113 protein-coding genes, 1 other RNA gene and 3 pseudogenes (1 of these 117 only partly in view) are annotated in these 110,574 nt (G+C 69.0%); 50 read left to right on the forward strand and 67 right to left on the reverse strand.

The features are described 5' to 3' along the window. Both BM140_RS10335 and BM140_RS26250 read right to left on the reverse strand, forming a co-directional pair. Nucleotides 1–311, reverse strand: a 311-nt coding sequence (locus BM140_RS10335; protein WP_131803785.1) for a transposase, incomplete at its 3' end; no start/stop codon positions are given. Nucleotides 312–536: 225 nt separating this feature from the next. Beyond that, nucleotides 537–680, reverse strand: a pseudogene (locus BM140_RS26250) (arsenical resistance protein ArsH); the annotation flags it as partial. Between the two features lie 26 nt (nt 681–706). Here BM140_RS26250 and BM140_RS10340 point away from each other — a divergent pair. Both BM140_RS10340 and BM140_RS10345 read left to right on the forward strand, forming a co-directional pair. After that, entirely contained in the window at nt 707–1,063 is a 357-nt protein-coding gene (locus BM140_RS10340; protein ID WP_091945181.1) for a DUF190 domain-containing protein, read from the forward strand. 35 nt (nt 1,064–1,098) lie between these two features. Then, on the forward strand, nt 1,099–1,536 hold the full coding sequence (locus tag BM140_RS10345; RefSeq protein WP_091945186.1) for an EamA family transporter: 438 nt from the start codon (nt 1,099–1,101) through the stop codon (nt 1,534–1,536). 58 nt (nt 1,537–1,594) lie between these two features. Here BM140_RS10345 and BM140_RS10350 read toward each other — a convergent pair. Next, a pseudogene (locus BM140_RS10350) lies at nt 1,595–2,065 on the reverse strand (hypothetical protein); the annotation flags it as partial. Between the two features lie 429 nt (nt 2,066–2,494). On the opposite strand from BM140_RS10350, the gene BM140_RS10360 reads away from it, so the two are divergent. The 6 genes from BM140_RS10360 to BM140_RS10385 are packed head-to-tail and all read left to right on the forward strand — an operon-like array spanning nt 2,495 to nt 6,393. After that, nucleotides 2,495–2,878: a COG4315 family predicted lipoprotein gene (locus BM140_RS10360; RefSeq protein WP_091945191.1), complete on the forward strand. Its 384-nt coding sequence runs from the start codon at nt 2,495–2,497 to the stop codon at nt 2,876–2,878. A 43-nt stretch (nt 2,879–2,921) separates the two neighbouring features. Further along, a complete protein-coding gene (locus tag BM140_RS10365; protein ID WP_091945195.1) occupies nt 2,922–3,431 on the forward strand; it encodes an RNA polymerase sigma factor in 510 nt (169 codons plus the stop codon). Then, complete coding sequence (locus BM140_RS10370) at nt 3,428–4,231, forward strand: anti-sigma factor family protein (protein ID WP_091945198.1); 804 nt, start codon at nt 3,428–3,430, stop codon at nt 4,229–4,231. Before BM140_RS10365 ends, BM140_RS10370 begins: the two co-directional genes overlap by 4 nt. 25 nt (nt 4,232–4,256) lie before the next feature. Then, the gene (locus BM140_RS10375) at nt 4,257–5,138 is read left to right on the forward strand and encodes an SGNH/GDSL hydrolase family protein (RefSeq protein WP_165616436.1); all 882 of its coding nucleotides are present in this window, start codon (nt 4,257–4,259) and stop codon (nt 5,136–5,138) included. After that, on the forward strand, nt 5,135–6,025 hold the full coding sequence (locus tag BM140_RS10380; protein WP_091945205.1) for a LysR family transcriptional regulator: 891 nt from the start codon (nt 5,135–5,137) through the stop codon (nt 6,023–6,025). The genes BM140_RS10375 and BM140_RS10380 overlap by 4 nt, the downstream gene beginning before the upstream one ends. Next, on the forward strand, nt 6,022–6,393 hold the full coding sequence (locus BM140_RS10385; protein WP_091945209.1) for a YidH family protein: 372 nt from the start codon (nt 6,022–6,024) through the stop codon (nt 6,391–6,393). Before BM140_RS10380 ends, BM140_RS10385 begins: the two co-directional genes overlap by 4 nt. A 3-nt stretch (nt 6,394–6,396) precedes the next feature. On the opposite strand, the gene BM140_RS10390 is transcribed toward BM140_RS10385, so the two are convergent. From BM140_RS10390 to BM140_RS10410, 6 genes are all read right to left on the reverse strand, one after another. Then, nucleotides 6,397–7,482, reverse strand: a complete 1,086-nt coding sequence (locus BM140_RS10390) for a molybdopterin-dependent oxidoreductase (protein WP_091945212.1) — start codon at nt 7,480–7,482, stop codon at nt 6,397–6,399. 79 nt (nt 7,483–7,561) lie between these two features. Next, nucleotides 7,562–8,545 (reverse strand): beta-propeller fold lactonase family protein, encoded by a 984-nt coding sequence (locus BM140_RS10395; RefSeq protein WP_091945216.1) that lies wholly within the window; start codon nt 8,543–8,545, stop codon nt 7,562–7,564. Between the two features lie 186 nt (nt 8,546–8,731). Further along, entirely contained in the window at nt 8,732–9,070 is a 339-nt protein-coding gene (locus BM140_RS10400) for a c-type cytochrome (RefSeq protein ID WP_091945219.1), read from the reverse strand. A gap of 11 nt (nt 9,071–9,081) precedes the next feature. Then, nucleotides 9,082–10,305, reverse strand: coding sequence for a molybdopterin-dependent oxidoreductase (locus tag BM140_RS10405; RefSeq protein ID WP_091945222.1), 1,224 nt, complete (start codon nt 10,303–10,305; stop codon nt 9,082–9,084). A gap of 277 nt (nt 10,306–10,582) precedes the next feature. After that, nucleotides 10,583–10,717, reverse strand: coding sequence for a hypothetical protein (locus tag BM140_RS26570; RefSeq protein WP_280142586.1), 135 nt, complete (start codon nt 10,715–10,717; stop codon nt 10,583–10,585). Between the two features lie 81 nt (nt 10,718–10,798). Beyond that, nucleotides 10,799–11,032: a hypothetical protein gene (locus BM140_RS10410; RefSeq protein ID WP_091945225.1), complete on the reverse strand. Its 234-nt coding sequence runs from the start codon at nt 11,030–11,032 to the stop codon at nt 10,799–10,801. 214 nt (nt 11,033–11,246) lie between these two features. Here BM140_RS10410 and BM140_RS10415 point away from each other — a divergent pair, with 214 nt between their 5' ends. Beyond that, a complete protein-coding gene (locus BM140_RS10415) occupies nt 11,247–12,398 on the forward strand; it encodes a TDT family transporter (RefSeq protein ID WP_091945228.1) in 1,152 nt (383 codons plus the stop codon). 25 nt (nt 12,399–12,423) lie between these two features. Here BM140_RS10415 and BM140_RS10420 read toward each other — a convergent pair whose 3' ends face one another. The 3 genes from BM140_RS10420 to BM140_RS10430 form a co-directional block, all read right to left on the reverse strand. Then, the gene (locus BM140_RS10420; protein ID WP_244535381.1) at nt 12,424–13,467 is read right to left on the reverse strand and encodes a YeiH family protein; all 1,044 of its coding nucleotides are present in this window, start codon (nt 13,465–13,467) and stop codon (nt 12,424–12,426) included. A gap of 578 nt (nt 13,468–14,045) precedes the next feature. Next, nucleotides 14,046–14,252 (reverse strand): hypothetical protein, encoded by a 207-nt coding sequence (locus tag BM140_RS26085; protein ID WP_207549447.1) that lies wholly within the window; start codon nt 14,250–14,252, stop codon nt 14,046–14,048. Nucleotides 14,253–14,584: 332 nt separating this feature from the next. Next, nucleotides 14,585–15,259, reverse strand: a complete 675-nt coding sequence (locus tag BM140_RS10430; protein ID WP_091945232.1) for a Crp/Fnr family transcriptional regulator — start codon at nt 15,257–15,259, stop codon at nt 14,585–14,587. A 401-nt stretch (nt 15,260–15,660) separates the two neighbouring features. Here BM140_RS10430 and BM140_RS10435 point away from each other — a divergent pair, with 401 nt between their 5' ends. Genes BM140_RS10435 through BM140_RS10450 form a run of 4 tightly spaced genes read left to right on the forward strand, consistent with a single transcriptional unit; the run spans nt 15,661 to nt 18,220 of the window. Then, complete coding sequence (locus BM140_RS10435) at nt 15,661–16,482, forward strand: quinoprotein dehydrogenase-associated SoxYZ-like carrier (protein ID WP_091945235.1); 822 nt, start codon at nt 15,661–15,663, stop codon at nt 16,480–16,482. Beyond that, nucleotides 16,482–17,069, forward strand: coding sequence for a rhodanese-like domain-containing protein (locus BM140_RS10440; protein WP_091945237.1), 588 nt, complete (start codon nt 16,482–16,484; stop codon nt 17,067–17,069). Before BM140_RS10435 ends, BM140_RS10440 begins: the two co-directional genes overlap by 1 nt. Before the next feature lie 34 nt (nt 17,070–17,103). Then, entirely contained in the window at nt 17,104–17,490 is a 387-nt protein-coding gene (locus tag BM140_RS10445) for a thioredoxin family protein (RefSeq protein ID WP_091945240.1), read from the forward strand. Nucleotides 17,491–17,500: 10 nt separating this feature from the next. Beyond that, entirely contained in the window at nt 17,501–18,220 is a 720-nt protein-coding gene (locus BM140_RS10450; RefSeq protein WP_091945243.1) for a cytochrome c biogenesis CcdA family protein, read from the forward strand. A 168-nt stretch (nt 18,221–18,388) separates the two neighbouring features. Here BM140_RS10450 and BM140_RS10455 read toward each other — a convergent pair whose 3' ends face one another. From BM140_RS10455 to BM140_RS10500, 10 genes are all read right to left on the reverse strand, one after another. Continuing rightward, nucleotides 18,389–18,847 (reverse strand): DsrE family protein, encoded by a 459-nt coding sequence (locus BM140_RS10455; RefSeq protein WP_091945246.1) that lies wholly within the window; start codon nt 18,845–18,847, stop codon nt 18,389–18,391. 98 nt (nt 18,848–18,945) lie between these two features. Then, the gene (locus BM140_RS10460) at nt 18,946–19,848 is read right to left on the reverse strand and encodes an MBL fold metallo-hydrolase (RefSeq protein ID WP_244535382.1); all 903 of its coding nucleotides are present in this window, start codon (nt 19,846–19,848) and stop codon (nt 18,946–18,948) included. Between the two features lie 101 nt (nt 19,849–19,949). Next, entirely contained in the window at nt 19,950–20,627 is a 678-nt protein-coding gene (locus tag BM140_RS10465) for a c-type cytochrome (protein ID WP_091945252.1), read from the reverse strand. Next, nucleotides 20,611–21,906 carry a sulfite dehydrogenase gene (soxC, locus tag BM140_RS10470; RefSeq protein ID WP_091945255.1) on the reverse strand — a complete coding sequence of 432 codons (1,296 nt, stop codon included), beginning with the start codon at nt 21,904–21,906 and terminating at the stop codon, nt 20,611–20,613. The genes BM140_RS10465 and soxC overlap by 17 nt, the downstream gene beginning before the upstream one ends. Before the next feature lie 53 nt (nt 21,907–21,959). Further along, entirely contained in the window at nt 21,960–23,639 is a 1,680-nt protein-coding gene (gene soxB, locus BM140_RS10475) for a thiosulfohydrolase SoxB (protein WP_091945258.1), read from the reverse strand. A gap of 17 nt (nt 23,640–23,656) precedes the next feature. Then, the gene (gene soxA / locus BM140_RS10480; protein ID WP_091945261.1) at nt 23,657–24,499 is read right to left on the reverse strand and encodes a sulfur oxidation c-type cytochrome SoxA; all 843 of its coding nucleotides are present in this window, start codon (nt 24,497–24,499) and stop codon (nt 23,657–23,659) included. A gap of 58 nt (nt 24,500–24,557) precedes the next feature. Next, on the reverse strand, nt 24,558–24,887 hold the full coding sequence (gene soxZ / locus BM140_RS10485) for a thiosulfate oxidation carrier complex protein SoxZ (RefSeq protein ID WP_091945264.1): 330 nt from the start codon (nt 24,885–24,887) through the stop codon (nt 24,558–24,560). Between the two features lie 42 nt (nt 24,888–24,929). Next, nucleotides 24,930–25,388, reverse strand: coding sequence for a thiosulfate oxidation carrier protein SoxY (soxY, locus tag BM140_RS10490; protein ID WP_091945267.1), 459 nt, complete (start codon nt 25,386–25,388; stop codon nt 24,930–24,932). 33 nt (nt 25,389–25,421) lie between these two features. After that, nucleotides 25,422–25,898: a sulfur oxidation c-type cytochrome SoxX gene (gene soxX / locus BM140_RS10495; protein WP_091945270.1), complete on the reverse strand. Its 477-nt coding sequence runs from the start codon at nt 25,896–25,898 to the stop codon at nt 25,422–25,424. Nucleotides 25,899–26,067: 169 nt separating this feature from the next. Beyond that, on the reverse strand, nt 26,068–26,655 hold the full coding sequence (locus BM140_RS10500; RefSeq protein WP_091945715.1) for a thioredoxin family protein: 588 nt from the start codon (nt 26,653–26,655) through the stop codon (nt 26,068–26,070). Nucleotides 26,656–26,811: 156 nt separating this feature from the next. Between BM140_RS10500 and BM140_RS10505 the strand changes: the two genes are divergently transcribed. Then, on the forward strand, nt 26,812–27,177 hold the full coding sequence (locus BM140_RS10505; protein ID WP_244535383.1) for a thioredoxin domain-containing protein: 366 nt from the start codon (nt 26,812–26,814) through the stop codon (nt 27,175–27,177). 46 nt (nt 27,178–27,223) lie between these two features. After that, the gene (locus BM140_RS10510; RefSeq protein ID WP_091945273.1) at nt 27,224–27,577 is read left to right on the forward strand and encodes an ArsR/SmtB family transcription factor; all 354 of its coding nucleotides are present in this window, start codon (nt 27,224–27,226) and stop codon (nt 27,575–27,577) included. Nucleotides 27,578–27,590: 13 nt separating this feature from the next. Here the strand turns inward: BM140_RS10510 and BM140_RS10515 are convergent, their stop codons facing one another. The 4 genes from BM140_RS10515 to BM140_RS10530 all read right to left on the reverse strand — a co-directional run bounded on the left by BM140_RS10515 (nt 27,591) and on the right by BM140_RS10530 (nt 30,675). Next, a complete protein-coding gene (locus BM140_RS10515; protein WP_091945276.1) occupies nt 27,591–28,649 on the reverse strand; it encodes a YeeE/YedE family protein in 1,059 nt (352 codons plus the stop codon). A gap of 34 nt (nt 28,650–28,683) precedes the next feature. Then, the gene (locus tag BM140_RS10520; protein ID WP_091945279.1) at nt 28,684–29,568 is read right to left on the reverse strand and encodes an MBL fold metallo-hydrolase; all 885 of its coding nucleotides are present in this window, start codon (nt 29,566–29,568) and stop codon (nt 28,684–28,686) included. Between the two features lie 35 nt (nt 29,569–29,603). Continuing rightward, a complete protein-coding gene (locus BM140_RS10525) occupies nt 29,604–29,816 on the reverse strand; it encodes a YgaP family membrane protein (protein ID WP_091945282.1) in 213 nt (70 codons plus the stop codon). Between the two features lie 73 nt (nt 29,817–29,889). Beyond that, nucleotides 29,890–30,675, reverse strand: a complete 786-nt coding sequence (locus BM140_RS10530; RefSeq protein ID WP_091945285.1) for a sulfite exporter TauE/SafE family protein — start codon at nt 30,673–30,675, stop codon at nt 29,890–29,892. A gap of 204 nt (nt 30,676–30,879) precedes the next feature. Here BM140_RS10530 and BM140_RS10535 point away from each other — a divergent pair, with 204 nt between their 5' ends. Next, nucleotides 30,880–32,562 carry a bifunctional protein tyrosine phosphatase family protein/NAD(P)/FAD-dependent oxidoreductase gene (locus BM140_RS10535; RefSeq protein ID WP_091945288.1) on the forward strand — a complete coding sequence of 561 codons (1,683 nt, stop codon included), beginning with the start codon at nt 30,880–30,882 and terminating at the stop codon, nt 32,560–32,562. A gap of 3 nt (nt 32,563–32,565) precedes the next feature. Here BM140_RS10535 and BM140_RS10540 read toward each other — a convergent pair whose 3' ends face one another. Further along, the gene (locus BM140_RS10540) at nt 32,566–32,955 is read right to left on the reverse strand and encodes an ArsR/SmtB family transcription factor (RefSeq protein WP_091945291.1); all 390 of its coding nucleotides are present in this window, start codon (nt 32,953–32,955) and stop codon (nt 32,566–32,568) included. Next, nucleotides 32,955–33,605 (reverse strand): peroxiredoxin, encoded by a 651-nt coding sequence (locus tag BM140_RS10545; RefSeq protein ID WP_091945294.1) that lies wholly within the window; start codon nt 33,603–33,605, stop codon nt 32,955–32,957. Before BM140_RS10545 ends, BM140_RS10540 begins: the two co-directional genes overlap by 1 nt. A gap of 189 nt (nt 33,606–33,794) precedes the next feature. On the opposite strand from BM140_RS10545, the gene BM140_RS10550 reads away from it, so the two are divergent. Together BM140_RS10550 and cydB are read left to right on the forward strand one after the other, a co-directional pair. Beyond that, on the forward strand, nt 33,795–35,219 hold the full coding sequence (locus BM140_RS10550) for a cytochrome ubiquinol oxidase subunit I (RefSeq protein ID WP_091945296.1): 1,425 nt from the start codon (nt 33,795–33,797) through the stop codon (nt 35,217–35,219). A gap of 13 nt (nt 35,220–35,232) precedes the next feature. Beyond that, nucleotides 35,233–36,243 carry a cytochrome d ubiquinol oxidase subunit II gene (gene cydB / locus BM140_RS10555; protein WP_091945299.1) on the forward strand — a complete coding sequence of 337 codons (1,011 nt, stop codon included), beginning with the start codon at nt 35,233–35,235 and terminating at the stop codon, nt 36,241–36,243. 273 nt (nt 36,244–36,516) lie between these two features. Here the strand turns inward: cydB and BM140_RS10565 are convergent, their stop codons facing one another. The 9 genes and pseudogenes from BM140_RS10565 to dsbD all read right to left on the reverse strand — a co-directional run bounded on the left by BM140_RS10565 (nt 36,517) and on the right by dsbD (nt 43,215). After that, nucleotides 36,517–36,903 carry a rhodanese-like domain-containing protein gene (locus tag BM140_RS10565; protein WP_091945302.1) on the reverse strand — a complete coding sequence of 129 codons (387 nt, stop codon included), beginning with the start codon at nt 36,901–36,903 and terminating at the stop codon, nt 36,517–36,519. 11 nt (nt 36,904–36,914) lie between these two features. Next, nucleotides 36,915–37,826, reverse strand: coding sequence for an MBL fold metallo-hydrolase (locus tag BM140_RS10570; RefSeq protein WP_091945305.1), 912 nt, complete (start codon nt 37,824–37,826; stop codon nt 36,915–36,917). A gap of 21 nt (nt 37,827–37,847) precedes the next feature. Further along, nucleotides 37,848–38,381, reverse strand: a pseudogene (locus tag BM140_RS10575) (sulfite exporter TauE/SafE family protein). Continuing rightward, nucleotides 38,378–38,824, reverse strand: coding sequence for a YeeE/YedE family protein (locus BM140_RS10580; protein ID WP_091945308.1), 447 nt, complete (start codon nt 38,822–38,824; stop codon nt 38,378–38,380). Before BM140_RS10580 ends, BM140_RS10575 begins: the two are co-directional and overlap by 4 nt. Before the next feature lie 3 nt (nt 38,825–38,827). Beyond that, nucleotides 38,828–39,253, reverse strand: coding sequence for a YeeE/YedE family protein (locus BM140_RS10585; protein WP_091945311.1), 426 nt, complete (start codon nt 39,251–39,253; stop codon nt 38,828–38,830). A gap of 253 nt (nt 39,254–39,506) precedes the next feature. Then, nucleotides 39,507–39,968 carry a DsrE family protein gene (locus BM140_RS10590; protein ID WP_091945313.1) on the reverse strand — a complete coding sequence of 154 codons (462 nt, stop codon included), beginning with the start codon at nt 39,966–39,968 and terminating at the stop codon, nt 39,507–39,509. Then, entirely contained in the window at nt 39,955–40,803 is an 849-nt protein-coding gene (locus tag BM140_RS10595; RefSeq protein ID WP_091945316.1) for a L,D-transpeptidase, read from the reverse strand. Before BM140_RS10595 ends, BM140_RS10590 begins: the two co-directional genes overlap by 14 nt. Next, the gene (locus BM140_RS10600; protein WP_091945320.1) at nt 40,803–41,438 is read right to left on the reverse strand and encodes a DsbA family protein; all 636 of its coding nucleotides are present in this window, start codon (nt 41,436–41,438) and stop codon (nt 40,803–40,805) included. Before BM140_RS10600 ends, BM140_RS10595 begins: the two co-directional genes overlap by 1 nt. Before the next feature lie 40 nt (nt 41,439–41,478). After that, complete coding sequence (gene dsbD, locus BM140_RS10605) at nt 41,479–43,215, reverse strand: protein-disulfide reductase DsbD (protein WP_091945323.1); 1,737 nt, start codon at nt 43,213–43,215, stop codon at nt 41,479–41,481. 101 nt (nt 43,216–43,316) lie between these two features. Here dsbD and BM140_RS10610 point away from each other — a divergent pair, with 101 nt between their 5' ends. After that, nucleotides 43,317–43,979 carry a response regulator gene (locus BM140_RS10610; RefSeq protein WP_091945327.1) on the forward strand — a complete coding sequence of 221 codons (663 nt, stop codon included), beginning with the start codon at nt 43,317–43,319 and terminating at the stop codon, nt 43,977–43,979. After that, nucleotides 43,976–45,292 carry an ATP-binding protein gene (locus BM140_RS10615; RefSeq protein WP_091945330.1) on the forward strand — a complete coding sequence of 439 codons (1,317 nt, stop codon included), beginning with the start codon at nt 43,976–43,978 and terminating at the stop codon, nt 45,290–45,292. Before BM140_RS10610 ends, BM140_RS10615 begins: the two co-directional genes overlap by 4 nt. A gap of 6 nt (nt 45,293–45,298) precedes the next feature. Here the strand turns inward: BM140_RS10615 and BM140_RS10620 are convergent, their stop codons facing one another. Continuing rightward, a complete protein-coding gene (locus BM140_RS10620; RefSeq protein WP_091945334.1) occupies nt 45,299–45,622 on the reverse strand; it encodes an ArsR/SmtB family transcription factor in 324 nt (107 codons plus the stop codon). A 608-nt stretch (nt 45,623–46,230) separates the two neighbouring features. Further along, nucleotides 46,231–47,121 carry a 3'-5' exonuclease gene (locus BM140_RS10625; RefSeq protein WP_091945337.1) on the reverse strand — a complete coding sequence of 297 codons (891 nt, stop codon included), beginning with the start codon at nt 47,119–47,121 and terminating at the stop codon, nt 46,231–46,233. A 499-nt stretch (nt 47,122–47,620) separates the two neighbouring features. Between BM140_RS10625 and BM140_RS10635 the strand changes: the two genes are divergently transcribed. Together BM140_RS10635 and BM140_RS25840 are read left to right on the forward strand one after the other, a co-directional pair. After that, nucleotides 47,621–48,073: a hypothetical protein gene (locus tag BM140_RS10635; protein ID WP_091945344.1), complete on the forward strand. Its 453-nt coding sequence runs from the start codon at nt 47,621–47,623 to the stop codon at nt 48,071–48,073. A gap of 106 nt (nt 48,074–48,179) precedes the next feature. After that, nucleotides 48,180–48,494 (forward strand): hypothetical protein, encoded by a 315-nt coding sequence (locus BM140_RS25840; RefSeq protein WP_091945346.1) that lies wholly within the window; start codon nt 48,180–48,182, stop codon nt 48,492–48,494. A gap of 81 nt (nt 48,495–48,575) precedes the next feature. Here BM140_RS25840 and BM140_RS10645 read toward each other — a convergent pair whose 3' ends face one another. Together BM140_RS10645 and BM140_RS10650 are read right to left on the reverse strand one after the other, a co-directional pair. Continuing rightward, nucleotides 48,576–49,406: a hypothetical protein gene (locus tag BM140_RS10645; protein WP_131803787.1), complete on the reverse strand. Its 831-nt coding sequence runs from the start codon at nt 49,404–49,406 to the stop codon at nt 48,576–48,578. 114 nt (nt 49,407–49,520) lie between these two features. Further along, nucleotides 49,521–50,393 (reverse strand): hypothetical protein, encoded by an 873-nt coding sequence (locus BM140_RS10650; RefSeq protein ID WP_091945352.1) that lies wholly within the window; start codon nt 50,391–50,393, stop codon nt 49,521–49,523. A 310-nt stretch (nt 50,394–50,703) separates the two neighbouring features. Here BM140_RS10650 and BM140_RS10655 point away from each other — a divergent pair, with 310 nt between their 5' ends. The 6 genes from BM140_RS10655 to BM140_RS10680 are packed head-to-tail and all read left to right on the forward strand — an operon-like array spanning nt 50,704 to nt 53,303. Next, nucleotides 50,704–50,922 carry a hypothetical protein gene (locus BM140_RS10655; RefSeq protein ID WP_244535384.1) on the forward strand — a complete coding sequence of 73 codons (219 nt, stop codon included), beginning with the start codon at nt 50,704–50,706 and terminating at the stop codon, nt 50,920–50,922. Further along, nucleotides 50,919–51,452, forward strand: a complete 534-nt coding sequence (locus tag BM140_RS10660; RefSeq protein ID WP_091945355.1) for a GcrA family cell cycle regulator — start codon at nt 50,919–50,921, stop codon at nt 51,450–51,452. The genes BM140_RS10655 and BM140_RS10660 overlap by 4 nt, the downstream gene beginning before the upstream one ends. Beyond that, complete coding sequence (locus BM140_RS10665; protein ID WP_091945358.1) at nt 51,449–52,060, forward strand: hypothetical protein; 612 nt, start codon at nt 51,449–51,451, stop codon at nt 52,058–52,060. Before BM140_RS10660 ends, BM140_RS10665 begins: the two co-directional genes overlap by 4 nt. Further along, a complete protein-coding gene (locus BM140_RS10670) occupies nt 52,057–52,458 on the forward strand; it encodes a hypothetical protein (protein WP_091945361.1) in 402 nt (133 codons plus the stop codon). Before BM140_RS10665 ends, BM140_RS10670 begins: the two co-directional genes overlap by 4 nt. Before the next feature lie 44 nt (nt 52,459–52,502). Continuing rightward, a complete protein-coding gene (locus BM140_RS10675; protein WP_131803789.1) occupies nt 52,503–52,751 on the forward strand; it encodes a hypothetical protein in 249 nt (82 codons plus the stop codon). Nucleotides 52,752–52,781: 30 nt separating this feature from the next. Then, nucleotides 52,782–53,303: a hypothetical protein gene (locus BM140_RS10680; protein ID WP_091945367.1), complete on the forward strand. Its 522-nt coding sequence runs from the start codon at nt 52,782–52,784 to the stop codon at nt 53,301–53,303. Here the strand turns inward: BM140_RS10680 and BM140_RS10685 are convergent. Beyond that, entirely contained in the window at nt 53,300–53,554 is a 255-nt protein-coding gene (locus tag BM140_RS10685; protein ID WP_091945370.1) for a hypothetical protein, read from the reverse strand. The genes BM140_RS10680 and BM140_RS10685 overlap by 4 nt on opposite strands. A 1-nt stretch (nt 53,555) precedes the next feature. Beyond that, nucleotides 53,556–54,086, reverse strand: a complete 531-nt coding sequence (locus BM140_RS10690; RefSeq protein WP_425287056.1) for a metallophosphoesterase — start codon at nt 54,084–54,086, stop codon at nt 53,556–53,558. Nucleotides 54,087–54,663: 577 nt separating this feature from the next. Here BM140_RS10690 and BM140_RS10695 point away from each other — a divergent pair. Beyond that, nucleotides 54,664–56,034, forward strand: a complete 1,371-nt coding sequence (locus BM140_RS10695; RefSeq protein WP_091945373.1) for a tyrosine-type recombinase/integrase — start codon at nt 54,664–54,666, stop codon at nt 56,032–56,034. A 344-nt stretch (nt 56,035–56,378) separates the two neighbouring features. Here the strand turns inward: BM140_RS10695 and BM140_RS10700 are convergent, their stop codons facing one another. From BM140_RS10700 to BM140_RS10715, 4 genes are all read right to left on the reverse strand, one after another. After that, nucleotides 56,379–56,651 (reverse strand): usg protein, encoded by a 273-nt coding sequence (locus BM140_RS10700; protein WP_091945376.1) that lies wholly within the window; start codon nt 56,649–56,651, stop codon nt 56,379–56,381. A gap of 236 nt (nt 56,652–56,887) precedes the next feature. Then, nucleotides 56,888–59,113 carry a xanthine dehydrogenase family protein molybdopterin-binding subunit gene (locus BM140_RS10705; protein WP_091945380.1) on the reverse strand — a complete coding sequence of 742 codons (2,226 nt, stop codon included), beginning with the start codon at nt 59,111–59,113 and terminating at the stop codon, nt 56,888–56,890. 14 nt (nt 59,114–59,127) lie between these two features. Next, on the reverse strand, nt 59,128–59,598 hold the full coding sequence (locus tag BM140_RS10710) for a (2Fe-2S)-binding protein (RefSeq protein ID WP_091945383.1): 471 nt from the start codon (nt 59,596–59,598) through the stop codon (nt 59,128–59,130). A gap of 79 nt (nt 59,599–59,677) precedes the next feature. Beyond that, the gene (locus BM140_RS10715; protein WP_091945385.1) at nt 59,678–60,592 is read right to left on the reverse strand and encodes a LysR family transcriptional regulator; all 915 of its coding nucleotides are present in this window, start codon (nt 60,590–60,592) and stop codon (nt 59,678–59,680) included. Nucleotides 60,593–60,713: 121 nt separating this feature from the next. On the opposite strand from BM140_RS10715, the gene atzF reads away from it, so the two are divergent. Further along, the gene (gene atzF / locus BM140_RS10720) at nt 60,714–62,519 is read left to right on the forward strand and encodes an allophanate hydrolase (protein WP_091945388.1); all 1,806 of its coding nucleotides are present in this window, start codon (nt 60,714–60,716) and stop codon (nt 62,517–62,519) included. A 287-nt stretch (nt 62,520–62,806) separates the two neighbouring features. Continuing rightward, on the forward strand, nt 62,807–62,950 hold the full coding sequence (locus tag BM140_RS25845; RefSeq protein ID WP_165616437.1) for a hypothetical protein: 144 nt from the start codon (nt 62,807–62,809) through the stop codon (nt 62,948–62,950). Between the two features lie 25 nt (nt 62,951–62,975). On the opposite strand, the gene BM140_RS10725 is transcribed toward BM140_RS25845, so the two are convergent. The 8 genes from BM140_RS10725 to BM140_RS10760 form a co-directional block, all read right to left on the reverse strand. Then, the gene (locus BM140_RS10725; RefSeq protein ID WP_091945391.1) at nt 62,976–64,583 is read right to left on the reverse strand and encodes a sulfite reductase subunit alpha; all 1,608 of its coding nucleotides are present in this window, start codon (nt 64,581–64,583) and stop codon (nt 62,976–62,978) included. Nucleotides 64,584–64,725: 142 nt separating this feature from the next. Then, nucleotides 64,726–66,516 (reverse strand): NirA family protein, encoded by a 1,791-nt coding sequence (locus tag BM140_RS10730; protein WP_091945394.1) that lies wholly within the window; start codon nt 66,514–66,516, stop codon nt 64,726–64,728. Nucleotides 66,517–66,527: 11 nt separating this feature from the next. Further along, a complete protein-coding gene (locus BM140_RS10735) occupies nt 66,528–67,760 on the reverse strand; it encodes an NAD(P)/FAD-dependent oxidoreductase (RefSeq protein WP_091945398.1) in 1,233 nt (410 codons plus the stop codon). A gap of 19 nt (nt 67,761–67,779) precedes the next feature. Continuing rightward, nucleotides 67,780–68,574, reverse strand: a complete 795-nt coding sequence (locus BM140_RS10740) for an ABC transporter ATP-binding protein (RefSeq protein ID WP_091945400.1) — start codon at nt 68,572–68,574, stop codon at nt 67,780–67,782. Nucleotides 68,575–68,585: 11 nt separating this feature from the next. Continuing rightward, entirely contained in the window at nt 68,586–69,449 is an 864-nt protein-coding gene (gene ntrB / locus BM140_RS10745; protein WP_091945402.1) for a nitrate ABC transporter permease, read from the reverse strand. Further along, nucleotides 69,449–70,738, reverse strand: coding sequence for a CmpA/NrtA family ABC transporter substrate-binding protein (locus BM140_RS10750; protein WP_091945406.1), 1,290 nt, complete (start codon nt 70,736–70,738; stop codon nt 69,449–69,451). Before BM140_RS10750 ends, ntrB begins: the two co-directional genes overlap by 1 nt. Before the next feature lie 407 nt (nt 70,739–71,145). Beyond that, nucleotides 71,146–72,159, reverse strand: coding sequence for a CmpA/NrtA family ABC transporter substrate-binding protein (locus BM140_RS10755; RefSeq protein WP_091945409.1), 1,014 nt, complete (start codon nt 72,157–72,159; stop codon nt 71,146–71,148). Next, entirely contained in the window at nt 72,156–72,743 is a 588-nt protein-coding gene (locus tag BM140_RS10760; RefSeq protein ID WP_091945411.1) for an ANTAR domain-containing response regulator, read from the reverse strand. Before BM140_RS10760 ends, BM140_RS10755 begins: the two co-directional genes overlap by 4 nt. 164 nt (nt 72,744–72,907) lie before the next feature. Between BM140_RS10760 and BM140_RS10765 the strand changes: the two genes are divergently transcribed. The 3 genes from BM140_RS10765 to tkt all read left to right on the forward strand — a co-directional run bounded on the left by BM140_RS10765 (nt 72,908) and on the right by tkt (nt 77,714). Then, nucleotides 72,908–73,519, forward strand: a complete 612-nt coding sequence (locus tag BM140_RS10765) for a hypothetical protein (RefSeq protein ID WP_091945414.1) — start codon at nt 72,908–72,910, stop codon at nt 73,517–73,519. Nucleotides 73,520–73,717: 198 nt separating this feature from the next. Next, a complete protein-coding gene (locus BM140_RS10770; RefSeq protein ID WP_091945417.1) occupies nt 73,718–75,577 on the forward strand; it encodes a glycoside hydrolase family 15 protein in 1,860 nt (619 codons plus the stop codon). Nucleotides 75,578–75,638: 61 nt separating this feature from the next. Next, a complete protein-coding gene (tkt, locus tag BM140_RS10775) occupies nt 75,639–77,714 on the forward strand; it encodes a transketolase (RefSeq protein ID WP_091945420.1) in 2,076 nt (691 codons plus the stop codon). A gap of 167 nt (nt 77,715–77,881) precedes the next feature. Here tkt and topA read toward each other — a convergent pair whose 3' ends face one another. From topA to BM140_RS10795, 4 genes are all read right to left on the reverse strand, one after another. Next, nucleotides 77,882–80,599: a type I DNA topoisomerase gene (gene topA / locus BM140_RS10780; protein WP_091945423.1), complete on the reverse strand. Its 2,718-nt coding sequence runs from the start codon at nt 80,597–80,599 to the stop codon at nt 77,882–77,884. Nucleotides 80,600–80,749: 150 nt separating this feature from the next. Beyond that, nucleotides 80,750–81,658 carry a molybdopterin-binding protein gene (locus BM140_RS10785; RefSeq protein ID WP_091945426.1) on the reverse strand — a complete coding sequence of 303 codons (909 nt, stop codon included), beginning with the start codon at nt 81,656–81,658 and terminating at the stop codon, nt 80,750–80,752. After that, nucleotides 81,655–82,467, reverse strand: a complete 813-nt coding sequence (locus BM140_RS10790; RefSeq protein ID WP_091945726.1) for a cytochrome b/b6 domain-containing protein — start codon at nt 82,465–82,467, stop codon at nt 81,655–81,657. The genes BM140_RS10785 and BM140_RS10790 overlap by 4 nt, the downstream gene beginning before the upstream one ends. Nucleotides 82,468–82,684: 217 nt before the next feature. Continuing rightward, complete coding sequence (locus BM140_RS10795; RefSeq protein WP_091945428.1) at nt 82,685–82,996, reverse strand: hypothetical protein; 312 nt, start codon at nt 82,994–82,996, stop codon at nt 82,685–82,687. A gap of 271 nt (nt 82,997–83,267) precedes the next feature. Here BM140_RS10795 and BM140_RS10800 point away from each other — a divergent pair, with 271 nt between their 5' ends. Next, nucleotides 83,268–84,215 (forward strand): aspartate carbamoyltransferase catalytic subunit, encoded by a 948-nt coding sequence (locus BM140_RS10800; RefSeq protein WP_091945432.1) that lies wholly within the window; start codon nt 83,268–83,270, stop codon nt 84,213–84,215. Nucleotides 84,216–84,278: 63 nt separating this feature from the next. Here the strand turns inward: BM140_RS10800 and BM140_RS10805 are convergent, their stop codons facing one another. Beyond that, nucleotides 84,279–84,479: a hypothetical protein gene (locus BM140_RS10805; protein WP_244535385.1), complete on the reverse strand. Its 201-nt coding sequence runs from the start codon at nt 84,477–84,479 to the stop codon at nt 84,279–84,281. Nucleotides 84,480–84,638: 159 nt separating this feature from the next. Here BM140_RS10805 and BM140_RS10810 point away from each other — a divergent pair, with 159 nt between their 5' ends. Both BM140_RS10810 and ruvX read left to right on the forward strand, forming a co-directional pair. Further along, nucleotides 84,639–85,214: an SMI1/KNR4 family protein gene (locus BM140_RS10810; protein WP_091945435.1), complete on the forward strand. Its 576-nt coding sequence runs from the start codon at nt 84,639–84,641 to the stop codon at nt 85,212–85,214. Beyond that, the gene (gene ruvX, locus BM140_RS10815) at nt 85,211–85,711 is read left to right on the forward strand and encodes a Holliday junction resolvase RuvX (protein ID WP_091945438.1); all 501 of its coding nucleotides are present in this window, start codon (nt 85,211–85,213) and stop codon (nt 85,709–85,711) included. Before BM140_RS10810 ends, ruvX begins: the two co-directional genes overlap by 4 nt. A gap of 50 nt (nt 85,712–85,761) precedes the next feature. Here ruvX and BM140_RS10820 read toward each other — a convergent pair whose 3' ends face one another. The 4 genes from BM140_RS10820 to gatC form a co-directional block, all read right to left on the reverse strand. After that, the gene (locus BM140_RS10820; protein WP_091945441.1) at nt 85,762–86,712 is read right to left on the reverse strand and encodes a class I SAM-dependent methyltransferase; all 951 of its coding nucleotides are present in this window, start codon (nt 86,710–86,712) and stop codon (nt 85,762–85,764) included. Between the two features lie 45 nt (nt 86,713–86,757). Beyond that, entirely contained in the window at nt 86,758–87,069 is a 312-nt protein-coding gene (locus tag BM140_RS10825; protein WP_091945444.1) for a hypothetical protein, read from the reverse strand. A 7-nt stretch (nt 87,070–87,076) separates the two neighbouring features. After that, a complete protein-coding gene (gene gatA / locus BM140_RS10830; protein WP_091945447.1) occupies nt 87,077–88,558 on the reverse strand; it encodes an Asp-tRNA(Asn)/Glu-tRNA(Gln) amidotransferase subunit GatA in 1,482 nt (493 codons plus the stop codon). 78 nt (nt 88,559–88,636) lie between these two features. Then, nucleotides 88,637–88,924, reverse strand: a complete 288-nt coding sequence (gene gatC, locus BM140_RS10835) for an Asp-tRNA(Asn)/Glu-tRNA(Gln) amidotransferase subunit GatC (protein ID WP_091945450.1) — start codon at nt 88,922–88,924, stop codon at nt 88,637–88,639. A 241-nt stretch (nt 88,925–89,165) separates the two neighbouring features. Between gatC and BM140_RS10840 the strand changes: the two genes are divergently transcribed. The 6 genes from BM140_RS10840 (at nt 89,166) to BM140_RS10865 (ending at nt 95,318) form a co-directional block, all read left to right on the forward strand. Continuing rightward, a complete protein-coding gene (locus tag BM140_RS10840) occupies nt 89,166–90,476 on the forward strand; it encodes a dihydroorotase (RefSeq protein ID WP_091945453.1) in 1,311 nt (436 codons plus the stop codon). Further along, nucleotides 90,473–91,081, forward strand: coding sequence for a glycerol-3-phosphate 1-O-acyltransferase PlsY (gene plsY, locus BM140_RS10845; RefSeq protein ID WP_091945457.1), 609 nt, complete (start codon nt 90,473–90,475; stop codon nt 91,079–91,081). Before BM140_RS10840 ends, plsY begins: the two co-directional genes overlap by 4 nt. Nucleotides 91,082–91,110: 29 nt before the next feature. Beyond that, nucleotides 91,111–92,310, forward strand: a complete 1,200-nt coding sequence (gene dprA, locus BM140_RS10850) for a DNA-processing protein DprA (RefSeq protein WP_091945460.1) — start codon at nt 91,111–91,113, stop codon at nt 92,308–92,310. A gap of 312 nt (nt 92,311–92,622) precedes the next feature. Next, nucleotides 92,623–93,468, forward strand: coding sequence for an SGNH/GDSL hydrolase family protein (locus tag BM140_RS10855; protein WP_091945731.1), 846 nt, complete (start codon nt 92,623–92,625; stop codon nt 93,466–93,468). Continuing rightward, the gene (locus BM140_RS10860) at nt 93,465–94,598 is read left to right on the forward strand and encodes a hypothetical protein (RefSeq protein ID WP_091945463.1); all 1,134 of its coding nucleotides are present in this window, start codon (nt 93,465–93,467) and stop codon (nt 94,596–94,598) included. Before BM140_RS10855 ends, BM140_RS10860 begins: the two co-directional genes overlap by 4 nt. A 30-nt stretch (nt 94,599–94,628) precedes the next feature. Beyond that, nucleotides 94,629–95,318 carry a DJ-1/PfpI family protein gene (locus BM140_RS10865; protein ID WP_091945467.1) on the forward strand — a complete coding sequence of 230 codons (690 nt, stop codon included), beginning with the start codon at nt 94,629–94,631 and terminating at the stop codon, nt 95,316–95,318. Between the two features lie 202 nt (nt 95,319–95,520). Here the strand turns inward: BM140_RS10865 and BM140_RS10870 are convergent, their stop codons facing one another. The 3 genes from BM140_RS10870 to BM140_RS10880 form a co-directional block, all read right to left on the reverse strand. Beyond that, the gene (locus tag BM140_RS10870) at nt 95,521–96,324 is read right to left on the reverse strand and encodes an invasion associated locus B family protein (protein WP_091945470.1); all 804 of its coding nucleotides are present in this window, start codon (nt 96,322–96,324) and stop codon (nt 95,521–95,523) included. 271 nt (nt 96,325–96,595) lie between these two features. After that, nucleotides 96,596–98,809, reverse strand: coding sequence for a TonB-dependent siderophore receptor (locus BM140_RS10875; RefSeq protein ID WP_244535386.1), 2,214 nt, complete (start codon nt 98,807–98,809; stop codon nt 96,596–96,598). Nucleotides 98,810–99,216: 407 nt separating this feature from the next. Further along, nucleotides 99,217–99,870, reverse strand: a complete 654-nt coding sequence (locus tag BM140_RS10880) for a L,D-transpeptidase (RefSeq protein WP_244535387.1) — start codon at nt 99,868–99,870, stop codon at nt 99,217–99,219. Between the two features lie 200 nt (nt 99,871–100,070). Here BM140_RS10880 and BM140_RS10885 point away from each other — a divergent pair, with 200 nt between their 5' ends. The 7 genes from BM140_RS10885 to rsmH all read left to right on the forward strand — a co-directional run. Further along, a complete protein-coding gene (locus BM140_RS10885) occupies nt 100,071–100,490 on the forward strand; it encodes a hypothetical protein (RefSeq protein WP_091945473.1) in 420 nt (139 codons plus the stop codon). Nucleotides 100,491–100,789: 299 nt separating this feature from the next. Then, nucleotides 100,790–102,124 (forward strand): efflux RND transporter periplasmic adaptor subunit, encoded by a 1,335-nt coding sequence (locus tag BM140_RS10890; RefSeq protein WP_091945476.1) that lies wholly within the window; start codon nt 100,790–100,792, stop codon nt 102,122–102,124. Between the two features lie 74 nt (nt 102,125–102,198). Continuing rightward, nucleotides 102,199–105,366: a multidrug efflux RND transporter permease subunit gene (locus BM140_RS10895; protein ID WP_091945479.1), complete on the forward strand. Its 3,168-nt coding sequence runs from the start codon at nt 102,199–102,201 to the stop codon at nt 105,364–105,366. A 293-nt stretch (nt 105,367–105,659) separates the two neighbouring features. Then, nucleotides 105,660–108,104, forward strand: a complete 2,445-nt coding sequence (gene ligA, locus BM140_RS10900) for an NAD-dependent DNA ligase LigA (protein ID WP_091945482.1) — start codon at nt 105,660–105,662, stop codon at nt 108,102–108,104. Between the two features lie 245 nt (nt 108,105–108,349). After that, on the forward strand, nt 108,350–108,685 hold the full coding sequence (locus tag BM140_RS25375) for a hypothetical protein (RefSeq protein ID WP_131803790.1): 336 nt from the start codon (nt 108,350–108,352) through the stop codon (nt 108,683–108,685). Between the two features lie 90 nt (nt 108,686–108,775). Beyond that, an RNA gene (rnpB, locus tag BM140_RS10905) (RNase P RNA component class A) lies at nt 108,776–109,179 on the forward strand. 413 nt (nt 109,180–109,592) lie between these two features. Continuing rightward, nucleotides 109,593–110,574: the 5' portion of a 16S rRNA (cytosine(1402)-N(4))-methyltransferase RsmH gene (rsmH, locus tag BM140_RS10910; RefSeq protein WP_091945485.1), read on the forward strand. 56 nt of this gene lie beyond the right edge of the window; the window shows 982 of its 1,038 coding nt (coding positions 1–982); the start codon lies at nt 109,593–109,595; the stop codon falls past the right edge of the window.

The raw sequence follows: 110,574 nt of genomic DNA on the forward strand, positions 1-110,574 counted from the left end.
AAGTCGGGCATCAGCCGGCCGGTCAGCCAGATCAGTTCGATGTTGCGCTGGCTCTCGCGTTCGAGGCGGCGGCTCGACGGAACGCGGTTGAGGTATCCATACACGTAAATCTTCAGCAGAGTCGCTGGATGGTAGGCCGGACGGCCTGTGGCCTCCGGTACCGCGCCCGCGAAGCCGAGCCGGTCCAGATCGAGCTCATCGACGAACACTTCGACAAGGCGAACCGGATTGTCGGCGGTGATGTAGTCGTCCAGGCAGTCGGGCAGGAGCGTGATCTGCTGACGATCCTCGCCTGCGATGAAGCGTTTCATCCCGACCTCCCCAGATCGGGATTTATTCTACCAGATCAGCACGTTTTCACACAGCCTGGGTCAGGAGTTCGCATGCCGACTTGTCAGCTACGCGCCATGAGCGGACTTCGGCGCACTACCCTGAAGCGGACGTCACCTGCAGGTAAGCTACCTTCCGGTGTCGAACCTACTTGGGCCTTCAGAACATCACACGTGAACGTCGGAGCGAGCTTGGGAGCAAGCAATCTATCGCTTCGCGAACCCCACGTCGGCAGCAATGCTATTTAACCGTTCCGGCGCGCGCTCCTTCCGCTCGCGGGTCAGGAGCGTGAACTTCATCAGCTCCTCGCACACGTCCACGACGCGTTCGTAGAGCGGCCCCGGCTTCACACACCGTGATTCCGGCCGAGGTCGGCATGCTGCGCGTTTATGTCAGACGGGCGGACAGAGCCGCATCGCGCGAGCGGCGCTCGTTCTGGCAGCCCGGAACGGGAGCAAAGCCCCTTTACCGGGAACCGATCCTGCGGGCCAAGACCGCAGGCCTGATGAACGCGGTCGCCCACCCGGCTCAGTACGGATTCAGCGACCACGGGCCTATCCGAGAAGACGGTTCGGAGCTTTCCGATCCTCAGCTCACCATCTGCGTCGAGTTGATCGGCCGGCGCGCCCAACTCGAACAATTCTGCCGTCAACAGGGCGATCTGTTGACCGACAAGATCGTCGTCTACAAGCCTCTGGAACAATGGTGCGTCGGGCCTGCCGGGATCACGTAGGCCGATGTCCCTCAGGACGTGGCGGGGTTCGAGCCATGAAGACCCTTCTGGCATCCTGGCAGATCTGGGCACTGCTCTCCGCCGCATTTGCGGCCTTGACGGCGATCTTCGCCAAGATCGGGATCGAGGCGGTCAATTCCGACTTCGCCACGCTGATCCGCACGGTCGTGATCGTTTGCGTCCTCAGCCTGATTCTGCTCGCCACCGGGCAATGGCAGCCGCTCGGGTCGATTTCGCGGAAGACCTACCTGTTCCTCGTCCTCTCGGGACTCGCCACCGGCGGCTCGTGGCTCTGCTACTTCCGCGCCCTGAAGCTCGGCGATGCGGCTCGCGTTGCACCTCTGGACAAGCTCAGCGTCGTGCTGGTCGCGGTGTTCGGCGTCGTGTTCCTGGGCGAGCGATTGGCTGTCCCGAACTGGTTGGGCATCGCCTTGATCGCTGTCGGCGCCGTGCTGGTCGCCTACAGGGCGTGAGGACAAGCCGTCGGGATAGGATGCGTGGGGGCGGTCCGGCGACCGCCCCCTTGTCTCGTCAGCGCGGCGCCTGCGTCTGGACCGGCGCGCCGGTCTCGCCGGGCTTGCCCTCGACGATGACGAGGCTGCGTCGCGCAGCCGCATTTGCGTTCTGCGTCACCTGCCGGATCGGGCCGACGGCGTTGACGATGGCCGCGCCCGCCGGGTTCGTCATGAAGGCGGCCAGCGGCTCCAGCGGCCCGGCGCCCTTCGGATCGGCCGAGAGGGCCAGCACGTAGGGCTTCTTCGGTGTGAGGCCCGTCACCGCCGCCTGCAGGGTCTGCAGCACGCCCTGGTCGAACAGCGTGACCTGCGTGGCCGCCTTGCCGTCCGGCCCGTCCAGCGTCAGCGTGCTCGACTGGCCCGCCGCGCCCAGCGGCTGGAGGTTCGGCGCGCCCCCCTCCGGCACCGCCTCCGGGACGTAGGCCACGCCCTCCGGACCCTGGCCGATCGGGATCGTGGCGATCACCGCGTTGCTGCCGGTGTCGATCTTGCGGTCGGGCGAGAAGCCCATGCCGTGGACGAGGAGCTGGCCGCGATAGAGCAGGCCCAGGTTCGCGGACGTCAGGCATGTCGGCGTGCATCTGCGCCATCGACTACCCCATCATCGCGACGAAGGACGCCGACGGGGCTTCTACGCTCGGTAGCGGCCATGGTTGGGCGCATCATCACCCTGCCGCCGACGAGACAGTTCGCCATCAACGCCGCCGTCACGGAAAATCCCAGTGCTCCGCACATGCGGATTCTTCTCGATCCGGTGTCGCTGGGAGGGATGCCGGAGTACCGACTTTATTCAGCGGCGGGAGCGGAATGTCGTTCACGCCGATGGGATCACCTTTTTTCGTGTGTCCACGGAATAGAGGCGCCCGTTCGGCATCCCTCCCGATGCGGTCATGCTCGACCGCGGGAGACCTCACCCATGCGCAATCTGTTGATCCGCGCCGCCTTCGCGGCTGTCGCCTTCTCCGCCGTGGCCGCCCAGGCCGCTGCGCCCGCCATGACGGGCGAGACCGCCAAGGGGCCGGCGCTCGTCGATGCCCAAGGCATGACCCTCTACACGTTCGACAAGGACATGGGCGGCAAGTCGATGTGCAACGGCCCCTGCGCCGCCAACTGGCCAGCCCTGACGGCCGCTTCCGGCTCGACGGCCAGCGGCGATTGGACGACGGTAACGCGGGACGACGGCACGATGCAGTGGGCCTACAAGGGCAAGCCGCTCTACACCTTCGCCAAGGACGCCAAGCCCGGCGACACCACCGGCGACGGCTTCCTCAATGGAGCGTGGCACATCGCCAAGCCTTGATCGGTGAATGCCTGGATTGGCCCCCTCTGACCAGGAAAAGTCGTTGGACGAGATCGGTGCCCTGATCGAACCGCAGATCCCGGCCCTGCGGCGCTACGCCGTCGCGCTGCTGCGAGACCGCGAGGCGGCGGACGACCTCGTCCAAGACACCCTGGAGCGAGCGTTGTCCGCATGGTCCGGGCGCCGCCGCGACGGCGACCTCCGGGCATGGCTGTTTACGATTGAGCGCAACCTGTTCCTCGGCGCCGTCCGGCGCCGGGGCCGGCGCGGCGTCAATCTCGGCGCCGATGCCTTGGAGCAGGTGCCCGATCCGGGCGCAGACCCGGAGGCCGCTTTGGGGGCCCGCGACGTGCTCGTCGGGCTCGACGCACTACCCGAGGAACAACGCTCGGTGCTGCTTCTCGTGGCGGTGGAGGATCTGTCCTATGCCGAGGCCGCGCAGGTGCTCGGCGTGCCGCTCGGCACGGTGATGTCGCGATTGAGCCGGGCGCGGACGCGGATGCGAAATTTTCTGGAAACCGGCCGGACAGGCCTCCTGAGGAGGGTGAAATGAGCGGGGACCCACGCCCGGTCGGCGAGGACGACCTGCACAGTCTGATCGACGGTCGTCTCGAACCGGAGCGGCAGGCGCTGGTCGAGGCATGGCTCGCAGAAAACCCGGCGCGCGCGGCCGAGGTCTCGGCAGATAGAGTCATGCGTGAGCGCCTGCGCGCCCGCCTCGCGCCGATCGCCGAGGAGGCTATCCCGGCACGGCTCCGGGTGGCCAACATCCGCTCGCGATATCGGTACGCTGGCGCACGATGGTTTCCCATGGCGGCTGCAGCCGTGCTCTGCCTCGCGGTCGGCGGTGCCGGCGGTTGGGTCGGCCATTCCTTGCGCGGTGTGCCCACGACAGCGATGGCAGCGGAGGCACCGGCGACACAGGATGCGGTCGCGGCTTTCCGCACCTTCGTCGTCGAGGCTGTGCATCCGGTGGAGGTGCGTGCCGACGATAAGTCCCATCTCGTGGCCTGGCTCTCGAAGCGTCTCGGTCACAGGGTTGCCGCCCCCGACCTCGCGGCGCAGGGGTTCCGCCTGATGGGCGGGCGCTTGTTGCCGGCGGGCGCTGAGCCCGCGGCGATGCTGATGTACGACGACGACCGCGGAACCCGGCTGACGCTCTACAGCCGCGTCGGTGACGGCGACGGGCGCACGCTCTTCCGCTTCGCCCGCGAGGGCGACGTCGCCGCCTTCTCGTGGGTCGATGGCGGCATGTCCTACGTCGTCACCGGCCGCACCGACGAGGCGCGGCTATTGACGGTCGCTCAGGCCATCGATGCGCAGGTGCGTGGCCTCGCGCCGGAACGGCGCTAGGATCGGAACGAAGCGGGGAGACAGGATGACGACCGCCGTTCGACCAAACCTAGCCCGGAGTTTGGCCATTGTGCTCTTCAGCGTTCTCGCGGGGCTCGGGGTACCGAAATCGGTCATCGCCGAGCCGGCCCCGACCTACCTTGCGCTCGGGGACTCGCTCGCCTACGGCCTCCAGATCGGCAAGCTGAAGGGGCAGATCGCCGAAGGCGCAGTGAGGCCCGAGAGCTTCGATACGGGCTACGTCGACGTCCTTGCCGCCGATCTCAAGCGATCCGCGCCGGGCCTGACGGTGGTCAACCTCGGCTGCCCCGGCGAATCGACGACCTCCTTCATTGCCGGACCCTGCGGCTTCGCCACCACCGGGAAGCCCTTCGGCACCGCGCCGCTGCCCCTGCATGTGCCCTACCAGGGCGCGCAGCTTGCCGCGGCGACCGCGTATCTTGCCGCCCATCCCGGAACCGTCGGCACGATCACTCTCGACATCGGCATCAACGACCTACGCGCCGTCCAAACGGCCTGCGCCGATCAGGGCGCCGACTGCATCGCGACCCGCTGGCCGACGGCGCTCAAGGGAGCCGAGGCCAACCTCAAGCTGATCCTCGGGCAGTTGCGGGAGGCGGCACCCAGAGCGCACATCCTCGTCGGCACCTATTACAACTGGCTCGCCGCAGTAGATCAAGGCGGCGACCGCTTCGTCGAGGATCTCAATCGGGTGATCGTGGCCGCTGCAGCCGATGCTGGCGCCCGCACGATCTTGGTGTTTCCCGCGTTCAATCGCACCGGCGATCCCGTCGCCCGGCTCTGCGCGCTGACGCTGTTCTGCACGCCGGGCCGCGACCTGCACCCCTCGGATGCCGGCTATCGCACCATCGGCGAGCTGTTCGCTGCGGCCGCCCGGCAACCATGACCCTCGACCAGCTTCGCATCTTCGTGGCGGTGGCCGAGCGGCAGCACGTGACCCGGGCCGCCGAGGCACTGAACCTCGTGCAGTCGGCGGTCAGCGCGGCGATCGCCAATATCGAGGGGCGGCACGCCACCAAGCTGTTCCATCGGGTCGGCCGCGGGATTGAGTTGACCGAGGCGGGGCGCGTATTCCTCACCGAGGCCCGCGCCGTGCTGGCCCGGGCTGAGGTCGCCGAACTGGTGCTCGCCGACCTCAGCGGCCTGCGGCGCGGGACGCTGGCGCTCTACGCCAGCCAGACCATCGCCAGCGACTGGCTGCCGCGCCACCTCGTCGCCTTCCGCCGCGCCTACCCTGAGATCGCCATCCGTCTGGCGGTGGGCAACACCACCGACGCCGCCGACGCGGTGCGGGCTGGAACGGCCGAACTTGGCTTCGTCGAGGGGGCGCTCGACGACCCGACGCTCGCGAGCACCACCATCGCGCGGGATCAGCTTGTCCTCGTGGTCGCCCCCGGCCATCCCTTCGCCGGAGCGACCGACCTCGAACCCGAAGACCTTGTCAGCGCCGATTGGGTGCTGCGCGAGGCGGGATCGGGAACCCGCTCGGCCTTCGAGGCTGCGCTCACGGAGGCCGGCCTCGCCCCGGCCCAACTCCAGATCTTGCTCGAACTACCCTCGAACGAGGCGGTCCGCGCCGCCGTCGAGGCCGGGGGCGGGGCCGCCGTTTTGTCCGAGACCGTGGTGGCCGCAGCACTCCGGGCCGGGACCCTGGTGCGGGCAGCGTTCGACTTGCCAAGCCGGCCGTTCCGGGTGCTGCGCCACAAGGAGCGCTACCGCAGCCGGGCCGCCGACGTGTTGCTCGACCTGACCACGAAGGCGGATGTCGGATGAGCGAGCCCGCGAAACCGGTGCCCCCCGACGATCCCCGGGTGAGGCTCGCCGAGGACCGCACGGTGCTCGCGGCCGAGCGCACCTTCGTGGCGTGGCTTCGCACCGGCCTCGCGTTCCTCGGCGTCGGCCTCGCCGCGCAGCGCTTTCTGCGGGAGGTGCTCGCGGTCTGGCCGTTGAAGGTGCTGTCGCTGACGCTGATCGCCTGTGCGCTCGCCTCGTTCGCGGGCGCGGCTTGGCGGGACCGGGCGATCCGGACGCGTCTCGCCCATGCCGAGATCCCGATGATGCCGCGCCTCCTCACAGTCGGGATTGCAGCCCTATTGATTGCAATCTCAAGCCTCGCGGCCACCGCGCTGCTCTGGGTGTGAGGCTTAGGCCACCGTCACACGCACCCGGTGCCATGCGGCGCTGAGGTAGCCCTTGTAGTTCCAGGTGTCGTCGGGCGCGGCCGGCTGGGTCTGGCCGGCGGAATCCCAGGCCCGCACCGCGAGTTCATGCTCGCCGGTCGTCAACTCGCGCTCGATTTCCCAGAACGTCCAGGCGTAGGGCGCGTCGGTGTCGCGCTCGATCCGGGCCTGCGCCCAGTTGTGGCCGCCATCCGTCGAGACGTCGACGCGCGCGACCGCGCGGTCGCTGGCGATGGCGTAGCCGCGGATCGCGTGCCGGCCGGCCTTCAACGTCGCGCCGCGGGCGGGCTCGCAGATCGCGCTGTTGAGCGGCATCGCCTCGATGGTGAGGCCGTGGGTGGGGTCCGCGGTTTCGGCCGTCACGTCGGGCGGAAACAGCTTGTAGTCGTCGGTCTGCATCGGGTTGTCAGAGGGCCGGTCCTGCACCGTGATCCGGGCGAGCCATTTCGGACTGCGGATGCCGGCAAATCCCGGCACCACCACGCGCAACGGATGGCCGTGCTCGGGGGCGAGAGGCTCGCCGTTCATCGCGAAGGCAAGCAGCGTCTCGGGGGCCAGCGCCTTGGCCAGCGGGATCGAGGCGCCGAAGCGCGTATCCGTGTCCGCGATTCGGTCGTGGCTCTCGAAGGCGACGTGGCGCTCATCATCCGCATCGATGCCGGCTGCGTGCAGCACGTCGGCGAGCCGCACGCCGGTCCATTCCGCATTACCGATGGCGCCGGGCGCCCACGGGTCGCCGGAGACCGGGGCCACGGCCAGCATGTCGGCCCGGCGGTTGCCGGCGCATTGCATCACCGCCGTGACGGTCACGTGGGCGAAGCGCGTCTTGAGGTCAGCGAGGGAGAGATCGAGCGGCACGGCGACCATCCCGTCGACGGTCAAGCGGTAGCTGTCGGCGTCGAGGTCCGGGATGTCGCCGTGGCTGCGGACGTAGAAGTCGGCCTGATCGGTGAGGAAGGCCGCGCGCAGACGATCGAGCGGTGGCTCGGCGTTGTAGGGCGCCTTGCCGTGGACGATGAGGCGGTCCTTGCCCTGGAACAGGCCGAGCATGGGGTCTTTGTCCTGCGTTCGTGACGTGTCGTCGATGAGAACGCGCCGGGAGCCGGTAAGGCACCCGACGCGCGATCGGTCACGGCTTCATCGTCGAGACCACCGCGTTCTTGGCGCGATCCACCACGGCGACGCTGAGGTCGCGGTTGAGGACGTAGGCGTGGGCGTTGTCGGCGGAGAACGCGATCGCTTGGCGCGGCTCGTTCAGGCCGGTCACAGTGCCGACGACCTTGAGCGTGCCGGTATCGATCACCGAAAGCGAATTGTCCTTGAGGTTGCCCGAATAGACGAAGCGCCCGTCCGGGGTCAGCGCGGCCCCGTAGGGGTCCTTGCCCACCGCCACCTCGGAGGTGACCTTGCGGGCGGCGACATCGACCACGCCGATGGTATTGCGGCCGCTGTTGGCGGCAAACAGCGTCCTGCCGTCCTTGGTGATCGAGATGGCGCGCAGCTTGTCGAACCCGGCGATCTCGCCGGTGATCTTGTTCGTGGCGGTATCGACCAACGTGATCTTGTCGCCGAGGAAGTTCGTCACGAACACGGTCTTGCCGTCCGGAGACAGCTTCACGCCCTGGCGCGGCTGCGAAAAGCCGGGGATCACGGCATCTGCCAGCAGGGTCTTGGTGTCGAACACGGTCAGCGTGCTCGCGGCTTCGTTGTTGACGTAGAGCTTGGTGCCGTCGGCCGAGAGCACCGTGCCGAAGGCCCCGGGGCCGGCGGCGAGAACGCCGGCCTCCTTGCCGGTGGCGGTCTCGTAGATCGTGATCCGGCCGGTGCCGCTGTCGGAGACGTAGAAGCGGGCGCCGTCCGGTGCGAACACGATGTTGCGCGGCGTCACGAAGCCGTCGAGGCGGCGCAGCACCGTGCCCTTGGCGACGTCGTAGACGATGACGGCGCTCTCCTCGCTGTTCGACACCGCGGCGACCGTGCCGGCAGCGTTCAGGGCCAGCGCGTTGTTCTTGATCGCGCCGTCGAAGCCGGCGGCGAATCCAGGTTGGTGCTGGGCGAGGAGCAAGGCGGCTCCCGCAAGGAGGGCACGCAGGCTGGTGCGGATTTGGGTCATGAAGCGTGTCTTTCGAGCATGCGCGCTCGTTCGGCAGCCAGGGGCCGGCCGTGAGGGCGGGTTCGTAGTCGGTTTGCGTAGTGCGGGACTGGTCCGGCGGTACATCGCCTCAAGGAGATGCCAGCGAGGGTGGTCTATTCCCCGAGGCCGGCGAAAAAAGTACGACGGCCTCGGGGTTCAGGGGACTCAGGGTGTGGGCTTCAGCGCCGTGAGGTAATCGACGATGGTCTGCACGTCGGCCTGATCGACCGGCGCCTTGTAGACATGGACCATCTTGTTCACGGTCTCGGTCCACTGGGCCTTCGTGAGCTTGGGCTGGGTCAGCACCATCCCGGCCGAATGGCAGGCGAGGCAGTTGTTGTTGACCGCCTCCGCCCCCGGCCCGTCCGGGAAGATTCGGTCGGAAGTCGGCATCTCGATCGACTGCGAGGTGAATCGCATCGGCTCGGGAGCCGGGGCGGCGAGCGCCACCAGGGGCGACAGTATGAGCGCGGCGATCAAGGCCGCAGGGCGGATGTCAATCATGGCTGTTCTCCTCAAGCGGCCTGGAGAGATACGGTCTCGATGCCGTTCTGCATGAAGCCGGCCCCGTTCCAGACGCGGTCCATCGGTTGCGCGACGCCGTTGGCGTTGGTGCAGCGGACCCTCACCGTGTGGATCCCGGCGGCCAGCGCCGGCAGGCTGCCGTCGAAGCGGCGGAAGCTGTAGGGGCCCTCGTCCGCGCCGAGCTGCGCCGGAATCCACGTCGCTCCGCCGTCTCCGGAGAACTCGACCGTCTTCACCCCGCAATCGCCGCCGAAGGCGATGCCGCGGATGGCCACCGGCGTTCCAGCCGCCACCTTGGCGCCGTCCTGCAGGTTGGTGACGAACGAGCGCGGCACCATCTTGTTGATCGGCACCGTCTTGAAGCCGGTCTGGCCGGGCTTGATGTTGGCGCCCGGCACGTCCGGGATGCGGTAGGCGGTCTTCATCCAGTATTGCTCGTCGGGCTTGTCCAGGACCTCGATGTCGGACAGCATCTTGACCCAGTAGGTCGAGTACCAGCCCGGCACCACGAGGCGGAGCGGGAAGCCGTTGAGAAGCGGCAATTGCTCGCCATTCATCGCGTAGGCGATCATCACCTCACCATTGTTGGCGTGGTCGAGATCGAGCGACTTCTTGAAGTCCGGCGCGTCGTCGACCACCGGCGCGTCGAGGCCGTTGAAGCGCACCTGCACGGCACCGGCCTTCACCCCGGCCTTTGCGAGCACGTCCTTGAGCCGCACGCCGGTCCAGCAGGCATTGCCCATCGAGCCGTTGGCCCATTGCGCGCCGGGCACCCGCGGCTCGAACAGCCCACGCGAATTGCCCGAGCACTGGTTCACCGCGGCGATCTCGAAGCGCGGCAGACCGGCGATGGCGTCGAGGGAGAGGGAGAGCTCCTTCTCGACATGGCCGTGGACCTTCAGCCGAAAGGTACCGGCATCGACTTCGGTCGGGATCGAGGCCCAGTGCCAGCGCACGTAGAAGCGGTCGTTGGGGGTGAACACGCCCTCGTCGAACACCGAGAACGGCGTCTCCAGCAGCGGCGGATGGGTGCGCTGGATGATCATCTCGCCCTTGCCCGGAAAGGCCGTGGTCAGCGCCCGCTCGTCCGGGCCGCCGGGCAGCGGAAGCTTCACCGAGCCCGCGGCCCAAGCCGGCATCGCGGCGGCGAGGCTACCGAGGCCGAGGCCACCCAGGACGAGGCGGCGATTAAACGGTTCGTGCAGATGGCGCATGATGTCTCCCTGGAATCGTTTGTTGAGCCGCGTTGGCCAGTCGCCGAATCTCGGTGTCGACGTCGGTCGACGGCCTTGGCGTCGGTCGGAACGGTCCGGTCTCGCCGCCGGAAACCCGTGTCGTCGATTCGGGGCTTCCCGGCGGAAAGGTGTTCCCCCGTGCAGGAGATGCTGCGACGAGACGATTATTCCATCCAATGATCGTTTGAGATTTCAACGATCTCCCATTGCGATCGTCCGAAGATTTCCGATCTCCGGTCAATGGCGGGCGGCCGGATCAGATTAACGTCAGCCAGGCGGTTCCGACGGCGACGACGGTCAGAGCGACCGTCCAGAACAGAACCCAGCGCATGTGACTGCTGGTTTCACCCTGCCGGGCCTCGTCGGTGGTCTCGATAGTGGGTCGGGTCATGATGGATCTCCCTGCCATTTGGATGGTCGAAGCCTTCACGCACCGCCGGGCGGATGCCCGGCGGCCAAAGGGGGGGCGCTCTCAGCGGCCGATCAGTTCCCGCGCCGGGCCGCCGGTCTCCTGGCCGCGGCCACGGGCGTAGGTCGGGAGCGCCGGGTTCTTGGCGTTGGCACCATCGGTGTCGCCGTAGACCAGAGCAGATGGGTTGGTGAAGGAGCGGGTCTGCGGTGCGCGGAGGCCCTGGGCCTGCGAAAGGCCCGTCATGCCGACAAGAGTGGAGGCGGCAAGGACGACGGCGGCGATCGTACGGGTCATGGTCGATATCCTTCTGGTGGGGTCGTCACGTCTGTTCGTGATGACGAGAAGTTAGCGGCCAAGAGTCGTTCTTAATAACAGTTTGATCAGCTGATTCTAATCGATGTTATCGATGTGACAGCGCCGCGTGCGAGCCGCTTTCTATCGCGGGGGCGCGTGATGCGGGGTCGTGCTAGAGCCGGTGCGTCGACCCTCCGAAGCCCGAGAGCGCCCCGTGTCCGAATCCAGTCTGCTGGCGATCAGCACAGGCTTGAAGCCGCTCTCGCGCCTCCAGCATCCCCGGGACGTGATCCGGCAATTCACGCCCAACTGGTTCACTGTGGTGATGGGCACAGGTGTGGTCGCCTTGGCCCTTGACCGTTTGCCGGCGACGCATGACCTGCTGGCCCCGGTCCCGCTCGGTCTCTGGCTCGCCTCCGTCCTGCTCTTCGTCACCTTCTGCCTGGTCTACGGCGCGCGCTGGATCTTCTTCTTCGACGGGGCCCGGCGGATTTTCGGCCACTCGACGGTGTCGATGTTTTTCGGGGCGATCCCGATGGCGCTGGCGACGCTGCTGAACGGGCTGCTGATCTTCGGTCCACCGTATCTCGGCAGCGAGACCGTCCGCATCGCCCTGCCGCTGTGGTGGATCGACGTGGTGCTCGCCATGATCTGCGCCGTGGCGATTCCCTATCTCATGTTCACCCGCCAGGAGCACCGCATCGACCAGATGACGGCCGTCTGGCTGCTGCCGGTGGTGACCGCCGAGGTCGTCGCCGTTTCCGGCGGCCTGCTCGCCCCGGCTCTGGTCGGCGAGAGCCAGCAGCTTGCCGTCATCGTCACGAGCTTCGTACTCTGGGGCGTCTCGGTCCCGCTGGCGCTGAGTATCCTGGCGATCCTGGTGCTACGCATGGCGCTCCACAACCTGCCGCCGCGGGAGATGGCCGCATCGAGCTGGCTCTCCCTCGGACCGCTCGGAACCGGGGCGCTCGGCCTGCTCGTGCTGGGGCAGGCCGGTGGCCCGATCCTCGCGGCGGGCGGCTTTCCCGCCGCGCCCGAGATCCTCCGGATCACGGGCCTGATCGGCGCGCTGATCCTCTGGGGCTACGGTGCCTGGTGGTTCCTGCTCTCGCTCGCCGTCACAGTGCGCTATCTGCGCGCCGGCGTTCCGTTCAACCTCGGCTGGTGGGGCTACATCTTCCCCCTCGGCGTCTATGCCCTGGCGACCCTCCGGATTGGCGAAGTGACGGAGCTGAGCGGGTTCGCCTGGCTCGGAGCAGGCCTCGTCGGCTTGCTGACGCTGCTCTGGCTGGTCGTGTCCGTGCGCACCCTACGCGGGGCCTATCGCGGCGAGCTCTTCGTCTCGCCCTGCCTCGCCGGGGCCTGAGTTGCCCTCGGCGTATCCGACCGATTCAGGCTAGGCCGAGCACGCGGATCAGGCCGAGGCTGACGGCGCCGAGCGCGAGGAGCGAGGCGACCACCGCCAGGGTCACCCGCGCGCCGGCCTTGGCGACGCTGCGCACGTCGACGCCGAGGCCGAGCGCCGCCATCGAGACCACGGTCAGCACGTTCGCAGTCTCCGCCATCGGCGCGAGCGCAAGCTGCGGGATCATCCCGGCCGAGCGGAGACCTGCGAGCGCCAGGAAGGCGAGGATGAACCACGGCACCAGGCGGTGGATTGCGAGGCTGCCGCGAGTCGGGCGGTCGCCGGCGGTGACGGCGGGGGCAGCCTCGTCGGTCTCCTCGCGCAACCGGCTCGCACCGAGCGAGAGCGCCAGAACAACCGGACCGAGCATCAGCACCCGGACAAGCTTCACCAGGGTTCCGACCTGAACGCTGAGCATCGCGACCGGCCCGGTCGCCGCGAGAACCTGCGGCACGGCGTAGACGGTGAGGCCGGCGAGCACCCCGTACTGCATCGGCGATAGGCCGAGCAGCGGCACCAACAGCGGCAGGCCGAGCACCACCAGCACGCCGAGCACTGCGGTGAAGGCGATGGAGGCGGCGACGTCCTCGCCGTCGGCACCGATCACCGGGGCCGTAGCGGCGATCGCCGAGTTGCCGCAGATCGAGTTGCCGCAGGCGACGAGGATCGCCATGCGCGGATGCAGGCCGAGCGCCCGGCCGATGCCGTAGCTCGACAGGATCGCGACCACGACGACGCCCGCGATGCCGAAGAGCAGGCCTGGACCGGCGGCGAGGATCGTCGCAAGGCTGAGCGACGCGCCGAGCAGCACGACCGCGATCTCCAGAACGGTTTTCGCCCCGAAGGCGATGCCCGGGAAGAATCGCTGCGATGGGGTCCAGGCAGTGCGGATCGCGCTCCCGAGCAGGATCGCCAGCACCAGAGCTTCGAGCCAGGCGCGACCAAACAGACGTGCCTCGGCGGCCTCGAAGCCAACCGCCGCGGCGGTAACCGCCACGCAGAGGCCCAGCCCCGGAAGAATGGCTCGCATGCCGGCCAGGACGCCAAATGAGCGAGGGTAGGGCGATTGGTTTGGCAACGACATGGGAAGCTCCGAGGTGATGCCCGAGAGTTCCACGTCGCTTCCGTTCAATCCAATAGAACGGTAAGATGTGTTTGATCGTTAAATACGATGCGACACGGGAGCGTGCTGAACCGATCTCGACCGAACGTGAGCCATTCATCGATTCGGCCTCAGCACCTCGATGGCAATGCGAAGCGGCATGGCGGTCTTGCGACGCTGCATGGAGCACCTCCGGCTTCACCTTCACACCTAAACCAGGTGTCCGTGAAACCGGCAGCAGGCCAAACAGGCTGAATTTTACGACGTGCTTAAGTCCGCTACCGTGACTTTCTTTACGATTGCGGACAGGCAGAAACCCACCCAACCGGGCCGCCGGCGTCTGCCTCAACAGCCTGGAAGCGGACCTTCCAAGAGTCTGCAATGGGTCAGGAGTTCGCATGCCGTTTGTTCGGCTGTGCTCCACTTCCGGACCTTCTGCGACAACCGCTGGAATGGCCGCTCTTCGCTTGCAAGCGGTCGCTGCGCGGAGTGGTCGAGCCGGGAGGCTACATGATCCTGAGACCGAAGCCGCCCGCGTCCAGGCTCGCCTCCGGAAGGTCGAGAACCAGCTCCACCGCTTCCGGGCTGAGGAGTTTTTGGGACCGCGTCATGCAGGAGATAGCCGAGCTCATCGCCGAGCGCGGCCCCTTCATGCCCGACGAGATCCTGCCGGAGCTCAGAGCCGTGACGCTCCGCGGCGCCACCTTGAACAAGGAGCCGCTTTCCCCCGGCGACCCTCAAGAAGAAGATGGACGTGCGGGTGTCGTTCGAACGCTACTTCGAGCCTCGCGACGTGGGACGCTACGCCCGTCGGGCCGGATGAGGCGCGCGGATGCCCAGCCAGGGAGCCAAGCGCCTCGTGTCGGTCGCCGCTGGACGTTGGGTACCAAGCCGTACTGGCAGTAAGTGGCGAAGCATGCGGCGGTACCGTGATGCTCCTACAATTCGTCGCAGCAAGCGTTGCCGCCCCTCAGGAGTGACGGTCTCGTCGACGGGCTCCGTTCCGCCGTTCCCTGATGGTGCTCGGAGAACCGGACCCCGTCGACTAATGGAGGCGGTTGGAGGCCAGGGCCGCGCGGTCGGCGATCTCGACCTGACCGCGCCGCAGGATCACGAGACCGGCCTCGGCCCATTGTGCCAGGATGCGGCTGACGACCTCGCGGACGCTGCCCACGTCGGCGGCGAGTTGCTGGTGGGTCTTGTGGACGACGCCGTCGGGGCCGGCCTCCGTGAGGAGCCGGCGCGCAAGCCTTTGCTCCAGCGGCGCGAAAGCCACCTCCTCGATCAGCGTGAACATGCTCGCCATGAGCCTGGAATAGTCGTCGAGGACGAAGCTTCGAAACTCCGGGCTCTCCGCCATCAACTGCTGGAACGTCGAGGCCGGGATCGCCGCAAGTTCGGTGCGCTCCTCCGCGATACTCTCGGCAGGGAAGCCCCCGCCGGCCAACAGGCACTGGGTGGTGAGCACGCATGTCCCGCCCGCGCCGACCTTGTAGATCAGCACCTCGCGCCCGCCCTCCGACATCCGGAAGACGCGGGTCCGACCGTCGATGCACATGAGGTAGTTCGCGCAGGCGCCATCGAGTTCGTATGCGACGGCCCCGGCTTCGAGGACGGGGAAGTGCACCGTACCGCGCGCGATCTGCAGATGGGCGGCGGAGAAGCCCTTGATGAGGGGGAAGCGCTCGATCCAGCGCTCGACCTGATGGTTGTCCGGCATATGTGACGTCCGCCTGCCGCCGGCGCGATGCATGACCGCCCCGTCGTTCTTGGAAGTTTCTCCCGCCGTTCCAGGCCGGTGTTACCCGAGGTCACCGGCTCGTTCGGCCTCGCCGACATAACATTTCCCGCGAGATCCCATAAGCCGATCACCGGGACGCAAAACCAAGCCGTCCCAGGGCACCTCGACGCACGAAGACCTACGCCGTCGGCGTCCGAACCCCGTCTGCCCTGCGAGGCGACCTCCCCCCTGAACCCGCCGCCGCCCCCGTTCCTGAGAGAATCGTGAGCGGCTGCCGACTTGCGTGACCCAGGTCACCGACGCCCGGCCGGATAAGGGCTACGGTCTTCTCAATCGGACCTGCGAACGGCAGGCATGACGACAACGGAGGAGCAAACGCCATGGCATCATCGCGCCGGACGACCGCCCTGCTGGCGGGCCTAACCCTGCCCATCCTGATCGCCGCCGGATCGGCGCATGCCGCGGCGGGCGACTCCGACAACCAACGCGCTGAGCGCTGGGGCGAGATCAAGCAACAGATCTTTGGCGACGCCAAGATCCAGTCCGGGGGTAAGGCGGTGAAGATCGACGCCCCTAAGCGGGCGGATGACGCCTCCCTCGTGCCGATCACCCTGACCGTGCCCGACAAGGACAACGTTGCGGAGCTGTCGCTCATCATCGACGACAACCCGACGCCGTACGCCGCCCACGTCGTCTTCGGCCCGGCGGCGGACCCCAGCGAGCTGAAGCTCCGCGTGCGCGTCAACAACTACACCGACGTCCACGCCGTCGCGAAGATGAAGGACGGCACGTTCCAGGAGGCCACGGAGTACGTGAAGGCGTCCGGCGGCTGCTCGGCACCGATGGGCATGAGCGACGAGGAGGCGATGCAGGGCATGGGCGACATGCGCATGAAGTTCGGCGAGAGGCAGCCGGGCAAGCCCGTCCAGGCGACCCTGATGATCCGCCACCCGAACTTCTCGGGCATGCAGATGAACCAGGTGACGCGCGACTACACCCCGGCCCGCTACATCCAGAAGATCACCGTCAGCTACGGCGAAAAGAGCGTCTTCACGATGGACGGAGACATCTCGATCTCGGCGAACCCCGTCATCAACTTCGGCTACCTGCCCGACGGCGCCGGCCCGATGAAGGTCACCGCAACGGACAACCAGGGTGGCCACTGGGAGAAGAGCTTCCCGGTCCGTTCGGCAAGCAACTGATGCGACCCGTGCTCCGCCTTCCCATCGTGACCGCGGCCGCCGTGTTCCTGACCGCCGCAGCGCCCGCCGACTCGCCCGTCGGCGTGCGGGAGCCCGACGGCTACTGGCAGGGGGCGCTGCACGGCTACACGCCGCAGACCCTCGCAGGGGCCACCGTCGTCGATGCCGGCGAAGTCGCCAAGCTGATCCAGGAGCATAAGCCGGTGCTTCTCGACGTCTCAGAGATCGACCGGAAGCCCGCCGGCCTGCCTCCGGGCGGCCTGTGGTTCCCTATCCACCGCAACATCCCAGGAAGCACGTGGCTGCCGGCCTCGGGTGAAGGGGAACTCGACGCGGCCGCCCAGGACGCCCTCAAGGCACGGGTCGCCGATCTCACCGGGGGCGACCTCGAAAGGCCCATCGTCACCTACTGCCACCCCGACTGCTGGGGCAGTTGGAACCTCGGCAAGCGCCTCGTCGCCCTGGGCTACCGGAACGTCCACTGGTTCCCGCAGGGCATAGAGGGCTGGCAGGACGGCCATGACACAGCCGTGTCACGCCCCGACGCGCGATGGGCCGCACGCCCGAAGTCGACCGTCGGCCAATGACGACCATCATCCTCCATCTCGAAGGCTCGCCTCGATGATCCGCCGTACCCTCCTCGCCCTCCTCGCGGCGGCGCCGTTCGGGCTCGCCCCGGCCCAGGCTGCCGACTTCCTCCCGTACACGCCGGAGGCCCTGGCCGCCGCGCAGAAGGCCGGCAAGCCCATCCTGGTCGAGATCAGCGCGCCCTGGTGCCCGATCTGCAAGACGCAGAAGCCCATCCTGGCGAAGCTCGGGGCCGACCCGCGGTTCAAGGATCTGCAGGTGTTCGACGTCGACTTCGACAGCCAGAAGCCGGCTCTCAAGGCGCTCAACGCCCGCATGCAAAGCACGTTGATCGCGTTCAAGGGCGAGAAGGAGGTCGGGCGCTCCATCGGCGAGACCCAGCCCGAGTGGATCGAGGGCCTCGTGGAAAAGGCGCTCTGAGGCGAAACCCATGGTCGCCACCCTCGGCCTCGCCTTCCTCGCCGGCATCCTCTCCGTCCTGTCGCCGTGCGTGCTGCCGCTCCTGCCCTTGGTGCTCGGAGCGGCCGCTTCCGAGCACCGCCTGGGCCCCGCGGCGCTGGCCGCCGGTCTCGCGCTGTCGTTCGTCGTGATCGGCCTGTTCGTCGCCACGGTCGGCTTCGCCATCGGGCTCGACACCGACGTCTTCCGCACTGTCGCCGCGATCCTGCTGGTGCTGGTCGGCCTCGTCCTGATGGTCCCGGCGGTGCAGACGCGGCTGGCGGTGGCCGCCGGCCCGGTGAGCGACTGGACCGAGACCCGGTTCGGCGGCTTCTCGACCGCCGGCCTCCTCGGCCAGTTCGGCGTCGGCCTCCTGCTCGGCGCCGTCTGGAGCCCCTGCGTCGGCCCGACGCTGGGCGCCGCCTCGCTCCTGGCTTCCCAGGGTCGTGATCTCGGCACCGTCGCCTTGACCATGTTCCTTTTCGGCGTCGGCGCGGCGCTTCCGCTCCTGCTTCTCGGCACCCTGTCGCGGGAGGTCCTCATGCGCTGGCGCAACCGCATGATGAGCGCCGGCAAGGGTCTGAAGGCCGCGCTGGGCCTGATCCTGGTGGTGAGCGGAGCCGTGATCCTCTCGGGCTACGACAAGGCCATCGAAACCGCGCTGGTGAACGCTTCGCCGTCCTGGCTCACCGACCTCACCACGCGCCTCTGAGGGCCCGATCACCGATGCGTCTCGTCCAATCCTGTCTCCCTGCCTCGTCCCGATGCCTTGCGGTGCCCAGGCCCGGGACGTGGGAGGTCCCGAACGGATCGCGCTGCGCACCCGCGACGGCGATGCGACAATCAGGGAAGCTTCGATCGTCTTTGCCACGAACGCCGATCAGACCCGCAGATAACTCCAGCCCGCCTCCTGCAGCGTCACCAGCCGGACGGCACCGGCGCGCACCACGCCGACATTGGGCAACAGTTCCAACCGGTGCCCTTCCGCGCGCTCCATGGCAGTGATGGTGTTGCCGCAGGCCGAGAGGACGATGCCCGGGACACTGTCCGTAACGGAGTGAATGCGGGCCTTGGCCGGTGAGGTATCGGCCCGGACCATGTGCAGCCCTGGACCGTAGGCGACGATCTCGATCTCGACCTCTTCGGCGGCCTCGCCGTATTCACGCGCGAGGTTGACGGCGTTGTTGAGGGCGAGATCGAACACGCCGGCATCGTTCGTGCTCACCTGCATCGCGACCCGGTGCGTCTTCACGCCGGTCTCGGCGGCCCTGGCCCGCGTGGCTACCAGCGTGGCCATCAGCGTCGCGATGCCCGACACGCCCCTGCGTGACATCATCATGTTCGATCCTCCCGCCCTCGCGATATCGTTGGCCCCCGACGCCGCGTGAGGGATTATGCTCGAACGGACCTGACGGCGTCATTCCGCGGAGGCTCGGCTCAGGCCGGCACGAATCGGAAGGCGTCGCCGGATCGCTCGACGCGGCCGACACCCGAGCCCGGCAAGTGGAATCCGACGAGCGTCATCCGCTCGTTGGCCAAGCGGTCGAGCAGAGCAAGGCGGGTGCGAATCGCCAGATCGCGGTCGAGGTCGCTTCCGAACGCCCAGCCGGGCCGGCGGAAGGAGATGAGCGCATGGCTGAGGGCGTCGCCACCGATCAGGATCTGCTCACGCCCCGCCTCGACGAGGACCGAGGCGTGCCCCGGCGTGTGCCCAGGCGTCGCCACGTAGGTGAGGCCCGGCGCGACGGTCTCGCCGGGCTTGCGCCGCTCCATCTTGGCTTCCAGGCGCTTGAGCGTGCGCCGGGAGCCGACCGCCAATCCTTTCAGCCAGTCCGGCACCGTCGTCTCGACGTCGTCGCGGGTCCAGAAGTCCCATTCCGCGGCCGGCACGACGTAGCGGGCATTGGGAAACCGCTCGCTGTCGTCGAAATCGTCGATGGCGCCCCAAAGGTGGTCGGGGTGGGCGTGCGTGAACACGACTCGGGTGACCGCCTCGCGCGCGACGCCGGCCGCCTCCAGCGTGTCCACAAGTTTGCCCGCCGTCGGTTGAAAGGAATTGCCGGAACCCGCATCGATCAGGATGACCTCGTCTCCGACGCGCACCACGGACACGTTCGTCGGGATCGGGCTGGCTTCGACGGATTCTCCCGCGGTCTCGAACAGCGCATCGACCTCGGCACGCGGGGCCGCGGGAAGCATGAAGCCGAGGGACGACGACAGCGTGCCATCGCTGACCGTCTCCACCGTGCCCTTGCTAGTGTCCTTGCCGGCCTCGACGGCTTCCGCCGGAGCGGCGGCTGTCCGCCCAGTCGGCCAAGCGGTTGCCAGCAGCGCCGTCATGCCGGCGACGACCGCCCGCCTGTCGCACGTCGAAGCATGCGATCCGGGCCTCACCGCGTTCTGAACCTCGGGCATCGTCGGACCTCCCGGATTGCCGCAGCCTACTGGACCGGCGCCGACGGCTTGGCCGCCTCGGATGCCTTCTCGGGGGTCACGTCGAGAGCGCGGGCGCGACTGGTGATGGCCGCCTCCTTCGGCAGGCAGTCCTTCATGCAGGGCTTGGCGTTCCAGAATTCCTTCTCCGCGGTCTCGCGGTCGTCCATGAAGAAGTTCTTCTCGTTCGGCAGGCGGATGGTGGCTAGGTTCTTCTCGTTCACCTCGAAGTCCTGATCCTTCAGGATGTCGTTGAGATAGAGAAGGTAGGCGGTGACCGAATACGTCTCGTCGGGCGTCAGAGTCTGCGCCGCACCGAAGGGCATCGCCCGATGGATGAAGTCGAACACGGTCGAGACGTAGGGCCAGTACGAGCCGACGGTCTTGACCGGGCTGTCCGACTTGATCGTGCCGGCGCCGCCCGCGAGTTCGGGCCAGCGGCCGGCGCCCTCGCCGAACTCGCCGTGGCAACTGGCGCACCGCTCCTGGAAGATCGTCTCGCCGAGCGCCGCCGTGCCCTTGCCGACGGGCAGGCCCTGGCCGTCGGGGCGCACGTCGATGTCCCAGCCCCTGATCTCGTCGGGCGTCGCGGCGCGCCCGATGTTCAGCCGCTCCGCCGCAGCCGGGGCGACCGCGAGGAAGAGGCCGGCGAGGGCGATGAGGGTGCGGTTAGGCGACCTCGACATTCTCGATCTCCCCGTTGGGCAGCACGTGCCAGGTCTGGATGCCGTTGTTGTGGTAGATCGAGTTGAGACCGCGGTGCTGGCGCAAAGCCGCCTTGGTGGGCTGGACGTAGCCGGTCTCGTCGATGGCGCGCGATTGCAGCAGCAGCGGATCGCCGTTCCAGTCGAACTCGTAGTAGAAGCGCGTCAGCGCCTTATCGAGCACGGGCCCGTCGAGGCGGGCGGCGCGCCAGTTGCGCCCGCCGTCGAGCGAGACGTCCACGCTCCGGATCGCACCGCGGCCGGACCACGCCAGCCCCGAAAGCACCGTGAAGCCCTTGCGGTGCAACGGCGCCTGCGGGCTCGGATCGGTGATGACGGACTTCGCGTCCATGGCCCAGGTGAAGCGGCGGGCCTGCCCGTCCGGCAGGAGGGCGGTGTATTTCGAGGTCTCCTCGCGGGTGTGCCAAGGCTCGTCGCCGACCTTGATCCGGCGCAACCACTTCACCCACATGTTGCCCTGCCAGCCGGGCAGGACGAGGCGCAAGGGATAGCCGTGCTCGGGGTAGAGCGCCTCGCCGTTCATGGCGTAGGCGACGATGGCGTCGTCGAGCGCCTTCTCGATCGGCACCGAGCGGGTCATCGCCGAGGCGTCGGCGCCTTCCGGCAGCAGCCACTTGGCATTGGTCTTGAGGCCCGCCTCCTCCAGCAGGCGCTTGAGCGGCACACCGGTGTACATCACGCAGTGGATCATGCCGTGGGTGAACTGGCAGCCGTTGAGCTGGGCGCCCTTCCACTCCATGCCGGAATTGGCCGCGCATTCGAGGAAGGCGATGCGGTTGACGCGGGGGAAGCGCTTCACGTCCTCCAAGGTCAGCACCAGCGGCTTCTCGACGAGGCCGTGGATCATCAGCCGATGCTCGGCCGGGTCGATCTCGGCGATGCCGCCGTGATGGCGCTCGAAGCCGAGGCCGTTCGGGGTGATGATGCCCTCAAGCCGGTGCAGCGGCGTGAAGCTGACCGAACTCTGCCGCGAGGCGGTCAGCCACTCGACATCGCGGCGGACCACGTCCGCCTCGAACTTCGAGGGGCGGCCGTAGGGGCGGCTGACGACGCCGTCGCCGAGGGATTGCGACCACTCCGGCACGTTCGGCGGAAGGTTCTTGGCATCCGGCGTCTCGGCGGCGGCCCGGCCGGTGAAGGCGCCGGCTCCGACCGCGCCGCCCAGCGCCAGCCCGCTGCGCAGGAAAGATCTCCGGGAGGTCGGCCTCGACGCATCGGGGCGTTGCTTCGGTTCAGACATGGGTCTCTCCGAACTGTTTCATGTATTCTGATGCGTGAATGTTTTGGGCGCGATCAGGCGCCGCGGACGGTGACTTGCGCCGGCGTCGGGCTCACCGTTCCCTTCCGCCGGACATGCGCGGCCACGACGTCCCAGATCGGCGGCCCCTCGGTGCCCTCGTTGACGCTCGCCCAGCCGGCCACGGTGTAGGACGCCCCCGCCTCGATCGGCTTGCCGGTGCGCAGGAGCGTCAGATCGGAGATGCGTTGGCCGGCCGGGCGGGCGATGTCGATGGCGTAGGAGACGCCGCCGACTCGCACCATATCGCCGCCCTGCTGGTAATAGGGGTCCTCGTTGAAGAGGTTGTCGGCCACGTCCTCCAGCACCTCCTTGAGCCGGGCGCCGGTCATGGTCGTGCGGTAGGCCGCCGGGTAGGTGATGGCGGTGGCGTTGAAGACATCCTCGCGGGTGATCGGCTGACCGGGCAGCAGGGTCGTGCCCCAGCGGAAGCCCGGCGAGAGCGCGATCTCGGCCTCCCGCTCGGCGAGCAGCGCGTCGCAGATCATGTCGTCGAGGGTGCCGTTGAAGTTGCCGCGCCGGTAGAGCAGGGTCTCGGTCCGGCCGAGCTCCTCCCCCAGCATGGCTTCGTGGGGCGCCCGGATCGCCTGGATCTTGGCCGCCATCGCCGCCTGCGGGGCGATCACGTCGGAGAAGATCGGGATCAGCTTCGACCGAAAGCCTTTCACCGCGCCGTCGCGCACGTCGAGGTCGACACGGGTGAGGAACTTGCCGTGGCTGCCCGAAGCGATGAGGAGGGTGTTGCCGACCTTCACCGCCTGCGGCAGCGCATCGTGCGTGTGGCCGGTGAGGACGACGTCGATTCCCTTCACCCGCGAGGCGAGTTTGCGGTCGACGTCGAAGCCGTTGTGCGAGAGCAGCACGACAAGGTCGGCGCCCTCTTTCCGGGCCTTGTCGACGCTCGCCTGGACATCCTCCTCACGAATGCCGAAGGACCAGTTTGCAATCATCCAACGCGGATTGGCGATGGGCGTGTAGGGGAAGGCCTGCCCGATCACCGCGACCTTCGCGCCGCCGCGCTCGAACATCTTCGTGGATTCGAAAGCCGGCTCGTTCCACTCCGCATCGCGCACGTTCTGGCCGAGGAACGGGCAGCCGAGCCCGTCCACGATTTCCTTCACGCGGTCGGTGCCGAGGGTGAACTCCCAGTGGCCCGTCATGGCGTCGGGTTTGAGCAGCGCCATGCAATCGACCATGTCCTGGCCCTTGCTGAGCATCGACGTGTAGCTGTTCTGCCAAGTGTCGCCGCCGTCGAGGAACAACACCTTGTCGCCCCGTTCGGCGCGGATCGCGTCGAGCACCGTGGCGATGCGGTCGAGGCCGCCCATGCGGCCGTAGCTGCGGGCGAGCGCGACGTAGTCCTCCGGCGTCAGGGCGTGAGCGAGCGGCGAGCCGCCGGGGATGCCGTAGAGGTCGAGCGTGGCGCGCCCCGTGATGTGGGGCACCTGCCCCCGCGCCTCGCCGACGCCGAGATTGGTCGAGGGTTCGCGGAACAGCACCGGCCGGAGCTGCGCGTGGATGTCGGTCAGATGGACCAGGGTGACGTTGCCCATCGGCTCGAAGGCCAGGAGGTCGTCGTGAGTGAGGCGCTGCTGGGCGAAGGCGCGGGTCCAGCCCGACGGCACGAGGGCGGCGGTGGCAGCGGCGATCTGCAGGAAGTCGCGGCGTGAGGTCATGGTTCGCGTCCCCGCGCTCAGTTGCGGACGGCAGGCGTCTCGACCGGAAGGCCGAGGCCGCGCCAGGCGACGTAGGTTTCGAGGGCGATGAACTCGTCGGAGAGCGGCTTGAACGGCGTGGCCCGCACGTCCTGCATGCAGCCTTCCATGCGCTCGTGCAGGGGCACGAGACGCTGGTCGCGCAGGCGGTAGACGGGAAAGCCGTTGCTCTGGCCCTGGCTGAGGAAGTCCGCGCGCAGATACTTGCCGTGGTTCGACTGGTGGCAACTCGCGCAGGCGAGGTCGAGTTGGCCGTTGCGCTGGTAGTAGAGCGCCTTGCCGCGCTCGAACCAGGGCGTCATCGGCCCGTCCACCTTCACGGCGACCGGCATCCCCCGGGACTGGTTGCGGAGGTAGGTCGTCATGGCGGTGAGTTCGGGCGAACCGAAGGCCCAGGGCTCGGCCTTCATCGCCCCCTTGCGGCAGAGGTCGATTCGCTGTTCGAGATTGACCGGCTTGCCGAGCTTCTCGTTCCACTTCGGATAGGCGGCCGCGACGCCCTTCATGGAGGCCGCCGCCTCGTTGTGGCAGCTCGCGCAGGACTTGCCCGCCGCCCCGTCAAGCTTCGACCAGAGTTCCTCGCCCTGCTCCACGGCGAGGAAGCCCGGATTGTTGAAGTCGTCGGCCTGCATGGCCTGCGTCTCCTTCGAGCGGAAATACAGTCCCGAGACGACCTGATCGAACGGAGAATCGGGGCTTTGCGGCTTGATGCCGTGTCCCTGCCAAGCCGGCCGCTCCGCGCCGTCCTGCGCCTGCGGCGCCACGGCGGAAGCCAGGATCACGGCGGCGGCCAGGGCCACGCGAAGGGGAACGGACGGCATGGGGGGCTCCGACTCGGGCGTTGGCGGGCGCTGCGGGGCGGGAGGCCCCGGGCAAGCGTCACGAGACCTTGATCTGCTCCGTGGCCTGGATCTTGGAGCCATCATCGTCGGTCCAAGTGAAGGTCAAAGTTCCCGACTCGGCGGGCTTGATCTTGAACTGGAAGTACGGGTTGGCCGATACGGCGCCTTCCATGTTGGCGCTGAAGATCATCTTTCCATTAAGGTCGCAGGTGAAGGTGTTCAGGATCTTGCGCGGGATGGTCTTGCCATCCTTGTCCTTGCGCTGACCCGATTCCATCGTGTGCGAGACGAGCGTCTTCACCTCGATGACGCCGCCTTTGGCGACGTCCTTCTTGTCCAGCTTGATCCGCGGTTTCACGTCGGCCATGTCGTCCTCCCGATCTCGTGCTGTCTTTTATTCGTCCAGAGGTCAGCCGCCGCAGCCGCCGATGGTGACCTTCACCTGGCGGACGTCGCTGAAGACCGAGCCGTCGTTCATGCGGGCGATCGCGACGACGTTCTGGGTCTCGGCGAGGCGGATGCGCGTGTTGGCTTCGGCGACGCTCGACGGCGTGAAATGAAAGCTGATGACGCCGGGGTTCGGGTTGCCTTCGGCGACGATCATCACCTCCTCGACGAAGCTCTCCTCCGTCATCGGCACATCGACGCTCACCGTCATCGGCACGGTGTTGCCGTTCTCGGCGATCTCGGGGAGTTCGAGCCTGACCTTCCCCCTGACCGGCTCCTTGCCGCGGGTGAACGCCTTGATGGCCTCTTCGCTGTTGTTCTTGGCCGCGCGCGCCGGCCCGGCGCGCAGGGACAGCGTCGCGGCCACGACGGCGCCGGTGCCGAGGGCCAGGGCTTGGCGGCGGTTCATTGCGTCTCTCATCGGAAGCGGCTCCCGGGTCACGTCAGGGTTGGATCACTTGAGGGTGGTGAGGTAGGCGACCACGTCCTCGACCTGCTGGGCGGTGAGGATCGGCTTGCCCTGGAATTCGGCACGGACGCGGCTCAATCCGTCGATCCGGTAGAAGGCCGGCATCACCGTCGCCTCGCCGAAGACGTGCTTCGGATTGACCACGATCATGCGCAGGTGAGCCGCGCTCCAGCGGCCGGCGACGCCGTCGAGGGAGGGGCCGACCTCGCCGTGGAACGATTCCGTCTTCAGTGACGAGACCTGATGGCAGCCGAGACAATTGCCCTGACGGCGGTTCACCACGACCTTGGCGCCGGCGAGGGCATCGCCGGCCTTGTCGGTGAGGGGATCGGGAACGGCATCCGTCCCGTCGGCGGCGACGATCCGGAACGGCGCGAGACCGCCCGAACCCGTTTCCGCTCCGGCGGTCGTCGCCAGAGCGCAAGCTCCCGCGACCGCCAAGGCATGGATCTGCCTGCGCATCTGGCGTTTCCTCGGTGTACCGTCTGGAGCGGCTTGCGCGGTCGGTCCCGACCGCTCGCTGCGTCGCCGGGCCTCAACCCATCGACATATGCGAATTATTGCAAGTTTGACCGGGACGCCGTCCGAGTCAAGAAAAAAACTTCTACGTCGCGATCCGCCGACGATAAAGCTATTCGCCGCCTCGGGGTGCCGGACGGTCGAGATAGGTTTCGAGATCGGTGCCGGCATAGGCGCGCTCGGCCACGAAGGCGAAGGTGCGCCGGAACTCCTCGGGCGGTACATAGCCCTTCATGCGCAGGACCTCCCGCTCCGCCGGAGGCTTGCCGGCGAGGGTCTCTGCCGTCTCTCCGAAGAACTGCACCATCGGGGTCGAGTAGACGCCGTACTTTGCGGCGAAGCTCTTCTCGGACAGGCGCTCGCCATCGAAATCCGTGACCTCGCGGGCTCCGATGATGTTGAGCTGGAGGATATCGAAGTTTTTTCGGATGTATTGGCTGACGGCGGCGTCAGCGAAGTTCACTTGGTGCAGCCGCTTGCAGAACGGGCAGCCGCGCAGCTCCCACAGGATTGCGAGGCGCCGGCCGTGCGCGCCGGCAGCGCGCAGGTCGTCGGCGAGGTCGAGGAAGCTCTCGAGGAACCAGGGCTGATGATAGAGGCCGTCGTCACCGAGGACGGCCTGGGCCCGAGCCGGGCGGGCAAGGGGGCCTGACACCAGTCCCGCGACGCCGCCACTCAGCAACCGGCGTCGCGTCAGCATGATCGCCATCGTGGCAGCCCTCCCGGCCGATATTCGATTTTATGCATGTGTAGGAGAAGCCGACGAGGCGGGCAACGGCGATAGGAGAGCCACTCGAAACACATTCGCATTTTGCTATATAGTGGACGGCCGACAGCGCTTGAGCGAGGACGCGTGATGCGGGCGACGCGCCGATCGGTGATGGTCTTGACAGGCGGCTTCCTTTTCATTGCCTCGAACGCGATGGCGGCCGAACTCGTGCTCTTCGAACTGGCGAGTTGCCCGTGGTGCACGATCTGGAACCGCACGATCGGGCCGATCTATCCGAAGTCGGAGGTAGGGCGGCGCGCGCCGTTGCGGCGCGTCGCGCTCGGCGACGGCATTCCCGCCGGACTCACGCTGAAGGGCCCGATCCGCTACACACCGACCTTCGTCCTCGTCGAGGAGGGCCGCGAAGTCGACCGGATCGAGGGCTATTCGGGAGAGGATTTCTTCTGGGCCCGGATCGAAGCTCTGGTCGGCCGGCGGCCGCCTTCGCCTTGACCGGGCATGAGAGTTGCCCGAGGCCCATGTTTGAGAGGATGCGAAAATGCCGCTTCAGGCGGAAACGGTGACGACCGGCCCGGAGCCGGGCACGCTCGACCTCGATCTGCTGCTCGCCAATGCCCGCGACGCGAGCGAGCTGCTGAAGGCGCTCGCCCACGAAGCCCGGCTCGTGATCCTCTGCCTGTTGGTCGAGGGCGAGCGGTCCGTTTCGGAGTTGGAGCAGTTGCTGAACCTGCGCCAGCCGGCGGTTTCGCAGCAGCTCGCCCGCCTGCGCGCCGACGATCTCGTGGAGGCGCGCCGGGATGGGAAGAACATCTACTACGCCCTCGCCCGGCCCGAGGTCCGCGAGATCATCGCGGCCCTGCACCGCGCCTTCTGCGACGCGCGGAGTCGTTGAGCGGCGCGTCCGTTCAGGCGTGCCGGTCGACGAGGTAGTACAGGCCTGCGCGCGCGCCAACGAGGATCGAGGCGAGGGCGAGCATCGAGCCGACCGACAGCGTCGAGAGTCCGCTCAGGCCCTGGCCGATGGTGCAGCCCAGGGCCGTCACACCCCCGGTCCCCATGAGGAACGCTCCGAGGACGTGGCGCCCGACCTCGCGCGCATCATCGGGGGCTTCCCAGCGGAACTCGCCCGAGCCGCGCGCCGCGGCGAAGGCCCCCAGGATCACCCCAAGGACGGACCCGACTCCGAAATCGACCTTCGTTCCGCTGGCGAGCATCGCGTAGAGGAGCGTGTCCCCGACGGGACGGGCGAAGCTGAAGGACACGAGCGTGCGCGGCTCGAACGCATCGTCGCCGACGATGCCGTTGACCCACCAGCCGCCGACGATGACGCTCCCGACGACGAGTGCGCCGAAGAGGAGCCGGCGGGTCGCACGGAAGTCGCGTCCGGCGAGGGCCACGCAGGCGAGAGCCAGGGACGCCACCACCGCAAGACCCAGCAAGCCATGCCGCGTCCGGTCGAGCCCGAGGAGGACGCCGAGCCGCTGCGCCCCGGCTCCGTCGAGGTCGAGACTCAACGGCTCGGTCGCCGGTACGCGCAGGAGACCCGTCAGGCCTCCGATGGCCATGGAGGCGGACAGGCCCAGCACCAGCAGCACGAGGAAAGCGCGCAGATCCCCGCCGCCGAGACGCAGCAGCGCCCCAAAACCGCAGGTTCCGACGAGCGCCATCCCGAACCCGAACATGACGCCGCCGACGATCAAGCCCCCCCATTCGAGGCGGGAGCCGGCATAAAGCGAACGGGCGAGATCGAGTTCGGCGAACGCCTCCAACAGATGCGCGCCCAGGATCGCCACGCCCGTGGCGAGCATCCAAGCGCGCGCCCGGCGCATGTCGCGGGCGTAGACGGCATCCTCGACGGCGCCGAGGGTGCAGAACCGCCCGCGTCGAGCGACGAGACCGAGCAAGGCTCCCAGAACGAGGCCGAAAGCCGCGCGGAGGAGATGCGCCGGCAGAAACTCCAACATCACGCCCGGTTCGTCCCCTATCCGCGATCCGGGGTCAAACGGCGGCCTCGGCGCCACCGTTGAGTTTCACCGGGATCGTCAGGTACCGTACGCCGTTGGCCTCCGCCGGTGGAAATTTGCCGGCGCGGATGTTCACCTGGATCGAGGGCAGGAGCAGGCGCGGGGCGGCAAGCGTGGCGTCGCGGGCCGTGCGCATCGCCGCGAACGCATCCTCGCTCACCCCTTCCTTCACATGGACGTTGCTTCGGCGCTGCTCGGCGACCGTCGTCTCCCAGGCATAGGTATCCCGCCCCGGCGCCTTGTAGTCGTGGCACAGGTACAGCCGCGTCTCGGGCGGCAAGGCCAGAAGACGGCGGATCGAGCGGTAGAGCGCGTGCACGTCCCCGCCTGGGAAATCGGCCCGGGCCGTGCCGAAATCGGGCATGAACAGCGTGTCGCCGACGAAGACGTGATTGCCGATGCGGTAGCAGATGTCGGCCGGCGTATGGCCGGGTGTGTAGAGAACGGAGACGGTGAGGTCGCCGATCCCGAACGTCTCGCCATCCGTGAACAGATGGTCGAAATCGCTGCCATCGGTCCTCAGGTCGGTGGCATTGAAGACTGGCCGGAAGATCTTCTGGACCTCGCGGATATGCTCGCCGATGCCGATTCGCGCGCCGGTCTTCGCCTTGACGTAGGGCGAGCCGGACAGGTGGTCGGCATGGGCGTGGGTCTCCAGCGTCCAGATCACGCGATAGCCTTCCTCGGTCGCGACCTTCAGCATCGCCTCGACCGAGCGTGTGTCGACGCTGCCGCCGTTGTGGTCGTAGTCGAGGACCGGATCGATGAAGGCCGCCGCCTTCGTCACGGGATCGGCCACGATGTAGCTCACGGTGTTGGTGGGCTCGTCGAAGAAGGCGCGGATGATCAGTTCGGACATGGATTGTCTCCTGTCGGTGAAAGGCTTGCCGTGGTTCAGGCGCCGGAAATCCTGCGGCGGCAGGTGTTGAGGCCGAGGATCGTGTATGCGGGGCAGGAGCCGACCAACGCGGTCAGCGCGAGCACCACGCCGATGCCGACGGCGACGTAAGCCCAGATATCGGTGAGCATCGTCAGGCCCAGCCCGGCGACGATGAAGCCGCCGACGAGGCGCAGCATGCGGTCGGCCCTCCCCACGTTGGTGGTCATGATCGCACTCCGAAACGGTGCCGGAGATGATTGACGAAGCGGGCGAGGCACCGAGCGCCCGCCTCGGTGAAGGTCAGGACGTCGCGGCGAACGCACCGGCGTTGCGGTAGAGCATGTAGCCGGCGACCACGAAGATCACGGCGGCGAACACCGTGTTGAGCACGCCCTTGTAGCCGGCGAGGCGGTTTGCGAGCCGCATGCCGAGGAAGCCGCCGAGGATACCGCCGGCGATGAACTCCCCCGCCACCACCCAATCGACCATGCCGGAAAGGGCATAGTTCAACGCAGTGGCGAGACCGAAGGCGCCGACCGCAAGCAGCGAGGTGCCAACGGCCGTGATCAGCGGCATGCCGGTCGCGAAGACGAGACCGGGCACGATCAGGAAGCCGCCGCCGATCCCGAAAAAGCCGGACAGCACTCCGACCGAAAAGGCCACGGCAACGACCCTTCCGCTCGGCACCGGGCCGCAACCGACCGGTTCAGCCGGGCCGGGGTGGTTCCGTCGCCCGCGCAGCATGTGGACCCCAACGACGATCATCAGAAGGGCGAACAAGAACAGCAGGCGCTGTCCATCCACCGCCTTGCCAAGACTGGAGCCGGCCAAGGCACCGATGATCCCCACGAGGGCGAAGACGGCGGCACAGCGCCAGCGCACGTTACCGGCCCGCGCGTGACCGGCCAGCGTCATGAAGGCGTTGGCGGCCACGGCGAGCGCTCCCGTCCCGATGGCGAGATGCGGCTGGGCGAGGCCGACCGCGTAGAGCAGCAGCGGGGTCGCCAGGATCGAGCCGCCGCCCCCGATCAGGCCGAGGGTAAAGCCGACACCGGTGCCCGACAGAACGGCCGGAAGTGCGCTCATCGGCAATGGTTCTCCAAGCGCCGCGGTGGAAGCGTCTCCGAGCCTCGGCCGTCACGATGCGGACGGCGATCTTTCGATTCATAAACCAGTGAATTGAAAGCGGCGCCGATGGTCTTACTGTGCGGTGACTTGCGTGGCGTGTCAATCTGTGTTTTCATATTTTCGTAATTCACATCATGTAAACGTGAATTGAGGATCCTTCCTATGGACGCCAGGCGCCTCGCCTCTCACCTGTCGGTTTCCGGCCAGATCGTCCCAGATGCACTCGCGGCAGCGGCCCGGGCGGGCTTTCGCTCCGTGATTTGCAATAGGCCCGACGGCGAGGGTGGCGATCAGCCGAGCTTTGCCGAGATCGATGCCGCCGCCCGAGCACAGGGACTCGAGGCGCGGTATCTGCCCGTCGTCTCGGGAGCGATATCGGACGCGGAGGTCGATGCCTTCGCCGAGGCGCTGGCGACCCTGCCCAGGCCGGTGCTCGCTTATTGCCGCACGGGCACCCGCTCCGCGACGCTGTGGGCGCTCAGCGAGGGAAAAGCCGGCGGCGCGAAGACCGAAATCGCCGCTGCCGCCACTGCTGCAGGCTACGACGTGAGCGGCGCGCTCCGGCGCATTGACGCGAATGGATCACCGCCGAGGGAAACGGAGGATCTTTTCCACAGCGTCGTCATCGTCGGAGGCGGGGCGGGCGGCATCGCCGTCGCCGCGAGCCTGAAGGCACGCAAACCCGATCTCGACATTGCCGTGATCGACCCGGCCGACATCCATTACTACCAGCCCGGGTGGACCATGGTCGGCGGCGGCGTATTCGCCCCCGCAGGCACGGCTCGGACCATGGCTTCGCTGATCCCCAAGGGCGTGCGCTGGATCAAGGCGGCGGTTGCGGCCTTTGAGCCGGAGCGCAAGGCGGTGATCTTGGAGGGATGTCGGACGGTTCGCTACGACCGTCTGGTGGTCGCGCCCGGATTGAAGCTCGACTGGGCCGGCATCGAAGGGCTGACCGAGACGCTCGGGCGGAACGGCGTGACCTCGAACTACCGCTACGATCTCGCGCCCTATACCTGGGACCTCGTCCGCAACCTTCGCTCCGGCCGGGCCGTGTTCACGCAGCCGCCAATGCCGATCAAATGCGCAGGCGCGCCGCAGAAGGCGATGTACCTCTCCGCCGACCATTGGCTGCGCCAGGGACGGCTCAAGGACATCGCGGTCGAACTCTACAATGCCGGCCCGGTCCTGTTCGGCGTGAAGGAGTACGTCCCGGCGCTGATGGAATACGTCAGACGCTACGAGGCAGGGCTCCACTTCCAGCACACCCTGGTGCGGATCGACGGTCCGGCCAAGCGCGCGTGGTTCTCGCGCAAGAGCGAGGACGGCGGCAGCGAGACGGTCGAGCGAGCGTTCGACATGATCCACGTGGTGCCGCCGCAGCGGGCGCCCGACTTCATCCGCGCCTCGCCACTCGCCGATGGCGCCGGCTGGGTCGAGGTCGATCCGGCGAGCCTGCGCCATGTGCGCCTGCCCGGAATCTATGCGCTCGGCGATGCCTGCAACACGCCCAACGCCAAGACCGCCGCCGCCGCGCGCAAGCAGGCACCGGTTGTGGCGCACAACCTGCTCGTCGACATGGGCCATCTGCGCGGGCCAGAGGTCGCCTACGACGGCTACGGCTCGTGCCCGCTGACGGTGGAGCGGGGCAAAATCCTGCTCGCCGAATTCGGCTACGGCGGCAAGCTGATGCCGAGCTTCCCTGCATGGTTGATCGACGGCACCAAGCCGAGCCACATGGCGTGGCTCCTGAAGGAGCGGATGCTGCCACCGATCTACTGGAAGGCGATGCTCAAGGGCCGGGAATGGCTGGCCAAGCCGCAGGCGGTCGATAAGGCCGCCTGAGCCTCATGGCTCGTCTCCGATCTGTCCGAACTGCGCAGCCTGACCGAATGCCCCCGTCCGGGCGTCGGTAAGGCGTGCCGGGCCGGGCCGGTGGGTGCGACCGGCCACGAGAATATCCTCGACCGCCTCCAACAACGCGCGCATCCGCGGGTCGCTCAGGCTGTAAAACACGACCTTGTGCTCTCTCCGCGTTGCAACGACCGCCGCGTTGCGCAGCTCACCCAGTTGCTGCGACAGTGTCGGCTGCCGGATACTTAGGTTTTGCTCAATCTCCGAGACGGAGCACTCGCCTTGCTTCAAAAGTGAGAGGATACGCAGGCGGTTGGGGTTGGCGATCAGCTTGAGCAGATCGGCGACCCGGTCCGCGGTCGCCTCGTCAGTTGCGGACACCATCACAGACTGCCCAAGCGATAGTACCAGTCGGTCCCACAGGCTCCGACCTCCTCGCTGGTGGTCGGCGGATTTGCCAATACCGGCTCGTCCGGCTGCCAGCCCTCCGGTGTCGAGACATCGGCCGCGTCGCTCACTTGGAGGGCCTGGAGCAGCCGCAGGATCTCGGCGACGCTGCGCCCCACAGTCAGTGGATAGGCGATCAGCGCGCGCACGATGCCGGCGGGGTCTATCACGAAGGTGGTCCGAACCGTGGCGCTCGATAGAGCCCCGGCGGGCAGCATGCCGTAGGCGCGCGCGATTCCCATGGCCGGATCCTCGATGATCGGGAACGGGACTTGGACGCCGAAGCGCTGCGCGATGCTCTGGGTCCAAGCCAGGTGCGAGGACAGGCTGTCGACGGATAGGGCGAGCAAATCGCAATTCAGTGCTTGGAACTGTGCATGGTACTGCGCGAAGGCGACGAATTCGCTGGTGCAGACGGGAGTGAAATCGGCCGGATGCGAAAACAGCAGCAGCCAGCGCCCGCGATAGGATGCGAGTGTGCGTGGTCCCATCGTGGTTCGAGCGCGGAAATTTGGCGCAGCGTCGCCGATGATCGGCGGGGCGGCGGGTTGAGGCCGGGCGACTTCGGAATCGACTTCGATGCTCATCAATGGGTGCTCGTCGCGTGATGCGGGAGAAGCTACGCAAAGGGTCCGAACATTTCAATATATGTTTTTGCCATATGAAGCATGTTTTTTATAAAATGAATTGACAGCGCGGGGGCGCAGGACGAGAACGTGTCCGCTCGGTCTGGGCCAACTGGCTACAGACGTCATGCTAGGCAGAAGGCAGAAGCGATGTCGGCCGATCTTCTCCCGAGCGCATTGGATCTCGCCCGCGCGCAGTTCGCATTCACGGTCGTGTGGCACTTCCTGTTCCCGGCCTTCACCATCGGACTGGCGAGCTACCTCGCCGTGCTGGAAGCCTTCTGGCTCGCGACCGACCGGGACGTCTATCTCGACACCTATCGATACTGGCTGAAGATCTTCGCCGTCGCCTTCGCCATGGGCGTCGTTTCCGGGCTGGTGATGAGCTACCAGTTCGGCACCAACTGGTCGGTCTTCTCCGACCGGACCGCGCCTGTGCTCGGGCCGCTGCTCGGCTACGAGGTGCTCACTGCCTTCTTCCTCGAAGCGGGCTTCCTCGGCGTGATGCTGTTCGGCCTGGAGCGGGTCGGGCGCCGGCTGCACTTCCTGGCGACCGGCTTGGTGGCGGGCGGCACGCTGCTCTCGGCCTTCTGGATTCTCTCGGCCAATTCGTGGATGCAGACGCCCGCCGGGCATGTCCTCGATGCGGACGGCCGCTTCGTGCCCGAGGATTGGTGGGCCGTCATCTTCAACCCGTCCTTCCCCTACCGCTTCGCCCACACCGTCACCGCCGCCTACCTCACCACCGCGATGATCGTCGGCGCGGTGGGCGCGTGGCATCTCCTGCAGGACCGCGCCAATCCCCGCGCCCGGCTGATGTTCTCCATGGCGATGTGGATGGCGGCGCTCGTCGCCCCGGTGCAACTCGTGCTCGGCGACCTGCACGGCGGCAACACCTACCATCACCAGCCGGCCAAAGTGGCCGCGATGGAAGGCCATTTCGAGAGCGTGGCCCGCGCCCCCTCGATCCTGTTCGGCTGGCCGGACGCCCAGGCGCGGGAGACCAAGTACGAGATCGGCATCCCCGGCCTCGCCAGCCTCTACCTCGCCCACGACCTCGACGCGAAGGTGACCGGCCTGAACGATCTGCCGCGCGACACGTGGCCGACGAACCTGCCGCTGGTGTTCTGGGCCTTCCGAGTGATGGTCGGCCTCGGCCTCCTGATGATCGCGCTGGGCGGGCTGTCGCTCTACCTGCGCCGGAAGGGCCGGCTCTACGACGAGCCGTGGCTGCACCGCTTCGCCGTGGCGATGGGGCCGTCCGGCCTGATCGCCGTGACCGCCGGCTGGGTCGTGACGGAGGCCGGACGACAGCCCTTCACGGTCTACGGCCTGCTGCGCACCGCCGACAGCGTCTCACCCATCGCCGCGCCGGCCGTCGCGGCCTCGCTCGCGGCCTTCGCGGTGGTCTACTTCGCCGTGTTCGGGGCGGGAATCTGGTACCTGTTCCACCTGTTCAACCAGGCACCGCGCCCGCACGAGCCCGGCCCATCGGCCGACCAACCGGTTCGCACCGCCGGCATCACCGCCGCGCCGGCTGTCGGGGCCGAACCCCGCCTGCATCCAGCCGAGTGAGGAGAGGCTTGCGATGGAACTCGATCTCACCCTGATCTGGGCGGTCCTGATCGCCACGGCGGTGTTCCTTTACGTCGCCATGGACGGGTTCGATCTCGGCCTCGGCATCCTGTTCCCGGCCATCCGGAGCAAGTCCGACCGTGATGTGATGGTCAACTCCGTGGCCCCCGTCTGGGACGGCAACGAGACCTGGCTCGTGCTCGGCGGCGGTGGATTGTTCGCAGCCTTTCCGCTGGCCTACGCCACCATCCTGCCGGCGCTCTACATGCCGCTCATCCTGATGCTGCTCGCTCTGGTGTTCCGCGGCGTCGCCTTCGAGATGCGCTTTCGCGCCGCCACGCCCCGCGGCCAGCTCTGGTGGGACCGCGCGTTTTCCTGGGGCAGCTTCGTGGCGGCCTTCTGCCAGGGCATCGCGCTCGGCGCTTTCGTCCAGGGCATCCGGGTCGAGGGGCGGGCCTATGCCGGCGGCTGGTGGGACTGGCTGACGCCGTTCTCCCTGCTCACCGGCATCGCCCTCGTCGTCGGCTACGGGCTGCTCGGTGCTTGCTGGCTGATCTGGAAGACCGGGGGCGAGTTGCAGATCCGCGCCTACCGCCTCGCCAAGCCCCTGGGCTTGGCCACCCTCGTCGGCATCGCGGTCGTGTCGGCGACGATGCTCGCCATCAGCGGGCCATTCCGGGACCGCTGGCTCAACCTGCCCGGCATGCTGATCGGGGCGCCAGTTCCGATCCTCGTCGGTCTGCTCGCCTGGCGCTTCGCCCATGCACTCGCGCGCCGGGAGGAACTCTCGCCGTTCCTATGTGCTCTCGGCTTCTTCCTGCTCTCCTATCTCGGTTTCGGCATCAGCATGTGGCCCCACATCGTCCCACCGAGCATTACGATCTGGCAAGCCGCGACCCATCCGAAGTCCCAAGCCTTCCTACTCTACGGCGCTGCGATCCTTATCCCCCTGGTGCTGACGTACACGGCCTACGTCTACTGGCTGTTCCGCGGCAAGGTCACGGCGGGAGCGGGGTATCACTGATGCGTCGGTTCGGATGGTTTGTCCTGTTCTGGGTGATGAGCGTCGCGAGTTTGACGGCCGTGGCTCTGCCGCTGCGATGGATGCTCAAATCGATGGGGCGCTAGACCACCGCCCCGGATACGATATCCACGACGATGGTCTTTTCTGACTCGCACGATCCTGGCGGTCGCGCTCGGTGGCCTGCTCGCCCTCGGCACGGCCCTCCGCGTCCTCGACCGGTGACGGACGCCAAATCCGCGGCTTGGCCGCCCCGCCTGATCGGCGAGCGGGTGTTCAGGCAGGATCGACCGATGCCCCCGCCTTGGCCAGGGCGGGGAAACCACCGGCGACATGGGCAACCGGGCCCAGGCTCATGTCGTTGAGCGTCTTCGCGGCCAGGGCCGAGCGATTTCCGGAGGCACAATAGAGAACCAGGCGCCTGCCGCCGCCGAGCTCGGCCTTGTGGGTCGGGCTTTCCGGGTCGGCCTGAAACTCCAGAAAGCCACGGGGCACATGGACCGCGCCGGCGATCCTACCGGTCTTGGCCAACTCCTCGCCTTCGCGGACATCGACGAGCATCGTGTCGGGCTGGCCGAGGCGGGCGAGCGCTTCCTCGACCGACAAGGTCTCCACCTCGCGGTTGGCTTGCGCCACCAGATCCTTCGCGCCTCTCATGGTCATAGCTTCCTCCGTCACTCGCCCCAGGCCGTGCCGTCGAGGGCGTCCAGCGGGATCTTCAGGTAACGCCTGCCGTCCGCCTCGGGCTCGGGCAGGCGGCCGCCTCGGATGTTCACCTGCAGGGAATGCAGGATGAGCTTGGGCATCGGCAGTTCGCGGTCGCGTGCGTCGCGCATGCGGACGAACGCCTCCTCGGTCGGGGTCTCGACGAGGTGCGGTTTCTCGGCCCGCTGCCGGGCCACCGTGCTCTCCCAGGCCGCCTCGCGCCCGTCCGGGCGGTAATCGTGCCCGGTGAAGAGCCGGGTCTCGTCCGGCAGGGCCATGATGCGCTGGATGCTGCGCCAGAGCGCATACGCGCTGCCGCCCGGGAAGTCGGCCCGCGCCGAGCCGCTGTCGGGCATAAACAGCGTGTCGTGGATGAAGGCGGCGTCGCCGATCCGGTAGGCGATGGAGGCCAGGGTGTGGCCCGGCGTGAACATCACCTCGACGTCGAGGTCGCCGATCCGGAAGCGCTCGCCGTCGGCGAAGAGCCGGTCCCACTGCGAGCCGTCCGTCCGGAACGTGTCGGGCAGGTCGTAGAGCCCCTTCCAGAGCCGCTGCACGTCGACGACCTTCTCGCCGATGGCGGTCGGGACGCCGGTCTTGTCGTGCAGGTAGCCAGCCGCCGAGAAGTGGTCGGCGTGCGGGTGGGTATCGAGGATCCACTCCAGTTCGTAGCGCTCGCGCTCGATGTGGGCGAGCAGGGCATCGGCGGAGCGGGTCGCGGTCGCGCCGGACTTCGGGTCGAAGTCGAGCACCGGATCGATGATGGCGCAGCTTTTCGTCTCGGGGTCCGTGACGACGTACTGGATGCTGCCGGTCGGCTCGTCATCGAAGCTGGTCACGATGGGATGCCCGCGCAGGGCTTCGATGGTCTGGTCCGAAATGAAACGCCTCCTCTTTCGGGTTCAGGTGATGGAGCCGAGGAGTGGCAGGGCCCCGCGGGCGACGACGTAGAGGCCGACCAGGATGACGAGGCCGGCGAAGGTAACGGTCAGGGCGCGCTTGCGCAGGGCAGGAGCACCGGGGCGCTCGCCTTGGTCAGGCGCATCTCGGGGTTGCCGTCACCGCGCCCCTTGCGCAGCATCAGGCCCCCGACCACCAGCATCACGACGCCGAACAGGGCCAGGAGGCTCTAGCCGTCGACCGCCTGCGCGGCGACCGAGCCGGCCAGCGCGCCGAGGACGCCGGCGACCGAGAACGCCGCCGCGAATCGCCACTTCACGTTACCGGCCCGCCATTGCGGGACGAGGTTGCCGGCCGCGCTGACCGACACCGCCAGGGCGCTGGTGCCGATCGCCACATGTGGCGAGGACACGCCGACGACGTAGGTCAGGAGCGGAACCGCGAGGATCGAGCCCCCCGCCGACGAGACCGAGGATCACGCCGACGGCCCCGCCCGAGCCGGCGGCAAGGCCGGATGTCAGCAGGCCGGGCGTCATGCGTCGGCTCCCTGGACCGCCGGCTTCGGGGCTGCCGCCGGGAGAAGGCGAAACGCCAGGATCCCGGCGACCATGGCGGCGACGAAGGTCACCGCTTGCGCCGGTGCCACCGTCAGCAGGGTGAGCGCCGGCCCGGGGCAAAGGCCGGCAAGGCCCCAGCCGAGACCGAACACCGCGGCGCCGGCGATCAGGCGCGGGTCGAGGTCGCGCCGGGTCGGGATCTCAAGCCGGGAGGCGAGCAACGGCCGCCCACGGCGCCGCGCCACGAAATAGCCCGTCGCCGAGACCGCGACGGCGCCTGCCATGACGAAGGAGAGGCTCGGGTCCCAGCGCCCGGTCACGTTGAGGAAGGCGAGGACCTTGGCCGGATCGGCCATTCCGGAGACGAGGAGGCCAAGGCCGAACAGGAGGCCGACGGCGAAGGCGGAGACGATCTTGGCCATGGCTCAGGCTCCGACGAGATGACGCACGACGAGGACGGTCAGGATGGCGACGGCCATGAAGGTGCCGGTGGCGACCACGGAGCGGAGCGAGCCACGGCCGATGCCGCAGACCCCGTGGCCGCTCGTGCAGCCGGCACCGAGGCGCGATCCGAACCCGACCAGCAGGCCGGCGACGACGAGCAGCGGGAACGAGGCATCCACCGTCATCGGCGGCAGGCTGCCACCCAGGCCGGCGTAGGCGAACGGCGCCAGGACGAGTCCTGCCACGAAGGCGGCGCGCCAGCCCGTCTCGCGAGACGGCGGGGTTAGGAGGCCGCCGAGAATGCCGCTGATGCCGGCGATCCGTCCGTTGAGGAGCAGGAACAGGGCGGCGGAGGTGCCGATCAAGGCACCGCCGGCGAGGGCGCTGACAGGCGTGAAGCCATCCATGGTGGTCGCTCCCAGGCGGTGGTCCGGGGGATGCCCGGCTGACTGCAAGGGACGTCCTCCCCTGCCAAGTCATTACATTAGATGCCCCTTATTTAGCATTCACTAATGGAACGGCAAGCGTGAAATCGACGGCCTAATTTGGGAAGCGGTGAGGGGGTGCGGTAACGCACGGGCGCCTTCGCCTTTGGGCAGACGCCATCGATGGCGTGGCGTCGATGCCGACGGGAGGATCGTCTTTCCCCGTTCGACCAGCTCAGGGATGGATGTAGGCGAAACCCATGCCCTGCAGCCGCGCCAGTTCGGCGACACCGCTCGGCACGACGTCGTCCTCTGTGACGCCGTAGAGCGTGCCACGGTCGATCTTCCGTTCGCGCAAAGTGTTGGCGCAGATGAGGAACCGAACGCCCATCCCCTTGAGGGCATCGATGCGGGCGGCGACCTCCTTGTCGTTCGCGGCCGCCTGGAAGAGCGCGACTCCGTCGCTGTGGCTCACCACGCGGATCTCGACATGGGCCTTGCCCACGGCCTCGACGTGGTTGCGCAGGTTGCCGAGCAGGCGCTTGAAGTAGGTGGCTCCGTCGGGGCCGCCGTCGTTGTGGTAGACCACCTTCTGGTCGGCATAGTACCCGACCGGCGCCTCCGAGCCGGCATGGGCCGCCCCTAAGCCCAGGGTCGCAAGAACGACCGCGATCATCAGGCTCCTAAAGATCGTCATCGTCCGCCTCCCTGTCGTAGGCCGGAGGCTCGGGTGCTTCCGACGCGTTGCGCGATAGGTTGTCGAGCCCCGCATGATCGAGGCCGTCGTCCGGCGTCAGTCCGGCGGATGCGCCGTTCCCGAGGCTGCCCGTCGTCTCCGGCGCTTTTGGCCGTGCAGCGTGCACGGTGCCCCGGGACCCGAGCACCACCACCTTCGTGCCGGTGGGGACGCGCCGGTGCAGGTCGATCACGTCCTGGTTCAGCATGCGGATGCAACCTGAGGACACCGCCTCGCCGATGCTCCAGGGCTCCGTCGTGCCGTGGATGCGGTAGAGCGTGTCCTTCCCGTCCTTGAAAAGGTACAGCGCCCTGGCGCCGAGCGGGTTCCTGTCGCCGCCCGGCATGCCGCCGGCCCAGCGCCCGTTCCGCTCCGGATCACGCCGGAGCATGTCGGGCGTCGGCGTCCAGCGTGGCCAGGACGCCTTGCGGGCGACGGTCGCCTCGCCGGTGAACTCGAAGCCGGCCTTGCCCACCCCGACCGCGTAGCGCATCGCCTTGCCACCCTCCATGACGAGGTAGAGGAAGCGCCTGTAGGGATCGACGACGAGGGTGCCGGGCGGCTCCTTCGACGGGTAGTTGACCAACTGGCGGACGTTGCGCGCCTTGAGGTCGCGCGGATCGACCGCCTCGACCGGGAAGGGTTCGTCCGTGACGGCGGCGTACCGGCGCAAGACCTCCGGGGCGATCTGCGGCCGGGCTTCCGCGACGGGGGCCGGAGCCCCCTGTGAGGTCGAGCAGGCGCCGAGCGCCGAGGCGAGCCCGATCAACGTGGTGAGGCGGAGTGGCCGCGGCATCACGAGCGACCCCGCGCCCGGGCCTGGGCGACCGCCTGCCTGAAGCCGTCGTAATCGAGGGCCGCCGCGACCTTGAGCTGGCCGATCAGGAAGACCGGCGTTCCCTGGAGCCCCAGGGCGTCCGCTTGGTCGAGGTTGCGCTGAAGCAGGGCGGAGATCTCGCCCTGGTGCGCCTTCCGGTCCTCTTCCAGGCGGGCGACGTCGACGCCCGAGGCGGCCACCGCCTCCAGCATCCGCTCCTTGGGAATCTTGCGACCCGGGATCGCCATGAGCGCGCGGTGCACTTCGTCGTAGCGGCCCTGGTACTTCGCCGCGAGGGCGAGCTGGGCGCCGTAGACGGAGGCGTCCCCGAGGATCGGCCAGTCCTTATGGACAAGACGGATTCGCCCATCCGCTTTCACCAAGCGGTTGAGGTCGGGCTCGGCCTTCTTGCAGAAGGGACAGTTGTAATCGAGGAAGGCGACGATGGTCAGGTCACCCTTCGGGTTGCCCGAGACCGGCGCCTCGGGGTCGTTGAGGATCGCGTTCGGGTCAACGCCCTGCGCGAAAGCCTCCTCGATGGGGGGCGCCAGCGAAAGCAGGGCGGGCGCGAGCGCGACGGCGGGCAGAAGGGCGAGCAGGGTCCTGCGGTCCATGGTGTTCTCCGTGAAAGTCGGTTTTCCGAAAGGGAGCGACTCAGGCGCCGACGAGGGCGAGGCGGCGCTTCAGGTCATCGACCGTGAGCTCGCCCTCGGTGCGGGCCTCACGGACCTCGCCGCCGTCGGGGCGCATCAGGATGAGGGTCGGCGGTCCGACGACCTCGAAGCGCCGCATCAGGGCACGGGTGGCATCGTCGTCGCGGGTGACGTCGGCGCGGATGACCGAGACGGCCTTCAGTCTCGTCCGGATGCCGGCATCGGCCAGGACCGTCCGCTCGTTCGTCTTGCAGACGGTGCACCAATCGGCGGCGAACTCGACGAGCACCGGCTTGCCCTCGGTACGGGCCGCCGCGAGGGCAGCCTCGAACGCCGGGACGGAGGAGACCGTCCGGCTCTCCTCGACGTGGACCGCTCGCGACTGGCCGAAGCCCGCGAGCGGCCGGAGCGGGTCAGTCCCGCCGCTCGCGGCGCCGACGACGAGGGCGCAACCGTAGGTCACGGCAACGATACCGGCGACCTTGCTCAGTCGGCCCGCGGCACCCGCCCTGACGACGTCGAACGCCCCGACGAACGCGCCGATGCCGATCGCCAGCGCGCCCCAGAGAACGAGAGTGACTTCGGACGGCACGAGGCGCGAGACCATGGTGATGGCCAATGCGACGAAGACTACCCCGAAGGCCTGCTTGGCCGCGACCAGCCAGGGGCCTGACTTCGGCAGGATACCCGCCCCGAACGTCCCGAACGCGATCAGCGGCAGGCCCATGCCGAGGCCGAGCGCGAACAGGGCAGCGGCGCCGCGCGCCACGTCGCCGGTCTGGGCGACGTAGAGGAGGGCTGCGGCGAGCGGCGGCGTCACGCAGGGCCCGACGATCAGGGCGGAGGTGAAGCCCATGGCGGCGGCGCCGAGCGCGCCGAACCGACGCCCGCTCAGGCGTGACAGCCGGCCGGAGACGGCGGACGGCAGCGCCAGGTCGAAGACCCCGAACATCGACAGCGCCAGGGCGACGAAGGCTGCGGCGAGGAGCCCGAGCGCAACGGGAGTCTGGAGCGTGACCTGAAGGTTGCGCCCGGACCATGCCGCCGCCACGCCGAGCGTTCCGTAGGCCAGCGCCATCGCGAGCACGTAGGTACCGGAGAGGACGAAACCTCGTCCGGCCGAGGGCCGCTCCCCGGACCGGGCCAGCATGCCCGCCAGCACCGGGACCATCGGGAGCACGCAAGGGGTGAAGGCCAGGAGCAGGCCGAGCCCAAGAAAAGTCGCCAGGACGCCCGCGAGATGGCCCGAGAGCAGGCCCCTGTCGGGCTCGGGCTGCGCGTCCGTTGCCAGCGTCGCGGCGGTCGCCTGCGGACCTGGCGCGGGCACCTCGATGACCGTGTTGATCGGCGGGTAGCAGATGCCCTTCTCGGCACAGCCCTGATAGGTGACGCGCACCTCGCGCACCCCCGAGAGGGCCGCACCCGGCACGATGGCCTCCGTCGCGCCGTGATAGACTTCCGTCGGCCCGAAATTGGGGTCGTCCTTGGTCTCGCCGGGCTGGGTGCTGACGGGAAGCTCCCTGCCGCTCGCGTCGGTGGCGGCGATCTTGTCGCGGTAGAGGTAGGTGCCGGGGGCGATGGTCCATCGCATGCGCAGCGAGAGGTCGGGGTCACGGGCCGCATCGACGGCGAAGGGCGTCGGCCGCGCACCGGGCTCGCTGCACTGCCCGGGCGACCACAGCGAGGAGCCGGTCCAGACCAGGGCGGCGAGGATGAGGTGGGTGAACACGTTCGGCATGGGCGGGGTCCGGGATCGGATCGGCCCGCCGCGGGTCGGAAACGCAGCTTAAGCCAGGCTTAAGCGGGGCCCGGAGGATGGGGCCGTGAAGGGAGACACGCATGCGCATCCTCGTCGTCGAGGACGACACCATCCTGTCGGACGGGCTCCGGGCTGGCTTGGGCCTGGGCGGGGCGACGGTCGATTGTGTCGCGACCTGCGCCGACGCCGAGGCGGCGCTGGCCACGAGCGCGTTCTCGGCCATCGTGCTCGACCTGATGCTGCCCGACGGCTCTGGCCTCGACGTGTTGCGGGGGCTTCGGCGACGGAACGACCGGACGCCGGTCGTCCTGCTGACGGCCCGGGACGCCGTGTCGGACCGGATCGCCGGGCTCGACGGTGGCGCCGACGACTACCTCGGCAAGCCCTTCGACCTCGACGAGCTCTCGGCCCGCATCCGCGCCGTCGTCCGGAGGGCCTCGGGGCGGGCCGCGGCGATCCTGGAGCACGGTGGCATCCGGCTCGACCCCGGCAGCCTCGCCGTCACCGTCGACGGTGTGCCGGTCGCCGTCTCCCGGCGCGAGGTGATGGTTCTGGCGGCCCTCATGGAACGACCTGACGTGCTTCGGTCCAAAGCCGAGCTGGAGGAGCGGCTCTACGGCTGGCAGGAGGAGGTCGAGAGCAACGCGGTCGAGGTCCATGTGCACAACCTGCGCGCCAAGATCGGCAAGCATGCCATCGAGACGGTCCGAGGTCTCGGATACCGGATGAGGGCACCCGCATGAGGTCGCTCCGCGTCAGGCTTTTCGCCATCCTCGTCCTCGCCACCGGCCTGATCTGGCTCAGCGCGGTCGCCTGGATCTACCTTGGCTCGAAGCGCGAGGTGGAACAGGTCCTCGACAACCGCCTGCAGGAAGCTGCCCGCATGGTCAGCTCCCTGGTGGGCGCGGTCGGCGGCCCGGACCCGAACGCGGGGGCCCGAACCTTCCCGGCCCCGACGGCCTACGAGCGGCAGCTTTCCTGCCAGATCTGGTCCCTCGACGGACGCATGGTCGCACGGTCGACCGGGGCCCCGGAGCGGCGCCTGACCGACGCGCCGGCGGGCTTCTCGCAGCGCGAGGTCGACGGCGAGACCTGGCGGGTGTTCACCGTGGAGGATGCCGAGAGGGGCGTGCGGGTCATGGTGGGTGACCGTCTTGGCCTACGCGAGCGCCTCGTCACCGACCTCATCATGGGCCTGGTCACGCCCGCCATCCTGATGGTGCCGCTGCTCGGCATGCTGATCTGGGCGAGCCTCGGGCGGGGCTTGCGTCCCTTGCGGCTGATGGCGCGGGACCTCGCAGGTCGCGACGCGGACGACATGAGCGCCATCGACGCGAGCCGCGCGCCCGCTGAGGTGCGGCCCCTGGCCGACGCTCTCAACGGGCTATTCCTCAAGGTCGAATCCGCACGCCGGCACGAACGGGAGGTGACTGCCTTCGCCGCACACGAGTTGCGAACACCGCTCGCTGGCCTCAAGGTCCAGGCCCAGGTCGCCATGGCTGCCACCGACCCGGACGTTGCGAAGGCGGCGCTGCGCCAGATCCTGGCAGCCGTCGACCGGACCACGCGCCTCGTCCGCCAGTTGCTCGACGCCGCCCGGCTCGACGCCGCGGGGGAAACACCCTCCCTGGCGGAAGTCGACGTCGGCGCACTGGTAACGGAGACCGTGGAAGGTATGCGGACGCCCCCCGGAGTCCGGACTCAGATCGACCCGCGCTTGCGCGGCTATATCCTGCGGGCTGACCCGGACGGCTTGCGCCTCGCCGTCCGGAATTTGCACGAGAACGCCGTGCAGCACATGGAGACCGGCACGGTGGCTTGGGGCGCGCGGCCGGATGGCGGGGGCATCGTCGTCCGCGACGAGGGGCCGGGCATCCCGGAAGACGAGTTGCCCCACGTCACGACACGGTTCTTCCGGGGACGCCACAAGAGCGCGACAGGTAGCGGCCTCGGCCTCGCCATCGCCGAGATGGCGTCCCGCCGAAGTGGCCTCAGCCTTCGTCTGCGCAACCGGACGGATCGCCCGGGGCTTGAGGCGGAAATCCTCCCGGGCTGAGACCGGTCAGCCGAACTCCGGGCAGAAGATGTCCTTGAGGGTCGCCAGCACCCGCGCGGCCCTAGGGTCCTCCAGCCGGTAGTGGATCGTCTGGCTCTCGCGCCGGAAGGCGACCAACCCGTCCTCGCGCAGCTTGGCGAGGTGCTGCGACAGGGCCGATTGGCTTAGCTCGACCTCCCCGGCGAGACTGGTCACGTCCATCTCGCCGCGGGCGACCAGCAGGCACAGGATCAGCAGCCGCTTCTCGTTGGCGAGGAGACGCAGCAGGCGGGCCGCGTCGGCCGCCTTATCCTGCAGGCGCATCAGGTCGGTCGGCGTGACGGCGTCCATCGGTCGATGTTCCGACATGTTAGAATTACCTTATTTAGGTAATTCTAACATGAAGTCACCAGCTGCGCCCACTTCCTTGTCGCCCTTTTTCCGCTTCGCCCGGAAGGCCATCGCGGCTCCCTGGTGCCGCCTTGCTACCGTCGTTCCCGAAGTGGCCAGGCAGAGCCACCACGGGGGTGATTTGAGCCGGTAGCAACGAATAAGGACCGCCTCAGCGATGGCGGCCCCTATTTACTCTAAGTTGCCGCAGTGCGGAACTTTGATGTTCGAAGTCAGATCACTGGCTTGGCTATCAACAGCTACGCGTCGGCACGGGCAGCAGCGACTAGGCGCTGATGTTGGTGATCTTGTTCGCAGGGTTCACGGCACGCGCTGCATCCGCCCGACCAGCGAGGCCGTGAGTACTTCTACGAGGTCCGCTTCCCGCGTCGTAGCGGACGACGAAGGCCGCAGTGTGGAGGGGCCGCTATGGGTCAGGAGTTCGCACACCGATTGTTCGGCTGCTCAAGACGGCGGAGGACGACGAATTGCCGGAGCAGCTGCACGACTTGGTCGGCCAGCTGACCCTTCGCGACGACTGGGACGGCCCGGACCGCGAGGACCGACCGCTAAAACTCGGGGTTAGTGCGCGCGGAGAACCGGTCGCGAGCCGTGAACCGGTCGGCCGGCAACTCGCCACAGGGGCGACGGTAGATTGCTTCGCTCAGGAACGAGCGCTCGATCTCGATCTGGTCCTCCTCCAGATCGATGTACCAGCAGCGCCGTGCGCCGCTCCAACGGTAGCGGCGCGCCTTAAGCAGGTCCTTGGTCTCGATCGGCGAGCCCTGCGCCCATAGGCGTACCGTCGGCCGGCGGGCGGTTTCGAGGAGACAGGAGAGGGCCAGGCGCCCGGAGGTCTGCAGGGGGCTATCGAGCAACCGCAGCAGGGCGTGGCAGTCATCGATCGCCCGGTGACCGTTGTGAAAGAATCCATGGTCGATCAGCAGATAGCCGAGCTTCATGCCCTCGTGACCCTCGGCGCGCCACGGGATCTGGTGGCAGGAGCAGGCCCAGTTCTTCTCGGCAAACACCGGCCAGCGGCCCTCGCACATCTGCCGGTCAAAGCTGGCGTTGTGGGCGATCACCACCGCAGCATCGGCCGCTAGGGCCTGCACGGCGGCATCGTCGATCCGTTGGCCAGCCACGGCGGCATCGGTGATCCCGGTCAGGCGAGTGATTTCCGGCGGGATCGGTTTTTGGGGTTGGTGCAGCTGGTTAAACGTCTGCAGCACACGATAAATGCGCCCGCTGGCGCCATACTCGAATTTGAGGATGCCGAGTTCGATCACCTCGTCGGTGGCGAAGTCAGTGCCAGTGGTTTCGGTGTCGAGCACCAGGCCGATGAACGTCGGCTCGTCGGGCGCCTCGGCGCAGTCCACCAACGGCGTGAGCCGCCGCAGCACGCGGTAGTCGCCGGTGCCTTCAAGCACGGTCGCGATGCTGTCGAGGGGCTGGTTCACGGCGACACGGTCCCGGCTTGGTTCTCCCTGGCCGGCGGCACTTCTGCCGTGCGGCTGTATTGGTCAGCTTAACCGCGGCTATGACAGGCTGACCAGCGGAGAACGCCGGTCCGTCCACAGCGCAAGCCTGTGGGGCGGTCAGCACCGCGCAGCTCGCCGCCGCCCTTGATGCTGCCTCGCCCGACGTGACTGCAAAGGCCGTCGAGCGGACGCCCTCTCTCGGGAGGTACCCCGCGGGCATCGCCTCCCCAAAGGTCCGGACGGCCCTGAGGTCGGGCGACATCACATCTTGGGACCTCGACCGCCAGCTCGCCGTTGCGGCGTCCCTCGGCCTGAGGGCCCGCATCATCCTTGAGCCAGCCTGACGTCAGGCCGACGTGCGCCTCACTGCGCCCGCCGTGCGCCCGTGAAACTGAACACCCGTTCAGCTTGGCGTCACATGTAGCGTCCCTTGCATGACGCAGTGGCATCATGTGCTCCGAAGACCTCGGAGATCCCCATGCGCCAGACCGACTATTACCCCGCCCACGCCTACAAAGAGACCGGCGCGGCGCGCGTCGGCAGGATCCGCCGTCAGACCGCCGGTCGCATGAGAGAGCTGAGGCAGCGCTGGCGGGACGAGGGCCGCCCGGACCCGGCGACCCTGGACCGTGCGATCGCCGACGCCGTGCGGGATGCCCTTCTCGCAACGGTCGTCGACGGCCGGACGGCGTCGGCGATCCCCGTCCGGGAAATCCTCCTCCGGATCAGCGGGCAGCTCGTCGCGAGGTCCCGCCGCGACGCCGAGGCCGGCCGCGACGTCGTGGTCTACGACAAGAAGGCGGTCGCGGAGGCGGTCCACAAGCGGCTCCTTCAGTCCCCGCGCGCGCGTCACGCTGTGACGGAGATCGCCGTTTCAAAGTCTAAGAGTAACGGGGAAGTCGAGGACCTCATCTTCGACGACGTCGATTGACGAGGTGACGTTAACCGGAGCCCAGGGATAGCTCCGAAATCCGGTTGACCCGGGACTCCAGCCAGGCGCTCATAGTCGCACGAGATCCGAACGCCCGGAGAGAGCCGTGACCGTCACTTCCCACCTGTCGATGGACGTCGCTTCCAAGGCCGCCATGTTTGGGGTGGCGACTGCCAGGGGCATCGATCGGGCTTTCGCCCACATGGCCGAGCGCCGGGCTGTGGCTGCACACGCGAACCAGGGCCTCGCCGATCGGCTTGCCTCTGCCCGGGACGGCGAGCACGACGCCCTCGTCGCCGCCCACGAGCTCGCGCTTGAGCTCGCCCGCACCCGCGCCGAGCTCGCCGAGGCACGGGAGGCTCTCGCCGCCGAGCGCGCGCAGAGCATCCGGCTCGCCCTCGCGCTGCGTCAGGCCGCCTGAGCCGCGGTTCAGGATCCATAAAACTAAGAAGGCCCGCCGGATCGCTCCGGCGGGCCTTCTAGGTTGGGCGGTCGGTGAGGCTTAGTAGGCGACGGCGGGCCTAGGGGAAGCCGCGAAGGACCGCTCGGCTTCCTCGCCGTAAAGGGGCTCAGTGGGAAGGCGCGGGCGAGGGGCCGAACCGGGCCGCTCCGCCATCCGGGCGATCTCGTGCGTGCTGTGCTTCAGATCTCGCATCGACCGCCTCACGATCTCATCGAGTTCCGCTTGCGTCGGGATGGCCCCGGCGGAGACGGTGGCGATCGGCCGGAGCCCGGGGGCGGTCTGCACGCCCGACACGTGCCGCCAGAGATCGCCGGACGGAAGGGCGGCGAGCCGGGATAGCTCGCCGTCCTCAAGAAGCAGCATCCAGTTGCCTGCCTGATGGGGCAGCCGTCCAATGACCTCGGCCGCGCCCGGGTCCTTCCGCGACATCAGGGCAGCGGCTTCCCGGACGACGGCGACGGTCTCGACCGGGGAGAGCGGAGGCGGCGCGAGGCGTGCGCGAGCCGACGTCGCCGGTGCCGCCGACGAGACCGCCGCATGGACGCTCCCGCGGATGTTGTCGTTGGCCCTTGCCTCGCGGTTGTCCTGCGCGGCCGCGGCGGCGGCGACGTCGGCGGGCCCGACGGGTGGGCGGGGAACGAGGGCGCCGAGGAGACCGCCCACGCCCTTGGCGACCCCGTGCGCTGCGCGGTAGCTGAAGTCGAGGGTCTTGCCGACGCCCTCGACGCCGTGCGCGCCGGCGATCGCCGCCCGCCCGGCGAGCCCCTTGGCTGCGGTGAAGTCCCTCGCCAGGTCGCCGCCCGTCCCGCCGAAAAGCATTCTCCACAGCTTCCGGAGCGCCCGCAGCAGGGCCCGTGCGAGCGCCCGCAAGCCGCGGGCCTCCGTCTCCCTCTCGGCCGTCCGCGTCTCGATGGTGGCCTTTGTGGTCATGGTGTCCTCCGTCCTGAGTGTGTGTCGTCCGATTGAAGCAGTCGTCGTTGAAAGTCAGAGGGCGAGCGCGGCTTGGGCGTTCTCGGTCGGCAGGGCGCCCTCGAAGATGCGGGCGCGCAGGGCTGGCGGCAGCTGTTTGCGGTGGGTGAAGAGAAGATGCAGGGCGTGGCTCGCCGCGCCCTGGTCGAGGGCGTCTCGCTCGGAGAGCACGTGGCCCGTCCACGACGTCGCTTGGCTCCAGCCGATACCGTTCCTGTCGCTCGCCCAGTCGGTGTCGAGAGCGGAGATGTATCGGCAGCCTTCGAGGACGGCCGTGCGGATGGCGGGATCCGCCGCCCTGGCGAACCAAACGGCCGGTGCCGGCCGAGATAGGCGGGTCTCCGCACGCTCGATGTTCGCCCCCGCGCCGTCGACCGCCCGCACCGCGGACTGCATGCACCGATGCGTCCACTCGCTGTCCTCGGCGAGCCGGCGGGCGTCGGTTAGGTGCCTGCCGAAAGCCCACTGCCGCCCGGCCAGCAGGGCCGTGAGTTCCTCGCGAATCGGTCCTGAAATTTTTTGGACCTCGGCGACCTCGGCGGCGTGGGCGGTCCGGCGAGCGGCGGCGCGCTCCTCGTCCTGTCGGGCGCGCTCGGTACGCTCGGCGGCGCCTGCGACGGCGGCATCGGCGACGGCGGCCTCCAGCGCGGCGAGGTCGACGTCGATGCCGTGGTCCCACCAGCACGCCCGCAGCTTTCCATCGTCGCTCGTGAGGTCCGTCCACGAGTAACCGGCCGCCACCATGGCCGGGCGGGCATGCCGGTAGGCATCGTCAAACGCGACGGTCGTGGGGGAGGCGACGTGCAGAGGCAGCCGGTCGGCGCGCCGGCGCTGGGTGCCGGCATCCTGAAACTGCATGCCGAAGTCGAGAGGGGGGCGGCGGGTCATGTCCTTGCTCGGGAAACCAGGGTTGCGGGCGGGGCGCCCGGTTCGCTCGTTAGCGCACAGACGAAATGTGCCACCCCGGCAGTATTCTTGCAAGTCCAATTAGGGAGGTAACGCGATATTGGAGAATGTAACGCTTTTCTTGAACTATGTAACGCTTTTCTATCTCAAATAATTTTGAGACGAATGCGAATGAGTGCTTGACGCGAACCTTCTGACATCTCACCTTTAGCTCATGCGCTTACCAGCCGGTCAGCGCGGGTGCTTAGAGGTGGCTGCGATGTCTAGAGGAGTGGTGAGGAGGGCACCGGTCGTGCCGGTGCCGGTCGAGGGGACGGCCGACGCCCTGGCGCGCCTTGAGGCGGCGATCGCCGAGGACGGCTCCGCGAAGGCGTGGGCGGCCCGTGTGGGGGTGAGCGACGTCTACGTGAGCGACGTCCGCCGCGGGGTCAGGAAGCCGGGCCCGGCCGTCCTGAGGGCGCTCGGTTTGAAGCTCGTCGTTCGCTACGAGCGTGAGGAGGCCTTGTCGTGAGAACGGTCGTACGTTGGCCCGACGCCGCGAAGGCGCGCGTCGCGCAGCTGTGGCTCGCCCGCGAGATGCCGGCCTGCCAGATCGCGGCGGTCATCTCCGCCGAGCACGGGATCGCCGCCACGAAGTCTGCGGTCATCGGGATCGCCCACCGCGCCGGCCTGTCTTACAAAGGCCGGCTCGCGACGTCGCCGATCCAGCCGCGGCGCATCGGCCCGCCCCCGAAGCGCGTCAGGAAGCCTCGCCCCCGCGCCGATGCCGCCCCGAAGCCGGCGCCCGCCCCACGCCCGAGGCCTGCGCCCGCCCTCCCGGCGCCGGTTCCCATGTCGCTGCGGATCCCCCTCGTCGAGATCAAGGACGGCTCCTGCCGCTTCATCGCGGACGACCCGAAGGCCGCGCCGGCGACATGCTGCGGCCATCCCACCGCGTCGGGCAGCCCGTGGTGCGACGGGCACCGAGCCGTCTGCACCGTGCCGACCGGCGCGCGGGCGTCGGCGTGGATCCCCTCCTTCCGCACCAGGAGGGCCGCATGACCCGCCCCGACGACTTCCACGTCAGCGTCCGCGACAGGCTGGTCTCAGCGCATGGCGTCGAGCGCTTCGATCCAAGGGCGCTCTATTTCACGATGTACGGCCCGAAGAGGATGCTGCCGACCGATTGGACCGAGCGGTCGCGCGCGTTCATGGAGATCCTCGGCAGGTACGGGTGGACGGAGCCAGCTCCGGGGCCGCGCGGTGGCCTCGGCTGGCGGATCCGGCCGGATCACCTCGCCGAGCTCAAAGCCGAGGAAGTCGCCGCCGATCGCCTGCAGGGTCCGCACCGTGCGGCCGCGGCAGCGATCTCAAGCCCCTATGCCACGACCACGCTCTGCGACGCCGACCGCACCGTAACGCTCTACTGGGGATGGCTGCCCGGCGGCTTGGACGCGGGCACCGTCGTCAAGCGAGTGCCGCTCCGCGATCTCCGGCGCCCCAGCAGCCGGACGCTCACGGCGCAGTGGCGCCACCACGCGAAGCTAACGTCGGCGGCCTCCTGGATCGATGCGCGGATAGCCCGGCTCTGCGAGCAGCGCGCCGCATCGTACGGGGAGATCGTCGACACGCTCCTGTCCTACGCGAAGAAGAAGGAGCCCGCCCTGTGACCGACCCCCTCAAGCCAGCCGCGGTCGCCTGCAAGGATGGCACCCGGTTCGCCGTCGAGGCTCTCGACGGCCGCCTCGTCGTCACGACGCCCTTCACCGATCCCCTCCGCGAGACGGCCGGCCTGGACCGCTTCGAGGCAGCTCGTCAGTGGCGCGCCGGCGTCCTGCGCCACGATGGCGTCCCGATCGACGTCGTGCGCGGCTACATCCGGGCGCACGGCGGCTACGAGGCGGCCGGCGCCGAGGCGCTGGAAGCCCTGAAGGCGGCGGGGCAGGGCGGTGGGGAGGCCGCCCCCGAGCGCCCTTTTCGGGAAGCACGTCCGACGCCGCGGCTACCGCCGGGGTCGAGGCCGGGGGTCACTGTGTGCACGCTCCCGGACGCCTGCGCCTGCAGCTAGACACCCTCACGCCGACGGTAATCCACGCGCGGCGCGTCGCGGCAATGCTCGATGCCAGCGTGCAGCCGCCGGTGGGGTTCGATGCACAGCGCCACTGGTTCCGCCGGTCCGGGCTAGCGGGCGTCGTCGCTGAGGACCTCGCCGTGGCGCGGACGCCGGAGTTCGCCAAGCACCCTCTTGCGGCCGAGGCCATGAGGCTCCACGCCCGCTTACTCAAGATAAAGCATCACGCGTGTAGCATGTATACGCGCGACTTCGTGACAAAGGACCTCAGCCACATCCGCGAATGGTGACTATAGCTTAACCCTGAAAGCTGTCGATCAATGCCCGCCTGGAAAACTCGCCCAATCACGCCCAACTTTCTGCCGTTCGGAGACAACGGGCTCACGTACGATCCGAAGCTCGTCGTCGAGACGCAGCGTGTGGCTGTCCTTACCGACCTTTTCGATGACCCCTTGCTGCAGGATGCTCCCCTTACGAAGCCCGCTCCCCTGACGAAGTTCGGTCGCGACTTGATCAAGAGCGGGACGGTAAAGGCATTCCGTGCCCGGCTTCCGGACGCAGTCGAGCACTGCGCTCTCGTAATCAAAATCGCTGTAGCGGAAACAGATGCTGGCAAAATCGTCTCCGCGTCGCCCGAGCGAGCGGCGCTCTACAGGCGGGATCGCTGGCTCATCGTGACTAGACGCGTCGTCGTCACCGCCCCTGGCTATGAAGACCGCGCTTTCAGCTCGCTCGCGGATCTCCTCGCCGGTACGACACACCGCAACGGGGAGCCGAAACCGTACCGCGCTCCTCCCGTCCATCAGGATGACATGGACGCACTCAGGCACCTCGCGCCCTAGCCCTCGGCGAGCACCGTCCCGATCGTGGCCCCGTCCGGGATGTCGCCTCGCACGGCCGGCCGAAACCGCGGGGCGGGGCAGCAACGGAAATAGGACAGCCCGACCGGCCGCTCGCCCGGCCGCAGATCGGCATTCACGCGGTCGACGGCGGCCTGCGTCTCGGCGATCGTCATCCCGATGCTGACGCGGCCGCACGACAGGCAGCAGACCGCGCCGGGCGGGGGATCGCTGAAGCTGTAGTCGCCCCGCATGTCAGGCGGCCTCGGCGAGCCGGTCGACCGCGGCGTCCCCGACCTCCCGGGCGGCGACGTCCGCGAGGAACGCCTGTATCTCTGGTACGGTCACCGGCCGGAAGCGCCAACAGTCGACGCCGACGTCACATGATCGGACGGTCGGCGGGATCGCCCCATGGGAGTGTCCATAGAGGTGAACCCGGCCGCGGTGCGCGTCCGGCCACGTGACATGGCAGTAGTGGCTCAGCCAGAGGTCGACCGGCGCCGGCATGCCGCGGTCTTGCACCGTCAGGCGCATCACGTCGTGGACGCCATCCCAGGAGAGGCGCTCGCCTCGCGCGTCGTGGTTCCCCCGGATGAGGGTCTTGCGCCCGTTGAGGCGTTCGAACACGGATCTGGCGTGGGCGAGGCTGCATCCGTACGCGAAGTCTCCGAGATGGAAGACCCGGTCGTCCCGGCACACGCGGTTGTTCCACATGCTGACGATGTGCTCGTCGTGCTCCTCAATGGTGGCGAAAGGTCGGGGCCGGGCCATCCGATCGGACAGCATCCCAGCATGTCCTACGTGGCTGTCTGATGTGAAGAAGGTCGGCATCGGGGAAGCCCCCTCGAATTCGGAACGCATGCCGCGGGTGTCCCTGCGGCGGGTGGCAGGCCTTCAGGCCGGCAAGCGTTTCGAGCGAGAGCGAGCGTGCGTCATGAGGGCATCCTGCACGACGAAGATTTCCTGTTCAAGGCCATCCCTCGAACAGCATTGGGAAATCCCTGGACTTGGGGGTTGCGCCCAGGCCATTTTGGCGATGTTTCGTTTACCGTCAGGTCTGCTTCGCCCTTGCAGTAATGCGATCTGAGGGCGAGAATCCCTGCATGCCAACTTTTCATCTCATAGTCGCGGAGTGGGACCCAAGCGAGGGCGCTTGGGCCGAGATCCGCGCGTCGCATGAGGACACGCTCCTCAGCCTAGAGACTGCCGTTTGGGCGCCTGAAATCGAGGGCCCCTTCGGCTTTCCCGTGTTTTCGACCTTCCAACTCCGTAGAGCGATAGACAACGGATCCCTCAAAGCCATGAAACCGGGTCACGCATATTTGACGACACGGCGAAACTTGAGGGAATGGAAGGAACAGTCATGGCACGCAAGCGTGAGGGCGCCAGCCTCCTCTACGAAGAGGATCGGAAGCAGTGGACTATCCGGGATTACGACCCAGCAACCGGCAAGCGCGTCAAGATCCGCCTCGACCGCGACAGTGTTAGAACTCGCGGAGAGGCTGAAAAGGCGTACGCGCTCCACATCGTAGAGCGGGACCGGAAGGCCGACGCGATCGCTCGCGAGCGCGCCATCGTTGCGCCCGACACCGACGACCCGGCAAACCAGGATCCGCGCCTCGTCTCGGTCGCGGCCGCGCTCGCCTTCTACCTGTCGGTCCTCGACCGGAAGGAGCAGGCGATTGAGGACAAGATCGGCGCGGGCGGCGGCGGGGGACGGTCGGCGGGCGGGAATGCCGCCCTCGCAGCGATCCACGTCGTCACGCTCCTCCGGCACTGGGGCGACAAGAAGCTCGCGCAGGTCCGCGGGCAGACGTGCCGGGCGTACGTCGTCGCCCGGACCGCCGAGCGCCACAGGCCGCGCGGCTCGAAGGGCCCCGGCAAGCCAATCAGCGAGCAAACCGCCCGGCGCGAGCTGCAGACGCTGAGCGCGGCGATCGGCGCCTGGCACCGGGAATTCACGCTCACGTCCCGTCCCGTCGTCTCGATGCCCGTGGCGGGGCAGGGACATCCGGACTGGCTGACCGAACGCGAGTACGCACGGCTCCTCCGCGTCGCCCAGGGCTGGCGTTGGATCTCGTCCGACCTGGCGACCGGGGAGCCCGAGTGGCAGCGGGCGCCCGACACGCCGTTCGTCGCGCAGTGGCGCGCGTCCGCCGGCGACGCCTTCATAGAGGACGACCACCTGGAGAGGTTCCTGGAGATCGGCTTCGCCACCGGCACCCGGTCCGGCGCCATCCTCGACACGCGCTGGGCGCGCCATCGTGTCGACGGCCACATGGACCTGACGGCTCGGACGTACCACCGCTGCGGCCCGGACGCGCCTTCGTCGCGAAAGAACCAGCCGCCATGCCGCATCCCTGACCGGCTCCTGCCCCGGCTTGTCGAGTGGCGCGAGGCGGACAGGAGGAAACTCCCGGACAGCACGCACGTCGTGCACGAGCGGGGCGCTGCCCTGTCGCGGGTCGACAAGGCGTTCGGGCGCCTCGCCGCGCTCGCCGGCCTGGACCGACGTGACATCGACGGCGTGATGCGCGTCGGCAACGCCGATCCGCGCGACGATCTCGGGATGCCTTCGCCCCACATCCTGCGGCACACCCGGGCGACCCTGCTCCTACAGGCGGGCGTCTCGCCCCGCGAGGTAGGCGAGTTTTTGGGCATGTCGACGAAGATGGTCGAGCGGGTCTACGGCCACCACCACGTCGAGTATCAGGCCCGCGCCGCGGCGGCCTGAGGGTGGGGCCGGAACGGGACCGGAAACGCCGGTCCCGGGACCAGATGGGGATGCACGGGGACCAACGGGAACGCACGGGATCGCACGGCAAGCCCCTGTCGCCGTTGCCGAAACGGGCCCTAGCCTTGGGGACCGGAATTCCCGGGGATTACGTTGACATGGTAGGGGTCACAGGTTCGATCCCTGTCGCGCCCACCATCACCCATCGGCGGTGATGGCGACGAAAAACGGCTCCCCTCGCGGGAGCCGTTTTCGTTTCCGGAACGGGCATGCGGTGAGCACCGGGTCACGCGCAGTCGGGACGGGCCGGCCTCACCCGACAGGGGTCGTTTCGAACCTCCGGCTCAATGCAGGTGGAACTCCCCGGAGACCGTCTTCAGCTCGGCGGGCTTGATCAGGCGACCGTGCATCACCCGCACCGAATGCAGCGGCCCGTCCAGCCGCTCCTGCCAGAAATCCAGGAACCGCTTCAGCTCGGGAAAGCGCGGGAAGAGGTCGAGCTGCTGCCAGATGAAGGTCTGGAGCAGGTGCGGGTGGTCGGGCAGGTGATACAGGATCTCGGCCGTGGTCAGGCCGTAACCTTCGAGCCGACGACGAAACTCCGATGACTGGGCCATGCGTCCACCTCGTCGAAGCACGGGCTCCCGACATGCTTCCGAACACGACCGACCCGTCGGGACGGGACCCGATCCGGTGCGGATCGGGCAGAGGGTCAGTCTGAGCAAGAAAGCTGCCGCCAAGCTTGCCGGGCGAGCGGGGCCGGCATCGGTGGCGGGCGAGGCCGCCGCAGGCCACCCGCCACCGGTGGCCTGCGCGCGCGTCATCCTTTCGGATCGATCCGCGGGCGAGCCCGTCAGCTCGCCTGGAGCGCCGCCTTCACCTTGGCCGGGGTGAACGGCACCGAGCGCAGGCGCACGCCGGTGGCGTCGAACAGGGCGTTGGAGATCGCCGAGGGGACGATGGCCGCCGACGGTTCGCCCGCCCCCCAGGGCTTCTCGCTCGGCCGGTCGATCAGGTCGGTCACGACCTGCGGCACGTCCGGGAAGGTGAGGATCGGGTAGCTCGCCCAGTCGAGGCTGGTGACGGCGCCCCGGTCGAAGGTCACCTCCTCCATCAGCACGCGGCTGAGCGTCTGGATGATGTTGCCGTCGATCTGGTTGCGCACCCCGTCCGGGTTGATGATCTGCCCGCAATCCTGGACGACGAAAAAGCGCGGCACCCGCACGCGGCCGGTGGCGCGCTCCACTTCGATTTCGGCGACCCCCGCGACGTAGGTGCGGTAGAGCTCGTACTTCACGTAGGAAATGCCGCGCCCGCGCAGCACGTCGCCGGAGGAATCCTTCACCGGCGAGGGCCGGGCCTGCCATTTGGCGAGTTCGGCCACGCGTTGCAGCACCTCGACGCCGCGCGGATCCTTCAGGGCGCGCAGGCGGTAGTCAAGCGGGTCGGCGCCGGCCGCCGCCGCGCATTCGTCGAGAAAGGCCTCGTTGGCGTAGGTGTTCTGCATCCGCCCCGGCGTACGGATCCAGGACGGCCGGAACGGCGTCGAGGCCAGCCGGTGACAGACCGTGCGGACGTTCGGGAAGGCGTAGGGGATCGCCGAGTTGTGGACGATGTTGCCCGGCGAGAGCGCCGTCTCGTGCGGCAGCCCGGCGAGGTCGGCGGCGACCAGCGGCACGTTACCGGCCCCGCCCTCGGGGATCAGGAACTGCGACGACCACGCCGCGACGTTGCCTTGCGCATCGAGCCCGGCCTTGAGATCGACCAGCGTCGGCGGGCCCTTCGGGTCCCAGCCGTGCTCGTCGGCGCGCGACCACTGCACCCGCACGGGACGACCGACCGCGCGGGACAGCAGCGCCGCATCGCCCGCCGCGTCCTCGTGGCCGTTGCGGCCGTAGCAGCCCGAGCCCTCGATATAGATGCAGCGCACGACCTCCGGCTTCAGCCCGGTCATCGCCGCGAGCTGCTTGCGCAGCGCGTGCGTCATCTGCGAGGCGGTCCAGCAGGTCAGCCGGCCGTCCTCGAACGCGGCGATGGCGCAGGAGGGCCCGATCGAGCCGTGGGTGTGGATGGCGAAGTCGTAACTCGCCTCCAGCACCTTCGCGGCCTGCCCCAGGGCCGCCTCGGCGTCGCCGGTGTTGCTGGTGACGTCGTCCTTGCTGACCTTGGTGGCGCGCACGTGCTGCCAGAGCTTGTCCTGTTCGGGCAGGCCGGCCCAGGACGACCACTTGGCCTTCAGGCGCTCGGCGGCCTTGATCGCCGCCCATTCCTTCTCGGCGACGACGGCCAGAAAGTTGCCCTCGCGCACCACCTTGATCAGGCCGGGCACATCGGCGACCGAGGCCTCGTCCACGCTCTCCAGGCTCGCGCCGATGGCGGGCGGGCGCACCACGCGGGCATGCACCATGCCGGGTACGCGGTAGTCCTGCATGTAGGTGAAGCGGCCGGTGATCTTATCCGGGATGTCGAGGCGGGGCACCGGCTTGCCGACGAGGGTGAAGGCCGCCGAATCCTTGATCCTGGCGGCGGGGTCCACCTTCAGGTCGAGGCGACCGTCCCTCACCAGTTCGGCATAGCTGATACCCTCGCCGCCGGCTTTGGGGCGCACGACGCCGCCCTCGCTGACGAGCGTCTCGGCCGGTACGCCGAGCCGTTCGCCCGCGAGCTGCACCAGCCGGGCGCGGGCGGTGGCCGCCGCCTGCCGGATCTCGACGCCGCCCTTCTGGACCGAGAGGCTGCCATAGGTCGGCCCCTGGTCGGGGGTCAGCGCCGTGTCGCCCTGAACCACGCTGACGCGGTCGAGGGGCAGGTCGAGTTCCTCCGCGGCGATCTGGGCGATGGCGGTCTGCACGCCGGTGCCGAGATCGACTTTACCGGAGTAGATCGTGGCGCGACCGTCGGCGCCGAGCGCCAGGAAGCTGTCGACCTGATCGGGGGCGACGGGCTTCGAAAAGCCGTCGGTCGGAACCGCCGGGAAGGTGGCTTGCGCCAGCGCGCCGCGGCCCGCCAGCGAGAAGCCGACCACGAGGGCGCCGCCCTGGAGCAACAGGTTGCGGCGGGAGAATGTGGGAGCGTTCATGGCGGTGGCCTCCCTCACAGCGTGCCGGCGGCGCGCTGGACGGCGCGCACGATCCGCAAGTGTGTGCCGCAGCGGCAGAGATTCTGCGCCAGCGCCTGTCGGATCGCCGCCTCGTCGGGCTTCGGCGTCTCGTTGAGGAGGGCGGCCGACTGCATGATCATGCCGTTGATGCAGTAGCCGCACTGCGCCGCCTGTTCCTCGATGAAGGCGACCTGCACGGGGTGCAGCCTGTCCGGCCCGCCGAGGCCTTCGAGGGTCACGATCTTCGCCTCCGGCTTCAGGCTGGAGACCGGCGTGACGCAGGAGCGCACCGCCTGCCCGTCGATATGCACCGTGCAGGAGCCGCATTGGCCGAGGCCGCAGCCGAAGCGGGGTCCGTGCAGGCCGAGATCGTCGCGCAGCACGTAGAGGAGCGGCGTGTCCGGATCGTCCACGCTCACGCGCGCCGCGCGCCCGTTCACGTCCAGCGACAGGTCCTGTCCCATGGCGCGTCTCCCTGGAATCGTTCTGGTATACAAGGCCTATACCCGCCGCATGGCCGCGGCAACGCGACCGATTCTCGGGTCATCGCGCTTCCGCCGGGCGGTCGAGGCGGGCGGCGAGCTGGTCGGCGAACTTGGCGGCGGCGACCGGCAGCAGGCGCCCACGCAGCTGCGCCAGCACGACGCTCATCGGGTCGAGGTCGCGGGCATCGACCGGGCGGCTGCGCAGGCGCGGATCGTCGGGGATGCCGCTCGCCACCTGAAAGCTGACGAGGCCTTCCCGCAGGACCATGGCCCGCAGGAATTCCAGCGAGCCGGATTCGACGGTGGCCCGCATCTCGACCCCGCGCCGGGCCAGGGCCTGCTCGATGTGGTGGCGGATGGCGAGGGAGCGGTCGGGCAGGGCGAGGGGATGGGCAAGGCAGTCGCGCAGGCGCACAGGGCCGCCCGACCCGGCCGAGGGTTCCACCAAGGGATGGTCCGCCCGCATCAGGGCGCAGACGGATTGCCCGCCGGCATGGAGCACGTGCAACTCCGCCGCGGGGGGCGGCTGGAGCACGAGGGCGAGGTCCGCCTCGAACGCCGTGAGGGCGGCCACCGCCTGCGCATGGTCGCGCACCTGCACCGTGAAGGCGACCTGGGGAAACTGCGCCCGGTAGGTCTCGACCGCCTCCGGGACGATGCGGGTGATGAAGGCCTGGGCGCAGGCCAGGGCGACGTGGCCGCGCCGCACGCCGGAGAGATCGGCGATCTGCGAGCGGACCCGGTCGAGATCCGCCGCCCGGTCGCGGATGTGGCGCACCAGCAATTCGCCGGCCGCGTTGAGGCGCATGCCCTGCGCCAGCCGCTCGAAGATCGGGGTGCCGAGTTCGTACTCGATGTCCTGGATCTGCCGGGTCAGCGCCGAGGGCGTGAGGGCGAGGCGTTCCGCCGCCCGCCTGACGGAGCCGCAGCGGGCGACCTCGGCGATGGCCGTGAGGCTGCGCAGGTGCTTCATCGATAGGGCTTCCGACACGGAAGCGCTGTTGCCCGGAATGCAACAGAGCGATCAAGGAATAGCACTCGCCGGCAACACCGTCGCCTCCTTAAGGTCGGCTCGAAGCTGCCGAGGACGGACCATGCTCGCCTTCCCGACCATCGCGGCCCTGCACGCCGCCTATGCCGACGGCGTCAGCCCGCGCGACATCCTGGCCGAGACCTATCGGCGGCTCGGACAGATCGACGATCCCGGAATCTTCCTCGCTCTGGTGCCGGAGGTCGAAGCCCAAGCCGCGGCCGAAGCGCTCGGGGCCTTCGACCCGGCGACGAAACCGCTCTGGGGCGTGCCCTTCGCGGCGAAGGACAATCTCGACGTCGCCGGCCTGCCCACCACCGCGGCCTGCCCGGATTTCACCTACTCCCCGGACGAGACCGCGCCCGCGGTGGCGCGGCTTTTGGCGGCGGGCGCGATCCTGATCGGCAAGACCAATCTCGATCAGTTCGCCACCGGCCTGGTCGGGATGCGCACGCCCTCTCCGGCCCCGCGCAACGCCCTGAACCCGGCCTGGGTGCCCGGCGGGTCGAGCAGCGGCTCGGCGGTCGCAGTGGCGCACGGGCTCGTCGCCTTCGCGCTCGGCACCGACACCGCCGGCTCCGGGCGGGTGCCGGCGGGGCTCAACAACGTGGTCGGCCTGAAACCCTCGCTCGGCACCGTGTCGAGCCGGGGCCTGCTGCCGGCCTGCCGGACGCTCGACACCGTCTCGGTCTTCGCCGGCACGGTGGCGGATGCCGACCGGGTCTTCCGCATCATGGCGGGCTACGACCCGGCCGACCCCTATTCCCGCGACCTGCCGCTCCCGGCCCAGCCCGCCGGCCTGCCGCCGGGCCTGCGCGTCGGCGTGCCGGAGGCGGGCAGCCGCCGGTTCGGCGGCGATCTCCTGTCGGAGGCCGCGTTCGACGCGGGACTCGCCGACCTCGCCGGATTGACTGGCCCGGCCGCGAAGGTCGATCTCGCCCCGCTCTTCGCGGCCGCGGCCCTGCTCTACGACGGCCCCTGGGTCGCCGAGCGCTATCAGGCGATCCGGTCGCTGATCGAGACGCGGCCCGAGGCGCTGCACCCGACCACCCGCGCGGTGATCGGCCGGGCCGCGGAGATCAGTGCCGCGGATGCCTTCGCCGGCCTCTACCGGCTGGCCGGGCTGCGCCGGGCCGCGGACGCCCTATGGGCCCGCATCGACGTGCTGGCGGTGCCGACCTATCCCCGGCCCGTCACCCGCGCCGAACTCGAGACCGATCCGATCGGACCCAACAGCGCGCTCGGGACCTACACCAACTTCGTCAACCTGCTCGATCTCTGCGCCCTGGCGGTCCCCGGCCGCTTCCGGGCGGATGGCGGACCGTCGGGCCTCACCCTGATCGCGCCGCGCGGCCGAGACGGGCTCGTCGCCGCCCTCGGCGCCCGCCTGCACGCGGCGGCGCGCGTCCCGATCGGCGCGAGCCGCGCAGCCGTGCCGAGCCCGGAACCCGGTCCGGCCTCAGCGGGACCGGGCGAGATCGAACTCGCGGTGATCGGCGCGCATCTCTCCGGCCTGCCCCTCAACGGCGAGTTGACCGGCCTCGGCGCGCGCTTCCTGCGAGCCGCAGAGACGCGGGCCGATTACCGGCTCTACGCGCTTCCGGGCGGACCGCCCCGGCGGCCGGGCCTGTTGCGCGTCACGGACGGCACGGGTGCGGCCATCGTCACAGAGGTCTGGGCTCTGGAGCCCGCTGCCTTCGGCCGGTTCGTGGCCGCCATCCCGGCCCCGCTCGGCATCGGCACCATGCGGCTCGCCGACGGCACCACCCCGAAGGGATTTCTGGTCGAGGCCGAAGGGATCGGCGGGGGCGAGGACATCACGGCCTTCGGCGGCTGGCGGCGCTACCTCGCGGAAGGGACCGCGACGTAACTCCCGGATGCTCGGTCCGGTCCACGCCTCATGCGAAGCCGGAAGAAGCGGAAGCTCCCCGGACGCGTCGAGATCGCGTCATCATGAATATCGCATCCAAGACGATCCATCGACTTGAATTGATGCATCGTCCTTCCCGAGAAGCCGGCGCCCCCGGTCGGCCCATTGCTCCGGCCATCGGGACCATGAACGCGCTTTGACGACCGATGTTGCGTACCGGCACTTGATTTATACCAAGCCGCATGCACCCCTCGACCGACAACAACCATCCTCGGGGGGAGATGGCGATGTCGGTCACGGTCTGCGGGATCGCCAGCTTCGGCATTCTGGCCCTGGCGTTCCTCATCTACGAAATCTGGACCGCCCCCTACGAGGATGGCAGCGACGCCGAGGCGCTGTTCGTGGAGGTCGACCGGCGGCTGGAGCGATGAGGCGCCGCCGCCGACCGGGCGCGGGTCAGTACACGTCGGCCTGATAGCGGCCCGCCTTCTTGAGAGCGGCGAGATAGGCCACCGCCTCGTCGGGGTTCTTGCCGCCGTGGCTGGCGGCGACGTCGATGATCGCCCGCTCCACGTCCTTGGCCATGCGCTTGGCATCGCCGCAAACGTAGAAATGGGCGCCGCCCTCCAGCCACTTCCACAGCTCGGCGCCGTTCTCGCGCATCCGGTCCTGCACGTAGGTCTTCTCCGAGCCGTCGCGCGACCAGGCGAGCGACAGACGGGTCAGCACACGCGCGTCCTTCAGGCCGTTCATCTCCTCCTTGTAAAAGAAGTCCGAGGCCTGCCGCTGGTGGCCGTAGAACAGCCAGTTGCGGCCCGGCGCCTGCGTGGCGGCACGCTCGCGCAGGAAGGCGCGGAACGGGGCGATGCCGGTGCCCGGCCCGCACATGATCACGTCTTTCGAGAGATCCTCCGGCAGCGCGAAGCCGTGCGCCTTCTGCAGGTAGATTTTTACTTTCGTCTGCTCGGGCAGGCGCTCGCCGAGATGGGTCGAGGCAACGCCGAGGCGAAGGCGGGAGCGGTGGTTGTAGCGCACCGCGTCCACCGTCAGCGAGACGCGACCGACATCCATCTTCGGCGAGGACGAGATCGAGTAGAGCCGCGGCTGCAGCTCGTCGAGGGCCTCGAGGAAGACTTCCGCGTCGGGCCGTGCGCCGGGGAACTTGTGGAGCGCGCCGAGCACGTCGAGATGGGCGGCGTCCCCGTCCGGGTCCTCGCCGGCGGCCAGAGCCTGTGCCTTCCTGCGCGCCTCGCCCGAGGTGAGGAGCGAGAGCAGCTGGTAGAGGTTGTCCGGCGCCGCGCCCAGCGCGTACTCGGTGAGCAGGCGGTCACGCAGCGTCTTACCGCCGATCTTGCGCTCGGGCCGGGCGCCGAGTTCGGCGATCACCGCATCGACCAGGGCCGGGGCGTTGGCCGGGAACAGCCCGAGGCTGTCGCCGACCTCGTAGGTGATCGGCGTGTCCTTCAGATCGATCTCGATATGCCACGTCTCCTTCTCGCCGCCCGGCGCGTTGAGCCGGGTGCGCGACAGGAACGTCGCCTCGACCGGGTTTTCGCGGCAATAGCCGAGCGGCCCGAGTTCCGGCTCCTTTTGGGGCGCATCGCCCCCCTCCGCTTTCGGCGCCGCCGCGCCGCCGCCCGAGGCGCCGAACTCCTCGTCCAGTCGCTTGAGCATGCGCAGGGTCTCCTTGCCGCCGGGCTGGCAAAGATTCAGGCGCTCCTCGCTCTTGAGGAAGATGGCGTTGGCGTAGTCGGCGCAATTGTAGCCGCACTGGCCGCAATCCTGCTGGGCCATGGCGGCCATCAGCTTCTGCGGCTCGGACTTGTCCTTGGCCAGCTCCATCCGGTCGGTCATCGGCATCGACGGGTCGTGCCAGGGCGCGTCGTCGTTGTCGGCCAGTTTCGGGCCGGTGGAGGGGGCCTCGCCCGGCGCCAGCGCGGTGGCACCTTCCACGGCGGGGCCGAGGAGCGCCGCGAAGTAGCCCGACAGCCAGGAGCGCTGGTCGGCGCTGAAGGGCGCGCTTTCCGGGATCAGGACAAGCGGGGGCGTGACGTGCTGGGTCATTGGCAGACCTGAAAATTCTGGCGGACCGTGATCCCCTCCCGCTTGTGGGGAGGGAGAGGGGTGGGGTGGTGCAGGAGGCACCGGGGCGCTCAATTCTGAACCGCCCCCACCTCCGGCTCCTCCCCACAAGGGGGAGGAGAGACTACGCCGCGGCCTTCAAGACCGGCTGTTCCTGGGCGGCGTCGCGCAGGGCCTCCGGCCCCTTGCGGGCGGTGAAGGACTGGAAGCTCTCGTCCTTGTTCTCGCGGAGCGCGAGGTAGGTCTTGAGCAGGGCCTCGACGCGGGCCGGCGCATCCTCTGCCTTCACGGCCTTCCAGATCTCGGTGCCGATCTTCGGGTTCTCGGCGAAACCGCCGCCGACGACGATGTCGTAGCCCTCGACCGTGTCGCCTTCCTCCGAAACCACCACCTTGGCGCCGATCAGGCCGATGTCGCCGATGTAGTGTTGGGCGCAGGAATGGTGGCAGCCGGTGAGGTGGACGTTCACCGGCACGTCGAGATCGGGCACCGCCCGCTCCACGTGGTCGGCGATGATCATCGCGTGGCCCTTGGTGTCGGAGGCCGCGAACTTACAGCCGCGGGCGCCGGTGCAGGCCACCAACCCGGAGCGGATGCCCGCGGCCTTCGTGGTGAGGCCGAGCGCTTCCACGCGGGCCTCGACCTCGGCGACCTTGGCGTCCGGCACGCCGGAAAAAATGAAGTTCTGCCAGACCGTCATGCGGAACTGGCCGTCGCCGCACTCGGCCGCGATCTTGGCCAGCCCGCGCATCTGGTCGGTGGTCATCTTGCCGACCGGGAGCACCACGCCGACCCAGTTCAGGCCGGGCTGAACCTGGGCGTGCACACCGACATGGCTGAAGCGGTCGGTCGGGCGGCGGGGCGCGACATGGGCAGGCTCGACCCGGTCGAGCTTACGCCCGAGCTTCTCCTCGACGGCGGCGATGTACTTGTCGAAGCCCCAGGCATCGAGGACGTACTTCATCCGGGCCTTGTTGCGGTTGGTCCGGTCGCCGTTCTCGATGAAGACCCGGATGATCGCGTCGGCGACCCGGTTGCAATCCTCGGGCTTGAGGACGATGCCGGTGTCGCGGGCCAGATCCCGGTGGCCCGAGATGCCGCCGAGCACGAGGCGCATCCAGACGCCCGGCGCGATTGCGGCGCCCTCCAACACTTCGACCGCCTGGAAGCCGATGTCGTTCGTCTCCTCCAGGGCCGGCGTCACGCCGCCGCCGTCGAAGGAGACGTTGAACTTGCGCGGCAGGCCGTAGAGCGAGCGGTCGTTGAGGATCCAGTTGTGCCAGGCCTTGGTGAGGGGCCGGGTATCCAGCAATTCCCGCGCGTCGATGCCGGCGGCCGGCGAGCCGGTGACGTTGCGGATGTTGTCGGCGCCCGCGCCCTGCGCGGTGAGGCCGAGATCGGTCAGCCCGTCGAGGAAGGGCTGGGCGTGCTCGGGCGCGATCTCGCGCACCTGCAGGCCGGCGCGGGTGGTGACGTGGCTGTAGCCGCCGCCATGGGCGTCCGCGAGGTCGGCGATGCCGGAGACCTGCCAGTGCTGGAGGATGCCGTTGGGCACCCGGATCCGGCACATGTAGGAGACTTGGTTCGGCGCAACCCAGAACATGCCGTGATAGCGCCAGCGGAAATTGTCCTCGGGCTTCGGAGCCTTGCCGGTGGCGGCCTCCGCCTTCAGGCGGTTGTGCCCGTCGAAGGGATTTTCCGCGCGCTTCCACTTCTCCTGGTCGCAGAGCTTGCCGCCCGCCTTCACGGTGGCGTCCTGCGCCTTGATGTGGATCGCGTCCGGGCCGGTCGGCTCGGTGACGCCACCCGCCGGGGCCTGTCCGATCGCCAGCCCGCCGGTCATCCGGGCGGCGGCGATTCCCGAGGCGAAGCCTTCGAGGTACCGCTTCTGCTCGGCGTTGAAATCGTCTGCCATCGCTGCCTCACTCACGCTGCGAGGGTTTTCGGGGCCGGGCCGAACATCAGGTCGTCCCGGTCGTTCGGATCGAGCGGCGTGCGGTCGCGGATGAGCGCCTTGCAGCGCGCCTGCTCGGAGATGTCGCCGACGAAGACCGCGCCCGCGAGGCACCCGTCGGCGATGATCAGCTTGCGGTAGAGGCCGGCGGCGGCATCGTGCATCACGACCGCCTCGGCGCCCTCCGGCGTGTCGACCACGCCCGCGGAGAACACCGGCAGGCCCGACACCTTCAGGCTCGTGGCAAGCGACGTGCCGTGATAGGCCGCCGCCTCGCCGACGAGGTGTCGCGCCAGCACCTCGGCCTGCTCGTAGGCGGGCTCGACGAGGCCGTAGACGGTGCCGCGATGCTCGGCGCATTCGCCGAGCGCGAACACGGCCGGGTCGGAGGTGGTCATCCGGTCGTCCACCGTGATGCCGCGCCCGCAGGCGAGCCCGCAGGATTGCGCCAAAACCGTCGAGGCGCGGATGCCGACCGACATCACCACGAGGTCGGCCGGGATCGTGCTGCCGTCCTTGAAACGCAGGCGCTCGACCTTTCCGTCCCCCTCGATGGCGGCGGTGTCGGCGGACAGCATCACCTTGACGCCGCGCGCCTCCATCGCGGCGCGCACGAGGCGGGCGGCCGTATGGTCGAGCTGGCGCTCCATGACCCGGTCCATGACGTGGACGAGCGTCGTGTCGACGCCGAGCCGGGCGAGGCCGACCGCGGCTTCCAGACCCAACAGGCCGCCGCCGATCACCACCGCCTTGGCGTGTTCGACCGCGGCCTTCCGGATCGCCGCCACGTCGGCGAAATCGCGAAACGTCAGCACGCCGGGCAGGTCGATGCCCGGCAGCGGCAGGCGGATCGGCAGCGAGCCCACCGCCAGGACCAGCCGGTCGTAGGGCAGGACATGCGCCTCGCCGACGATGGCCAGGCGGTTGACCCGATCGATCGCGGTGACCGGTGCGCCGGTGACGAGGCGGATGCCGTGTTCCGCGTACCAGGGGAGGGGACGGAAGCCGCAGGCGGCCTCGTCCACCTCGCCGCCCAGCAGCGAGGAGAGCAGCACCCGGTTATAGGCCGCCACCGGCTCGGCGCCGACCACCGTCACGTCGAACCGTCCCGGCGCCCGCTCGGTCAACCGCTCGAGGAAGCGGAGCGAGGCCATGCCGTTGCCGACGACGACGAGCCTCTCCTTTGCACTCACCTTGGCACGCATGGACCGGAGATCCTCGTCCTTACGCAGCCAGCGCCGGCTTGGCGTGGCGGGCGTAGAGGAACTCCAGCACCGCGGCGCGGGCGTGGACGTAGGTGGCGTCCTCCACCAGATCGAGGCGGCGGCGGGGCCGGGCCAGCGGCACGGGCAGGATCTCGCCGATGGTGGCGGAGGGCCCGTTCGTCATCATCACGATGCGGTCGGAGAGCAGCACCGCCTCGTCCACGTCGTGGGTGATCATGATGACGGTGTTTCTGAGCCGCGTCTGAATCTCCATGAGCTGGTCCTGAAGATGGGCGCGGGTCAGCGCGTCCAGCGCCCCGAACGGCTCGTCCATCAGCAGAACCGTCGGCTCCATGGCGAGCGCCCGGGCGATGCCGACGCGCTGCTTCATGCCGCCGGAGATCTCCGCCGGGCGCTTGTCGGCGGCGTGCATCATGTTCACCAGCGCGAGGTTGTGCTCGATCCATTCGGCCCGCTCGGCGCGGGTCTTCTTGCCCTTCGAGACCTTGTCGACGGCGAGCGCTACGTTCTCGCGCACGGTGAGCCAGGGCAGGAGCGAGTGGTTCTGGAACACCACCGCGCGGTCGGGGCCCGGCGCGTTCACTTCCTTGCCGTCGAGCAGCACGCCGCCGGTCGAGGCCTTGAGCAGACCGGCGACGATGTTGAGCACCGTGGACTTGCCGCAGCCCGAATGCCCGATGATCGAGACGAACTCGCCCTTGGCGATGTCGAGGTTCACGTCGCGGAGCACCTCGGAGGTCTTGCCGCCGCGGCGGAACGAGATGCCGACCTGGGAGAGGGAGAGATGAGCCATTGTGTCGCTCCTCAGGCTGCGCTGGTGCCGCGGGTGACGAGCACGCCGAGCCCCGCGACCAGCCGGTCGAGGACGAAGCCGATGAGCCCGACATAGACGAGGGCGACGATGATCTCGCTGATATGCGACGAGTTCCACGCGTCCCAGATGAAGAAGCCGATGCCGACGCCGCCGATCAGCATCTCGGCCGCGACGATGGCGAGCCAGGACAGGCCGACGCCGATGCGAAGACCGGTGAAGATGTACGGCGCCGCCGACGGCAGCATGATCTTGTAGAAGAACTCGATCGGGTTCAGCCGAATGACCGCGGCGACGTTGCGGTAATCCTGCGGGATGTTGCGGATGCCGACCGCAGTGTTGATGATAATCGGCCAGATCGAGGTGATGAAGATCACGAAGATCGCCGAGGGCTGGCCGTCGCGGAAGGCGGCGAGCGAGAGGGGGAGCCACGCCAGCGGCGGGATCGTGCGCAGCACCTGGAAGATCGGGTCGAGGCCGCGCATCGCCCATTCGGACTGACCCACCAGGGTGCCGAGCATCACGCCCGCGATCACGGCGAGCGAGAAGCCGAGCGCCACGCGCTGGAGGCTCGCCGTGATGTGCCAGAACAGGCCCTTGTCGGTGCCGCCGTTGTCGAAGAACGGATCGACGATGATGTCCCAGGCATCCGTCACCACCCGCGAGGGCGGCGGCAGGCCGGCGGTCGGGGAGGAGCACAGCACCTCCCATAGCAGCAGGAAGCCCGCCAGCACGACGACCGGCGGGACGATGCGGGCGGCGATCTGGCGGAATCCCGCGAGGGTCACGAAGGGCACGCGGGCCTTGGAGGCGGCGCGGGCGCGCGCGGCGGTCGAAAGGGTTGCTCCGGTGGCCATCACGCGACCTTCTTGATGCCGAGGCTGTTGAGGTAGGCGGCGGGGTCCGCCGGATCGAAGACCTTGCCGTCGAAGAAGGTCTCGGTCCCGCGCGAGGTCGAGGCGGGCGCGGAGACGCCGAGCGCCTTGGCCGCCTCGCGCCACAGATCCTCGCGGTTGACCTTGGCGATCAGCGCCTTGGTGTCGGTCTGCGCGTCGAACTTGCCCCAGCGGATGTCCTCGGTCAGGAACCAGAGGTCGTGCGACTGGTACGGGTACGAGGCGTTGTCGGCCCAGTACTTCATCATGACCGGGCTGTTCTCGACGACGCGGCCGGTACCGTAATCAAACTTGCCCTTCATCCGGTCGATCACGTCGGCGACCGGAACGTTGATCCACTGGCGCTTAGCGACGATGGCGGCGAGCTCGTCCCGGTTCTCCGGCTTCTCGCACCATTGCTGCGCCTCCATCACCGCCATCAGCAGCGCTTTGGCGGCATTGGGATACTTGTCGACGAAGGCCGCCCGCAGGGCGAACGACTTCTCGGGATGATCCTTCCACATCTCGCCGGTGGTGAGCGCCGTGTAGCCGATGCCCTGATTGATGAGCTGCGCGTTCCACGGCTCGCAGACGCAGAAGCAGTCCATCGTGCCGACCTTCATGTTCGCCACCATCTGGGCCGGCGGCACCACGATGGTCTCGATGTCCTTGTCCGGATCGATGCCGCCGGCAGCGAGCCAGTAGCGGATCCAGAGGTCGTGGGTGCCGCCGGGGAAGGTCATGGCGGCCTTGATCGCCTTGCCCGACGCCTTCTTGGCCTCCAAAGCCGTCTTGAACGGCTTGGTATCGAGGCCGATCTTCTTGTCGAGATACTCCTTGGCGACCGAGATGCACTGCCCGTTCAGGTTCAGCCGGGCCATGATGTACATCGGCACGGGCACGTTGTTCTGCGTCACCCGGCCGGCGGAGATCAGGTAGGGCATCGGCGTGAGGATGTGGGCGCCGTCGATGCCGTTGCCCTCGGAGCCGAGCACGAGGTTGTCGCGGGTCGTGCCCCAGGAGGCCTGCTTGAGCACTTCGGTGTCCGGCATGCCGTACTTGGCGAAGAGGCCCTTTTCCTTGGCGACGAACAGCGGGCCGGCATCGGTGAGCGCGATGAAGCCGAGCTTGGCCCCCTTCACCTCCGGCCCGGCGCCTTGCGCGAAGGCGCCCCCCGGCAGCGCGGCGCGGGCCGCGCCGGCGAGCGCCAGCGTGGCGGCGGCGCCCTTGAGGAGGCCGCGGCGGGTCGTGTTGCCGTGATCGATGCTCATCCGCTTCATTGTCCCCAGCGCGCCCTGAGCGCATGAAAAAAGCCGCCGTCCGGGATCGCCTGCGCGATCGAATCGTCGCGTGCGAAAGTCCGGATCAGCGGCTCTGCTGACGGTCGGGCGCGTCGTCGTTGACGGGCCTGTGCGAGGGGACTTGCAGGGTCCGTGCCAGATGGGTTGGGAGCGTCGAGCGTGCCGTCAGGACTGCCGGCTCACCCTCCTCCCCACCTGCGCGGAGAGGGGGACACGGGCGGCTGTCGCCCGTCATCGAATACCGCGGCGGCGATACTGCCTAGTTTGACGGCAATCGGTTTGCGCTGCACAAAAAGCAGGCGATCGGTGCCGGGATGCCTACGACCTCGCCAGCCTGCTCGGGAAAGCGCGGTCCGCCGCAGCGGCACAACCCGCCCTCAGCCGCCCGTCGCCTCATCGAACAAGTCGGGCCGGTAGAGCGCCGCCGCCCGCTCGGCCAAATCGTCCCCTTGCGCTTGCCCGCACGCCGCCATCTGCGCCGCGAACCACCGGGCATGGGCCGGGTCGGGCCGATAGACCGCCGCGTCGAGCCGCAGATAGGCCGGCGCGCGGCGCGACACGCCCGCGGCGTCGAGGATCAGGTCGCCGCCGAGCGTGCGGGCCAGGAGCGCGCGGTCGGGGCCGAGGCCGGCCTGTTCGGCCAGAAGTGCCGCAAGCGCCGGGCGGTTCGCCGGGTCGGCGCACCACAGGCCGGCGCGGTGGACGGCGCGGATCAGGGCGGGCGCGAAATCCGCGCCTTCGGCGGGCAGGGTCAGCACCTTCTCCGGGCAGTCGGGGGCGATGTCGCAGCCGAGCGCCGCGATGCGCCCGAGCCCGGACGCGACCGCGATGCTGTTCCACGGGGCGCCGACGCAGAACCCGTCGATCAGGCCGCGGCGCAGCGCGTCCACCGTGTCGGGCGGCGGCACAACGACGAGGCGCACATGTCCATCGAGATCGAGCCCGCCTGCTCGCGCGAACAGGCGCAGTTGATAGGAATGCGAGGAGAACGGATGGACCGTGCCGAGGGTCAGCGGCTGCCCCTCGGCGGCGCGGGCCCGCGCCAGAACGCCGAAGGCGGCGGCCACCTCGGGAAGCGCATCGCTCTCCGGCGCCATCGCGGCCCAGAGCGCGTTCGAGACGGTCAGCGCGTTGCCGTTGAGGTTGAGCGCCATCGGCACGCAGAGATCGGCCTGCGGTCCGGACAATCCGAGCGCGCTCGCAAGCGCCAGCGGCCCGAGCATGTGGGCGGCGTCGAGATGGCCCAATGCCAGCCGGTCGCGCAACGTCGCCCAGGACGGCTCGCGGGACAGCATGAGGTCGAGCCCCTCGTCGCGGGCGAAGCCGAGAACGGCGGCGGCGATCACCGGGGCGGCGTCCGCGAGCGGGACGTATCCGATCGTCAGCCTCATCCGAGCAGGTCCGCGGCGGTGACGATGGCGCGGGCGATGTCGACGATCTTGCGCTTCTCGTTCATGGCCTGACGCCGCAGCAGCTTGTAGGCTTCGTCCTCGCTCAGGGACTTGCGCGCCATGAGGATGCCCTTGGCCCGCTCGATCAGCTTGCGGTCGGCCAGTTCCGAACGCGCTTCCTCCAGCTCGCGCTGCAACCGGGCGAAGGCGTTGAAGCGCAGGATGGCGATGTCGAGGATCGAGCGGATGCGGTCGTTGCGCAGCCCGTCGACCACGTAGGCCGAGATGCCGGCATCGACGGCAGCCTGCATCATGGTCTGGTCGGAGCGGTCGACGAACATCGCCACCGGCCGCTCGGCCTGCCGCGACAGGCCGGACATCTGCTCCAGCACGTCCCGGCTCGGGCTCTCCAGATGGACCACGATCACGTCGGGCTTGAGCGCGGCGACGCGGGCCTGCAGGCCCGGCCCGTCGGGAATGACCGCGACATGCTCCACCCCGGAGGCGCGCAGGCCCTCCTCCAGGATCGCCGCGCGGGCGGGGCTCGGGTCGATCACGGCGACGGTAAGGCTGGTCTCGGTCATCGAGGCCCGGGTTCCGAGGGGTCCGGTGGTCGGGGGAGGCAAGCGATATGCCCGCTCTGCGCGAAATCTGCGCGATTCCGTAACGATTCCGAAAAGCGTCGGCCCCGCTTCTGCCGCAAACCGGGCCGTACACTCAAGCCGAACGCGACGTCTTGGGAGGGCTCATGCGCACCGTCGATCCGCTCCGTCAACCGGATGGAGCCGCGACGCATCGGTCGGTGGTGCCGCCCTTCCTGCCGACGCTCGGCCTCGCCCTCGTCGCCGGCCTGCTCTCCTTCGTCTGCCACGAGCCGGCCGAGGCACCGAAAGCCGCGCCGGAGCGTCCGCCGGTCCTGTCGCTGGCGCCGGGCCTCTCGCCCTTCGATCCCGGCCGCGCGCTGCTGACCGCCGAACTCGATCCGGTGCCCGCGAGCGAGGCCTTCGCCCGCCTGACGCCGCTGGTGACCGGCAGCATCGACTCTGCCCCCCATGCCTCCCGCCCGGCGCGATTCGCCAACACCAGCCGCTCCGATCGCCGCAAGGCGCCGCCGAGCCGGATCGCGGTCGGTCACCCGGCCGCCGGCCAGGCGCCGGCCGCGACCCAGGCCGCCGCCAAATCCGTCCCGGTGCCGCCGCCCTTCGCCGAGGTCGAGGCCGAGAACAGCCGCTTCCTGCCCCGCGACGCGCTGCCCTTCGCCGACACGGCGGACGCCGTGCTCGATGCCGCCCGCGGCCTCGGCACCCGCGTGACGACCCTCGGCAGCTCGGTCAGCACGATGGTGACGGCGCTCCGCTAGGCGGAGCCGACCTCTGCGCCGGCCGCAGCCCCGCCCGGCGGACGGGCCGGTTTTTCGCATTTGCTGGGTTCGGCGCCTTGCGAAGCGCGGCGTTCGCGCCACTTCGCCGGATCAGCGCGTCAGCGCCCCCGAAGCGAGACCCGCGGCCCGCATCCCCCCGTGCCGTCCGGCTCGAAGGACCGGACGGAGGCCCCAAGGATGGCGGGACGGATCGAGGATTACGCCCTGATCGGCGACGGGCGCACGGCGGCGCTCGTCGGGCGCGACGGCAGCATCGACTGGCTGTGCATGCCGCGCTTCGACGCCGCCGCCCTGTTCGCGAGTCTGCTCGGCACGCAGGAGCACGGCTTCTGGAAGCTCGCGCCGACAGCCGAGGGCGCCGAGCATTCCTGGCGCTACCGCGGCGGCTCGCTCGTCCTGGAGACGACGCACAGGACCCGCGAGGGCGAGGTGCGGGTGACCGACTTCATGCCGGTCGGCGACGGCAGCCACGTCATCCGCCTCGTCGAGGGCGTGCGCGGGCGCATGGCCATGCGCATGGATCTGGCCGTGCGGTTCGATTACGGCTCGGCGGTGCCGTGGGTGTCGCGCAGCGAACTCGGCGACCTGCGCGCCATCTCCGGCCCCCATAAGGTGGTGCTGCGCACCAACGCGCCCTTACGCGGCTCGACCCACCAGACCACGGTCTCGGAATTCACCGTCTACAAGGGCGACGCGATCCGCTTCGTGCTGAGTTACGGCGCCTCGCACGAGGACGATCCGCCGCCGATCGAGCCGTATCGCTGGCTCGACGACACCAACCGGTTCTGGCGCGACTGGTCGAACCGCTGCACCCTGAAGACGCCATGGGACGACATCCTCCGCCGCTCGCTGCTGACGCTGAAGGCGCTGATCTACCGCCCGACCGGCGGGATCGTGGCCGCCCCCACCACCTCGCTGCCCGAGGATCTCGGCGGGGTGCGCAACTGGGATTACCGCTTCTGCTGGCTGCGCGATTCGACCTTCACGCTGCTGGCGCTGATGGATTCGGGCTATATCGACGAGGCGCGCGCGTGGCGCGACTGGCTGACCCGCGCGGTCGCCGGCAACCCGGAGCAGGCGCACATCCTCTACGGAATCGGCGGCGAGCGGCTCCTGCCGGAGATCGAACTCGACTGGCTGCCCGGCTACGAGGGCTCGAAGCCCGTGCGCGTCGGCAACGCGGCGATCGCCCAGTTCCAGCTCGACGTCTACGGCGAATTGTTCGATGCCTTGTTCCAGGCCCGCGCCCGCGGCATGTCCGACGACAAGGAGGGGCGCCGCGTCGGCCAGGCGCTCATCAAGCATCTGGAACGGGTCTGGCGCGAGCCCGACGAGGGCATCTGGGAGGTGCGCGGCGGGCGGCGCCACTTCGTTCACTCGAAGGTGATGGCCTGGGTCGCCTTCGACCGGGCGGTGCGCAGCGTCGAGACCTTCCGCAAGGACGACCCGACCGCCGCCGAACTGCCGGTCCATCACTGGCGCACGATCCGCGACGAGATCCACGCCGAGGTGTGCGAGCACGGCTTCGATCCTGAGCTGAACAGCTTCGTCCAGAGCTACGGCAGCAAGGCGCTCGACGCGAGCGTGCTGCTGATCGCCCATATGGGCTTTCTGCCGCAGGACGATCCGCGCGTGATCGGGACCGTCGCGGCCGTCGAGAGGCACCTGATGCGCGACGGTTTCGTCCTGCGCTACGAGACGGAAGGGCAGGACGCCGACGGCCTGCCGGGCAACGAGGGCGCCTTCCTGCCCTGCAGTTTCTGGTACGCCGACAACCTGATCGGCCTCGGCCGCTGCGAGGAGGCCCGCGCCCTGATCGAGCGCCTGATCGGCATCTGCAACGACCTCGGCTTGGTCTCCGAGGAGTACGACGTGCGCGCCAAACGGCAGGTGGGCAACTTCCCCCAGGCGTTCACGCATGTTGCGCTCGTCAACACGATCCTCAATTACAGCCGTGCGACCGGACCTGCGAAGGAACGGGGCGGCGGCGCGGACCATTCCGAGTCGGAGACAGGCGAATCCATCGCGGCGCAATAGGTGGCCCCAAAAGGGCGCTGATGGCTCCCTGGCCGATGGAAGCGAGAGAGACGGAAGACTGATGAGCGGTGCAGATACGAGCCCGAAGGCGGCCCTGAGCGAGGGCGACAAGCTCGCGATCGACACGATCCGGACGCTGGCCATCGACGCGGTGCAGAAGGCGAATTCGGGGCATCCCGGCGCGCCGATGGCGCTGGCGCCCGTGGCCTACACCCTGTGGAACCGGTATCTGCGCTACGATCCGGCCCACCCGCATTGGCCGAACCGCGACCGGTTCGTGCTCTCGGCCGGCCACGCCTCGATGCTGCTCTACGCGCTGCTGCATCTCGCCCGCGTCGCCGAGAAGGACGGCGCGAACGCCCCGGCCATCTCCCTGGATGATATCAAAAAATTCCGGCAGCTCGACAGCCGCACGCCGGGGCATCCCGAGTACCACTTCACCACCGGCGTCGAGACCACCACCGGCCCCCTCGGCCAGGGGGTGGCGAACTCGGTCGGCATGGCGATCGGCGGGCGCTTCAAGGGCGAGCGCATGAACCGGCCCGACCTGCCGCTGTTCGACTACAACGTCTACGCCATCTGCTCCGACGGCGACCTGATGGAGGGCGTCAGCCAGGAGGCCGCCTCGATCGCCGGGCACCTGCGCCTGTCGAACCTGTGCTGGATCTACGACAACAACACCATCACGATCGAGGGCCACACCGAGTTGGCCTTCTCGGAGGAGGTCGCGACCCGCTTCCTCGCTTACGGCTGGCAGGTGCTGCGCGTCGCCGACGCCAACGACACCCACGCCATCGCCGCGGCGCTCGAGACCTTCCTCCAGTCGAGCGACCGCCCGACCCTGATCGTCGTCAACTCGATCATCGGCTACGGCGCGCCCAAGAAGCAGAACACCTCGAAGGCCCACTCCGACGCGCTCGGCGAGGACGAGGTGAAGGGCGCCAAGCGCGCCTATGGCTGGCCGGAGGACGCGCAGTTCCTCGTGCCGGACGGCGTCTACGACACCTTCGCCGACGGCATCGGCAAGCGCGGCGCCGCGCTCTACGACCAATGGGAAGGCTTCTTCAAGGCCGCCAAGGCGGCCGACCCGGAGCATGCCGAGGAGCTGTCCGCCTTCCTCGAAGGCCGCCTGCCCAAGGGCTGGGATAAGGACATCCCCGTGTTCGAGCCCGACGCCAAGGGCCTCGCCACCCGTGAATCCTCGGGCAAGGTCTTGAACGCCATCGCCCAGCACGTGCCGTTCGTGCTCGGCGGCTCGGCCGACCTCGCGCCGTCGAACAAGTCGAACCTCACCTTCGAGGGGGCGGGCTCGCTCACCCCGTTCGAGCCGGGCGGGCGCAACATCCATTTCGGCGTGCGCGAGCATGCCATGGGCTCGATCGTGAACGGCCTGGGCCTCGTGGGCCTCAGGGCCTACGGCGCGACCTTCCTGGTCTTCGCCGACTACATGCGCCCGCCGATCCGGCTCGCCGCACTGATGGAGCTGCCGGTCTTCCACATCTTCACCCACGACTCGATCGGCGTGGGCGAGGACGGGCCGACCCACCAGCCGGTGGAGCAATTGCTGTCGCTGCGCTGCATCCCCGGCCTCGTGACGATCCGCCCGGGCGACGCCAACGAGGTGGCGGAGGCCTACCGGGTCATCTTCTCGTTGAAGGACCAGCCGGCGGTGCTGGCGCTCTCGCGTCAGCCGCTGCCGACCCTCGACCGGACGAAGTATGCGCCGGCCTCCGGCACCGCCAAGGGCGCCTACGTGCTGGCCGATTGCGACGGCACCCCCGACGTGATCCTGATCGGCACCGGCTCGGAGGTGCAGCTCTGCGTCTCGGCCTACGAGACGCTGAAGGGCGAGGGCGTGAAGGCGCGCGTGGTCTCGATGCCGTCCTGGGACCTGTTCGAGCGTCAGGATCAGGCCTACCGCGACAGCGTGCTGCCGCCCGACGTGCTCGGCCGCGTCGCGGTGGAGCAGGGCAGCGTGATCGGCTGGGATCGCTACGCCGGCTCCACGGGCGCCATCGTCGGCATGCACACCTTCGGCGCCTCGGCCCCGATCAAGGACCTGCTCGGCAAGTTCGGCTTCACCGCCGAGAAGGTGCTGGACGCCGCCCGCGCGCAGGCGAAGCGGGCCAAGAAGTAAGGCACAAGGCCCCCCGATCGCCGAAAAAGGCGTTCTCCTCCCCCTTGTGGGGAGGAGGTAGGAGGTGAAGGTGGCTCAGGATGGGGCGGGGCGGTGCCGTCTGCCCGACCCCCACCCCGAACCCCTCCCCACAAGAGGGAGGGGACCCGCGCTCGACGCGGTAACCGTCAGCCCGCCTTTGTCTTGCGGGCCGCGGGCTTCGCCGCTGCCTTGGCCGCACCCGCCTTCGCAGGCGTCTTCCGCGCCGCGGGCTTCTTCGCCTTCGGTGCGGCGTCCGCCGAATCCGCGGCCTTCGCCGTCGTCTTCCGCGCCGCCGTCTTGCGCACCGGCTTCTTGCCGCCGCCGGCCGCGCGCTTGGCCTCGATCAGCTCGATCGCCTGCGCCAGCGTCAGGTTCTCGGCCGATACCGACTTCGGCAGCGTGGCGTTGACCGAGCCGTCGCTGACATAGGGGCCGTACTTGCCGGCCTTGACCACGAGGTCGAGCCCACCCGGATCCTTGCCGACGACCCGGCCCGGATCGGCCGCACCCCGGCCGCCGCGCCCGCCGCCCTGCTCCTTGGCGACGATGAGGTCGATGGCCCGATTCGCCCCGACCTCCAGCACGTCGTCGTCCTTGCCCAGATTGGCGTAGGTCTTCCCGTGCTGCACGTAGGGGCCGTAGCGGCCGATATTGGCCAGGATCGGCTCGCCGGTCTCGGGGTGCTTGGCCACCTCGCGCGGCAGCGACAGCAGCTTGAGCGCCACTTCGAGGGTGACGGAGGACGGCGTCATGCCCTTGGCGAGGGAGGAGCGCTTGGGCTTCTCCGCCCCCTTCTCGGCCGAGGCCTCGCCGAGCTGCACGAACGGGCCGAACCGGCCGTCGCGGAGGCTGACCGGCAGGCCCGTCGCCGGATCCTCGCCCAGCACCCGCACGCCCGGCTGGCCGCCCTCACCGGACGTGCCGTCGCCCTCGCCCTCGACCGCGGAGGCCGAGAGCTGGCGGGTGTATTTGCATTCGGGGTAGTTCGAGCAGCCGATGAAGGCGCCGAACTTGCCGAGCTTGAGCGAGAGCTGGCCCGCGCCGCAGGTCGGGCAACTGCGCGGGTCCGAGCCGTCGCCCTTGTCGGGGAAGATGTGCGGCCCGAGCAGGCCGTTGAGCGCCTCCAGCACCTCGGCGACGCGCAACTCCTTGGTGCCGCCGATGGCCGCGGAAAAGTCGCGCCAGAAGTCGCGCAGCACCGCCCGCCAGTCGATCTCGGCATTCGAGACCCGGTCGAGCTGTTCCTCCAGGCTCGCGGTGAAATCGTACTCGACGTAGCGCTTGAAGAAGCTTTCGAGGAAGCCGGTGACGAGGCGACCCTTGTCCTCCGGCTGGAGGCGCTTCTTCTCGATCTTGACGTATTCGCGATCGCGCAGGGTCTGCAGCACCGCCGCGTAGGTCGAGGGCCGGCCGATGCCGAGTTCCTCCATCCGCTTCACGAGGCTGGCCTCGGAATAGCGCGGCGGCGGCTCGGTGAAATGCTGGGTCGAGGCGATGCGCTCGCGCTTGAGCGGATCGTTCGCCTTCATCGCGGGCAGGCGCTTGCCGTCCTCGTCCTCCTCGTCGTCCTTGCCCTCCTGATAGAGCGCGAGGAAGCCGTCGAAGGTCACGACCTGACCGGTGGCGCGAAGCTCCAGATGGCGCGGCCCGACCTTGGCGGCGATGTCGACGGTGGTGCGCTCGAACTCGGCCGATTCCATCTGGCTCGCCACGGTGCGGGTCCAGATCAGCTCGTAGAGCTTGGCCTGCTCCGGTTCGAGGAAGCGGGCGACCGATTTCGGCAGCCGGCCCATATCGGTCGGGCGCACGGCCTCGTGGGCCTCCTGCGCGTTCTTGGCCTTCACCGAGTACTTGCGCGGCGCGCCCGGCACGTACTTGTCGCCGAATTCCTTGCCGATCACCCGGCGGGCATCGGCGATCGCCTCCGGCGCCATGTCGACGCCGTCGGTCCGCATGTAGGTGATGATGCCCACCGTCTCGCCGCCGACATCGACGCCCTCGTAGAGCTTCTGGGCGACCCGCATGGTCTGGGCCGGCGCCATCCCGAGCTTGCGGGAGGCCTCCTGCTGGAGCGTCGAAGTCGTGAAGGGCGGCTGCGGATGGCGCTTGGCGGGCTTGGCCTCGACCGACGCGACCTGGAAGGTCGCGAGTTCGAGATCGCGCTTGAAGGCCGCCGCCTCCTCGCCGTTGCCGATGTCGAGGCGCTGGATGCGCTTGCCGTCGGCGCCCACGAGCCGAGCTTCGAACACGCCGCCCTTCTCGGTCGAGAGCGTGGCCACCAGCGACCAGTACTCGCGCGGCTTGAACCGCTCGATCTCCATCTCGCGCTCGACCACGAGGCGAAGCGCCACCGACTGCACGCGGCCCGCCGACTTCGCGCCGGGGAGCTTGCGCCACAGCACGGGGGAGAGGTTGAAGCCGACGAGGTAATCGAGGGCGCGCCGGGCGAGATAGGCATCGACCAGCGCCTGATCGATCTCGCGGGGCTTGCGCATCGCCGCATCGACCGACGCCTTGGTGATGGCGTTGAAGGTCACCCGCTCGACCGGGATCCCCTTGAGCACCTTCTTGGCGTTGAGCGCCTCGATGACGTGCCAGGAGATCGCCTCGCCCTCGCGATCCGGGTCGGTGGCGAGGATCAGCTTCTCCGCGCCCTTCACGGCGCGGGCGATCTCGGAGACGCGCTTCGAACCGCGATCCTCAAGCTCCCAGATCATCGCGAAATCGGCCTCCGGATCGACCGAGCCGTCCTTGGCCGGCAGATCGCGGATGTGACCGAAGGAGGCCAGAACCTCGTAGTCGCTCCCCAGGTACTTGTTGATCGTCTTGGCCTTGGCCGGCGACTCGACGACGACGACTTTCATGAACCTCTGCCTCTCGCCAGAGCCTCACCGCGGGGACGGTTTTGGGGATCAAACGCCGACCGGACATCCGTCGACGGCCGGGGCTCGCGCCGCGCAGAAGTGGGTGACCGGGGCCGGGTTGTCAAATCGGCACTCGGGCCGGACGCGGGCTCAGATCCCCGCGTACCATTCGTAGCCGCGGTCCTCCCAGTAACCGCCGCCGTCCTCGCCGACACCCTTGAGCGTGTCCCGCACCTCGATCCGCATGAGGTACTTGGCCTGCTTGTAGCCGAGCTGGCGCTCGACCCTGAGACGCAGCGGCGCACCGTTCGAGACCGGCAGCGCCTTGCCGTTCAGGTCGTAGGCCAGGATGGTCTGCGGGTGGTAGGCGTCGGTGAGGTCGATGCTCTCGTAGTAGCGGATCGGAATCCCCTTGGGCTCCTCCGGGTCCGGCGCCTCGGCCCCGGCGGCCTTCGAGTCGCTGGCTTGGTTCTCCTCGCCCTCCGTGCGGGCGGTCATGTCCGGGTTGGTGGTCTCGGTGTCGCCGCTCATCGCGAATTCCATCGTGTCGGCGCAGTGGAACACGACGTAGCGCGCCTGCGGCTTCAGACCGGCGCGCTTCAGGACCTCGGCCAGCGGCACGCCGGTCCACTTGCCGATGGCACTCCAGCCCTCGACGCAGTCGTGGCGCGTGGTCTGGGTGCGGGCCGGCATGGCCCGCAGGTCGGCGAGCGAGAAGGCCTGCGGGGTCTCGACGAGACCGTCCACTCGCAGCTTCCAATCCTCGAAGTTCTTCGAAGCCAGCGTCTTGTAGTCCCGGTCCTGCGGGTCGATCGTCCCGTTCGGCTTGAACCAGGGCGAGATGTCCGAATCCGGAAATTCCTTGGCGAGCGATGCCGGCGTCAGCAGCAGGCGCTGGACGTAGAGGTTGGCGTCCTCGCCGAGCTTGAGCGTCTGGCGGCCCCGCGGCGTCACGGCGAAGCGGTCGCAGCCGCCGAGCGCCGAGACGCCGAAGAGGCCCGCGGCGGCGGTGAGGAAGCCGCGCCGATGGGGGAGGGGACGAGCGAGGCGGCGCATCATCGGATCTCTTCCGGGCCGGCGGGCAACTTGCGGCGCTCGATGACGTACCAGCCGGTCAGCATGCTGCGCATGTTGTTCCACAGGCCGGAGGCGAGCACGAGCAGGACGTGGACGATCACGAACAGCACCAAGAGGTTCGTGACGATGAAGTGGACGGTCCGGGCCGATTGGCGCCCGCCGAACAGGTTGGGCAGCGGCACCACGGCGTTGAATCCGGGCGACATCGACAGGCCCGTGAGCAGCATCAGCGGCAGCAGCCCAAGCACCACGACGAGATAGGTGAGCTTCTGCAGCACGTTGTAGCGCTTGGCCTCGTCGCCTTGCGCGAAGTGCAGCGTCAGGTGCTCGCGGATCGAGGCGCCAAGCCCCCGCATCTGGTCGCCGTCGGGGATGATGCGGCGGCGCAACTGGCCGCTGCCGATGCCGTAGAGGAGGTAGATCAGCCCGTTGATCACGAAGGCCCAGGCGAACAGGAAGTGCCAGCGCCGGCCCGTGGCGAGGTCCTGATGCGCCGGCAGCGTCGCCCAGGACGGAAAGGCGCGGCCCGTCGCCTCGCCGTTGTGGTTCGACAGCCCCAGCCAGCCGGTGGTGTCGAAGGACTTGCCGGCGACGTAAGTGACGCCGCGCGCCGAGCCGTCGTCGCGCTGGTCGTCGGTGATGGCCACGAACGGCTTGTCGAAGGTCGAAGCCGCGCCCCAGTACAGCGCCGGATGGGCGTTGAAGATCTGCAGCCCGCTCATCAGCAGGACCGCGAGGCAGACCACGTTGATCCAGTGCGCGAGCCGGATCACCAGGGGATGGCGGAACATCCAGCGGCGGCGCACGGTCTCGACGACCTCGCCCTTTCCCAGGGCGCTCTTGCCATGAGCGCCCTTGCCGTGAGCGCCCTTGCCTAGGGCGTCCTTGCCCAACGCGGTTCCTGCGGCCACGGCGGCGTTCCTCGTCCCGGTCACACGACAACGCCCGCCCGGTCGAACCGGACGGGCGCTTTCAAACTAACTCGGCGCGGGGCGCCGGGCGAGAAGACTACATGCCGCCCTGGCCGCTCATGCCACCCTGGGCGCCCATGCCGCCCTGCGAATCCATCCCGGAGTTCATCCGCTTGGACCGCATCATCTTCTTGCTCTTCATGGGCTTCTTCATCTTCTTGGAGCTGCGCTTCATCGGGCGCTGCGCCTGGCCCATGTCGTCGCCCATCTGGCCCTGCTGCATCTGGCCGCCCATCTGGCCACCCATGCTCGGGTCGGCTCCGGGCTGCATGCCCTGCGCGAAGGCTCCCGACGACAGGCCGAGCCCGAGCGAGAGGGCGCCGGCCGTGAGGAGAAGTCGAGCGTTCATGGCATTCCTTTCGGTTCGGCGAACGGGGCGGTTCGGGGCGTGACCGCACCCGAGCCGCCGTGCTCGCGGACAGGCTGGCAACGGGCGGACCGCCGAAACGTTCAAAATTTCCTCGTTCACGGCCTCGCGAGCATCAGAAAATTCTCTTCATCGCGACCGGGATGAAGGACATCTCCCGAGCGTGCGCGCAGGAACCGGGACCATGCCCGAAGGGCGCCTTGCCGGGGCCTTCGCCCCCCCCTATAGCCACGGCGGACGCCGGAACCGCAGCATGACCGCCGAGATCGCACCCGCCTTCCCGCACCGTCACCTGCTCGGCATCGAGGGCCTGAGCCGGCCGGACATCGAGGCCCTGCTCGCCCGCGCCGACGATGCGGTGGCCCTGTCGCGCCAGGTCGAGAAGAAGCGCAACGTCCTGCGCGGCCGCACCCAGATCAACCTGTTCTTCGAGCCCTCGACGCGGACGCAATCCTCGTTCGAACTCGCCGGCAAGAGGCTCGGCGCCGACGTGATGAACATGTCGGTCGCTTCCTCCTCGGTGAAGAAGGGCGAGACCCTGATCGACACCGCCGCGACGCTCAACGCCATGCGGCCCGACATCATCGTGGTGCGCCACCATTCCGCGGGCGCCGTGCATCTCCTCGCCCGCAAGGTCGATTGCGCCGTCGTCAACGCGGGCGACGGCGCCCATGAGCATCCGACCCAGGCGCTCCTCGACGCGCTCACGATCCGCCGCAACAAGGGCGGCATCGAGGGCCTCACCGTGGCGATCTGCGGCGACGTCCTGCATTCGCGGGTCGCGCGCTCCAACATCCTCCTGCTCAACGCGCTCGGCGCGCGGGTGCGGGTGATCGGCCCCTCGACGCTGCTGCCGACCGGCGTCGCCCGCTTGGGTGTCGAGGTGTTCACGAACATGCGCGAGGGGTTGAAGGGCTGCGACATCGTCATGATGCTGCGCCTTCAGCGCGAGCGCATGAACGGCTCCTTCGTCCCCTCGGTGAAGGAGTACTTCCGCTATTACGGCCTCGACAGTGAGAAGCTGGCGCTCGCCAAGCCCGACGCCCTGGTGATGCATCCGGGTCCGATGAACCGCGGCGTCGAGATCTCCTCCGAAATCGCCGACGGAGCGCAATCGCTCATCCGCGAGCAGGTCGAGATGGGCGTGGCGGTGCGCATGGCCGTGCTCGAAGCCCTGGCGACCCATCTCCCGAACGGCTGATTCTTTTCTTCTCAGCCTCGACGCGTCGGGCTGAGGGCGTTCGACGGCCCCCGGCGGCCCGATTCACGTGATGACGTTCCCGTGCGTCACCGTCTGCTCGACCGTGATTCCCGGCGGCCGGTAGCGGTCGGCGTTGGCCACGCCCACCGCCACGACCTCGCAGGCCAGGATCAGCATCAGCACGTGACGACGGTTCAACCGGCGACGCGCCAGCTTGCGGCGGGGCGCGGCGTGCGGCGTCTCCGGCATCGGCAGGCGGGTCAAGGCGCGGCTCCGGGTTGGTTAACGAAGCCTTAACACTCTCGGGCGCGCAGCGCTCCCCATCTCGGCATTCGACCACGCGGGATGGTTAACGGCGGTGGACAAGGCGCCCGCCCGCGGCCTAAGCCGGCGGCCTGCCGCGAGCGCCGGAGGCTTTTGGTGATGTGGGACAGCGTCTTCCCGGGTCTGGCGCCCGGCCTCCAATCGAGCGAGGCCGACCTCGCCCGGGCCGAGTCCGAACTCGGTTTCAGTCTGCCGGGCAGCTACCGCAGCTTCGCCCGCGAATGCGGCGCCGGGCGGATCGGCGGGCATGTTCGCCTGTTCACCCCCGTGCCGGTGGAGGCCGGCGACCTCGTCGCCCGCGCCCACCTGATCGCGCACGGCATCGCGCTCGCCATCGACGGCCTGAAGGGCGAGGGCGACGAGCCCCATCGCTTCACCGTGGAGGGCGATGCCGACGCCGACCTGATGGACCGGGCCTGCTTCTTCGGCGAGACCGCGCGAGGCGACTTCCTGTTCTTCGACGTGACGCCGGGTTTCCCCGAATACGACATCTGGGTGCTCAGCGCCGATCTCGAGACCGTGCATTTCGGCGGCGCCGATCTGCCCGCGTTCGTGCGAGGCCTTCAGGGGCTGGAGGTGCTGCACATCCTCGGCGAGGGCGCCGGCCCGCTGCCCGCGACCTTCGAGGGGGACGACGCGGACGCCCTCGAACGGCTTGGGACGACGGACGCGTGAACCGGGACGAGATCGCCGCCTTCGCCGAGGCCTCCGCCGGGCAGCCGCGCCTGATCGGGCTCGATCTCGGCACCAAGACCATCGGGGTCGCGCTGTCCGATGTCGGCCGCCGGATCGGCTCGCCGCTGGAGACGATCCGGCGGGTCAAGTTCACGCCGGATGCGCAGCGCCTCGCCGCGCTCTGCGCCCAGCATGGGGTGGGGGGCTTGGTGATCGGCCTGCCGCTCAACATGGACGGCACGGAAGGCCCCCGCGCCCAGTCGAGCCGGAGCTTCGCCCGCAACCTGAAGCCGATCCTGCCCCTGCCGATTCTGTTCTTCGACGAGCGGCTCTCGACCGCCGCCGTCACTCGCACGCTCTTGGAGGCCGACGCCTCGCGGGCGCGAAGGGGCGAACTCGTGGACAAGCTCGCCGCCGCCTACATCCTGCAAGCCTGCCTTGACGTGATGGGCGGGATGGTGCCGAGCGTCGGGTTCGACGATGCTCTAGATCCTTGAACCGCATCGTCTTTTTCCGAAAGCCGGAAACCACCTTTCGGGACGATGCTCTAGCCTGCGGGTTTCTCCGCCACCAGCAGCAGCGAGGCACCCTCGTCGCGTGTCTTGGGCACCGGCTTGATCTTCCACATCACCCAGCCGGCGAGGAAGCCGACCAGCGCCGAGGCGTGCCAGGCCCAGGAATGCCGGTAGTGCCGGTCGCGGCACTTCACCGGCGAGCACCGCTCCATCCAGTAGACCAGCCCGTCGACATCGGCCCAGGGCGCCGTCTCGACCCGCGCGTTCACGAGCCCGACCCGGCCCGCGATCGCCAGAAGCGCGTCCTTGGTCCACCATGTCAGGTGATGGGGCACGGCGTTGATCAGGTAGTTCGGGATGCGGGTATGGGCCGCCGGCACGTGCGGCACGCCGATGATCACCTGACCGCCGGGCCTGACGGCGCGGACCATGTCGGTCAGCATGCCGACCGGGTCCTCGACATGCTCCAGCACCTGGAAGGCGCTCGCCACGTCGTAGGCGCCCTCATGGCCCTTCAGATGGTCCGTCAGGGTCTCGATCCGGGCCCAGTCCGAGCCCGGCTCGCCCGAGAAGTGCGGATCGAGCCCGGTATAGCGGGCGTGGCGCACCTCGTGGCGGAAGGCGCCGAAGCCGCAGCCGACATCGAGGACCCGCGCCCCCTCGGCCACGTGCCGGGCGGCGAGGCGGAACTCGGCCCGCGGATGGCCCTCGCGGGGATAGTGGCGGATGTTCAGACGGGCATAGAGGCTGGTGTAGAAGCCGGCATCGCCCTGGACCATCGGATCGAAGAAGTAGAGCCCGGTCGGCGACTCCCACAGCCCGAACCGGCGTGTGCCCTTGAAGCTCGGGCGCACATCGACCTTGAAGGTGTAGCGCCAGAGGTCGGTCAGCAGGCGGGCGCTGACCCACTGCACGAGCCGGGTCGCGGGCTCACCGGTGACCGGGCAGGGCGGGTGTGGTGTCGGAGGGGTCGGAGAAACCATGGCGCCCGTTTCTGCGGCGGAAGCGGGCGCGGCACAAGCCGGACGTCAGCCCCGCTTCACCACCCGTCGCGCGCCGTAGCCGGCCGCCGCCCACAGGAAGGCCGCGACCGTGCGGACGGGGAAGAAGGTCGGCATGTCGGCGGCGACCGGGGCCGGCCAGGGCAGGCCGATCTTGGTCACGATCCAGGCGAACAGCACCGAGATCGCCAGCGCGGCAATCGCCGCGATGAACACCTTGCCGAACTGATCGGCCTTCCAGCCGAGGATGAATGCGACCGCGATCAGCACCGGATCGAAGCCGGCGAGGATCCAGACCGAGAACGGGTAGACCGGGACGACGGGAGGAGCGGTGTTCATACCGGGCTCAAGCCCACCACGCGGCGGGGAGTTTCATCCGCCCGGCCGCGTCCTCGATGGTCTGGGCCGCCGCGAACAGAGTCTCCTCGTCGAAGGGCCGCCCGATGAGCTGGAGGCCGAGGGGCAGGCCCTGCGAATCGAGCCCCGCGGGCACGGCGATACCGGGCAGGCCGGCCATGTTCACCGTCACGGTGAACACGTCGTTGAGGTACATCTGCACCGGGTCGGCGCTGGCCATCTCGCCGAGGCCGAAGGCGGCCGAGGGGGTGGCCGGCGTGAGGATCGCATCGACGCCCGCGGCATAGGCCTGCTCGAAGTCGCGCTTGATCAGCGTGCGGATTTTTTGGGCCCGCACGTAATAGGCGTCGTAATAGCCCGCCGAGAGCACGTAGGTGCCGATCATGATGCGGCGCTTCACCTCGCGGCCGAAGCCCGCCGCGCGGGTGTTCTCGTACATCGAGGCGATGTCCTTGCCCGGCACCCGCAGGCCGTAGCGGACGCCGTCGTAGCGGGCGAGGTTCGAGGAGGCCTCGGCCGGGGCGACGATGTAATAGGCCGGCAGCGCGTATTGCGTGTGCGGCAGCGAGATCTCCTTGATCGTCGCGCCCGCGGCCTTCAGCCATTCCGCGCCCTGGTCCCACAGCCGCAGGATCTCTTCGGGCATGCCCTCGACCCGGTACTCCTTCGGGATGCCGATGGTCAGCCCCTTCACGCCGCGGGAAATCGCGGCCTCGAAGTCCGGCACGGGCAGATCGACCGAGGTGGTGTCGCGCGGGTCGTGCCCGGCCATGGAGCCGAGCAGGATCGCGCAATCCTGCACCGTGCGGGCGATCGGCCCGGCCTGATCGAGGGAGGAGGCGTAGGCGATGATGCCCCAGCGCGAGCAGCGCCCGTAGGTCGGCTTGATGCCGACCGTGCCGGTGAAGGCGGCGGGCTGGCGGATCGAGCCGCCGGTGTCGGTGGCGGTGGCCCCCAGGCACAGATGCGCCGCGACCGCCGCCGCCGAGCCGCCCGACGAACCACCGGGCACGAGCGCCGCGTCGGAGCCGTTGCGCCGCCAGGGCGAGATCGTCTTGCCGTAGGCGCTGGTCTCGTTCGACGAGCCCATGGCGAACTCGTCGAGGTTGAGCTTGCCCAGCATGACCGCGCCGTCGCGCCAGAGCTGGGTCGAGACGTTCGATTCGTAATGCGGCTCGAACCCTTCGAGGATCTTGGAGCCCGCGGTGGTGTGGACGCCTTGCGTGGCGAACAGGTCCTTGATGCCGAGCGGCAGCCCTTCGAGGGGCCGGGCCTCGCCCTTGGCGATCTTCTCGTCGGAGACTTCCGCCATCTTCAGCGCGCGGTCGGGCGTTCCCACGATGTAGGCGTTGAGCACACCCGCCTTCTCGATGGCGTCGATGTGCGCCTGCGCGATCTCGCGGGCAGAGAAATCCTTCGCCTTCAGCCCGTCGCGGGCCTCGGCCAGGGTGAGTTCGTTGAGTGCCGTCATGAGCGTTCCAGATCGCCGTACCGAATCCCGCGGGGGCAGCCGCTCGCCGGAGCCGTCGCTCCGCCGAGTCGCAAGAGGCTACTCGACGACCTTGGGAACGAGGAAATAATTGTCTTCGGTGTCGGGGGCGTTGGCGACGATGTCGCTCGCCCGGCCGCCGTCGTTCACGACGTCCTCGCGCTTCTTCATGCGCATCGGCGTCACCGAGGTCATCGGCTCGACGCCGGTGACATCGACCGCGCCGAGCTGCTCGACGAAGGCCAGGATGGCGTTGAGCTCGCCCTGGAGCGGGCCGACCTCCTCGTCCGTGACCGCGATGCGCGCCAGATGCGCGATGCGCCGTACCGTCTTCTCGTCGACCGACATGCCGCCCGTGAAACGTTCGAAAAGCCCAGGCGGACGAGCCCGCCCGGCATCGGCCGGGCTATAGCACCGGCTTTCGCGGCCCGGCAACGGAGGGGGGCACGGAGATGGGGATGGGGCACGATCCGACGCCGGGGCTCTGGCCCTGGTGGAAGCACTGGTTTACCGAAGTCCCGCTTTCCGGCGGATGCCCGGCCGCGTCGTGGCCCCGATCCGCACCCGCGGGGACAATGCTAGAGAGCCGATGACCACCGCTCCGCTCCTCCTCTCGAACGCCCAACTGCTCGATCCGGCCACCGGTCGCGAGGGGCCCGGCGCCGTGCTGGTGCGGGACGGCCGCATCCAGGGTGTCGCCTGGGGCGCCGCCCCCGGCGCGCCGGAAGGCTCACAAAAAATCGATTGCGGCGGGCACGTGCTGGCGCCGGGCCTGATGGATCTGCGCGCCTTCGTCGGCGAGCCCGGCGCGGAGCACCGGGAGACCCTGGCCTCGGCGAGCGCCGCCGCGGCGGCCGGCGGCGTGACCACGCTGGTCTGCATGCCCGACACCAATCCGGTGATCGACGGGCCGCCCATCGTCGACTTCGTGCTGCGCCGCGCCCGCGACACGGCCTGCGTCAACGTCCTGCCGGCCGCCGCCATCACCAAGGGTCTGGCGGGGCGCGAGATGACCGAGTTCGGCCTGTTGCAGGAAGCCGGCGCCGTCGCCTTCACCGACGGTCTCAAGGCGGTGACGAACGCGCAGGTGATGCGTCGCGCGCTCACCTATGCCCGCGATTTCGGCGCCCTGCTGATGCAGCATGTCGAGGAGCCGGATCTCGCCGCGGAAGGCGTGATGAATGAGGGCGAGATGGCCTCCCGCCTCGGCCTGATGGGCGTGCCCCGCGAGGCCGAGACGATCATGCTGGAGCGCGACATCCGCCTCGTGCGGCTCACGGGAGGGCGCTACCATGCGGCGATGATCTCCTGCGCCGATTCCGTCGAGATCGTCCGGCGGGCGAAGGAGGCGGGGCTTCCGGTCACCTGCGGCGTCTCGGTCAACAACCTCGTGCTGAACGAGGGCGACATCGGCCACTACCGCACCTTCTGCAAGCTCTCGCCGCCGTTACGCCGCGAAGACGACCGGCAGGCGGTGATCGCCGCGCTGAACGAGGGCGTGATCGACGTGATCGTCTCCGACCACAACCCGCAGGACGTCGAGACCAAGCGTCTGCCCTTCGCCGAGGCCGCCGACGGTGCGCTCGGCATCGAGACCCTGCTCGGCGCGAGCTTGCGGCTGCTCCATACCGGCGACGTGAGCCTGAAGCGGCTGCTGGCCGCGCTCTCGGCCAATCCGGCCCACCTCCTCGGTCGCGAGGCCGGGCGTCTCGCGCCGGGCGCGCCCGCCGATCTCGTGCTGATCGACCCCGATCTGCCCTACGTCCTCGACAAGCGGCAGCTCAAGTCGCGGTCCAAGAACTCGCCGTTCGACGAGGCGCGGCTGCAAGGCGCGGCGGTGCTGACGCTGGTCGGCGGCCGGGTCGTCCACCGCTCCGATCTTTTCGCGGTTGCCGCATGAGCACCCTTCTCGAGGCCGGCTGGCCGCCGCTCATCGGCGCCCTCGCGTTCGGCTATCTCCTCGGCTCGATCCCGTTCGGGTTGATCCTCACCAAGGTCGCCGGGCTCGGCGACGTGCGCTCGATCGGATCGGGCAATATCGGGGCGACCAACGTGCTGCGCACCGGCCGGAAGGGCCTCGCCGCCGCGACGCTCCTCGGCGATGCGCTCAAGGGCACGGCGGCCGTGCTGATCGCCGGGCTTTGGGGGGAGGGGCCGGCTCTGGCCGCAGGGCTCGGGGCCTTCCTCGGGCACCTCTTTCCGGTCTGGCTCGGGTTCAAGGGCGGCAAGGGGGTCGCGACCTTCATCGGCATCCTCATCGCCTTGAGCCCGCCGACCCTGCTCGCCTTCGCGGCGATCTGGCTCGGCCTCGCCTTCGCGCTGAAATACTCCTCGCTCGCCGCGCTCGCGGCCTCGGCGGCCACGCCCCTCGTGCTGTGGGCGCTGGGACACGGGCACGTTGCAGCACTCTTCCTCGTGCTCGCGGCCCTGCTATGGTGGAAGCACGCCCCCAACATCCGCCGGCTCGCCGCGGGCACCGAGGGGCGGATCGGGCAGAAGGGCTGAGACCGACTCCCGGACGAAGGGGGTTTTCGATGCAGCTCACCGACGCGCAGCGCTTCGATTGGCTACGCCTGATCCGCACCGAGCGCGTCGGGCCCCGCACCTTCCGCGGGCTGATCAACCGCTTCGGAAGCGCGGCGGCGGCTTTGGACGCCCTGCCGGACCTGACCCAGCGCACCGGCAAGCCCATCGTCCCGGCCTCGAAAGCCCAGATCGAGCGCGAACTGGCCGCCGCCGCCCGGCTCGGGGTGCGCTACCTCGCCATGGGCGAGGCGGAGTATCCGAAAAGCCTGCACGCCACCGACACGGCGCCGCCCCTGATCGCGCTGCGCGGCGAGGCCGGCGCCCTCCTCAAACCCTCGGTCGCCCTCGTCGGCTCGCGCAACGCCTCGACAGCCGGCCTCGCCTTCACCGAGCGGCTCGCGACCGGCCTCGCGGAGGCGGGTCTCGTCGTCGTCTCGGGGCTCGCCCGCGGCATCGACGCCCGCGCTCACCGGGCCTCGCTCAAGGGCGGCACCGTGGCGGTGATCGCGGGCGGGCACGACAAGATCTATCCCGACAGCCACAAGGGCCTCGTCGACGACATTCTGGAGGCCGGCGGCGCCCTCGTCGCCGAGATGCCGATGGGCTGGGTGCCGAGGGGACGCGACTTCCCCCGCCGCAACCGCATCATCTCGGGGCTCTCCCTCGGCACCGTCGTGGTCGAGGCCGCGCGCCGCTCCGGCTCGCTCATCACCGCCCGCTTCGCCCTCGAGCAAGGGAGGGAGGTGTTCGCCGTGCCGGGCTCGCCCCTCGATCCGCGCGCCGAGGGCACCAACGACCTGATCCGCCAAGGGGCGACCCTGGTGGCGGAGGTGGAGCACGTGCTCACGGTCATCGAACCGCTGATCTCCGGCGGTGGAAGCATCCCAGACGGCGTCGCCGAGCGGGCGGAAGCGGAGGCGCCCGATTATTGGGACGAGATCGATCTCGACGGCGGAGGCCCGCGCCCCGTGGTCGCCGCCCTGCACGAGGAACCGGCGCCCTTCCTCGAAGCGCCGGTCGCCGAGTCGGGCGATGCCGGCGCGCGGCTCCTCGCGGCGCTGAGCCCTGCGCCCGTCGGCACCGACGCGCTCGCCCGCGCCACCGGCCTGCCGGTGCGGGTGGTGCATTCCCTGCTGCTCGAACTCGAACTCGACGGCCGGATCGAACGCCACGGGAGCGGCACCGTCTCGCTGCTGTCGCGGGCGTGAGGGGCGGGGGCCGGTGCGCTCCCTTTCCGCACAATTCACATTGAATGCCGTTAACCTTTGCACAATTTATTTCGTTTGCCCGAATCTGCGGCACTTCCTTAAATTGCCGGAGGAGCGGGAAGATCGGCCAAGCCGATGCTGGTTCCGGCAGGCCGTCGAGGCCCGCCGCGACCTCGTCCCCTCCCCACAACCGGGCGGAACCCGCCCCGGACCGGTCTGTCGCAGGTGGAAGACCGGCCTCGCATAGGTCCGCCTGCCGGTATTCGGGTCCCTTGCCCGGAGGCCGTGGGGCTGCAGGACGACGCGACCGTGATGCGGATTCTGTTCGGGAACCGGGCTCTCCCCGCCGCATGGCGTCGGGGGCCCCGCGTGGCGGCCCTCGGTCTGGCCCTCAGCCTGTCCTCGACCGCCGTCCTCGCCTATGCCGACCTCGTATCGGATCGGATCGATCTCGGCCTGTTCGACGACGAGCCCGCGCCCGTTCCGGGGAGCCTGCCGCGCGTCGCCCACCGCATCGCCACGGGCGAGCCCCTGCGGATCGTCGCCTTCGGATCGTCCTCGACGGAAGGGATCGGCGCCAGCACCCGCGCCGCCTCCTACCCGGCCCGCCTGGAGGCGCTGCTGCGCCGTGCCCTGCCGCAGCTCGGCGGCGACATCCTCGTCGACAATCGCGGCATCGGCGGCGAGGCGGTGGACGAGATGCTGGCCCGGCTCGACCGCGACGTGATCAAGCCGGCGCCCGACCTCGTGATCTGGCAGACCGGCAGCAACGATCCCCTGCGCGGCATCTCGCTGACCCATTTCCGCAAGGCGACGCAGGCCGCGGTCGCGCGCATCCGCGAGGCCGGCATCGACGTGGTGCTGATGGAGCCGCAATGGTGCCCGGCGCTGGACGCCACGCCCGGCGCCGACCGTTTTCGCGACGCGGTGCGCGACATCGGCGCCGAACTCGGCGTGCCGGTGATCCGCCGCTCGGACCTGATGCGCGGCTGGATCGCCCAGAGCCGTCTCACCCGCTCCGAACTCTTCGCCAAGGACGGCCTGCACATGGCCGATGGCGGCTACGCCCTGCTTGCCGAGGCGGCCGCCGCGGAAGTGGTGCGCGGCGCCGATGCGGCGGCGACGGACACGGAGCCGGGCCCGACGGTGGCGGAGTGAGGCAGGCCGCGGGCCGGCTTCTCCTCGCGCTGCTGGCCATCCTCGCCGCAGAGCCGGCGAGCGCCCTGGACACGCACCTCCTGCCGGAGCGTCCGGCCTATGCCCGGAGCCGGGGCTGCCCCGAGACGGCCGTGGCGCTGCCCGCGCGGCAAGGCACCCATCCGCTCGATGGGCGGATCAGCCCCGATCCGGCACGCTCGCCGATGAGCCAGGGCGACAGCGCGATCTGCTTCGCCTACGCCACCGCCGACATGATCTCGCAGCGGGTCGGCGTCACGGTCTCGGCGCTCGATGTGGCCACCCGCTACTACTTCGCCGACCCCGCCGGGCTGTTTCGCAGCCGCGACCGGGCCCTGCGCCGTTACCTCGCCGCGAATCCCGACCTGACCGAAGAGATCGCCGAAAGCCGCAACGACACGGAAGCCTCCAAGGAGCGCAACCCTCTGCGAAAGCCGTTCTTCGACAAGCTGGAGGACGGGCAGGAGGCGGCGGCGGCTCTGCTCTACAATCTCGGCGGCCTGTGCCCGGACCGCGACCTGCCCTCGTTCGACGGCTACGGCCAGCATGTCCGCACGCTCGGGCGCTTACGCTGGACGAGCCGGCTCGCTCCGAAGATGAGCTGGCGCAGCCTCGGCGGCACCGTCGACAGGCTGCGCGATCCCGCCACCGACGCCTTCAACGCCGGCTGGATCGCCCATGTCGAGCGACGCTGCCGCCGCATACCCCTGCCGGTGCCGCTGCTACCGGTCTCGCACGGAATCGCCGACAACCAGCTCGACTTCATGGAGCGGGCGAGGACCGGCGATCCGGACCTCGCCCGGGGCTCGGACCGCCTGATGGCGATGATCGATTACGCCCTCGACCACGGCCGCCTGCCGGTGGTCGGCTATTCCTGGTACGTGCTGGAGGAGCGCAACCCCAAGGATCCGGACCTCGCCGCCGACCATTCGAGCCCGATCCTCGGCCGCCGCAAGCTCGGCGGGCGCTGCCACTACCACCTGCAGGACAATACCGGTGAGTATTGCGCCCGGATGCGCCCGGGCATCCGCGAACGATGCGCCTTGGGCCGGGTCTGGCTCGACGAGGCGGAACTGCGCGCCTCGCTCTACAGCGTGATCTATCTCCGGTAGGGTGACGCGCGACAGGCGAGGGGAGGGACCATGGCGCTCGAAATCGGCCTTCTGGTCTTCCCGCGGGTGCAACAGCTCGACCTGACCGGGCCCTACGAGGTGTTCGCCTCGCTGCCCGAGACCAACGTCCATCTCGTCGCGAGAAATCTCGCGCCGATCACCAGCGCCACCGGCCTCGTGCTGACCCCGACGATCACCTTCTCGGACTGTCCCGCCCTCGACGTGCTGTGCGTGCCGGGCGGCGTCGGCGTGAACGCCCAGATGGAGGATGCCGAGACGCTCGACTTCGTCCGCCGGCAGGCTGCGGGCGTCCGCTATCTCACCTCGGTCTGCACCGGCGCCCTGGTGCTCGGCGCCGCCGGGCTGCTGACGGGGCGGCGCGCCACGACCCACTGGGCCGCGCACGATCTGCTCGCCGCCTTCGGCGCGGTGCCGGTGGAGGGCCGCGTGGTGCGGGACGGCAACCTCGTGACCGGCGGCGGCGTGACCGCGGGCATCGACTTCGCCCTGACGCTCGCCGCCGAACTCACCGATCCGGCCACCGCCCAGGCGATCCAGTTGCAGCACGAATACGCCCCGGCCCCGCCCTTCGACGCCGGCCACCCCGAGACCGCGGATCCTGCCGTCACCGCCGTCGCGCGGAAAAGGCTCGCGGCGAGTCGGGCCGAACGCGAAGCGATCGTGGCGCGGATCGCTTCGAAACAAGATCGTTCGGATTGACCGCAGCGGCGGCAGCCGCTCCCCCCTCTCCCGGCACAGCGGGGCGCGGGGATGCGCGTCCCGCCGCATCGGTTGAGCGGCAGCCGTACAGTCGCCCTCCGCCTCGCTTCGCCTCCGCCTCGCGATGACGGTGCTGCAAACGAAAAACCCCGCCGCGGGGGAGCCGCGGCGGGGCGATACGGTCAGGCAGGACGCCTGGCGCTTACTTCGGCGCGGCGCTGGCGGCAGGCGCGGCCGGAGCGGGGGCGGCGCCGCCCTGCTGCTCCAGCTTCTTGCGCATGTCGTCGCTGCGCTTCTCCATCTCGGCCTGGAGCTTCTTCTGCTGCTCCTCCAGCACCTTCGGGTCGATGGCCGGGCCGTCGAAGGCCTTGCCGAAGCCGGCGAGCGGCACGGCGAAGACGACCTCGCGCTGGGTCTGGTTCTGCACCGAGACGTTGAGCGTCGTGCCCTTCTTGAAGGCGGCCAGAAGCTCGGCGGAGACGGCCGGGGCCTCGGCGAAGCAGCCGTTGGGGAAGCAGACGGCGAACTTGCCGGCGGTGGTCTCCTTGCCGTCGACGCTGAAGCGGATGCCCGGCGCCAGCATCAGGCCGAGCGGCAGGAGGAAGCGGACGACCTTCACCTCCTGCTTCACCTGCGGATTCTTCATGTCGTAGAGGGCGACCGCCATCACCGGCTGGCCCGAATCCGACACGAAGTCGCGGGTGGTGTAGCAGACGTCGGTGCCCGAGGCGTTGTCCTTGCCGCAGACCTTGGTCCAGTCGGCCTGGCTCGGCTCGGACTTCACGTTGATGATCTGCGGGCCGGTCTGCTGGGCCTGCTGGCCGGCGGGCGCGGCCGGCTGGGACTGGGCCGGCGCGGGCGTCGGGGCGGGGGCCGCGGGCTTCTTGGCGGCCTGCGCGAACGCGGTGCCACCCAGGCCCGCCCCCAGGCCCGCCATGGCGAGAACGGCGGCCACGCGCAGCGCGTGCGCAGGAGACTTGGCCATGGAAGACTTGGCAAGGAACATCGGCGTTATGACCCTTCAGCGGATGGCGCACCAAGTGCGGCGCGGTGTCCTGACGCGCGCCGGCCTCCTGGGAAAACGAGCCCGCCCCGTCGAACCGCGGCGCGACCCTCGTCCAGAGGTGCGCCGGATCGTCTTGCGCGGCGGGAACGCGATGCGTTCCTCGACCGAACGAGCGGGCGGCCTGCTTTCCCCCGGAATGAGGCGAAGGCATGACGCCTGCGCCGTACACGCCCCGGCGCCACGGCTCAAGCGTCGGCGCAGGCGAGACGTCTCAGAACCGGGCGGCGACGCCGCCCATGATCGCCCGCGGCAGGCCCGGCGTGGCGTAGAGGTTCTGGAAGGCGCGGTCGTAATAGGTCGCGTCGAGCAGGTTCTCGACATTGAGGTAAAGCTTCACCTCCGGCGTGATCCAGTAATACGAGATCAGGTTGACCGTCGTGTATTCGGGTAGGCGGAACGTCGCCGCCGCCGTCCCGGCGTTGCGAGCCCCGACATAGGTGACCCCGCCGCCGAGCCCGAGCCCGCGCAGGTCGCCGCTCTGGAACTCATAAACGCTCTGCACCGCGAAGCTATCGGTCGGCACGTTGGCGAGGCGGGTTCCGACCGGGATCGACCGGTCCCGCGTCACTTCGGCATCGGCATAGGTGTATGTACCGAACACCCGCCAACCCGGTGCGAGATAGCCAGCAACGCTCAGGTCGAAGCCGCGGCTGCGGATTTCACCCGCTGCCACGAAGTTGGCCGAGCCGGACGACTCCACGGTCGGCACGTTAGTGCGCCGGATGTCGAAGACTGCTGCGTCGACGCTCAGGCGACCGTCGAGCAGGACGACCTTGGCACCGGCTTCGATGCCTTCGCCCCCTTGGAAGGGGAGCGGCTGCCCTCTCGCATCGGTACCGGTATTGGGCCGGAACGACTGCGCGTAGTTGCCATAGACCGAGACCGTATCGGTGAGATCGTAGACGAGGCCGAAGCGAGGCGTGGCCACCGTCGCCTGTCGGCTCGCCGGGTTCACGGTCCCGGCCGGAACCGCGTTGTAGTTGGTTGAGACGAGGCTGAGATCCTCGATCCGCACGCCGACCAGAGCGTGGAGGCGCGGCGTGATGTCGATCTGGTCCTGGACGTAGCCGGCGATGCTCTGCGTGTCCTGGAGGAAGTTAGTGACCGGCGGTTGGGCGATCGGCGGGAGAGACTGGCCATAGCGAGGAGCCAGCAGGTCGAGTCCGAACGGAAAGTCATTCACGTTCGAGCGGGCGAACACCTCCCGGTATCGATAGCTGTCGTATTCGAGACCCATGAGCAGGGTGTGGCGGAAGGGACCGGTCTCGAACTTGCCCGCGAGGTTGAGCTGAAGGTCGATGTCCGACCACGTCAGATCGCGATACTCCGAGACGCGCCTGACGACGGAGGGGGAGATGCGCTCGCCCCGCACGCCGACGCCGTAGCCCTGGATATTCCCGCCCAGCACCTGCGCCCCGGCGGTGACGACCCAGTCCGGATCGATCTTGTGCTCGATGCGCAGTTGGCCGAGCGCGTTGTCGTTGCGCATCGGCGGGATACCGGGCTCACCGAGGAAGCGGTTGCGCGGCACCGCCCGCAGGTTACCGTTGATCGGCACGATGCCGCGGTCGAGGGGCTGGGCGGTGCTGAGAACCTCGCCCTCCAGGGTGACCGTGGTGTCGGCGGTGGGCTTCCAGGCGATCACCGGCGCGAGGTAATAGCGGTCGCTGGAGACGAAATCGCGGAAACTGCCGTTGTTCTCGTAGGCGCCGGTGAGGCGGGCGAGCACCTGGCCCTCCGCGTCGAGGGGGCCGGTGGCATCGAAGGTGGTGCGCTTGGCGTTGAAACTGCCGATCTGCTGGCCCACCCACAGGGAGCGCTCCGCCAGGGGCTGCTTGGTGACGATGTTGAAGGTGCCGCCGGGGTCGCCCCTTCCGTAGAGGAAGGCGGAAGGGCCTTTCAGCACTTCGATGCGCTCGATCGAGGCGACGTCGGGCGAGTTCGGATAGCCGCGGTTGATCGGGAAGCCGTTGCGGTAATACTCGCCCGTGGCGAGGCCGCGGATCGTGAATTCCGACAGGCCGAGCCCGCCGAAATTGTTGGCCCGGCCGACGCCCGCGAGGTCGAGGGCGCTGTCCACCCGCGTCGCCGCCGCATCCGTGAGCACCTGGGCCGGCACCACGACGACGGTCTGGGGCACCTCGCGTAGCGGCGTCTGGGTGCGCGTGGCGCTGACGCCGTCCCGCGCGAGGTAGCCGTCGGCCTTCAGCCGCGGCACGCCGAACCCGCCGGCCGGCCCGTTGCCCGCGCCGCGGCCCTCGCCCACGACGGACAACTCCTCCAGCACCACTTCCTGCGTTCCGGCCGCGGCCTGCTGCGCAGCGGCGGAGCCCGGCACCACACTCGACCCGGCGCCCGCCACAACCGCAAGCAGAGCACCCCGGCCGAGCCCGATCCGGATTTTTCTTTTTTCTTCGAACATCATAGCTGCGGGGAACTCGTGCCGGCACGTCGATCCGCGGCGGTTACGATGCAGCAACATTTACGGTCAAGCTGTAGGGGACCGCCGTGTCGACGGCCCGCCTTGAACCATTCCAGAATGGTCCTGCACCCGTTTCGAGAGATTCTAAAAGATCGTCCCGAGGCGGGGGATTGTGGCCGCGGGGCCACACAGACCGGCACATCCGAGCAAAGCGTAGGACCATCCGGGCGCGCGGCAAGACCGCGCCTTCGGCCCATTCCCAGCTCTTCATCGGGATGAGGGCCGCGAACCCCGCGCCCGCGCGGGTCGTCCCGAAGAACGCGGAGCTCGCCGCGGGCCGCGTCGCCCGTCGAGCGACGGGCCTCCCGCCGGGGAGGGGGCGCCCGCCGCAGCGGGCGCCGGTAGAGGCGTCAGTCCTTGACGATCACCTTGGTGCCGACCTTCACCCGGTCGTAGAGATCGACCACGTCCTTGTTGGTCATGCGGATGCAGCCGGAGGAGACCGCCGCGCCCATCGTCTCCGGCTCGTTGGAGCCGTGGATGCGGTAGAGCGAGGAGCCGAGATACATCGCCCGCGCCCCGAGCGGATTGTCCTGGCCGCCGGCCATGTAGCGCGGCAGGTCGGGGCGGCGGGCGAGCATCTGCGCCGGGGGGCGCCAATCCGGCCATTCCTTCTTGCCCGTGACCGTCTTGGTGCCCGACCACGAGAAGCCGCGCCGCCCGACGCCGACGCCGTAGCGGATCGCCGCGCCGCCGCCGAGCACGTAGTAGAGCCGCCGCTGCGAGGTCGAGACCACGATGGTGCCGGGCTTCTCCTTGCCGGCATAGGCCACCGTCTCGCGGGGGATGGCCTGCGTCTTGAACACGTTGATGAAGTCGGCGATCGGCCCGCTGTCGAGCAGGTCGGCGCGGGCGGGCGCGGCGCCCAGGGTGCCGGCGAGAGCGCCGCCCAGAGCCAGGGCGGCCGCGAGGCGCGGCAGTCTCGCATGAAGCCGCGGATGACGGTTCGTCACGGTCGAGTCCTCCTCGAAGGGTCGGCCCGGCGTCGTCCGCGCCCGGGCCATGACCGGTTTCTGGGCCGGGGGAGGGGGCAGGAGGAAGGCAAAAGCGTGGGATTTGGGCAACACCCGCAGCGAATGGGATGCCGCCCTGCGTTGGATCGCTGACGATCCGTTTACGGAACGGGCGATGGTGAGCCGGCAAGTCCGTATGATTCTTGACGTTCCCGGAGACGAATCATCCCTCGGCAGACGGATCGGCCAGAATGTCGCAGTCGATTGAACGGAACGATTTCGTCCCCCACACTCGCATCACCGTGACGCTTCTCACCCGCACAGCCCGTTCCGGCCACGCGACCGCAGGCCTCCCGACCCGCCTCGTCCTGTCCTTTCTGGCCGGGCTGATGAGCCTGCTCGTCGTGCTCGGCCTGCCGGCCGATGCGTCCTTCGCGGACAGCCCGCTCAACGAGATCGCCTTCGAGCAGCGCACCGACCGGGAAGCCGAAACCGGCCAGCGCCTCGACCGTGCCGCGCTCGATCTCGACGAATCCGAGACGCATTGGCGGCTCGGCCCGGTCGTGGCCGAGCCGGTGCCGGATGCGGCCGGGGCGTGCGGCCGCCCTCGCTCCGATGTCCTCCCGTCCGGCACCGACCACCCGCTGCTCGAGCGCCCGCCCAGGGCCTGAACCGACGCGTCGCGGCGACGCATCCGGGCCGAGGGCCTCCCCGTTCGTCGTGGGAATGCCAAACTTGCGCCCCAGGATGCGCCCGACCGTAAAGGACGGCGTTCCTCGGCCGTCTCCCTCCCGGATGCCCCCGGCATCCTTCCGACGGGCCCAGACGCGCGTTCCACCGCTCTGGCCCGGCGATTGCCACGGCTCCCAAGCGTCCCGTCCGGGGCCGGCCGTGATCCCTGACACGAGTCCGCCCCCGCAATCCGCAGGCGGCGGCACGCGTCGAGCGTATCGTTAGGAGCGACCCCATCGTGACGCCGTCCCCCCAGACGCCCGAGATTCTCCCCGGCCCCGCCGGGTCCGAGACCGGGCGCCAACGCTCCCGCTGGACCGTTCCGGCCACGCTGCTGGTCAGCGCCGTGCTGGTCGCGGTCTCGGCCTGCAACGAGCAGAAGGCCGCCGCCCCGGTGCCGCTGCCGCCCCCGGAGGTCAGCGTCGTCACGGTCAAGCCGCAGCCGATCCCCTATGTCCGCGACCTGCCCGGCCGCGTCGCGCCGATGCGCATCGCCGAGGTGCGCTCCCGCGTCTCCGGCCTCGTCGTGAAGCGGCTGTTCGAGCAGGGCAGCCAGGTCAACGAGGGCGACATCCTCTACAAGATCGACCCGGCCCCCTATCAGGTCGAGCTGGCGAGCCAGGAGGCGACGCTGGCCAACCGCGAGGCCGCGCTCGTGCTCGCCAACCAACAGGCCGAGCGCCTGGAGACCCTGCTCGCCCGCAACACCGCGAGCCAGGCGCAGTACGACACGGCCTTCGCCGCCAAGAAGCAGGCGGAGGCCGAGGTCGCCGGCGCCAAGGCCGCCCGCGACCGGGCCAAGCTCAACCTCTCGTGGACCGAGGTGCGGGCACCGATCTCCGGCCGCATCGGCCGGGCGCTGCTGACCGAGGGCACCCTGATCGAATCCGGCTCGACCGGCGTGCTGGCCACGATCCAGCAGCTCGACCCGATCTATGTCGACATCACCCAGTCGGTCGGCGAGCTGAACAAGCTGCGCCGCGATATCGCCTCGGGCGAATTGTCGAAGCTCAGCCACGATACGGCGAACGTCCATCTCATCATGGACGACGGCACGCTCTACGGCTCCGCCGGGCGCCTGCTGTTCTCCGACGTCACCGCCGACCCGAGCACCGGTCAGGTGACCCTGCGCGTGCAGTTCCCCAACCCGCACGACGAGCTGTTTCCGGGCATGTATGTCCGCGCCCGGATCAAGCAGGGGATCGATTCCGACGCCATCGCGGTGCCGCAGCAGGCGATCCAGCGCTCCAACGACGGCAAGCCCGAGGTCTGGGTCGTCAAGGACGACGGCAAGGTCATGCTCCAGCCGGTCGAGGTCGGCCCCGTGGTCGGCGGCAACTGGCTGATCCGCGAGGGGCTGGAAGCCGGCCAGAAGGTCGTGGTCGAGGGTTTCCAGAAGATCGTCGCCGGCACCGAGGTGAAGACCATCCGCTGGAAGACCGAGGCCTCGCCCGATGCCGGCAAGCCGGTCGACGCCGACAGCCACGACACCGACGGGCAGGAGAAGGCGCACGACAAGGAAGCCGCCACCGGCTCGGTCCCCCGCCCGGTCGCCCACCAGTTCCAGGACTGATCGTTCGGACGCCGCGCCCTCGGCGGACCCATGGGTCCGCCGCTCCGCTCATCGAATAGGACGCCCCGAGCCCCATGGCCCGCTTCTTCATCGACCGCCCGGTCTTCGCCTGGGTCGTCGCGCTGTTCATCATCCTGGGCGGCGCGCTCTCGATCCCGATGCTGCCGGTGGCGCAGTATCCGGTGATCGCCCCGCCCTCGATCGCGCTGTCGACCGCCTTCCCCGGCGCCTCGGTGGAGAGCCTCTATACCGGCACGACCCGGCTCATCGAGGACGAGCTGAACGGGGCGGCCAACATCATGAGCTTCGAGTCGACCACCGACTCGTTCGGCTCGATCAACATCACGGCGACCTTCGAGCCCGGCACCGATCCGGCCCTGGCCTCGGTCGAGGTGCAGAACCGCCTGAAGCGCGTCGAGGCGCGCCTGCCCGCGGAAGTCCGCCAGAACGGCATCCTCGTCGAGGAAGCCTCGGCCGCGACGCTGAACATCATCACCCTGGTCTCGACCGACGGGAAGATGGACGAGATCGGGCTCGGCGACTTCCTGATGCGCAACGTCCTCAACGAGATCCGCCGCATTCCGGGCGTGGGCCGTGCGACGCTCTACTCGACGGAGCGCTCGTTGCGCGTCTGGGTCGATCCCGACAAGCTGCGCGGCCTCTCGCTCACGCCCGACGACGTGACCGACGCGATCCGCAACCAGAACATCCAGATCGCCTCCGGTGCCGTCGGCGCCCAGCCGAGCCCGGTCGATCACGCCACCTTCGCCCCCATCGTGGTGAAGGGCCAGCTCAGCACGGTGGAGGATTTCGGCGCCATCGTGCTGCGGGCCAATTCCGACGGCTCGAACGTGCGCCTGCGCGACGTCGCCCGGATCGAACTCGGCGGCGACGCCTACCAGTTCTCGACCCGGCTGAACGGCGGCGAGGCCGCGGGCATCTCGGTGACGCTCGCCCCCGACGGCAACGCGCTCCAGACCGCGGGCGCCATCCGGGCCAAGATGGAGGAGCTGTCGCAGTTCTTCCCGCCGGGCCTGAAGTGGGACATCCCCTACGACATCACGCCGGCCGTGAAGGCCTCGATCAAGAAGGTCATGATGACCCTGGTCGAGGCGGTGGTGCTGGTCTTCATCGTGATGTTCCTGTTCCTGCAGAACATCCGCTACACCCTGATCCCGACCATCGTCGTGCCGATCGCCCTGATGGGCACCGTGACCGTGATGCTGCTTGCGGGCTTCTCGGTGAACGTGCTGACGATGTTCGGCATGGTGCTGGCCATCGGCATCCTCGTCGATGACGCCATCGTCGTGGTCGAGAACGTCGAGCGCATCATGGCCGAGGAGGGGCTTCCCCCGAAGGAGGCCACCCGCAAGGCGATGAGCCAGATCACCGGCGCTATCATCGGCATCACCCTTGTGCTGGTCGCCGTGTTCATCCCGATGGCGTTCTTCCCCGGCTCGGTCGGCATCATCTACCGCCAGTTCTCGATCGCGATGGTCACCTCGATCGGCTTTTCGGCGCTGCTCGCCCTGTCGCTGACGCCCGCGCTCTGCGCCACCTTCCTGAAACCCATCGAGAAGGGCCACGGCCACGCGAAAACGGGCTTCTTCGGCTGGTTCAACCGGATCGTGGACCGCGAGACGGCGCGTTACGGCCGCGGCACCGCGTGGTGCATCAGGAAGTCCGGCCGGGTGATGATGATCTACCTGGCGCTGGTGGCCGGCACCGCCTTCGCCTTCATGCGGCTGCCCGAGGGCTTCCTGCCGCTGGAGGACCAGGGCTTCTTCACCGTCGACATCCAGACCCCGCCGGGGGCCTCGTTCAACCGGACGCAGGCCGCCGTGCGCAAGGTCGAGGAGCACCTGATGGCCCAGCCGGGGGTCGCCACGGTGACGATGCTCAACGGCTTCTCGTTCTCCGGCCAGGGCCCGAACCTGTCCCAGGCCTTCGTCACCCTGAAGCCCTGGTCCGAGCGCGACGCAGCCAATTCCGCGGTCGCGCTCGTGGCCGGCACCAACGCGGCGCTCGCCGGCTACCGCGACGCGATCGTCGACGCCCAGGAGCCGCCGCCGGTGGACAACCTCGGCAACGCGGCGGGCTTCTCGTTCCGCCTGCAGGACCGCGCCCAGAAGGGCTATTCGGCGCTGACCGCCGCCGAGGCGCAGTTGCTGGCGCTCGCCAAGCAGAGCCCGATCCTCAAGGCGGTGAAGATCGAGGGCCTGCCGCCGACGCCCCAGGCCGAGCTCGTCATCGACCGCGAGAAGGCGGCGGCGCTCGGCGTCAAGTTCGAGGACATCAACGACGCGATCCAGGTCAATCTCGGCTCGGTCTACACCAACGACTTCCCCAACCGGGGCAAGATGCAGCGCGTCTACGTGCAGGCCGAACAGCTCCAGCGCATGCAGGCGACCGACATCCTCAACTACGCGGTGAAGAACAGCCAGGGCACGATGGTGCCGATGTCCTCCTTCGCCGACCTGAAATGGAGCATGGGCCCGAGCCAGATCGTCGGCTTCAACGGCTACCAGTCGGTGCGCTTCACCGGCGAGCCGAAGGCCGGCTACACCTCGGGCGAGGCCATCGCCGAGATGGAGCGGCTGATGCAGCAGCTGCCCAAGGGCTTCGGCTATGTCTGGACCGGCCAGTCGCAGCAGGAGAAGCAGGCGGGAAGCCAAGCCTCGCTCCTGCTCGCCCTCTCGGTGCTGATCGTCTTCCTGTGCCTGGCCGCGCTCTACGAGAGCTGGTCGATCCCGTTCTCGGTGCTCTTGGTGATCCCGCTCGGCGTGATCGGCTCGGTGGCGGCGGTGTACCTGCGGGAGATGCCCAACGACGTCTATTTCAAGATCGGCCTCATCACGATCATCGGCCTGTCGGCCAAGAACGCGATCCTGATCGTGGAATTCGCCCGCGACCTGTGGAAGCCCGGCACCAACATCGTCCAGGCGACGATCCAGGCCTCGACCCTGCGCTTCCGCCCGATCGTGATGACCTCGCTCGCCTTCATCTTCGGCGTGGTGCCGCTGGCCATCGCCACCGGCGCGGCGTCAAAAAGCCAGCAGGCCATCGGCACCGGCGTGATGGGCGGCATGATCACCGCGACGGTGCTGGCGGTGTTCTTCGTGCCGGTCTTCTTCGTGGTGGTGATGCGCCTCTTCAAACCGAAGGAGGTCGCCGCCGGCGACAACGTCGAGGCGGCGCCGGGGGCGGTGCATGGCCACGGGCATTCGGTGCCGGCGGAGTAGGCGAAAACGCCTTGGCGCGAGGCGGTTGACGCCTTGCGTTAATGAAACGTTGCAGATCGGAGACCGGGAGCCGTGTCTTTCTGATCCCAGGATCGAGGACACGGCTCCAAGCTATTATGATGCCTCGCAGATTTTCGTCGAACTGACGGATCGGCGGCAAGCGCGCGTTCCCCTCCCCATTGCGGGGAGGAGAGCGCCGGGTGCTGACACGAGGGCATCAGCGGCCCTCGGGATAAGGGGGATCACCCGCAAAAGCGGCTACCCAGGACCTGCGCCTGCGCTAGAACGCGCCCATGTCGCGCTCCCCGATCTCCGCCGCCGTCGACGCCCTCACCGAGGAGGCGGCGGGCGCCCGCCATGCCGCGCTCTCGGAGGAGATCGCCGAGGCCGACCGGCTCTATCACGGCGAGGACGCACCCGAGATCTCGGACGCCGAGTACGACGCGCTGCGCCGCGAACTCGAACTGATCGAGGTGCGCTTCCCCGCCCTCGCCGGCACCGGCCGCGCCTCGGTGTCGGTCGGCGCCAAGCCGTCGAGTCGCTTCGAGAAGGTGCGGCACGCGGTGCCGATGCTCTCCCTCGGCAACGCCTTTGCCGACGAGGAGGTGGAGGAGTTCGTCGCCCGCGTGCGGCGCTTCCTCAATCTCGGCGCGGAGGAGCCGGTCGCCTTCACCGCCGAGCCGAAGATCGACGGGCTGTCGCTGTCGCTGCGCTACCTCGACGGACGGCTCGACACGGCGGCCACCCGCGGCGACGGCGAGGTCGGCGAGAAGGTCACGGCCAATGCCCGGACCGTGGACGACATCCCGGAGACGCTCGCGGGCTCGGGCTGGCCGGCGGTGCTGGAGGTGCGCGGCGAGGTCTATCTCTCGCATGCCGACTTCGCCGCCATCAACGCGCGGCAGGAGGAGGCGGGGCTGCCGACCTTCGCCAACCCGCGCAACGCCGCCGCGGGGTCGCTTCGTCAGAAGGATGCGGCGATCACCGCGTCCCGCCCCTTGCGCTTCTTCGCCTATGCCTGGGGCGAGGTCTCGGAGCCCTTCGCGGACAGCCAATCGGCGGTGCTCGACCGGTTCCGCGGCTGGGGCCTGCCGGTGAACCCGCGCACCAAGCTATGCCGGTCGGCGGACGAGATGATCGCGCATTACCGCGCGATCGAGGCCGAGCGGGCCGATCTCGGCTACGACATCGACGGCGTCGTCTACAAGGTGGACGACCTCGCCCTTCAGAAGCGCCTCGGTTTCGTCTCCCGCGCGCCGCGCTGGGCGCTGGCCCATAAATTCGCCGCGCAGGAAGCCATCACGCAGTTGCTCGCCATCGACATCAATGTCGGCCGCACCGGCTCGCTCAACCCGCTGGCGCGCCTCAAGCCCGTCACCGTCGGCGGCGTGGTGGTGTCGAACGCGACCCTCCACAACGAGGGCTACGTGCAGGGCGTCGGCGGCGACGGCGAGCCGATCCGCGAGGGCCGCGACATCCGCGTCGGCGACACCGTCATCGTGGTGCGCGCGGGCGACGTGATCCCCAAGGTCATGGACGTCGTCATCGACAAGCGTCCGGCCGACGCCGTGCCGTACGTCTTCCCCGAGACCTGCCCGGCCTGCGGCAGCCGGGCGGTGCGGGAGCTAAACCCGCGCACGAAGAAGATCGACGCGGTGCGGCGCTGCACCGGCGGCCTGATCTGCCCGGCGCAGGGGCTGGAACGGCTCAAGCACTTCGTCTCGCGCAACGGCTTCGATCTCGAAGGGTTCGGGCAGACCTATATCGAGGTGCTGTTCGACAAGGGCCTCGTGCGCCAGCCCGCCGACCTGTTCCGGCTGAAATTCGAGCCGCTGAAGACCGCCATCGTCGCCCGGCGCGAAGAACTCTCGGCGCAGCGCCGGGCGGAAGGCGAGCCGCCCCAGAAGAAGCCGACCAAGAAGAAGGGCGAGGAGGAGGACAAGGCGATCCACAACCTGCTCGCCTCGCTCGACGCGCGCAGGCAGATCGCGCTGAACCGCTTCCTGTTCGCGCTCGGCATCCCGCAGATCGGCGAGTCGACCGCCAAGGCGCTCGCCAAGCGTTTTCCCGACATGCGGGCCCTGATGACGGCCCTCGACGCGGCCGCGGCGGCCCAGGCCGGCCGCGACTGGCTGGAGCTGTCGGCCCTGCCGCGGATCGGCCCCGGCACCCGCGACCGGCTGTTCGAGACCCTCGACCCGACGCCCGGCGAGCAGATCGAGGGCTTGAGCCTCGGCGCGCGGCTGCGGGCGCGGCTCACGCCGTCGCAGCGCGAGGCGGTGCTGGCCCATTACGGCAGCGAGGCGGAGGCCGAGGCCGCGCTGGAGCGGGCGTCGGGCCAGAAGCCCGGCGACGCCTACCGCGTCTTCGCCGACGACGGCGAGATCGGCCCCGTCGCCACCGACTCGCTGATCCAGTTCTTTTCCGAAGACCACAACCGGGATGCGGTGCTGGCGCTGCTCGCCGAGGTCGAGACGACGCCGCTCGAAGCCTCGGCCTCGGCGGCGGCGTTTTCCGGCAAGACCGTGGTCTTCACCGGCACGCTCGAAAAGATGACCCGCAGCGAGGCCAAGGCCACCGCCGAGCGGCTGGGCGCCAAGGTCTCGGGCTCGGTCTCGGCCAAGACCGACCTCGTCGTCGCCGGCCCGGGCGCCGGCTCGAAGCTCAAGGATGCCGAGAAGCACGGCGTAAAAGTGGTGTCGGAGGACGAATGGCTCGGGATGCTGGCGCAGACATGAGGACGGGGCAGGGCACCCGCGACCACGAGAGGATGGACGACTCGACCTTGCGCGCGTGGGTGCGGGAGGCCCTGGATGATCCAAGTCCGGCCGTCCTGGCCGAGCAAGTCTTCGTGGAACTGCACGCCCTCCACGAGGCTCATCTAAAGGCCGCGAGGAGCGACACTTGAATCTTTCCCGCTATCGCAGCGGGTGAATCTGGCACTAAAATACCAGCACGAATTTCACTTCTGGAAATTTATTAAATGCTGTCAGCGGGTTTCTCCACGAAAATATACGATTTTATGAGGCGCTGGCGCGGCAGAATTAAAACAACAGATGCCTCGAAAGCAAGACATAAGATAGAAATAACAAATTATACAAATAAGACGCTTGAAGTTTATATAGAGATTCGCCCCGATCGGTATCTTCTTAAACCAGGCGAATTAATGGTCATTAATGCAAATCTAGAAGGCGCGCCATACTCCATCGGCTACTGTGAAGGCAGCGTACAAGTTTATGCTGGGATGGATTTTGATCCAGAGGTTACCATCAACGGTATAGCGGCAGATTCGGACTGGGAGACACCAAAACCGGATTGACCCCGACCGCCGGAATTTCGCGGGAGGAACATCACCGGCGCATCTCCCCGCTTGACCCCGCCCCCCGCCCGGCGCAAGTCCGGCGCCGGATCAGTCGGCCGGGCAGCCGCTCCGCTTGCAGCGGGGAGGAAAGTCCGGGCTCCATGGAGAGGCGGTGCCGGATAACCTCCGGCGGGGGCGACCCCAGGGACAGTGCCACAGAGAGCAGACCGCCCCGCAGGCCCTCGTGGCCTGTCGGGGTAAGGGTGAAAGGGTGCGGTAAGAGCGCACCGCGGACGCGGCAACGCGGACGGCACGGCAAACCCCACCGGGAGCAAAACCGAATAGGGGCGACACGCCCTTCCCCTCGGGGGAGGGCAGGCCCGCTCTCCAGGCCCGTCGCCCGGGTTGGTTGCTCGAGGCGGTCGGAAACGACCGTCCCAGAGGAATGGCTGCCACGCTCATGGGTTCGCTCATGAGCCCTACAGAACCCGGCTTACAGGCCGGCTGATCCACCCTCCGAAAACCGAAAACGCGTCGGCCCACCATGGCCTGAGCGATGCAGGAGCCCTTCCGCCGCCCGTGCCTGCTCGACATTTACGCCCCGCATTGACGCTCGGTTAACCTTGCTGGGGTCTGATCCGGGACCGCCCGCATGGCCGAGTTCGTTGACGCGTTTCGAGGGCCTATGTTACCCCGCGCCATCCCGTTGACGCCCGATATCGGATCGGCCGACACTCGTTCAGGTTGCCTGACGAGGGGTCGCGCGCGTGTCCAGGGCCGACGCACCGGCAACGTCACCATCGTCCGGGCCGCGGCTGTGTGGTCCGCCCACGCAGCAGGCCATCATGCAATCTCCCCCGCCGGAGACCGTCGGAGCCGCCCCGCGGCCCCGCGCCGAACGACTCACCTCTCGGGAGACCGGCCGATGAGCCGGGCGCCGCGCCGCCCGCAGGGCGACCATGCCCGCCACGTCCCGGTCCTTCTCGCCGAGGTCCTGACCGCGCTCGACACCGGCCACGGCGGCCTCGTGATCGACGGCACCTTCGGGGCCGGCGGCTACACGGGCGCGCTGCTCGACGCCCATCCCGACCTCCACGTCGTCGCGATCGACCGCGACCCCACGGCCATCGCGGCCGGCGCCGAGATGGTGCGGGCGGCGGCGGGCCGGCTTCGCCTCGTGCCGGGCCGCTTCGGCGATCTCGACACCCTGCTCGCCGGGATCGGCGAGGCGCAGGCCGACGCGGTGGTGCTCGATATCGGCGTGTCGTCGATGCAGATCGATCAGGCCGAGCGCGGCTTCTCCTTCCGGCAGGACGGGCCGCTCGACATGCGCATGGGCGGCGAGGGGCCGTCGGCCGCCGACATCGTCAACGAGGCGGAAGAGGCGACGCTGGCCGACATCTTCTATCATTTCGGCGAGGAGCGCCGTTCCCGGGCGGTCGCCCGCGCGATCCTGGAGGCGCGCCGCCGCGGCCGGATCGAGACGACGGGCCAGCTCGCCGACCTCGTGGCGAGCGTGATCCGGCCTGAGCCTGGCAGCCCGATCCATCCGGCGACCCGCGCCTTCCAGGGCCTGCGGATCGCGGTCAACGACGAACTCGGCGAACTCGTGCGCGGCCTGCACGCCGCCGAGCGCATTCTGAAGCCCGGCGGGCGGCTCGCGGTGGTGACGTTCCACTCGCTCGAAGACCGCATCGTCAAGCAGTTCTTCGCCGCCCGCAGCGGGCGCACATCCCACGGCTCGCGCCACATGCCCGGCGTCGAGGCGCCGGCTCCCAAGAGCTTCCGGCTCGTCACCAAGGGCCCGGTCCTGCCCTCGGAGGCCGAGACCGACGGCAACCCGCGCGCCCGCTCGGCGAAGCTGCGCGCGGCCGAGCGGACCGAGGCGGCCCCGCCGCCGCCGCTCT

The organism is Methylorubrum salsuginis (genome assembly GCF_900114375.1).
In the GTDB taxonomy this organism is placed as follows: Bacteria; Pseudomonadota; Alphaproteobacteria; order Rhizobiales; family Beijerinckiaceae; genus Methylobacterium; species Methylobacterium salsuginis.

Coding starts and splice junctions, on each gene's coding strand:
- BM140_RS10340 (WP_091945181.1), top strand. CDS start 707: ATGCTGCGCGTTTATGTCAGACGGGCGGACAGAGCCGCATCGCGCGAG.
- BM140_RS10345 (WP_091945186.1), top strand. CDS start 1,099: ATGAAGACCCTTCTGGCATCCTGGCAGATCTGGGCACTGCTCTCCGCC.
- BM140_RS10360 (WP_091945191.1), top strand. CDS start 2,495: ATGCGCAATCTGTTGATCCGCGCCGCCTTCGCGGCTGTCGCCTTCTCC.
- BM140_RS10370 (WP_091945198.1), top strand. CDS start 3,428: ATGAGCGGGGACCCACGCCCGGTCGGCGAGGACGACCTGCACAGTCTG.
- BM140_RS10375 (WP_165616436.1), top strand. CDS start 4,257: ATGACGACCGCCGTTCGACCAAACCTAGCCCGGAGTTTGGCCATTGTG.
- BM140_RS10380 (WP_091945205.1), top strand. CDS start 5,135: ATGACCCTCGACCAGCTTCGCATCTTCGTGGCGGTGGCCGAGCGGCAG.
- BM140_RS10385 (WP_091945209.1), top strand. CDS start 6,022: ATGAGCGAGCCCGCGAAACCGGTGCCCCCCGACGATCCCCGGGTGAGG.
- BM140_RS10390 (WP_091945212.1), bottom strand. CDS start 7,482: ATGCTCGGCCTGTTCCAGGGCAAGGACCGCCTCATCGTCCACGGCAAG.
- BM140_RS10395 (WP_091945216.1), bottom strand. CDS start 8,545: ATGACCCAAATCCGCACCAGCCTGCGTGCCCTCCTTGCGGGAGCCGCC.
- BM140_RS10400 (WP_091945219.1), bottom strand. CDS start 9,070: ATGATTGACATCCGCCCTGCGGCCTTGATCGCCGCGCTCATACTGTCG.
- BM140_RS10405 (WP_091945222.1), bottom strand. CDS start 10,305: ATGCGCCATCTGCACGAACCGTTTAATCGCCGCCTCGTCCTGGGTGGC.
- BM140_RS26570 (WP_280142586.1), bottom strand. CDS start 10,717: ATGACCCGACCCACTATCGAGACCACCGACGAGGCCCGGCAGGGTGAA.
- BM140_RS10410 (WP_091945225.1), bottom strand. CDS start 11,032: ATGACCCGTACGATCGCCGCCGTCGTCCTTGCCGCCTCCACTCTTGTC.
- BM140_RS10420 (WP_244535381.1), bottom strand. CDS start 13,467: ATGCGAGCCATTCTTCCGGGGCTGGGCCTCTGCGTGGCGGTTACCGCC.
- BM140_RS10430 (WP_091945232.1), bottom strand. CDS start 15,259: ATGCCGGACAACCATCAGGTCGAGCGCTGGATCGAGCGCTTCCCCCTC.
- BM140_RS10435 (WP_091945235.1), top strand. CDS start 15,661: ATGGCATCATCGCGCCGGACGACCGCCCTGCTGGCGGGCCTAACCCTG.
- BM140_RS10440 (WP_091945237.1), top strand. CDS start 16,482: ATGCGACCCGTGCTCCGCCTTCCCATCGTGACCGCGGCCGCCGTGTTC.
- BM140_RS10445 (WP_091945240.1), top strand. CDS start 17,104: ATGATCCGCCGTACCCTCCTCGCCCTCCTCGCGGCGGCGCCGTTCGGG.
- BM140_RS10450 (WP_091945243.1), top strand. CDS start 17,501: ATGGTCGCCACCCTCGGCCTCGCCTTCCTCGCCGGCATCCTCTCCGTC.
- BM140_RS10455 (WP_091945246.1), bottom strand. CDS start 18,847: ATGATGATGTCACGCAGGGGCGTGTCGGGCATCGCGACGCTGATGGCC.
- BM140_RS10460 (WP_244535382.1), bottom strand. CDS start 19,848: ATGACGGCGCTGCTGGCAACCGCTTGGCCGACTGGGCGGACAGCCGCC.
- BM140_RS10465 (WP_091945252.1), bottom strand. CDS start 20,627: ATGTCGAGGTCGCCTAACCGCACCCTCATCGCCCTCGCCGGCCTCTTC.
- soxC (WP_091945255.1), bottom strand. CDS start 21,906: ATGTCTGAACCGAAGCAACGCCCCGATGCGTCGAGGCCGACCTCCCGG.
- soxB (WP_091945258.1), bottom strand. CDS start 23,639: ATGACCTCACGCCGCGACTTCCTGCAGATCGCCGCTGCCACCGCCGCC.
- soxA (WP_091945261.1), bottom strand. CDS start 24,499: ATGCCGTCCGTTCCCCTTCGCGTGGCCCTGGCCGCCGCCGTGATCCTG.
- soxZ (WP_091945264.1), bottom strand. CDS start 24,887: ATGGCCGACGTGAAACCGCGGATCAAGCTGGACAAGAAGGACGTCGCC.
- soxY (WP_091945267.1), bottom strand. CDS start 25,388: ATGAGAGACGCAATGAACCGCCGCCAAGCCCTGGCCCTCGGCACCGGC.
- soxX (WP_091945270.1), bottom strand. CDS start 25,898: ATGCGCAGGCAGATCCATGCCTTGGCGGTCGCGGGAGCTTGCGCTCTG.
- BM140_RS10500 (WP_091945715.1), bottom strand. CDS start 26,655: ATGCTGACGCGACGCCGGTTGCTGAGTGGCGGCGTCGCGGGACTGGTG.
- BM140_RS10505 (WP_244535383.1), top strand. CDS start 26,812: ATGCGGGCGACGCGCCGATCGGTGATGGTCTTGACAGGCGGCTTCCTT.
- BM140_RS10510 (WP_091945273.1), top strand. CDS start 27,224: ATGCCGCTTCAGGCGGAAACGGTGACGACCGGCCCGGAGCCGGGCACG.
- BM140_RS10515 (WP_091945276.1), bottom strand. CDS start 28,649: ATGTTGGAGTTTCTGCCGGCGCATCTCCTCCGCGCGGCTTTCGGCCTC.
- BM140_RS10520 (WP_091945279.1), bottom strand. CDS start 29,568: ATGTCCGAACTGATCATCCGCGCCTTCTTCGACGAGCCCACCAACACC.
- BM140_RS10525 (WP_091945282.1), bottom strand. CDS start 29,816: ATGACCACCAACGTGGGGAGGGCCGACCGCATGCTGCGCCTCGTCGGC.
- BM140_RS10530 (WP_091945285.1), bottom strand. CDS start 30,675: ATGAGCGCACTTCCGGCCGTTCTGTCGGGCACCGGTGTCGGCTTTACC.
- BM140_RS10535 (WP_091945288.1), top strand. CDS start 30,880: ATGGACGCCAGGCGCCTCGCCTCTCACCTGTCGGTTTCCGGCCAGATC.
- BM140_RS10540 (WP_091945291.1), bottom strand. CDS start 32,955: ATGGTGTCCGCAACTGACGAGGCGACCGCGGACCGGGTCGCCGATCTG.
- BM140_RS10545 (WP_091945294.1), bottom strand. CDS start 33,605: ATGAGCATCGAAGTCGATTCCGAAGTCGCCCGGCCTCAACCCGCCGCC.
- BM140_RS10550 (WP_091945296.1), top strand. CDS start 33,795: ATGTCGGCCGATCTTCTCCCGAGCGCATTGGATCTCGCCCGCGCGCAG.
- cydB (WP_091945299.1), top strand. CDS start 35,233: ATGGAACTCGATCTCACCCTGATCTGGGCGGTCCTGATCGCCACGGCG.
- BM140_RS10565 (WP_091945302.1), bottom strand. CDS start 36,903: ATGACCATGAGAGGCGCGAAGGATCTGGTGGCGCAAGCCAACCGCGAG.
- BM140_RS10580 (WP_091945308.1), bottom strand. CDS start 38,824: ATGGCCAAGATCGTCTCCGCCTTCGCCGTCGGCCTCCTGTTCGGCCTT.
- BM140_RS10585 (WP_091945311.1), bottom strand. CDS start 39,253: ATGGATGGCTTCACGCCTGTCAGCGCCCTCGCCGGCGGTGCCTTGATC.
- BM140_RS10590 (WP_091945313.1), bottom strand. CDS start 39,968: ATGACGATCTTTAGGAGCCTGATGATCGCGGTCGTTCTTGCGACCCTG.
- BM140_RS10595 (WP_091945316.1), bottom strand. CDS start 40,803: ATGCCGCGGCCACTCCGCCTCACCACGTTGATCGGGCTCGCCTCGGCG.
- BM140_RS10600 (WP_091945320.1), bottom strand. CDS start 41,438: ATGGACCGCAGGACCCTGCTCGCCCTTCTGCCCGCCGTCGCGCTCGCG.
- dsbD (WP_091945323.1), bottom strand. CDS start 43,215: ATGCCGAACGTGTTCACCCACCTCATCCTCGCCGCCCTGGTCTGGACC.
- BM140_RS10610 (WP_091945327.1), top strand. CDS start 43,317: ATGCGCATCCTCGTCGTCGAGGACGACACCATCCTGTCGGACGGGCTC.
- BM140_RS10615 (WP_091945330.1), top strand. CDS start 43,976: ATGAGGTCGCTCCGCGTCAGGCTTTTCGCCATCCTCGTCCTCGCCACC.
- BM140_RS10620 (WP_091945334.1), bottom strand. CDS start 45,622: ATGGACGCCGTCACGCCGACCGACCTGATGCGCCTGCAGGATAAGGCG.
- BM140_RS10635 (WP_091945344.1), top strand. CDS start 47,621: ATGCGCCAGACCGACTATTACCCCGCCCACGCCTACAAAGAGACCGGC.
- BM140_RS10650 (WP_091945352.1), bottom strand. CDS start 50,393: ATGACCCGCCGCCCCCCTCTCGACTTCGGCATGCAGTTTCAGGATGCC.
- BM140_RS10665 (WP_091945358.1), top strand. CDS start 51,449: ATGACCCGCCCCGACGACTTCCACGTCAGCGTCCGCGACAGGCTGGTC.
- BM140_RS10675 (WP_131803789.1), top strand. CDS start 52,503: ATGCTCGATGCCAGCGTGCAGCCGCCGGTGGGGTTCGATGCACAGCGC.
- BM140_RS10680 (WP_091945367.1), top strand. CDS start 52,782: ATGCCCGCCTGGAAAACTCGCCCAATCACGCCCAACTTTCTGCCGTTC.
- BM140_RS10685 (WP_091945370.1), bottom strand. CDS start 53,554: ATGCGGGGCGACTACAGCTTCAGCGATCCCCCGCCCGGCGCGGTCTGC.
- BM140_RS10690 (WP_425287056.1), bottom strand. CDS start 54,086: ATGCTGTCCGATCGGATGGCCCGGCCCCGACCTTTCGCCACCATTGAG.
- BM140_RS10695 (WP_091945373.1), top strand. CDS start 54,664: ATGGCACGCAAGCGTGAGGGCGCCAGCCTCCTCTACGAAGAGGATCGG.
- BM140_RS10700 (WP_091945376.1), bottom strand. CDS start 56,651: ATGGCCCAGTCATCGGAGTTTCGTCGTCGGCTCGAAGGTTACGGCCTG.
- BM140_RS10705 (WP_091945380.1), bottom strand. CDS start 59,113: ATGAACGCTCCCACATTCTCCCGCCGCAACCTGTTGCTCCAGGGCGGC.
- BM140_RS10710 (WP_091945383.1), bottom strand. CDS start 59,598: ATGGGACAGGACCTGTCGCTGGACGTGAACGGGCGCGCGGCGCGCGTG.
- BM140_RS10715 (WP_091945385.1), bottom strand. CDS start 60,592: ATGAAGCACCTGCGCAGCCTCACGGCCATCGCCGAGGTCGCCCGCTGC.
- atzF (WP_091945388.1), top strand. CDS start 60,714: ATGCTCGCCTTCCCGACCATCGCGGCCCTGCACGCCGCCTATGCCGAC.
- BM140_RS25845 (WP_165616437.1), top strand. CDS start 62,807: ATGTCGGTCACGGTCTGCGGGATCGCCAGCTTCGGCATTCTGGCCCTG.
- BM140_RS10725 (WP_091945391.1), bottom strand. CDS start 64,583: ATGACCCAGCACGTCACGCCCCCGCTTGTCCTGATCCCGGAAAGCGCG.
- BM140_RS10730 (WP_091945394.1), bottom strand. CDS start 66,516: ATGGCAGACGATTTCAACGCCGAGCAGAAGCGGTACCTCGAAGGCTTC.
- BM140_RS10735 (WP_091945398.1), bottom strand. CDS start 67,760: ATGCGTGCCAAGGTGAGTGCAAAGGAGAGGCTCGTCGTCGTCGGCAAC.
- BM140_RS10740 (WP_091945400.1), bottom strand. CDS start 68,574: ATGGCTCATCTCTCCCTCTCCCAGGTCGGCATCTCGTTCCGCCGCGGC.
- ntrB (WP_091945402.1), bottom strand. CDS start 69,449: ATGGCCACCGGAGCAACCCTTTCGACCGCCGCGCGCGCCCGCGCCGCC.
- BM140_RS10750 (WP_091945406.1), bottom strand. CDS start 70,738: ATGAGCATCGATCACGGCAACACGACCCGCCGCGGCCTCCTCAAGGGC.
- BM140_RS10755 (WP_091945409.1), bottom strand. CDS start 72,159: ATGAGGCTGACGATCGGATACGTCCCGCTCGCGGACGCCGCCCCGGTG.
- BM140_RS10760 (WP_091945411.1), bottom strand. CDS start 72,743: ATGACCGAGACCAGCCTTACCGTCGCCGTGATCGACCCGAGCCCCGCC.
- BM140_RS10765 (WP_091945414.1), top strand. CDS start 72,908: ATGCGCACCGTCGATCCGCTCCGTCAACCGGATGGAGCCGCGACGCAT.
- BM140_RS10770 (WP_091945417.1), top strand. CDS start 73,718: ATGGCGGGACGGATCGAGGATTACGCCCTGATCGGCGACGGGCGCACG.
- tkt (WP_091945420.1), top strand. CDS start 75,639: ATGAGCGGTGCAGATACGAGCCCGAAGGCGGCCCTGAGCGAGGGCGAC.
- topA (WP_091945423.1), bottom strand. CDS start 80,599: ATGAAAGTCGTCGTCGTCGAGTCGCCGGCCAAGGCCAAGACGATCAAC.
- BM140_RS10785 (WP_091945426.1), bottom strand. CDS start 81,658: ATGATGCGCCGCCTCGCTCGTCCCCTCCCCCATCGGCGCGGCTTCCTC.
- BM140_RS10790 (WP_091945726.1), bottom strand. CDS start 82,467: ATGTTCCGCCATCCCCTGGTGATCCGGCTCGCGCACTGGATCAACGTG.
- BM140_RS10795 (WP_091945428.1), bottom strand. CDS start 82,996: ATGAACGCTCGACTTCTCCTCACGGCCGGCGCCCTCTCGCTCGGGCTC.
- BM140_RS10800 (WP_091945432.1), top strand. CDS start 83,268: ATGACCGCCGAGATCGCACCCGCCTTCCCGCACCGTCACCTGCTCGGC.
- BM140_RS10810 (WP_091945435.1), top strand. CDS start 84,639: ATGTGGGACAGCGTCTTCCCGGGTCTGGCGCCCGGCCTCCAATCGAGC.
- BM140_RS10820 (WP_091945441.1), bottom strand. CDS start 86,712: ATGGTTTCTCCGACCCCTCCGACACCACACCCGCCCTGCCCGGTCACC.
- BM140_RS10825 (WP_091945444.1), bottom strand. CDS start 87,069: ATGAACACCGCTCCTCCCGTCGTCCCGGTCTACCCGTTCTCGGTCTGG.
- gatA (WP_091945447.1), bottom strand. CDS start 88,558: ATGACGGCACTCAACGAACTCACCCTGGCCGAGGCCCGCGACGGGCTG.
- gatC (WP_091945450.1), bottom strand. CDS start 88,924: ATGTCGGTCGACGAGAAGACGGTACGGCGCATCGCGCATCTGGCGCGC.
- BM140_RS10840 (WP_091945453.1), top strand. CDS start 89,166: ATGACCACCGCTCCGCTCCTCCTCTCGAACGCCCAACTGCTCGATCCG.
- plsY (WP_091945457.1), top strand. CDS start 90,473: ATGAGCACCCTTCTCGAGGCCGGCTGGCCGCCGCTCATCGGCGCCCTC.
- dprA (WP_091945460.1), top strand. CDS start 91,111: ATGCAGCTCACCGACGCGCAGCGCTTCGATTGGCTACGCCTGATCCGC.
- BM140_RS10855 (WP_091945731.1), top strand. CDS start 92,623: ATGCGGATTCTGTTCGGGAACCGGGCTCTCCCCGCCGCATGGCGTCGG.
- BM140_RS10865 (WP_091945467.1), top strand. CDS start 94,629: ATGGCGCTCGAAATCGGCCTTCTGGTCTTCCCGCGGGTGCAACAGCTC.
- BM140_RS10870 (WP_091945470.1), bottom strand. CDS start 96,324: ATGTTCCTTGCCAAGTCTTCCATGGCCAAGTCTCCTGCGCACGCGCTG.
- BM140_RS10875 (WP_244535386.1), bottom strand. CDS start 98,809: ATGATGTTCGAAGAAAAAAGAAAAATCCGGATCGGGCTCGGCCGGGGT.
- BM140_RS10880 (WP_244535387.1), bottom strand. CDS start 99,870: ATGGCCCGGGCGCGGACGACGCCGGGCCGACCCTTCGAGGAGGACTCG.
- BM140_RS10885 (WP_091945473.1), top strand. CDS start 100,071: ATGTCGCAGTCGATTGAACGGAACGATTTCGTCCCCCACACTCGCATC.
- BM140_RS10895 (WP_091945479.1), top strand. CDS start 102,199: ATGGCCCGCTTCTTCATCGACCGCCCGGTCTTCGCCTGGGTCGTCGCG.
- ligA (WP_091945482.1), top strand. CDS start 105,660: ATGTCGCGCTCCCCGATCTCCGCCGCCGTCGACGCCCTCACCGAGGAG.
- BM140_RS25375 (WP_131803790.1), top strand. CDS start 108,350: ATGCTGTCAGCGGGTTTCTCCACGAAAATATACGATTTTATGAGGCGC.